Raw genomic sequence first — 110,910 nt, 5'->3', positions numbered from 1 at the left:
TCTTGAGGGCGAGATGCGGCGGCGCTTCGGCGCGACCCTGCCGCGACAGGTCGGCACGGTGATCCGTGCCGCACGTCAGCCGGTGACGCTGGAGAACCTGCGCGAGAGCCTGACCGCCGCCGCACCGATGTTGCTGGCGACGCCCAGCGACTGGTGGAGCGGGATCGGCAGCGAATTGCGCAACCTGGTGGTCATCCACCGCGCCGACACTCCCTCCCCGCTGCCCTCCGACCGGCTGGCGCGCGCACGGCGGCAGCTGGACAACGGCAATGTCGAGACCGCGCTGGCGGAGGTCGAGCGCCTGCCCGGGGCGGCGGATGCGGCGAACTGGACCGCGGCGGCGCGGCGCTGGATCGATGCGCGCGCGGCGCTGGACACGCTGGAAACCGCCGCGATCACCGGGGCGTTCGCGCCGCCCCCGACCCGTCCGAGCGAACCGCAGCCCGCACCCGCGCCCACGTCCGCCATGCCGGCGGACGACGGGTTGCTATAGGGGATCGGGCGACTTCCCGTTCGTCGACACCGGCGGCGGGACGGAGGCGGTTCAGCCGTGCCCCAGCGCCTCCGCGATCAGCCGGCGCGAATTCGCGATCCCGTACAGCCGGATGAAGCTGCCCATGCGCGGACCCTGGCTCGACCCCAGCAGCGTTTCGTACAGCGCCTTGAACCAGTCGCGCAGCTCCGCGAACCCGGCGGTCTTGCCGATCTCGTAGACGATGTTCTGGATATCCTCGGCGCTCGCCTCTTCGGGAAGGGCGGCCAGTTCGGCATCCAGCCGCTCAAGCGCCACGATCTCGACACCCTCGGGCGCGCGGCGCTTGAGCGTCGGCGCGATATGGTCGCGGTGGTATGCCAGCGCGTGGCCGATCAGCCGGTCGAGTTCGGGGTAGGCCGACGGCGTGGCATCGGCGACGTAATTGGCCAGGTACGCCCACACCTGCTCGCGCGTCGCACCCTCGCCCATCACGCCGACCAGATTGAGCAGCAGCCCGAACGTCACCGGCAACGTGCCGTGCGGCAGCTGGCCGTCATGGACGTGGTGGACGGGGTTGCCCAGCCGCTCCTTCACCGCCTGTGCCGCGTAATTGCCGCGGAACTGCCAGTAATCGTCCACCGCGCGCGGGATCACGCCCATGTGCAGCTGCTTGGCCTTCTTCGGCTCGCGATAGATATAGAAGGCCAGGCTCTCCTCCGGCCCGTACGTCAGCCATTGTTCGATCGACAGGCCGTTGCCCTTCGACTTGGAGATCTTCTCCCCCTTGTCGTCGAGGAACATCTCGTAATTGAAGCCCTCCGGCGGGCGCCCGCCCAGCACGCGTGCGATCTTCGACGATTGCACGACCGAATCGATCAGGTCCTTGCCCGCCATCTCGTAATCGACGCCCAGCGCGACCCAGCGCATCGCCCAGTCGACCTTCCATTGCAGCTTCGACAGCCCGCCCAGCGCCGACTGGACGATGCGCTCGCCATCCTCGTCGACGAACGCGATCGTGCCGGCCGCGGCATCGATGACCTCTACCGGCACCTGCAGCACGGTGCCGCTCTTCGGGCTGACCGGCAGCACCGGCGAATAGGTCGCGCGACGCTCGGCCCGCAGCGTCGGCAGCATCACGTCCATCACGCCCTGCCAATGACGCAGCACGCCCCGGATCGCGTCGTCGAAGCGGCCCGACGTGTAATATTCGGTCGAGGAGGCGAATTCGTAGTCGAAGCCGTAGCGATCGAGGAAGTCGCGCAGCATCGCATTGTTGTGCGCGGCGAAACTGTCGAACTTGCCGAACGGATCGGGAATGCGGGTCAGCGGCTTGCCGAGATATTCGCGCAGCATGTCGCCGTTCGGGACGTTGTCCGGCACCTTGCGCAGCCCGTCCATGTCGTCGCTGAACGCGATCAGCCGCGTCGGTATGTCGCTGAGCGTATGGAAGGCGTTGCGGACCATCGTGGTGCGCAGCACTTCGTTGAAGGTGCCGATATGCGGCAGCCCCGATGGACCATAACCGGTTTCGAACACTATCGCGCCGCCATCGGACTTCCCGTCCGGATAGCGCTTGAGGAGCTTGCGCGCCTCCTCATAGGGCCAGGCCTTTGATTCGAGAGCGGCGGAGCGAATGTCGTCGGTCATAATGCCCAGCGACGTAGCGATACGGGCACGCGATGGCTATATCGCAGCGATCATGTCGTTCTGGCCCGCCTTCCTGCTGTTCCTCGCCACCGTCGCGCTGATGGAAGGCTTCGCCTATGTCATGCACCGCTGGGTCATGCATGGATGGGGCTGGTTCCTGCACGAAAGCCACCATCGCCCGCGTACCGGCAACTGGGAATTGAACGACCTGTATGCGGTGATCTTCGCCGTGCCGTCGTTCGTGATGATCCTGGGCGGCGTGCAATTGGGCTGGTGGCCGGGATATACGTGGATCGGCGCGGGCATCGCCGCCTATGGCGCGATCTATTTCGGGTTCCACGACGTGATCGTCCACCGCCGACTGCCAACGCGCTATTTGCCGAAATCGACCTATATGAAGCGAATCGTACAGGCGCATCGCCTCCACCACGTCGTCGAGACAAAGGAGGGCAACGTCAGCTTCGGGTTCCTCGTCGCGCCGCGACCTGAGGATCTGAAGGCCGAACTGAAGCGCCGCGGCCGGGCCGGGGTGCGCAGCGCGGCGGGCGCGGAACGCGAAACCGCATCCGGCGGCTGACGCGACATCCTGGCATCATCGCGCACCCGGCGGCGGTCAGAAATCGACCGCGACGCCCTTCAATTCCCAATCGCCGAACCGCACCGGATCGCGACCCAGCGGGTCCTCGCGCGGGCGCTCCGGCGGGCCGGGCTCGGGCACCGGCGTATTGGGCGTCAGGTGCGCGGGCGGCTTCACATGGTCGGGGCGCTTGCCCATCGCTGGTCCTTCCGATTGATCCGGCGTGCTGACCGGCACATATGCAGCGCCATGACCACCTTCAAGCCGAGCCGCCTTGCGCAGAACCAGCGTGACTGATCCGACGCGCCCCCCCGCCCCGCCCCCCGCCGCCGCCCGCTCCACGCGGCCGCGCCCTGTGCCGGGCGGGCCGGAACCGCTCGGCACCGCCAGCCGCCGTGCCGCGCTGCGATTGCTCGATGCGGTGCTGCGCCGGGGCGAGCCGCTCGAATCGGCGCTGGCGCATGCCACGCGCGCGCTGTCCGGCGGGCCGGATCGCGGCCTGGCGCACGCCATCGCGGCGGAGACGTTGCGCCGCCTGCCCGATCTCGACGCGCTGATCGACTCGGCGACGCGGCTGCGGCTGGCCGACGATGCCAAGGCACGCTCGGCGCTGCGTATCGCGCTGGTGCAGGCGCTGGCGCTCGGCACGCCGCCGCATGCCGCGATCGCCACGGTGCTGCCGCTGGTCGATGGCGGGCCGCGCAAGCTGGTGCATGGCGTCTTCGGCACGCTGATGCGCGGCAACGCCGCCCTGCCGACCCTGCCGACGCTGCCCGCCACGGTCGCGGAACGCTGGCACGCGAACTGGGGCAAGGATGTGGTGGAGGCCGCCGCGCGGGCGATCGCCGCTCCGCCGCCGGTCGACCTGACCTATGCCGATCCCGCGAAGGTCGCGCCGCAGGCCGTGTCGCTCGCCCCCGGCCATGCCCGCGTGGCGGCGGGAAGCGATATCGCTGCACTGCCCGGCTATGACGCCGGTGACTGGTGGGTGCAGGATCTCGCCGCATCGATCCCGGCCCGGCTGATCGGGCGCGGCGACGGCACGTTGCTGGATCTGTGCGCCGCACCGGGGGGCAAGACGCTGCAACTCGCCGCCGCCGGCTGGCAGGTGACCGCGGTGGAGATGTCGGAAAGTCGCGCCGCGCGACTTCGCCAGAACCGCGACCGCACCGGCCTGTCGTTCGACATCGAGATCGCCGACGTGCTGACATGGTCGCCCGCCGCCCCGGTGCAGGCGGTGCTGGTCGATGCACCGTGCAGCGCGACCGGCATCTTCCGCCGCCATCCCGACGTGCTCCACCGCGCGCATGGCGGGATCGTCGCCGAAATGGCGGACCTGCAGGCACGCATCCTGAAGCGCGCCGCGGACTGGGTCGCACCGGGCGGGACGCTGGTCTACGCCACCTGCTCGCTGGAGCCCGAGGAGGGCGAGGCTCAGATCGAACGCTTCCTTGCCGAACATCCCGATTTCGCGATTCGCGCGGTCATTCCGGGGGAATTGCCGGGCGGGATCGTGGCGGAACCCGAGGGATGGGTACGCACGCTGCCCGGAATGCTCGAAGCGGCCGGTGGATGCGACGGGTTCTTCATCGCGCGGGTTCAACGCGCTTCCGCCTGACGCTGCCGTCCGCTAACGCGGGCGCCATCATGACCAAGCCCGTTCGCATTGCACCATCGATCCTGTCCGCCGACTTCGCCAGATTGGGGGAGGAGGTGCGCGCGATCGATGCCGCGGGTGCGGACTGGATCCATATCGACGTGATGGACGGGCATTTCGTTCCCAACATCACGATCGGCCCGGCGGTGGTGAAGGCGTTGCGCCCGCACACCGCCAAGCCGTTCGACGTCCATCTGATGATTTCGCCGGTCGATGCGTATCTGGATGCCTTTGCCGAGGCAGGCGCGGACACGATCACCGTCCATCCGGAGGCAGGGCCGCACATCCACCGCACCATCCAGCACATCAAGGGGCTGGGCAAGCGCGCGGGCGTGGTGCTGAATCCCGGCACCCCCGCCAAGATGCTCGATTACCTGATCGACATGGTCGATCTGGTGCTGGTGATGAGCGTCAATCCCGGCTTCGGCGGACAGCATTTCATCGACGGCCAGCTCAAGAAGATCGCCGCGATCCGCCGCATGATCGAGCAATCCGGGCGCGACATCGACCTGGAGGTCGACGGCGGCGTCGACGTCGAGACGGCGCGGCGTGCCATCGAGGCCGGCGCGGATGCGCTGGTGGCGGGCACCGCCACCTTCCGCGGCGGGCCGGAACGCTATGCGGAAAACATCCGGGATCTGCGCGGCGGATGAGCGACGACCGTAACGGCGCAGCACCGGGCGGCATCGATCAGGACCGGCGCATCATCTCCGCAGGCACGGGCGAGTCGCTGGGCGACCGCGCGGCGGCGTGGTTCGAACGGCTGACGTGGCGCACGCCGCTGCACGATCGACGGCTCGATGGGCAGCATCCGGCGCGGCTGGTCGCGGTGCCGGTCGATCCGATGCCCGGCGAGGTCGATCTGGGCGAGGCGCTGCTCGAAGGCTGGATGTTTGCAGGGGCCGAGCATCACGCACTCGACACGCTGGACGTCGCGGCACCCGCCGCCGGGCCGGCCTTCGTCGATTATCTCCACGGCTTCGCGTGGCTGCGCGATCTGGCGGTGATCGACGACCGCGCGCGCACCGTACCGCTGGCGGAGGCGCTTGCCGGGCGCTGGCTGGCCGCGCATGGCGAACGCGTGTCCGATCCCGCATGGCGGCCGGCGACGGTCGCGCGGCGGCTGGCGATGTGGGTGTTCCATTCGCCGCTGCTGCTGTCGTCGAGCGACCTCGTCTTCCGCTCCCGCATCCTGAACGGAATCGCGCGCGCCGCGCGTCACCTCGATCGCACCGCCGATCGCGCGCCGCCGGGGGCGGAGCGCGTCGCGGCCTGGGCGGGGGTGGTCATCGCGGGCTTGTTGATCCCGGGCGGGGAGACGCGGACGTCGATCGGTGAGGCCGGACTGGCGCGCGCGCTGGATACCGGGATGACGCCCGACGGCGGCGTCGTCAGCCGCTCGCCCGCCGCGCTGCTGGACCTGCTGGCCACGATCGGGCTGCTGCGGGCGGCCTATGACGCGCGCGGCCTGCCGCTGCCCCAGGCGGTGGGACAGGCGCTGACGATCGCCACGCCGGCGCTGCTCGGCACGACGATGGGCGATGGCGGGCTGTCGAGCTGGCAGGGCAGCCTGCCCGTCGATGCCGATGCGGTGAACGACGTGCTGATCGCCAGCGGCGCGCACGGGCGGCCGCTGCGCCAGTCGCGCGACTGGGGGTATCAACGGCTGGCGAACGGCAGCGCGGTGCTGATCGTCGATGCCGCGCCACCGCCGACCGCGCGCGTCGCGGCGGGCGGTTGCGCCTCGACGCTGGCGTTCGAGTTCAGCGACGGCACCGAACGGCTGGTCGTCAATTGCGGCGGCGCGGGGGTGACCGGCGCGCGGCTGTCGCCCGCGATGATGACCGGGCTGCGCAGCACCGCCGCGCATTCGACGCTGACCGTGGCCGACACCAATTCCACTGCGATCCTGGCTGACGGAACGCTCGGCAAGGGTGTGCGCCAGGTCGAGCTGACACGACAGGAATCGGATCTGGGCAGCCGGATCGAGGCGCGACACGACGGCTATGCGCGCCGCCACGGCTTCCTGCACCAACGCACCCTGTTGCTGCTGAGCGACGGACGCGAGCTGCGCGGCGAGGATGCGTTGCTGGCCGCACCGGGTGCGCGCACGCGGCGCCCCGATGCGATGACGCCGTTCCTGCTGCGCTTCCATCTGGGTGCGGGGGTCGAAGCCGTGGCGACCGCCGATGCACAGGCCGCGATGCTGCGCACCGCCAGCGGCCAGTTCTGGCATTTCCGCAGCCGGGGCGAACGGCTGACGATCGAGGACAGCGTGTGGGTGGACGGCTGGGGACGGCTGTTCACCACGCACCAGATCGTCATCCACGGGCTGGCCCCGCCGGGCGGCGTCAACATCAACTGGGTGCTGAAACGCGCGCGATAGGGTTGAGCCACCGCCCGCGCCCGCGTAAGCGCGCGCCCATGACCAGCATCCCCATCCGCCGCGCGCTCCTTTCCGTCTCCGACAAGACGGGGATCGTCGATCTCGCCACCGCGCTGTCGGGCAAGGGTGTCGAACTGGTGTCGACCGGCGGCACCGCGAAGGCGTTGCGCGACGCCGGGCTGGCCGTGCGCGACATCAGCGAGCTGACCGGCTTTCCCGAGATGATGGACGGCCGGGTCAAGACGCTGCACCCCGTGGTGCATGGCGGATTGCTGGCGGTGCGCGACGACGCCGCCCACGCCGCGTCGATGCGCGAGCACGGGATCGGCGCGATCGATCTGGTGGTGGTCAACCTCTATCCGTTCGAGGCGACCGTCGCCAAGGGTGCGGAGCGCGACGAGGTGGTCGAGAATATCGATATCGGCGGCCCGTCGATGGTGCGATCGGCCGCGAAGAATCACGCCTATGTCGCGATCGTCACCGATCCCGCCGATTATGCGCTGGTCGCGGGCGGCGCGACGACGCTGGACCATCGCAAGCGCCTGGCGGCGAAGGCGTTCGCGACCACCGCGTCCTATGACGGCGCGATCGCGCGCTGGTTCGCCGCCGTGGATCAGGGCGAGACGTTCCCGGCCACGCTGCCGTTGACGCTGCGCCGGGCGGGCGAGGAATTGCGCTACGGCGAAAACCCGCACCAGCAGGCCGCTTTCTACGCCGCGACCGGCGATGCGACGCCCGGGATCGGGCAGGCGCGGCAGGTGCAGGGCAAGGCGCTGAGCTACAACAATTACAACGACGCCGATGCCGCGCTGGAATTGATCGCCGAGTTCCGGGACGCGGCACCCACCTGCGTGATCGTCAAGCACGCCAACCCGTGCGGGGTCGCCACTGCGGCGACGCTGGCCGAGGCGTATGAAGCGGCGTTCGCGTGCGACACGGTCAGCGCGTTCGGCGGGATCATCGCGGTCAACCGTCCGCTCGACGGGATGACCGCACAGGCGATCACCGGCATCTTCACCGAAGTGGTGGTCGCGCCCGATGCCGACGAAGAGGCGCTGGCGCTGTTCGCTGCGAAGAAGAACCTGCGGCTGCTGCTCACCGGCGCGCTCCCCGATCCGACCCGCGACGGCATGTTCGCCAAGTCGATTGCGGGCGGCTGGCTGGTGCAGTCGCGCGATGCCGGCCGTGTGGTCCCCGCCGATCTGAAGGTGGTGACGAAGCGCCCGCCGACCGAACAGGAGCTTGCCGACTGCCTGTTCGCATGGACCGTGGCCAAGCACGTCAAGTCGAACGCGATCGTCTACGCCAGCGGCGGCAGCACCGCCGGCGTCGGCGCGGGGCAGATGAACCGGCTGGAATCCGCGCGCATCGCGGCATGGAAGGCGAAGGACGCCGCCGACAAGGCCGGCTGGGCCGCGCCGCGCACGATCGGCTCCGCAGTGGCATCGGACGCGTTTTTCCCGTTCGCCGACGGCTTGCTCGCCGCGGTGGAGGCCGGCGCGACGGCGGTGATCCAGCCCGGCGGCTCGATCCGCGACGACGAGGTGATCGCCGCCGCCGACGAAGCCGGGCTGGCGATGATCTTCACCGGGATGCGCCACTTCCGGCATTGATGGCGCGGGTCAGAGCGGTTTCCGATCATGTTGCGCCATCGGCACGGAGGGAATTTCGATCCGCCGCAAGGCGCGAGGAGGGCGCGATGCTGTGGCATCGTAACCACGGAGCAACGCCGCGGCCGGTCGAAGGCGCCCCGCCGCATAGCGGGCGCCCAAGGGGCGATGACGGTAGTGCAACGTGGTCGGAAACCGCTCTAGCGGATGAAGCTGCCCTCGTTCGGCAAAGTCGCCTCTTCCGCGCTGGGCATCTTGCTGAACAGCGCGCGGTCGTCCGGGCCGAAGGCGTAGCGCCAGATCACGTAGAGATAGGCCGCCAGCGTCGCGGCGACCCCGATCGACACCTGTGCCCAGCGATAGGCCGGCGGCAGCAACGCGAACGCCCCGCCCACCGCCGCACCCGCGCACGCCGCCCAGACGAGCGGCCAGCGCATCGGCGACACGCTCGTCCCCAGCATCCGCCCCAGCACCCCGGCCTTGATGAACGAGGTGAGCAGCACGACGAGCATCAGCGCGACCGGCGCCCCCGCCGCCTGCGTCGTCACGCCGTATCCGGCGGCGCGCAGGGACAGGATCAGCACGAACGACAAGGCGATCTGCAACCCCAGCATCGTCGCCGAGATCAACAGGTTGCGGTGGCGCGCCATATACACCAGCGCGGATTCGGACACCGCGCCGGTCGAGGCGAAGACCTCCGCGAACAACAGGAACACCATCGCCGCCGCACCGCCGACGAATTGCGGCCCGATCGTCGCCATCACGCCTTCGCGCGGGATCGATGCGGTGATCGCCAGCGCCAGTTGCGCGGCGATGATCCAGAACGCGACCTGACGCACCTGTCGCGCGATCGCGGCAAGGTCGCCGCGCGCCAGGCTCTGCGTCACGACCGGGCCGAGGATGGGGTCGAAGCTGGTCTTCAATCGCTGCGGCAGGCTCGCGACCTGTTGCGCCATGTAGTAGATGCCGACCACGCTGGGCGCGAACAACGTACCCAGGATCAGCCGGTCGACGTTGCGGCTGCCCCATTCCAGCGCGTCCGCACCGGCCAGCGGCGTGTTGGCGCGCGTCATCTGCCACAACATTCCGACATGCGGCGACCAGCCGGCGGGCACGCCGTAGCTGCGCAGCAACGGCACGATGCTGGCGGTCAGCGCCGCGACCATGCTGGCGACATAGGCCAGCACCAGCCCGTCCTTCAGCGTGAAGAACGAAAACAGGAACGCGAAGATCGACAGCGTCCACGGCTCGATCACCGCGCGCGCGGTGACGCTGGCCTTCACGTTATGTCGATAGGCGAGCGCGGCCAGGCTGACGTCCGACAGCGCGGGGGCAAGGATGATCAGCGGAAACAAGCGATCCAGCCCGCCGATCGCCGAATTCGGGTACATCGCCTGAGGGAAGGCGAACAACACCCCGCTGGCGATCAGGCTGGCGATCAGCGCGAGCGCCAGCGCATCGAACACGACATGGTTGTGCGGGCGATCGGTGGACGACAATGCCTGTGCCAACCCGCGTTTCAGCCCCAGCGTCGCGAGCAACGCCGCAAACTCCACCACGACTACCGCGATCGCGAAACGCCCGACCAACGCCGCGCCATACATGTGTCCGGCGATGAACAGGAACGGGATGCGCGCGCCCAGCCGCAGGACGAACCCCGCGACGTTGGTCCGCCCGCCCTTGGCGAGCGCGGCGATATCCTCGGGCTGCCGGGTCATGCGACTTGCTTCGCCATGACGAGCGTGGCCTGGCGAGCCCGGGCGTCACGCGCCGGACTCCGGATGGCTTGGCCGCACGCACCGAGACGGCCGGGGTGCCGCCGCGCCGCGGCGAGGCCGCGTCGTCGGTCAGGCTGCGCCCGCCCGCGCTGGTGCGACGCGGCGGGCTGAGGCCCGCTGCCACCCGGCGCGATCAATGCGCCGCTCCCCAGCTTGCGCCCACGCCGATCTCCACCGCCAACGGCACGTCCAGCACCACGACGGGCGTCGCCGCGTTCGCCATCACGCGTTCGATCACCGGGCGCGCGCGATCGACGTCGCCCACGGGCAGTTCGAAGACCAGTTCGTCGTGGACCTGCAACAACATCCGCACGTCGGGCAGCCCGGCATCCAGCAACGCCGGCTCCATCCGCACCATCGCGCGCTTGATGATGTCGGCGCTGGTGCCCTGGATCGGCGCGTTGATCGCGGCGCGCTCCGCGCCCTGTCGCTCGTGCTGCACCTTGCTGCGGATCCGCGGGAAGTGCGTCTTGCGCCCGAACAGCGTTTCCGTAAAACCGCGCTCGCGCACCTGCGTCAGGGTCTCCGCGATGTAGCGGTTGATGCCGGGGAAGCGCTCGAAATAGCGGTCGATCATCGCCTGCGCCTCGTCCGCCGAGATATCCAGCCGCCCGGCCAGCCCCCAGCGCGAGATGCCGTAGAGGATCGCGAAGTTGATCGTCTTGGCCGATGCGCGCGTATCGCGCGTCACCTCGCCGAACAGTTCCTGCGCGGTCAGCGAGTGGATGTCGTCGCCACGCGCAAAGGCTTCCTTCAGTTGCGGCACGTCCGCCATGTGCGCGGCCAGCCGCAACTCGATCTGCGAATAATCGGCGGCGAGGATGACGTTGCCCGGTTCCGCGACGAACGCGTCGCGGATCTGGCGACCAGTCTCGGTGCGGATCGGAATGTTCTGCAGGTTCGGATCGGTGGAGGACAGCCGCCCGGTCTGCGCGCCGCTCAGCGAATAGCTGGTGTGGACGCGGCCGGTCTGCGGATGGATCTGTTCCTGCAACGAATCGGTGTAGGTGTTCTTCAGCTTGGTCAATTGGCGCCATTCCAGCACCTTGCCCGCGATCTGCGCACCCGGCGAGTCACGGTCGGCGGCCAGCCGCTCCAGCTCGGTCACGTCGGTGGAGTAAACGCCGCTCTTGCCCTTGCGCCCGCCCTTCAGGCCCATCCGCTCGAACAGGACGTCGCCCAGCTGCTTGGGGCTGCCGATCGTGAACGGACCGCCGGCCAGTTCGTGGACGACACCCTCCAGCTGCGCGATCTGCGTGGAAAACTCACCCGACAGCTGCGCCAGCTTCTCGCGGTCGACCTTGATCCCGCGCTGCTCCATTCGCGCGATCACCGCGACCAGCGGGCGATCGACCATCTCGTAGATGCGCGTCGCGCCTTCCGCCGGCACGCGCGCCTTGAAACGCCGCCACAGCCGCAGCGTCACGTCGGCGTCCTCCGCGGCGTACCGCGTGGCTGCCTTCAGATCGACCTCGTGGAAGCCCAGCGCCTTCTTGCCGGTGCCGACCACCTCCTTGTACGCGATGCACGTGTGCGACAGATGCGTGGCGGCCAGTTCGTCCATGCCATGGCCGTGCAGCCCGGCATCCAGATCGAAGCTCAGCACGATCGTGTCGTCATAGGGCGCGACGCCGACGCCCAGCCGGCCGAGCACGATCATGTCGTATTTCAGATTGTGGCCGATCTTCAGGACGCCCTCGTCCTCCAGCAACGGCTTCAGCCTGGCCAGCGCGGCGTCACGATCCAGCTGTGGCGGGCGTTCGGCGAACATGTCGGTGCCGCCGTGGCCCAGCGGAATGTAGCAGGCGAGATTCGGGTGCAGCGCCAGCGACACGCCGACCAGCTCGGCGAGCATCGGGTCCTTAGCGGTGGTTTCCGTGTCGATCGCCACCCAGCCTTGGTGCCGCGCGACCTGGATCCAGCGGTCCAGCGCGTCGTCGTCGACCACCGTCTCATAGCCGTCGTGGTTGCAGGACGGTTCGTCCTCGTCGAACGCCGCATCGCTGGCGGCCTCCGCGACCGGCGCGTCGGCGACATCGCCCAGCCGCGACAGCAACGTACGAAAGCCGTGGTGGTCGAGGAACGCGCGCAGCGGCGCGTCCGGGATGCCATCGGCCAGCGACAGTTCGTCCAGCGGCTGCGGCAACGGCACGTCGCATGCCAGTTCCACCAGCCGGCGGCTCATCCGCGCCGCATCCGCATGCTCGATCAGATTGTCGCGCAGCTTGCCCTTCTTCATCCCCTCGGCGGCGGCGAGCACGCCTTCGACGTCGCCATGTTCGAGGATCAGCTTGGCCGCGGTCTTCGGTCCGACGCCCGGCACGCCCGGCACATTGTCGACGCTGTCGCCCATCAACGCCAGAACGTCGCCCAGCTTCGCCGGGCCGACCCCGAACTTCGCCTCGACATCGGCGGGGCCGAGCGTGCGGTTGTTCATCGTATCCAGCATGTCGACCGACGGGTCGGTCATCAGCTGCATCAGATCCTTGTCGGAACTGACGATCGTCACTTGCCAGCCCTGCGCCAGCGCCGCCTTCGTATAACTGGCGATCAGGTCGTCCGCCTCCCACCCCTGTTCCTCGATGCACGGCAGCGAGAAGGCGCGCGTGGCATCGCGGATCATCGGGAATTGGGGGACGAGGTCCTCGGGCGGCGGCGGGCGATGCGCCTTGTACTGGTCGTACAATTCGTTGCGGAACGTGGTGCTGGACTTGTCGAGGATCACCGCCATGTGCGTCGGGCCGTCGGCCCTGTGCAGCTGGTCGGCCAGTTTCCACAACATGGTGGTATAGCCATAGACCGCGCCGACCGGCTCGCCGTGCCGGTTGGTCAGCGGCGGAAGGCGGTGATAGGCCCGGAAGATATAGCCCGATCCGTCGACGAGATAGAGGTGCGGCATGCCGGTTGCCCTATAACGGATCGGGGTGAGTGGGAACCGCGCTTCGTGGCGCGCCCGTCATTGCGCGCGCGGCCGAACGACGGCGCGGCGCTGGGTCAATTTTCCGCTTCGTCCACGCCCCCGGCGCGCGGTTGCGCACCGGTCAGCGCGGCGGCGACCTGCTGGATCAGCACCTGGCGCATGCGCATCGGCGCAGTCGTGTCGCCGATCTGCACCGCGATCGCGTAGCGGCGACCGTCCGGCGCGGTCAGCAGGCCGATGTCGTTGAACCCGGCGTTGCGGCGGCCCAGATCCTGTCCCGTCCCGGTCTTGTGCGCCAGCGTCCACCCCGCCGGGGTCGCCGCCTTCAACCGCGCACGCCCGGTGTGCGAGGCGGCCATCGTTTCCAGCAGCACGCGGGTCGACGTCTCGCTCAGCAACTCGCCGCGCGCCAGCCGCGCCAGCGCCTCGACGATCCCGGACGGCTGCGCGCCATCGGGGGGATTGTCGATATAGCGTTGCAGCGCGGCGCTGCGCGTCTCCGGGTCGAGCCGCGCGCGCGCCGCCTCGAACCCGCGCCCCGTCGCCATCGACTGGGTCCAGGTCACGCCGGCCGTACCGCTTTGCAACAGGCGTTCGCCGGGGCCGAAACGGATGCCGTTCAACCGCTTATCCGCCAGGAAGCGCCGCACCGCCGCCGGGCCGCCGACCACGGTCAGCAACCGGTCGTTGGCGGTATTGTCGCTCTGCGTCAGCGCGCGGGTCAGCAGCGCGCCGACCGTGGTGCGATAGCCGGTGGCGGTCACCAGCGAGGCGATCGGCTGGTGGAACAGCGTCAGGTCGTCACGCGTCACCAGCACCGGATCGTCCAGCTTCAGCCGGCCAGCGTCGCGCTGCGCCAGCACGGTCATCGCCACCCACAATTTGCTGACGCTCTGTTGCGGCAAGTACAGGGTGCCGCCCTGCGAGACGATCCAGTCCTCGTCCACCGCCTGGATCGCGGCGCCGGCCTTGCCGGGGAAGCTGCGGACCAGCTGCGCGACGCGTTCCTGCAGCGCGCGCGGCGCGGATTTCGGACGCGGCGGCGCGGGCGGCGGCACCGCAACGGAAACCAGCGGCGGCGGCGGCGCGGCCGGGATCAGCGTCGAGCCCGCCCCTGCCCCGCATCCCGCGATCAGCAGCGACCAGCCGATCACCGTCGTCCGGCGCGCGAATGTCGTCTTTCCCATGTCCGCCGTCATTGCCCCCGCTTCGCCACGGGGTGTGCCGGTCGCGCCATCGGCCGCATAGCCCCCGGCCCCGGCGTTGCGACGACCGCCCGCCGTCACGCGACGAATCGAGTCGGCCGGTTGCAACCCGCTGATTCGCGGACGCTCACGGAACCAGCACGGTGTCGACCGGCGGGTCGTGCAGTTCCGGCCAGTCCAGCGTGTAATGCAGCCCGCGGCTTTCGTGCCGGTGCAGCGCCGACCGCACGATCAACTCGGCGGTCTGCAACAGGTTGCGCAGCTCGATCAGATCCGGGGTGACGCGGAAGTGGCCGTAATAATCCTCGATCTCGGAACGGAGCAGGTCGATGCGATGCTGCGCGCGCTCCAGCCGCTTGGTCGTCCGCACGATGCCGACGTAATTCCACATGAAGCGGCGGATCTCGGTCCAGTTCTGCTTGATGACCACTTCCTCGTCGGAATCGGTCACGCGGCTTTCGTCCCATGGGCGGATCACCGGCACCGGCGGCATCCTGTCCCAGCATTCGGCGATGTGCCGCGCCGCCGCCTCGCCGAAGACGAAGCATTCCAACAGCGAGTTCGATGCCAGCCGGTTCGCGCCGTGCAGCCCGGATTGCGTGCACTCGCCCGCGGCATACAGGCCGGGCAGATCGGTGCGCCCGTCGCGATCGACGACGATCCCGCCGCAGGTGTAATGCTGCGCCGGCACCACCGGGATCGGCGAGGTCGTCATGTCGATCCCCAGCCCCAGCAGCTTTTCGTGGATGTTGGGGAAGTGTGCGCGGACGAATTCGGGCGGCATGTGGCTGATGTCGAGATGGACACAATCCAGCCCGTAGCGCTTGATCTCGGCATCGATCGCGCGCGCCACCACGTCGCGCGGCGCCAGTTCCAGCCGCGCGTCGTAATACGGCATGAACCGCTTGCCGGTGGTCGGGTTGATCAACCGCCCGCCCTCGCCACGCACCGCCTCGGTAATCAGGAAATTCTTGACCTCCAGATGGTAGAGGCACGTCGGGTGGAATTGCATGAATTCCATGTTGGACACCCGCGCGCCCGCGCGCCACGCCATCGCGATGCCGTCACCGGTGGCACCGCGCGGCGCGGTGGAGAACAGATACGTCCGCCCCGCCCCGCCGGTCGCCAGGATCGTCGCGCGCGCGGTGTGCAGCCCGACCGCGCCGGTCCGCCGGTCGATCGCATATACCCCCCACACGTTGCCCGCGCCGGAGTAACGTTGCTCGTGCCGGCCGGTGGCCAGGTCGATCGCGACCTGATCCGGCACCAACGTGATGTTGGGGTGGGCCTCCGCCGCGCGTTGCAACGCCTCCTGCACCGCCCAGCCGGTGGCGTCGGCGACATGGACGATGCGGCGGTGCGAATGCCCGCCCTCGCGCGTCAGGTGCAGCGCCCCGCCCTCTTCCGCGAACGGCACGCCCAGCGCGCGCAACCGCGCGATCGCGGCGGGCGCGCGCTCGACGACGAACTCGACGATCCCGCGGTCGTTAAGCCCCGCCCCTGCGACCATCGTGTCCTCGACGTGGTGGTCGAACGTGTCGCCGGGTTCCAGCACCGCGGCGATCCCGCCCTGGGCCCAGGCGGTCGACCCGTCGTTCAGCGCGCCCTTGGCAAGCACCGTCACCTTGAAGCGATCGGCGAGGTTCAGCGCCGCGGTCAGCCCGGCGGCACCCGAGCCGACGATCAGGACGTCGCTCTCGCTCATCGGGCGGCCCGGCGAATGTTGCGAATGTTGAGGCGCTGGCGTGGCAGGGGATGGGCAAGGTACATGCCGATCCATGTGGCATAGTTGGGTGGCAGTAGGACAGCCTATGTTACGTCGGCCGCCGCATCCGCCACGATCGTCATCCACCCGTGCGTTGACTGCGTGGAGCAGGAACGCGTCAGCGCTTCTCCACTACCCGTGGCAGCCGGTCGATCGGTTCGACGGAGAGGTTGCGGAACCACGTCTCCGCACCTTCCGACTGCAACTGGATGCGGCCGTGGGTCAGCGGGGTGCGCGCGCCATCCTTGCCGACGGTCGCCAGCCCCTCGACCACCATCACCGGCACGCCGTTGACGACATGCACCGCACGGTCGCCCAGTACGTACAGGTCGAGGATGTTCCACGCCCCCGCCGGCCGTTCGGCGTCGCGCGCATTCTCGACATTCCAGATCAGCGATCCGTTCACGATCTCGACCGGCCTGCCGCCCAGCCGGTAACGGACCGGCGGGGAGATCAGCGCCGGGTCCAGCGCGGCGGTGGTGCGGATGCGCAGGTCGCGCCCGACCGCCACCGCCATGCCGGTCGACCCCGCCATGATCTCGAACTCCACCGACGGCTGCCAGGTGCCGAACACCGCGCCGGGCGCGCCGTGCGTGTGATAGAGCAGACCGTTGTTCGGCGGCTGCCCGATCCGCGGTGCCCAGCGCTTGTCGCCCCAGCGGAATTCCAGCCGCAGGTGATAGTCGCGCAGGTCGGCGTCATGGACCAGCGCGCCCCATGTCTCGCCCTTCACCCACAAGGCGGGCTTGCCGTCGATCGCCTTCACCGCGAAATCGCCGGTGGTCGCGCGCGAACGCCCGATCGGCGTCGCACCCGGCTTGTCGCGATAGGTGACCGCCGGATCGGGGTAGCCGAGCCATGGCTGCCATCCCGTCAGGTCACGGCCGTTGAACAGCGCGCGCGCCGGCCCCGTCGCCCTGGGCACGTCGGCCAGCACCAGCACCTGCGGCGTGGCCGGCGCATCGCCGACGATCGCCCGCGCCTGCTCCACAGGGGAAGGCGTTGCCGCCTGCGCCATCAAACCGGCAGCCGCCAGCAGGATCACCTTCATCGCCCGTTCCCCTCGTCTTGCCGCGCTATCGCAGCATAACGAAGCCTCGCCAATGGCTTACGACCAAGGTCTAGGTCGCGGCGCGGGGTTTGGCTACGCTTGTCCGGCGTTTGCCGCGCGGGTCAGGTTCAGGAACACGTCTTCCAGATCGGCCTCCTTGGTGGAGACGTCGACGATGCCATAGCCGTCCGCCTGGATGGCACCCAGCACTTCGCCCGCGTTCACGCGGTCCTTGGCGTAGGTGATCTCCAGCGTGCGCGTGCCCTTCAGCGCGACCTTCCCGAAACACGCATTGTCGGGCAGCGTGGCGACATCGCGGTCGACCGTCACCGCGACGATCTTCTCCTGCGCCTTGCCCAGCAGTTCGGCGGTCGGTTCGTTGGCGATGACGCGGCCGTGGTTGATGATCGCGATGCGGTCGCACAGCTCCTCGGCCTCTTCCAGATAATGGGTGGTCAGCACCACCGTGACGCCCGCGTCGTTCAGGCTGCGCACATAGGTCCAGAGTTGCTGGCGCAATTCGATGTCGACGCCGGCGGTCGGCTCGTCCAGCACCAGCACCGGCGGCTGGTGGACCATCGCCTTGGCGACCATCAACCGCCGCTTCATGCCGCCCGACAGCGTCCGGGCATAGGCGCGCGCCTTGTCCTCCAGATGCACCGCGCGCAGCAGCTCCATCGAACGACGCTCCTTCTTCGGCACGCCGTACAGCCCGGCCTGGATTTCCAGCGTTTCCACCGGCGTGAAGAACGGGTCGAACAGGATCTCCTGATTGACGATCCCGATCGACGCCTTGGCGTTGCGCGGATGGTCGTCGATGTCGAATCCCCAGATCGACGCCGTCCCGCTGGTCTTGTTGACCAGCCCGGCCAGGATGTTGATCAACGTCGACTTGCCCGCGCCGTTCGGCCCCAGCAACCCGAAGATGCTGCCGCGCGGCACGTCGAAGCTGACGCCGTCCAGCGCACGCTTGGGCGCGCCGCCCTTCACCCCGGCGTAGGTCTTGCACAGGTCGCGGATCGCAATGGCGGCGTCTGTCGTGGCGGTCATGACCGGTGCGATAGGCGCGCGTGTCGCGGATGCCAACAACGGAGGATTGTTTCGGGCGGACCGGCTTGCTAATCGCGGGCATTATGCAGCCGCCGTCCGAACTCGTCCGCACCTCCTCCGCCCGCGTCGCCTGCGACGGGGCGACCGACATCCCCGGTGGCGCGGCGCTGGGCCACCCGCGCGTGTGGCTGCAGATCGACGAGCATGGCTATGTCGACTGCGGCTATTGCGACCGGCGCTTCGTGCTGATCGGCGGCCCGGCGGACGGCGTCGACCCGGCGACGCTGCGCGACGTCCACGAAGGTTCCAATCCGCGCTGATCCTGGCGTTGATCGGGGGCTAATCACGGGGCGTAGTATCGCGGGCCCGGCGCGCCTATCTTGGTCGGCATGACCGATCCCCGCTCCTTCCTGTACCGCGACACGCTCGATCTCGCCACGGCGCAGCGCGTCACCGCCGACGTGCTGGCGCGCGCCGACGACGGCGAACTGTTCCTGCAATATCGCAAGGCCGAGGCGTTCGGCTTCGACGACGGGCGACTGAAGACCGCCAGCTACGATACCAACGCCGGTTTCGGGCTGCGCGCGGTATCGGGTGAAATGACCGCCTTCGCGCACGCCAACGAACTCAGCGAGGCGGCGATTCGCCGCGCGGGCGAGACGATGGCGCTGATCGATCCGTCGACGCAGGCGAAGGCCGCGCCACCGGCACGCACCAATCACCGCCTCTATACCGACGCCGATCCGCTCGATCTGGTGCCGTTCGCCGACAAGGTGAACCTGTGCCAGACGATCGACGCCGCCGCCCGGGCGCGCGATCCGCGCGTGGCGCAGGTGTCGGTCGGGCTGTCGGGCACGTGGAGCGTGGTGGAGGTGGTGCGTCCCGACGGCTTCGTCGCCACCGACGTGCGACCGCTGGTGCGGCTGAACGTGTCGATCGTCGCGGAGGCGAACGGACGGCGGGAGACCGGTTCGTTCGGGGTCGGCGGACGCTATCTGTACGATCGGTTGCTGGAACCGACGATGTGGAACCGTGCCATCGACGAGGCGCTGGCGCAGGCGCTGGTCAATCTGGACGCGATCGACGCCCCCGCCGGCGAGATGACGGTGTTGCTGGGCAATGGCTGGCCGGGCGTGCTGCTGCACGAGGCGATCGGCCACGGGCTGGAGGGCGATTTCAATCGCAAGGGCACCTCGGCCTTTTCGGGCCGCATCGGGGAGCGGGTCGCCGCGCCGGGCGTGACGATCGTCGACGACGGCAGCATCGCGGACCGCCGCGGATCGCTGACCATCGACGATGAGGGAACGCCGACGTCGGAGACGATCCTGATCGAGGACGGCATCCTGAAGGGCTATATGCAGGATCGGCTCAACGCCCGGCTGATGGGCGTCGCGCCCACCGGCAACGGGCGTCGCGAAAGCTTCGCGCACGCGCCGATGCCGCGCATGACCAACACCTTCATGAAGGCCGGGCGCGACGATCCTGCCGAATTGCTGTCGCGGGTGAAGCGCGGCATCTTCGCCAAGTCGTTCGGCGGCGGGCAAGTCGACATCGTTTCGGGCAAGTTCACCTTTTCGTGCACCGAGGCGTACCGGATCGAGGACGGCCGGATCGGTGCCCCGATCAAGGGCGCGACGCTGATCGGCGACGGGCCGAGCGTGCTGACCAGGGTGCTGGGCATCGGCAACGATTTCGCGCTGGACGAGGGGGTGGGCGTGTGCGGCAAGGGCGGGCAGAGCGTGCCGGCGGGCGTCGGGCAACCGTCGCTGCTGATCGACGGGCTGACGGTGGGCGGGACCGCCTAGAAGCCCGAGATCAGCATATCGAGCGCGGCCTTGATCTCCCGTTCGATCTCATCCGCCGACCCGACTTGCTCGTTCAGAAAGCGGCGATCGACCGATCGAAGGAATTGCGTCGCCACGCGGTAGGCGACGCCGTCGATCTTTATGCACGGGTTCAATCGCGAAAGCGCCACGCTGTCCTCCCCTGCCTCGCGCAGCGGAGCGACGACGCGGGAGCGCAGATCCGACAGCAGGTCGGACTGGCAATCGACGACGAGCCCGTGTCCGTCGATCCGATAGATCGCAAACTGGGCCATCAAAGAACGGGAAGATCGCCGAGCGGAATGCCGTTTTCGTCGATCCAGCGATTATGTCGCTCGATCGACGCGGCATTTTCCTGTCGCCATCGCCGCTCGCGCTCCGACGTTATAGCGACCTTCAAAGCCGTCTCCGCGACCTGCGACAGGTTCAATCCCTGATCGCGTGCCAGCGCGACGACGCCCGTGTCGAGCGACAGATTGACCGGCTTTCGCTTGCCCGAAAGGACAGGATCGTGCTTCATGGCGCGCATGTTGTGCGCACGGATGATGCGCGTCAACACGGAGCATCGTCGATGGAGTTCTTCCCCGCCCTGACCGCCGACCATCGCAACTTCATCGCGAAACAACCGGTGTTCTTCGTCGCCACCGCGGCGGCAGATGCGCGCATCAATCTCAGCCCCAAGGGCATGGACAGCTTCCGCGTGCTCGACGACACGACCGTCGCCTATCTGGACGTCGCGGGATCGGGGAACGAGACGAACGCGCATCTGCTCGCCGACGGGCGGATCACGATCATGTTCTGCGCCTTCGACAATCCGGCGCTGATCTTTCGCATCTACGGCCACGGCCGCCCGGTGCTGCCGCAGGACGACGATTGGGCGGAGCTTGCCGGCCATTTCACCCTGCTGCCCGGCACGCGGCAGATTTTCGTGATCGCGGTCGACCGGGTGCAGACCTCGTGCGGCTGGGGCGTGCCGCACATGGCGTTCGAGCGCGAGCGGCAGACGCTGAACAAATATCACGCGGCCACCAGCGATGCGACGCGCTTCGGCAAATATGCGGTGCGCACCACCAGCATCGACGGACTGCCCGTCCGCAATCCCGAGCGCGTGCCCGGCTGATGGCGCTCGTCGAACTGGGACGCTACGACCGGAACCTCGCCAACATCCTCGTCGCGCGGCTGGAAGCGGACGACATCCCTGCCCTGGCGTTCGATGGCGGCTCCAGCATCGCCGACGGCAGCTGGCTGCTGATCCCGGTGCGCGTGATGGTCGACGAGGATGATCTGGCCGCTGCGCAGGCGATCGTCGGCGCTGCCTGAAAAATGGGCAGCGGCAGCCCGCTGCACGATTATTAACGCCCGTTAGGACCTGCTTCGGGCTGATCTTCCCTGTGCGCCGTGTTGGCACGGCGCTTGCGTTGCTCGTCGACAGGCAATGCAAAAGGGGGCGCGATGAAGCTGGTCATAGCGATCATCAAACCGTTCAAGCTCGACGAGGTGCGCGAGGCGCTGACCACCGTCGGCGTGGCCGGGATGACGGTATCGGAGGTGAAAGGGTTCGGTCGCCAGAAGGGGCAGACCGAAATCTATCGCGGCGCCGAATACAGCACCAACATGGTGCCCAAGATCAAGATCGAAGTGGTTTGCGCCACCGACATCGCCGACCGCGTGGTCGAGGCGATCCAGGCGGCCGCGAATACCGGCGCGATCGGCGACGGCAAGATCTTCGTGCTCGACGTCGGACAGGCGGTGCGCATCCGCACCGGCGAAACCGACGACACGGCATTGTGATGGGGGGACCGATGACGCTTACACGCAATCTTGCGGCCATCGCCGGGGGGCTGGCCGCCACCATATCGTCCGCCGGCCCCGCGCTGGCGCAGGCCGCCGCGCCGGTGCGCGCGCCCGCCGCGGAGGTCGCCGCGACGATGGTCAACAAGGGCGATACCGCCTGGATGATGATCTCCGCCGCGCTGGTCTTGCTGATGTCCGTGCCCGGGCTGGCGCTGTTCTACGGCGGGCTGGTCCGCACCAAGAACATGCTCAGCATCCTGATGCAGGTGCTGATGATCGTTTGCGTCGCCAGCCTGGTGTGGGTGTGCTGGGGCTACAGCATGGCCTTTACCAGCGGTAACGCCTTCGTCGGCGGCTTTTCGAAGATGTTCCTGAACGGCGTGACCGCCACGTCGGTCGCCGCGACCTTCTCGAACAACGTCTACATCCCCGAATATGCGTTCATCGCGTTCCAGATGACCTTCGCGTGCATCACGCCCGCGCTGATCGTCGGCGCCTTCGCGGAGCGGGTAAAGTTCACGCCGCTGCTGGTCTTTGTCGTGCTGTGGCTGACGATCGTCTATTTCCCGATGGCGCACATGGTCTGGTACTGGGCTGGCCCGGATTACCTGGCCGACTCACCGGCCGACGCCGGGCTGCTCTACGGCTGGGGCGCGCTGGACTTCGCGGGCGGCACCGTGGTGCACATCAACGCCGGGATTGCCGGGCTGGTCGGTTGCCTGATCATCGGCAAGCGTCACGGCTACAAGTCGGAACCGATGCCGCCGCATTCGCTGACCATGACGATGATCGGCGCGTCGCTGCTGTGGATCGGCTGGTTCGGGTTCAACGCCGGCTCCAATCTGGAAGCCAATGGCGTTGCCGCGCTGGCGTTCGTCAACACCTTCGTCGCCACCGCCGCCGCGGCAGTCGCATGGGCGGTGATCGAACAGATCGTCCACAAGAAGCCCTCGTTGCTGGGCGGCGTGTCGGGGGCGGTCGCCGGCCTCGTCGCGATCACGCCCGCGGCGGGCTTCGCCGCGCCGATGACGTCGATCCTGATCGGTCTGGCGGCCAGCGCCCTCTGCTTCTTCTTCGTCACCACGGTGAAGAACAAGCTCGGCTATGACGACACGCTTGATGTGTTCGGCATCCACTGCGTCGGCGGCATTCTGGGCGCGATCGCCACCGGCATCGTCGCCGACCCAGCGCTCGGCGGGCAAGGCTTCTTCGATTACACGAAGTTCCCGGTCGTCGCCGGCCAGTACGACATGGCGGCGCAGGTGTTCACCCAGGTCAAGGCCGTGGTGCTGACGCTGGTGCTGTCGGGCGGCGTCTCGGCGGTGCTGTTCTACGGCATCAAGGCGACGATGGGCCTGCGCCCCTCGCTGGAGGTCGAGGTCGAGGGTCTCGACATCAACGAGCATGGCGAGCGCGCCTATAATTACTGACGAGTTTCGCGGGGGCGACGACGGTCGCCGCCCCCGTCACCGATGTTCCTCCTGCGGACAACACTACGGCCCGGCGCGGCAACGCGACCGGGCCGCTTTTTATGCTGCACCCATGCTGCGCCGCAAGATGACAGGCGACGCCCCGGACGCTATATAAGGATTGGCGTCGGGCGATCCCGTACGAACGAGACCCCGGCTCCGAAAGAGAGAGGATGGGTCATGACGACGATCAGGAACGCCGGACATCATGGAGCGGTCGCCGCAGGGTTGGCCGCGATGTTCACCGCCGCGGTGCTGGGTGCGCAACTTGCCGCCAACGGGCTGATCTATATCGGCGGGATGCTGATGCGATAAGCCGGTGCCGCCTGCGTCAACGTGGTAGGCGGATCTCGAACAGCGAGGGCCATCGCTTGCCGGTGACGAACAGTCGCCGGCCCTTGGCGTCCCACGCGATGCCGTTGGCGACCGCCTCCGGATCGCGCGCGCCGATTTCCGCGACGATCGCACGCAGGTCGATCACTCGCGTCACCACGCCGCTCGCCGGATCGATGCGAACGATGAACGGCTGGTGCCACACGTTCGCCAGGATCGCGCCGTCGACCATCTCCAGCTCGTTGATCTGGTCCAGCGGCCGCCCGGCGAAGGTGACGGTCACCGTGCGGCGGACCTTCATCGTCGCGGGATCGTGAAAGAACAACGTCGCGCTGCCATCCGACCGGATCAACGAGGTCGCGTCGGCGGTCAGCCCCCAGCCCTCGCCCGCATAACGCATCGTGCCGAGCGGCTTCAGCGTCGCCGCCGACCAGCGGTGCGCCACGCCGTCGTGCCACGTGAGGCTGATCGCCTCCCGCTTCCACAGCGCCAGCCCCTCGCCGAATTGGGCGGCGGGGATCGTGCGGCGCAGGCGGACGCGCCCGCTGGCCAGATCGACGCGGCGGACGTCCGACCGCCCCTCCAGCCCGACGCTCTCGACCAGCGCGTCATTGTCCCACACCAACCCCTCGGTAAAGGCCTCGCGGTCGTGGGGGTGGCGGCGCACCACGACCGGCACGACCAGTGCGGGCTGGCGCACCGCGGCCGCGCGGGCGGCGGCTTGTGGAGGGCGCGCACTCGCCGAACCGGTCAGCGCGAGGAGCGGCAGGAATAGCCAACGGGACATGGTGAAGCGGTACGACGCCACGTCGCGCGGGGCAATCGGCCTGCCGCGCCGGCGGGCGGACATGTCGCTCACCCCGACTTGGTCGTGGCCGCGACCGGGATCACCGTGGCCGTGCCCGTATTGTTGATCGAGACCACCCATGGCGTCCCGTCCTCGCACGTCGCGACCCACGCCGGATTGCCCTGCACCGCCGGTGCCGAAGCCGACCGCGCCACGCCCTGGCACGCCCGTCCCGCATCGCTGATCGCGCGAAAGAGGACCGCGTTACGCTCCTTCTCGTTCAACTGTTCGATCCGCGCCAGATAATCGCCGCCGGCCGCATTGTTGGCGACGGCCCGCGTCTCGTCGCCGGTCGATCCGCACGCGGCCAGCGACAATGGCAGCAGGGCGACGATCGCGGTACGGTGAATCATGAACGGCCTTTCGACGATGATTGCGCTTCCTTAACGAGTTTGACGGCATCGGGTTGCGGTCGTCGCGGCTATGATCGGGCCGATAGCGATTCGCGAGGGGTATGGTGATGCGGGGACAGCGGACGATCGGCATGGTGGCGGCGGTGGCGATGCTCGCCGGGTGCGGCGGCGGCGACGGCGGCACCATGCGCTCCAGCGTCACGGCCGCGGGCGGCGGCGATGCCGGTACGGCCGGCGTGGTGACGCCACCGGCCAGCGGCTGCTCGCTGCTCGCGCGCCAGAACTGGCTGTTCGCGCAGATGAACGAATCGTATCTCTTCCCGGAAACGCTGCCCGCCAGCCTCAGCCCGGCTCCGTTTGCAACCGCACAAGGCTATCTCGACGCGCTGACCGAAACCGCCCGGCGGCAACGCAAGGACCGGTTCTTCACCTATCTCACGTCGGTCAGGGAGGAGAACGCCTATTACGCCTCCGGCGCCACCGCCGGGCTGGGCTTCAGGCTGGCATTCGACGCCAGCAACCGCCTGTTCGTCACAGAGGCGTATGAGAACGCACCCGCGCTGACCGCCGGTATCGACCGCGGCACGCAGATCGTGGGTATCGGCACCACCGCCGCAACGGTCCGGACGGTCGCCGACCTCCTGACCGCCGGCGAGGCCGCGCTCGACACCGCGCTCGACGTATCGACCCGCGGTACGGTGCGCGTCCTGCGCATCGCCGATGGCACCGGCACGCGCGACGTGACGGTGACCAGCGCGGACTTCGCGATCGCACCGCTATCGTCCCGTTATGGCAGCCGGGTGATCGACGACGCAGGACGCAAGGTCGGCTACCTCAATCTGCGCACCTTCATCGACACCGCCGACGATCAGCTGCGCGCCGCCTTCGCCACGTTCCGCGCGCAGGGCATCACGGAGGTGATCGTCGATCTGCGCTACAATGGCGGCGGCCTGCTCTCCACGGCCGAAACGTTCACCGACCTGCTCGGCGCGAACCGCTCCACGTCCGACGTGCAGGCCTACACCACGTTCCGCCCCTCGCTATCGAGCCGAAACCAGACGCGCCGTTTCCAGTCCGAGGCGCAGGCGATCGCCCCGACGCGCATCGCGTTCATCGGTACCGGGCAGACCGCCTCCGCCAGCGAATATGTCATCAACGCGCTGATCCCCTATTTGCGCGGCGACCTCGCGCTGGTCGGCAGCAACACCTATGGCAAGCCGGTCGGCCAGATCGCGATCGACAATCCGTCGTGCAGCGACGATCGCCTGCGCCCGGTCGCCGTGGCGCTGCAGAACGCCGCGCGGCAGGGCGACTATTTCGATGGCCTCGCCACCAAGGTGGAGGCGAGCTGTCAGGCGACCGACGATATCACCCGGCCGTTGGGCGATGCGGGGGAGGCATCGGTGCGCACCGCGCTCAGCTGGCTGGCCGGGCGCGGTTGCACGCCGATCGGCGCCAGCGCCTCGACGTCGCGCACCACGCTGCTATCCGCATCCGCCCGACGGCCGTTGCTCGCGGCCAGCCCCAATGCCGCACAGCGCGAAATGCCCGGTCTATACTGACGGGCGGATCGACGCGCAGGTCGAGCGGCGACGCCTAGTCCTTCCAGCCCCAGTAAAGCTGCGCCGGCGGTACGTTCCACCATTCCATGTCATGGTCGATGCGCTCGAAATGCGGCGCGATGAAGTCGCGGACCTTCGGGCTGAACTGATAGACCAGGAACGCGCCGCCGACGCGCAACGCCCGCTGCGTGGCCGCGGCGATCGCCGGGCCGACGCCATCGGGCAGGGTCGAGAACGGCAGGCCCGACAGCACGTAATCGGCCGCTTCATGCCCGTGTTCGGCAACGATCCGCTCCACGTCCGCCGCCGATCCGTGCACCGCGACGAAGCGCGAATCGGTGATCGTGTGGTCGAGGTAGCGGATGAAATCCTCGTTCGTGTCGATCGCGATCAGCATCGCGTCCGGGGCCATGCGCTCCAGAATCGGGCGGCAGAACGTGCCGACTCCCGGGCCGTATTCGACGAAAAGCTTGCAATTGGCCCAGTCGACCGGCCCCAGCATCCGCGCGATCAACCGGTCCGAGGACGGGATGATCGACCCGACCATCACGGGGTGCTTAAGGAAACCGGTGAAGAACATCTGCCACGGTCCGGGCACGCCGGCGGCTTTGCTGCGGTCGCGCCGCACGGCGTCGGTGGAACTGGTCATGTGGAAAAAACGGCTCCCGAACCCTGATGCGACGACGCTCTGGTGTCATCCTCATGACGAACGCCTTGCGGACGAAGCGGTTGCCATAGCCGGGTTGCGCCCCGCTCCCAAGAGCCTAATCGCCACGACGGCGGGACACACCGGGAGCAAGCAGCGATGCGCAAGCCGCAGGATACGACGTTCGCGCTGCTGTTCGCGGTGATGCTGACCATCGCGGCGGGCAACACCGCGCTGCAATCGGTGTTGCCCGCGCTCGGCCGATCGCTGGGCGTGCGCGATGCCGAAGTGGCGCTGGCCTTCTCCATTTCCGCCTTGTTCTGGGTGCTCGCCGCACCGTTCTGGGCCGATCGATCGCATCGCCACGGGCGGCGGGCGATGATCGTGCTGGGACTGTGCGGTTACATCGTCAGCCTGACGCTATGCGGCCTGTTCCTGCTGGCCGGGATCAACGGCTGGATCGGCGGCCCGCTGGCGTTCCTCCTCTTCATCGTCGGGCGCGTGATCTATGGCGCGACCGGTGCGGCCGCCCCGCCCGCGGTGCAGGCGCTGGTCGCGGGCAGCACCACCCGCGCGGAGCGGACGCGCGCGCTGACGCTGCTCGCCTCCGCCTTCGGGCTGGGAACGATCCTCGGCCCGGCGCTCGCCCCCTATCTGATCCTCGGGCGTGTCGGCCCGGTCGCGATCGGGCTGGCGGGACCGGCTTTCGTCTTCGCGCTGTTCGGGGTCGCGATGCTGGTCGCGGTGTGGCGGCGGCTGCCCGACGACCGCCGGCTGGAGGGCGATGCGCATGGCGCGGCCAATGCCTATCCGTCGATCGGCGGCCAATCGTCGGGCGCCAGCGTCACCGCCGCCGCGGCAGAGGCGACGGGGGCGGTGCGGATCGGCATGTTCGACGCGCGGATCAGGGCGTGGCTGCTCGTCGGGCTGGTGATGGGCCATGCGCAGGCGATGGCGGGGCAGGTGGTCGGCTTCCTCGTGATCGACCGGCTCGGCGTGCCGCCGGTCGAGGCGCTGGGCGCGACCGGGCTGGTCCTGATGACCGGCGCGGGTGCGGCGTTGCTGGCGCAATGGGGGCTGATCCCGCTGCTGGACCTCGCGCCGCGCGCGCTGGTGCTGGTCGGGCTGGTGCTGGCGGCGCTGGGCTGCTGGGCGACCGGCCATGCGACCACCCTGCCCGCGATCGCCAGCGGCTATGCGCTTGCCAGCCTGGGTTTCGGCTTCGTGCGCCCGGGCTTCACCGCCGGGTCGAGCCTGGCGGTCGGTGCACCGCTACAGGCATCGGTGGCGGGCAAGGTGACCAGCATCAGCGGCGCCAGCTTCGTCCTCGGCCCGTCGCTGGGCGTCGCCCTTTACGGCTGGGGGCATCCCGTGCCCTATGATGTTGCCGCCATCGCCTGCGCGCTGTTGCTGCCGTTCGCATGGCGCGCGGTCTGAGACGATATCGTCGGGGCGGGCGGGCGAGGCCCACCCCGACCGTCGTGCTTTACCCGATCTTGCCGCCGGGCCGCGCGGTCAGCTGCCCCGGCGCGATGAAGCCGATCGGCTGGATCGAATTGGCCTCCTGCTTCAGCCGCGCCGCCATCTGCTGGTAATCGCGCTCCACTTCCGGAGTCACGCTGGCGCGGCTTTCGTCCAGCGCGCGCTCGAAATGCGCGTGTCGTACCTCGCGGGTGTCGAGCGATTCGCGCAGCGCGATCAACCCGGCGCGCCGCACCACGTCCTCCAGATCGGCACCGGTGAACCGGTCCGCGCGCGCCGCCACCGCATCGAGATCGACGTCCGGTGCCAGCGGCATCTTCTGCGTCTGGATATCGAGGATGCGCCGACGCCCCGCGGCGCTGGGCACGCCGACGTAGATCAGCTCATCGAACCGCCCCGGCCGCAACAGCGCCGGATCGACCAGATTGGGCCGGTTGGTCGCCCCGATCACCACGACCGATTGCAATTCCTCCAGCCCGTCCATCTCCGCCAGGATCGTGTTCACCACCCGCTCGGTCACTTGCGGCTCACCCAGGCCGCCGCCGCGCGCCGGCACCAGCGAATCGAGTTCGTCGATGAAGATCACCGTCGGCGCCACCTGTCGCGCCCGCTGGAACAGCCGCGCGATCTGCTGCTCGCTCTCGCCATACCATTTGCTCAGCAAGTCGCTGGATTTGGTCGCGATGAAGTTCGCCTGCGCCTCGCGCGCCACCGCCTTGGCGAGCAACGTCTTGCCGGTGCCGGGCGGCCCGTACAACAGGAAGCCCTTCGCCGGGCGGATACCCAGCCGCCGGAACGCATCGGGCGTCTTCAGCGGCAGCTCGACGCCTTCCTTCAGCCGCATCTGCGCGTCGTCCAGCCCGCCGACGTCGGACCAGCGCGTGGTCGGCGCCTGCACCATCACCTCGCGCATCGCGCTCGGCTGCACGCGCTTGAGCGCCTCGGTGAAATCCTCGCGCGTCACCGCCAGCGTGTCCAGCACCTCGGACGGAACGGTTCGGTCCTCGAGGTTCAGCTTCGGCATGATCCGCCGCACCGCCTCGATCGCCGCCTCGCGGGTCAGCGCCGCCATGTCCGCCCCGACGAAGCCGAACGTCATCCGCGCCAGTTCGTCCAGGTCCACCCGGTCGCCCAGCGGCATGCCGCGGGTGTGGATGCCCAGGATCTCGCGCCGTCCGCGCTCGTCGGGGACGCCGACGATGATCTCGCGGTCGAACCGTCCCGGACGGCGCAGCGCCTCGTCCAGCGCCTCCGGTCGGTTGGTCGCCGCGATCACCACCAGATTGGCGCGCGCCTCCAGCCCGTCCATCAACGTCAGCAATTGCGCGACCAGCCGCTTCTCCGCCTCTCCGGACACTTGCCCGCGCTTGGGCGCGATCGAATCGATCTCGTCGATGAAGACGATCGACGGCGCGGCCTTGGTCGCTTCCTCGAACACCTGACGCAGCCGCTGCTCCGACTCGCCATATGCGGAGCCCATGATCTCCGGCCCGTTGATCAGGAAGAATTGCGCATCCGATTCGTTCGCCACCGCGCGCGCCAGCCGCGTCTTGCCGGTGCCGGGCGGCCCGTGCAGCAACACGCCCTTGGGCGGATCGACGCCCAGCCGCTGGAACAACTCGGGGTAGCGCAGCGGCAGTTCGACCATCTCGCGCAGTTGGTCGATGGTCGCCGCCATGCCGCCGATATCGTCATAGGTGACGTCGGCACGCCGCGTGGCCTGCGGCTCCTCATATTCGGGGCGCAGCTCGATCTCGGTGGTCTCGTCGATATGCACCACACCCTTGGGGCTGGCCGACACCACCAGCAGGCGGATCTCCTGCAAGGCATAGGCCGGCGCGTTGACGAACCGCTCCATTCCAGGCGGCATGTTCTGGACGCGCTGGTGCCCGGCGGTGGCGACGATATCGCCCGCGCACAGCGGTCGGCCGAAGAAGGTGCGCTTCAGCGCGCTGGTCGATCCCTGCAGGCGTAGATTCTGTTGCGCGGGGGCGAACACCACCCGCGTCGCCGGCTTCGATTCGGCGCGACGCACCTCGACGAAATCGCCCGATCCGACGCCGGCGTTGGCGCGCTGCAACCCGTCGATGCGGACGAGTTCCAGCCCCTCGTCCTCGGCGTAAGGGCCGATCGCGCGGGCCGGCGTCGTCTTCTTCCCGATGATCTCGACCACGTCGCCGTCGGTGATGCCCAGCGCGGCGAACACCGCACGCGGCAGATGCGCGACGCCGCGCCCGCTATCCTCGGGCCGCGCATTGGCAACCTGCAACTTCACCATCTTGTCGTCGGCATCCGCCATGTCTGTCCTTTCGCGGCTTGCAGCCGAGCGCAGGAGATAGGTGGCGGGTTCCGTCTTGCGAACCACCACCCGACGGACGAGGGACGAAAAAAAGGCCAGCCCCAAGGGGCCGGCCGTTTGAAGTTTTTAGGAGAGGATGCCTGAAAGGCCTGCTCTAGGTGAGGGAAGACGCCGGTCTTCGCAAGTGCAATATAGTAACGGCACAGTTGCGCTTTCCGCAATTGTCCATCCGATTGTGGTTTCGGATCGTGCCCGGATGCTGCATGATGCAGTGCAACAGCCACATTGGATCTGCCATGCGCCGCCTGCCGCCCCTTACTGCGATCGAGGCCTTCGTCGCCGTCGCGCGGCTCGGCTCGATCAAGGCCGCGGCGCAGGAACTGGCGTTGTCGCCGCCGGCGCTCAGCCGTCGTATCCAGACGCTCGAACGCTTCATCTCGCGCCCGTTGTTCGATCGTCGCCATCAGGCGATGGTCCCCAATGCCGATGGCGAGCGGTTGCTGGCGGCCATCGCTCCCGCGCTGGACGGCATGTCCGACGCGATCGAGGGGATGACCAGCGGCAACGACGTGCTGCGGCTGCGGCTGGGCGTCCTGCCGCTCTATGCATCGCAACGGCTGTTCCCGCGGCTGGGCGAGTTGCGGGCCGCGCATCCCGAACTCCACCTCGACATCGACACCGGCGGCAACGCGCTGGCGCGCCTCGGCGAGGGGCTGGACGCGGTGATCGTCGTCGCGCGGGAGATCGATCCGATGCTGTACGCCGAACGGCTCGACCGCAACATGGTCTATCCGATCGGCGCGCGTGCGCTGCTCGACGGCGACAAGCCGTTGCGCTCGCCCGAACAGATGCGCGGGCACAGCGTGCTGCTCCACCGCGACATGCCCGATACGTTCGCGGCGTGGAGCCAGGCGGCGGGCCATCCGGGGATGGAGCCGGTGGCGATCGATTATTTCGATACCGGCGTGCTGATCCTCGAGGCTGCGGCGCAGGGGCTGGGCGTCGCGTTCATGCACGAGAACCATTTCCAGGATGCCAACGACCCCCGGCTGGTGCGGTTGTTCGATATCGATGTGACCAGCCCGTACAGCTATTGGTTCGCGTGCCGTCCGCGCGCGTTACAGACCAAACCGGTCAAGATCTTCCGCGACTGGCTGATCCGCACCCTGCGTCAGGGGTAAGCCACGCCGCGCCCGTTCGTGGTGCCTGCGGCCCCTTCGGGGGTGGCTGTCCTGCACCGGTATCCGTGGCGACGGAAGCCTGTCCTACACCGCGCCGTTCGGGCATCCTGCGGTCATGCCACCGCTCCACGCCCGCCGTCCGCGCTTGTCACCCCGCGCGGATCGATGGCCGCGATTTCAGCGCCGACGTGGTGTGAGCTTTGTCAACTTCCAGCGTGCGACCCGCCCCGACGCCCTTGCGATCGGGGCGGGTCGAACCGCGTCAGGCCGCCTTCATCGAGACGATCTTGCCCGGGTTGGCCGGCGGTTCGCCCTTCGGCAGCGCGTCGATCAGCTCCATCCCTTCCGATACCTCGCCCCAGACGGTGTACTGGCCGTCGAGGAAGCGCGCATCGTCGAAGCAGATGAAGAACTGCGAATTCGCCGAATTCGGGTCCATCGTGCGCGCCATCGAACAGGTGCCGCGCACATGCGGCTCCTTGCTGAACTCCTGCTTCAGGTTCGGCTTGTCCGATCCGTGCATGCCCGTGCCGGTCGGATCGCCGCCCTGCGCCATGAAGCCGGGGATCACGCGGTGGAACACCACGCCGTCGTAGAAGCCGTCGTTCGCCAGTTCGGCGATGCGCGCGACATGTTCGGGCGCCAGATCGGGGCGCAGGCGGATGGTCACGTCGCCGCCGTCCAGCGTCATGGTCAGCGTGGAATAGGTATCGGTCACAGGCAGGTCCTTTCTTGCCGTATGCGCGCGCCCCTATCGGTCCCGCGCCCGACTGGCAAATGCCCGAAGCCCACGCTAGGTGCCGGAGCGTCGCGATGAAATTGGGAGCCGGCACATGAGCGAGACCGAGCTGACCGACGCGTACGAGGATCAGGACGACCAGCTGGACGAGGACGATCGGCTGAAACCCGAGTTCGTCCGGGCGGTGATCGACGCGGTGCAGGCCGGCGACGTCGCCGGCGCGCATTCGCTGGTCGAACCGCTCCACCCCGCCGACATCGCCGACCTGTTCGAGCTGACGCCGGAGGATTGCCGCCGCGATCTTGCCGCCGCGATCAGCGACCTGCTCGACGCCGACGTCTTCGCGGAGATGAACGACTATGTCCGCGAGGCGCTGATCGATGCGCTCGACGCGCGACAGGTCGCCGACATCGCCAGCGAACTCGACACCGACGATGCCGTCGCGATCATCGAGGACATGGAGCCGGAGGACCAGCGCGAAGTCCTGCGCGCGATGGAGCCGGACGATCGCGCCGCGATCGAGGAGGCGCTGTCCTATCCGGAGGAATCCGCCGGACGCCTGATGCAACGCGATCTGGTCGCGGTGCCCGAACATTGGACGGTCGGCGACGTGCTCGACTATCTGCGCGCCGACGAGACGCTGACCACCGATTTCTGGGAAATCTTCGTCGTCGATCCCACGCATGAACCGGTCGGCACCTGTTCGCTCAGCTGGATCCTGCGCACCCCGCGCAGCATCGCGATCGCCGACGTCATGCAGCGCGAACAGACGCTGATCCCGGTCGACATGGATCAGGAGGAGGTCGCGCTCCGCTTCCAGAAATACGCGCTGATCTCCGCCGCGGTGGTCGACGGATCGGGGCGGCTGGTCGGCATGATCACCGTCGATGACGTGGTGCACATCATCCAGCAGGAAGCGGGTGAGGATGCGCTGCGCCTGTCGGGCGCGGGCGAAGGCGACATCAACGAGCCGATCCGCTTCACGGTGCGCACCCGGTTGACGTGGCTGCTCATCAACCTGCCCACCGCGATGCTTGCCGCAACGGTCGTCGGGCTGTTCGACGAACGGATCGCGCGATTCGCGGTGCTGGCGCAATTGATGGGGATCGTCAGCGGGATGGGTGGCAACGCCGGTACGCAGACGCTGGCGGTGGTCGTCCGCGCGTTGGCCACCAACCAGCTGACCGGTTCGAACACGGTGCGGATGATCGTACGCGAACTGCGCATCGCCGCCAGCAACGGCGCCGGACTGGGGCTGCTGGTCGGGGCCGGATCCTATTTGTGGTTCGGCAACCCGGCGCTCTCGATCGTCTTTGCAATGGCGTTGTTTATCAATAACATAGTCGGCGGATTGGTGGGCGTTCTGGTGCCGGTCACGCTCGATCGCTTCAACGTCGACCCGGCGGTCGCCTCGTCGGTGTTCGTCACGACCTGCACCGATTCGCTCGGCTTCTTCTCGTTCCTCGGCCTCGCCGCCTTGTGGGGGCTTGGCGGTTAGCTTGGTCATGGCGAGGCAGCGCTCGCCATGACGCCAGCCGCGCTATCGCTCGCGCGTCGCCGCGAACTTCACCTTGGGATAGCGGTCCTGCACGTATCCGACTTCCCACGCGCTTTTGGCGAGGAACACCGGATTGCCGTCGCGATCCTTGGCCATGGCGGCGCGGTTCAGGTCGGTAAAGTTCTTCAGTTCGGCCGGATCCTCCGCCGATACCCAGCGCGCGGTATCGAACGGTGCCGGCTCCAGCGCGGCGGCGACCTTGTATTCCGCATCGAGCCGCGACAGCAGCACTTCCAGCTGAAGCTGCCCGACCACCCCGATGATCCAGTTGCTGCCGATCTCGGGATAGAACACCTGCGTCACACCTTCCTCGGCCATGTCGTCCAGCGCCTTGCGCAGCTGCTTGGTCTTGGTGAAATCCTTCAGCACCACCCGGCGCAGGATCTCGGGCGCGAAGTTCGGCAATCCCGTGAAGCGCACGTCGGCGCGCTCGGACAGCGTGTCGCCGACGCGCAGCGTGCCATGGTTGGGGATGCCGATGATATCGCCGGGAAACGCCTCGTCCGCGACCTCGCGGTTCTGCGCGAAGAACAGGATCGGCGAATGCACCGCGATCGGCTTGCCGTGTCCGCTCGGCGTCAGCTTCATGCCGCGACGGAACGTACCCGAACATAGCCGCATGAACGCGATCCGGTCGCGGTGCTGCGGGTCCATGTTCGCCTGTACCTTGAAGACGAAGCCGGTGACTTCCTTCTCGTCCGGAGACACCGGGGCCGGCTCGGCGGGCTGCGGCCGCGGCGGCGGCGCGTAACCCGACAGTGCGGCGATCAGATCGGCCGGGCCGAAATCCTTCAGCGCCGATCCGAAATATACCGGCGTCAGGTCGCCGTTGCGATATGCCTCGCCATCGAAGGCGGCGTAGCCGGCCTGCGCCAGCTCGATCTCCTCGGCGATCGCGGGCGGAAGGGTCGGCGCGTCTTCCAGTTTGCCCTGATACAGGCGGCTGTCACCTTCGGGACGCGCGATGCGATTGGTGGTCAGGTCGAGGATGCCCTCGAACGTGCCCCCCATCCCGACCGGCCATGTCATCGGGCAGACGTCGAGCGCAAGCATGTCGGCGATCTCGTCGAGCAGCTCGAACGGCGGGCGGCCCTCGCGATCGACCTTGTTGACGAAGGTGATGATCGGCACCGAGCGGAGCCGGCACACCTCGAACAGCTTGCGCGTCTGCGCCTCGATCCCCTTGGCGGCGTCGATCACCATCACCGCGGAATCCACCGCGGTCAGCGTGCGATACGTGTCCTCGCTGAAATCCTCGTGCCCCGGGGTGTCGAGCAGGTTGAAGGTGATGCCGCCGCTCTCGAAGGTCATGACGCTGGACGTTACCGAAATGCCGCGCTGCTGCTCGATCTTCATCCAGTCCGACCGCGCACGCCGATTCTGCCCGCGCGCCTTTACCTCGCCCGCCAGGTGGATCGCACCGCCGAAATAAAGAAGCTTTTCGGTCAGCGTCGTCTTGCCGGCGTCCGGGTGGGAAATGATCGCAAAGGTACGGCGGGGGGAAGTCATCGGGGATCCAGCAGAACAGGAGCGCACCGGCGCACCGCCGGCATGGAGCGCGCGCATAGCAGGACGCCGGGGCAAGGGACAGATGCGGGCGCCTGACGGATGAAGCCGGTGGCGCTGGCGCGGCATGGATGCGCGGTGGACGCGGATTGATGACGTCCAGTGGAGCGCTCAAGGCGGCCGCTCTCCGTCTTCACGCTTCGGCGTAGCGTCATGTCGGGATCGCACAGCCGTTGCGGAGGCAAGCAGGACGCCTGATCCAGGGAGGGTAGAGCGCGCTTCTTTGCTTGTCGGATCGCGGGTAATCGCATCGTCCCCGCCGGTGACCGCGACGTGCCGACACCTTTCCCGCTCCGCCCTCCGACCGGCGGTGTGGAAGGGTGATGGTCCCGACGAATTAGCGAAGAGCGCGCCGACGCAGAGGAACTCCGTTGACTTCGACTCCCGCCCTCGCCCCCCCCCCCGCGCGCGACGATCCGACACGGATTACCTACGTGACCGACCGAACGTATCCGGGTTGTCGACTGCTCGCCGACCGGCGACGGGCGGGCGGTTCGGCTGAAGGCTATAAGGCGGGTCACAGCGCTTCGGGTTCGATGGGAGGCACCCCGGCAACGCAAGCCTGTACGCGTCCGGGCGAGTGGCGATGCGACCGCCACCGCCCCGACGACCGACGACCGCTCCATCCAGCGTCATCACGGCCATTCCACATCCCGGACGCCGGCTAGCAGCGCCGAAACGAGAACGGCCCGCCCGGCAGGTGCCGGGCGGGCCGTCGATCGTTCACGAGAAAGGCGCTGGATTAGCTACCCGACTCGAGATTGACCGCCGCATACTTGCCGCGACGATCGACTTCGATCTCGAAGCTCAGGCGATCGCCCTCGTTCAGCGTCGGCATGCCGGCACGCTCGACCGCCGAGATATGCACGAATGCATCCGGCTGGCCATCGTCGCGCTGGATGAAGCCGAAGCCCTTCATGGCGTTGAAGAACTTGACGGTGCCCGTCGCCTTCTCACCGGTCAGCTCGCGCTGCGGTGCGCCGCCGGCGTTGCCGCGCGGTGCGCCACGCTCTGCGCCGCCGAAGCCGCCGTCACGCGGCGGTGCGCGGTCGGTCACGGCCATCGGCTCGCCGTCGATCTTCAGATCGGTCGCCGAGACGCGACCACCACGGTCGACCAGGGTGAAGCCGAGCGGCTGACCCTCGGCCAAGCCCGACAGGCCCGCTTGCTCGACCGCCGAGATGTGCACGAACACGTCTTCGCCGCCATCATCACGGACGATGAAGCCGAAGCCCTTCTGCCCGTTGAAGAACTTGACCACGCCGGTGCCTTCGCCAACGACCTGCGGGGGCATGCCGCCACCGCCGCCGCCGAAGCCGCGACCACCGCCGCCGCCGCTACCACCAAAGCCGCCGCCGCCGCCGCTGCGGAAACCACCGCCACCGCCGCCGCCGCCGAAGCCGCCGCCACCACCGCCGAAGCTACGACCGCCGCCGAAGCCGCCGCCGCGATCTTCAAAGCCGCCGCCGAAGCCGCCGCCACTGAAACCGCCGCCGCCGCCGCCGAAGTCGTCACTGCCGCCGCCGAAGCCATCGCGCTTGTCGCGCCCACGCCCGCCGCGCTGCCCGCGGCCGCCCTTGTCGTAACCCATAACCCTGTTCGTCTTCCCGGTCCGCCCGTACACTCTCATCAGGGCCACGCGCAGGACGGCGAACGCGGCTCCCTGGGTGCAGGACATGCTGCACCTCAAACACCCACATAGACCATCTTGCGCCGTCCTGCGAATCGTTTTGCGCATCTTTTCAGGCGCGGACCACCGATCGCCGCAAGTCGGTCGCATTGTTGCCACGTTCCGTCGCGCGGCACCAAGGACGCAGGAAGCGATTGAGGAGCGCGGGCCGTGTCGCTACAGGCCGGACATGGCTGTACATCTGCATGAGGAAGACCTGCCGGGCGACGTGTTCGCTCCCGGCGCCGCGATCGCGGTGGATACCGAGACGATGGGGCTGATCACCCCACGCGACCGGTTGTGCCTGATTCAATTGTCGGACGGCGGCGGTGACGAGCATCTCGTCCGCTTCTCCCCCGGCAGCGACTATGCCGCACCGGTGCTGCGCGCGGTGTTGGCGGACCCGGCACGGCTGAAGCTCTATCATTTCGGCCGCTTCGATATCGCGGCGATCCGCCACTATCTCCACGTCGTGGCCGCCCCGGTCTATTGCACCAAGATCGCGTCGCGACTGGTACGAACCTACACCGATCGCCATGGGCTGAAGGAGCTGGTGCGCGAATTGCTGGGGCAGGACATTTCCAAGCAGCAGCAATCGTCGGACTGGGGCGGTCCGGTGCTGAGCGACGCGCAGCGCGATTATGCGGCGTCCGACGTCCGTTATCTCCACCGCCTCCGCGAGGAACTCGACCGGCGGCTGGCGCGCGAAGGGCGTACCGCGCTGGCGCAGGCCTGTTTCGACTTCCTGCCGGCGCGTGCCGAACTGGATCTGGCGGGCTGGCCCGAGGTGGACATCTTCGCGCATGTCTGATGTGGCGCTCCGGGTCCGGTCGGAGCGGCAACGCTGGGCGCAGCCCGGCGGGCGGCACGACCGGATCATCACGGCCGCCAATCGTGCGCTGCCGGTTTCGATCGGGGTGCTGTTCGCCTTTCTGGTCATGGCGCCGCTGACGATGGGCGGCGATGCGTCGTTCGTGCTCGACAAGAATCGCGTCGATGTCGCCAGGGAGCGGATGAAGCTTCAGCAGGCGCGGTACCGCGGCACCGATGCCAAGGGGCAGCCGTTCGAACTGGATGCCGGGTCCGCCGTGCAGAAAAGCTCCGCCGAACCGGTCGTGCGCATCGCCGATCTTGCCGCCGCGGTGCGGCTGTCGGACGGTCCGGCTACCATGACCGCGCCGACCGGGCGCTACGATATGGACAGCGAGCAGGTGAACGTCGACGGGCCGATCAAGGTACGTGGACCCAATGATTACACGCTCGACACCAGCAATGCGGTGATCGATCTGAAGTCGCGACAGTTGCGTTCCACCGCCGCGGCCGCCGGCACCGTGCGGCAGGGGACGTTCCGCGGCGACCGGATGCGCGCCGACCTGGAGGCGCGCACCGTCACGCTGGACGGCAATGCCCGCTTGCGGTTCAACCCGAGACGATAGAGAAGCCCCCGCATGTCGCGCCTCGCCGCTTTCGCCCTGCTGTCGCTCGTCGCCGTTCCCGCGGCGGCGCAGACACGCCACGATACCAACGCCCCGATCGATTTCGGCGCGGATCACATCGAGTTGCAGGATCGCGCCAACCGCGCGGTCCTGGCGGGCAACGTCAAGGTCCGTCAGGGGGAGATGACGCTGACCGCGCAGCGGATGACGGTGGCGTATACGGGGCAAGTGGTCGGCGGCAATCCGCAGGTATCGCGGCTCGACGCCAGCGGCGGGGTGACGGTGGTGCGCCCCAGCCAGACCGCGCGCAGCCAGTTTGGCGTCTACGATCTCAACCGCCGCGTCATCACCATGCTGGGTTCGGTGCGGCTGACGCAGGCCGGCAACACCGTGAACGGCGGGCGCCTGACCATCAACCTCGATACCGGGCGCGCGGTGATCGACGGGTCGTCGGTCGCCGGCGGCGGGTCGAACGCCGGCGGCAACGTGACGCAGGCGCCGGGCGGCCGCGTGACCGGCACCTTCTCGGTTCCCAAGCGCAACTGATCGCCCCGCGCACCGCCGGGGCTTCACGCGCGCACCCGCTTCATGCATGAAGCCTGCCATTCACGCGGGCGTTGACGGAGCGGTAACCCCCGTCCTGAATAGGCGAAGCACGATGGACAGCACGATCACATCGCCCGATCGCAACGGCCCGGACCATGGCGGTCCGGATCGCAGCGGGCTGGACCAGGTGGAACCGATCCACGAGGCGGAGGTCGGCAGCGGGCTGCAGGTGGTCTCGATCGCCAAAAGCTATGACAAGCGCGTCGTGCTGACCGACGTATCGGTGTCGGTCGGGCGCGGCGAGGTAATCGGGCTGCTCGGCCCCAACGGCGCGGGCAAGACGACCTGCTTCTATTCGGTGATGGGATTGGTGAAGCCCGATTCGGGCCGCATCATGCTCGATGGCGACGACATCACGGGGTTGCCGATGTACCGCCGTGCGATCCTCGGACTCGGCTATCTGCCGCAGGAAACGTCGATCTTTCGCGGGCTGACGATCGAGAAGAACATCTCCACCGTGCTGGAACTGGCCGAGCCGGATGCGGCGGCGCGCGCGGACAAGCTGGAGCGGCTGCTCGGCGATTTCGGGCTGACCCGCCTGCGCGACGCGCCGGCGATGGCGCTGTCGGGTGGTGAGCGGCGGCGGGCGGAGATCGCACGCGCGCTGGCCGCCGATCCGTCGATCATGCTGCTGGACGAGCCGTTCGCGGGCATCGACCCGATTTCGATCGCGGACATCCGCAACCTGGTGTGCCAGTTGAAGGACCGGGGTATCGGCGTGCTGATCACGGATCACAATGTCCGCGAAACGCTGGACATCGTCGATCGCGCCTACATCATCTACGACGGCAAGGTGCTGTTCACCGGCAGTCCCGAGGAACTGGTGCGCGACGAAAACGTCCGCCGCCTGTACCTGGGCGAGGATTTCGCGCTGTAGGCCATGGCAGCGCCCGCCTCCATGACCGTCATGCCGGCAGGGGCCTGTAACGTTCGCCGGCGGGACGGTTGCTAGCGTGAGCCTCGCCCCCCGTCTCGACCTGCGCCAGTCGCAATCGCTGGTGATGACGCCGCAGCTGCAGCAGGCGATCAAGCTGCTGGCGCTGAGCAACCTGGAGATCGAGGGCGTCATCGCCGAGGAGCTGGAGCGTAATCCGCTGCTCGAATCCACTGCCCCGGCCGAGGACGGGCCGGACCATGTCGCCACCGACACGCCGGCGCGGGAAGAGCCCGCCGGTGCCGACGAACTGGTGATGGCGGGCGAGGCCGCGGGCGAGTCGCTGGACGTCGACATCGCCGCGGAACGCTTCGACGATTCGCCCTCGGACCACAGTGGCCTGTCATCCACCGCCGCGCCTGCCGGCGGCACCGGGGAGGCGGTGGACCTCGATTCGTTTGCCGATACCAGCGAAAGCCTGGCCGACGTGCTGATGACGCAGGCCGGGGCGGCGTTCGACGCGCGCGATCTGTTCATCGCCCGCGCGCTGATCGACCAGATCGACGAGGCCGGGTACCTGCGCGCCGCGGTGGAGGATGTCGCAGCGCGGCTGGGGGTGCCGGCCGAGCGGGTGGCGGAGGTGCTGGCGACGATCCAGACCTTCGACCCGAGCGGGGTCGGCGCGCGTGATCTGGCCGAATGCCTCGCGATCCAGGCACGTGAGGTGAATCGCTACGACCCGTGCATCGCCAGGCTGCTCGAACACCTCGATCTGCTGGCGCGTGGCGACCTGACCCGGCTGAAGCGGCTGTGTCAGGTGGATGACGAGGACATGGCGGACATGATCCGCGAGGTGCGCGGCTACGATCCCAAGCCGGGCTGTCGTTACGGCGGCGAACCGCCCGCGCCGGTGATCCCCGACCTGTCGGTCACGCGCCTCAAGCGCGGCTGGGCGATCGAACTGAACGCCGCCACCCTGCCCCGCGTCCTGGTCAACACCGGTTACTATCACGAACTGGCCGACGGGCCGCAGGACAAGGCCGGCAAGGCGTGGCTCGCGGAGAAGCTGGCCAGCGCCAACTGGCTGGTCAAGGCGCTCGACCAGCGCCAGCGCACGATCATCCGCGTCGCGACCGAGATCGTCCGCCAGCAGGAAGCGTTTTTCCTGAAAGGCGTCGCACATCTGCGCCCGCTGACGCTGCGCCAGGTGGCCGAGGCGATCGATCTGCACGAATCGACCGTCAGCCGCGTCACGAGCAACAAATATCTCACCTGCGCGCGCGGGGTATTCGAGCTGAAATACTTCTTCACCTCGGCGATCGCCGCTGCGGATGGCGGCGATGCGGTATCGGCGGAGGCGGTGAAGAGCGCGATCCGCGCGCTGATCGCGGGCGAAGGCGATACGATCCTGTCCGACGACACGCTGGTCGAGCAATTGAACGCGAAGGGGTTCGACATCGCGCGGCGGACGGTGGCCAAATATCGTGAGGCGATCGGCATCGGCAGTTCGGTGCAACGCCGACGCGCCCGTGCGCTGCAAGGTGCCTGATTCTGCCAGCAGGCCGGACGCACCGGCGGGTCACGCACGATGCCACGTGCCCCTTTCCTACCCCACCGGCATCGACTTGGCGGTTGGTTCGCACCCCGCCATCACCTTCTCCTCTCCCTCCCGCGGTGTCGCCGGAGTGCGGGCGCGACGCCATCCGCCATGCAGATAATAGCCGATCATCAGCAGCATCGAGCCGAGCGATCCGGCCGGGAAGCTCCACCATATCGCGTCGGAACCCCAGGTCGGCTCCAGCCCCGTGGCCATGCCCAGCCGCAACGGGAACATCGCCACCGCCAGGATGACCAGCGGGCCGATCACCGCACCATTGGCGCGCACCGTCGCCGACAGCACCATCGACACGCCGAACAGGACGAAGCTCCACGCCGCGATCAGGTTGATGCGCACCGCGATATCGATTGCCGCGCCGTCACCGCCCAGAAACAGCCACAGCACATGCCGGTCGAGCAGGGTAAGCAACGCCACCAGCCCGCCGGTCAGCGCCAGATTGGTCAGGATGCCGACGCGGGTAATCCGGTCCACCCGCTCCCACGCGCCCGCGCCGATGTTCTGCGCCGCCATCGCGCTGACCGCGGCACCCACCGCCATCGCCGGCATCTGCACATAGGTCCATAGCTGGTTCGCAGCGCCGTAAGCCGCAGTGGTCGCGGTGCCGTGGCGATTGACCAGCCCGATCATCGCGAAGGCCGAGGTGGAGACGACCAGCATCTGCAATCCCATCGGCACGCCCTTCACCACGATCGTCCGCAACAATGCGGGGTCCGGGCGAAAATACCGCCACTCCGCCCCGCGCAGCCGGATCGGCAGGTCACAGGCGTAGATATAGCCGATCAGCGCCACCAGCGAGACGGCGTTGGCGATCAGCGTCGCATACGCCGATCCCTCGATCCCCAGCGCCGGGATCGGCCCGATCCCGCGGATCAGCAAGGGATTGAGCGCGACGTCGACCACCGAACCCAGCGCCATGAACTTCAGCGGCGTGATCGAATCACCGGTTCCGCGCAGCGCCATCGTCAGCAACACGGTCAGGAACCCCGGCACCATCGCCACGAAGATGACCCGGAGATAGGCGAGCGCCAGCGGATAGACCTCCGCCGGCGTGGCCAGCACGCGCAGGATGGCGGGGGCCGCCAGCAACCCCACCACCACCGTCGCCACCGACAGGATCGTGAACAGGCTGAGCGAGGTGCCCAGCACACGGCGCACCGCGGCGAGGTCGTGTCGCCCCATATGCTGGCCGATCAGGATCGTCGCCGCCATGCCGAAACCGAACACCGCGGCGATCAACAGGAACATGATGATGTTGGCGTTGGTGGTCGCCGCCAACGCCCGTTCGCCCAGAAACTGCCCGATCCAGATCGCATTGATCGACCCGTTCAGCGATTGCAGGATGCTCGATCCCAATGTCGGCAACGCGAACAACAGCAGCGTTCGGCCGATCGGCCCGGTGGTCAGATCCCGTTGCGGTGCGCGCGCCATATTTTTCCCCCGGCCGTGGCGACCAGCCTACCCGTCTTCACGTCGCCGCGACAGGAAGGCGATCAACGTTCGTCGCGTGCCGGCGCTCGATCGGGCGTCTCGGTGCCGCGACGCAGGTCGTTGCCCGCATTCTCCAGCGCCGTCCCGGTGCGATCGCGCGCCGTGTCCGCGCGGCGGCGCACCTCGTCTTCCAGCCGTTCGGAGGCGGCATCGATCCGGTCGGCGGCGCGGTCCAGTTGATCGGCGGCCAGCCCGTCGACGCGGTTCGCCACCCGGTCGCCGATCGCATCGGTGAGCGAGTCGACGCTGCGTGCGACGTTGTCGGACGCGCGTTCGACGTCGGCGGCGATCGCGTTGCCGGTGCGGTCGGCGTGATCCTCGGCACGCTCCGAACAGGCGGCCAGCGCCAGCGCGACCAGCGGGACGATCAGGGCCGGCTTCTTCATCGTATCTCTCCGTTCGCTCTCGGACGGCACAATCCGCCAGCGCCCGGCTTTGTTGCGTCAGCCGTCGCGCAGCGCGCGTCCGATCAGCGCGAAGAACGCGCGGCTGCCGTCGCTGGTGTCGACGTCCCATTCGGGATGCCATTGCACCGCCAGCACATCCGCCCCGCATGGCCGCGCCGCCACCGCCTCGATCACGCCGTCGTCGCTGGACAGCGCCTCCACGGTCAGGCCGCCGCCCAGACGCTCGATCGCCTGCTCGTGGACCGAGTGGACCGACAATCGCCGCTCGCCCGTGGCCTGCGCCAGCATGCCGCCTTCGATCAGCCGTACGTCGTGACGATGATCGAACAGCGTCGCATAGTCGGTATCGTCCCAGCCACCGCGCAAATGCCGGCCGCAGCAATTATCGCCGGACAGCGTGCCGCCGAACAGCACGTTGATCTCCTGCATGCCGCGGCAGATCCCGAAAACCGGCTTGCCCGCCTCGATCATCGCACCGGCCAGCGTCAGCGCCACCTCGTCGCGGTCGGGGTCGAGCGTACCGTCCCCGGCATCGCCGACCCCGCCGTAACGATCCGGTGCGACGTTCGAGCGCGATCCGGTGAGCAACAGTCCGTCGAGATAGCCGGTCAGCGCCTGCGTGTCGCACGCCGCCGCGATCGCGGGGACCAGCAACACGCAGGCGTCGGAAACACGCGCAAGCGGCGCGACGAAGCGGCTGGCGGCCACCTGTGCGGGGCGCTGCACCATTTCGTTGCAGCACAACACGCCGATCAACGGCTTGCGCGCCTCAGCCATCGCGAAGGTCCTCGCGCACGCGCCAGCCTACCGCATCGTCCAGCACCCGTGCCTCGGGCTGCACGACCGTCCGTCCCGCCGGCACGTCGTCCAGCAACCACACGTTGCCGCCGATCATCGCGCCCGTCCCGATCGTCACCCGTCCCAGGATCGTCGCCCCGGCATAGATGACCACATCGTCCTCCACGATCGGGTGACGCGCGTGGCGCGTGCGCGGGCGATCCGGATCGTCGCCGCGCGGGGTGCGCGCGCCCAGCGTCACATGCTGGTACAGGCGCACGCGCTCCCCGATGATCGCGGTTTCGCCGATCACCACCCCGGTGCCGTGGTCGATGAAGAACGATGCCCCGATCGTCGCACCGGGGTGAATGTCGATACCGGTCCGTTCGTTGGCCAGTTCCGACACCAGCCGTGCGACGATCGGCGCACCAAGTTCGTACAGCGTATGCGCGACGCGGTGATGCAGGCTGGCGATCGCGCCGGGATAGCAGACCAGGATCTCGTCGGCGCTGCGTGCGGCGGGGTCGCCCAGAAACGCCGCCTCGACGTCGCTGTCGATCAGTCGCCGCACCTCGCCCAGCCCGGCGACGAACAGCCGTACGATCGTCGTGGGCTGGTCCGCATCGAAACGGCCGCTGCTCGCCTCCGCCTGCCAATAGCCGAGTTCAGCGGCGATTTCCCGCTCCAGTTCGGTCGCCGCGGCAAGCAGTTTGGCGGCGACGAACCCGTCCTCGTCGGCGGGTGGACCGCGAAACTGGCCGAGCCGGCGCGGATAGAGCGCCCCCGCGAGCAACTCCATGACCCGTTCCAGCGCGCCGCGCGACGGAAAGCTGGCGGGGTCGCGCCCCGCATCGTGGCGCGTGCGCCACAGGCTGCGCGCCGCCCGCAGATCCGCGATCGCCGCCGCTATCGGCATAGCGCTGCCATTTGGGGTCATGGGCCGTCCTTTCGACGCCCATCATATCCCATCGATTGCGTGGGTCATGAAAGAAGCGCGCTACCCGCCCCCAAGCTGGGCTGCCCCGAACCGACGGGTCGCGCGGATCAGCGTTCGTCGAACGGCCCGATCACGGTGCCCACGAACCCGCCGGCAGCCTTCGTACTCAGGAACCGCACGTCGACGCCGGCGCGAAGCGTTCGTTTCGCGCCGCCATTGGCATAATCGAACGCCATCGTCCCGCCATTCGCGCGGATCGTCAGCGTCACCACGCGCGCCTGGTCGATCGGCGCTGTCGCCACCAACGTGTCCTCATCGGCACCGGTACGGGTCCACAAGGCTACCACCGGCTTGCCGCGCTGCTGCGTCACCCCGAACAGCAACAGCGAGCGATCGTTCTGCACCGCCGCCAACCCCGCACGTGCCCCGTCACGCCCGGGCACGTAGCGCATCGTCACCGCGACGGTCGCGACATGATGCTGCTGCCGTCGCCCCACGAACGACGGCACGCCGTTCAGGTCGCCGAACCGTGCGCCCGGCTGCAACGTCAGCGCGCCATTCGCGACGTGGTGGAACGGCTGCTTGGGCGTACGCAGCCCGATCCACTGCATCGCCAGTGTGTCGCCGGCGAATGCATCGAGATAGCCGAAGTCACCGCTGGTCGGCAGCGTCGGTGTCGCCCCACGTGGCAAGCGCGGCCGCGCGGCGGCGAACGGGATGCGCGCACCACGCGGCAGGATATGGGGCCAGCCGTCCCGCCACGTCACCGGCAGCAGGAACGTCTCGCGCCCGATGCTGTAGCGCCCGTCCTCATACGGCCGCGTCGCCAGGAAGGTCGCCCACCAATCGCCGGCCTGCGTCTGCACCAGCTTGGCATGCCCGGCCGACGACACCGGCTGCGCGCGGCCGGCGGGCAGATCGCGTTGCGTCAGGATCGGGTTTCCGGCGAACGGCACGAACGGCCCGCGCAGGCTTCGCGCGCGGAATACGACCTGGGAATGCTGGTCCTCGGTCCCGCCTTCCGCAGCGGTCAGATAATACCAGCCGTCCTTCTTCAGCAGGTGCGGCCCCTCGATCCACACCGGTTTGGTCGCGGGATCGACGCCGCCGTCGATCAGCTGCGTGCTCTCGCCCACCATCCTCCCGGCGCGCCAGTCATATTCCTGCACCCAGATCGCGCGATGCCCGTCGTAGCGCGGCGGTTCTGCGGGGGCGCGGTTGTTGACGATCCACGCGCGCCCGCCCTCCCAATAGATCGACGGATCGATCCCCTCGAACGGCAGCCATATCGGCCTGGACCACGGCCCGGCCGGATCGCGCGCGGTGACGATGAAATTGCCGCCGCATTCGACGCAGGTGTTGGCGATGTAGAAGGTACCGGCGTGGTAGGAGATGTCGGGGGCGAACACGCCCTGCGACGCGCGCCGCCCGGTAAAATCGAGTTGGTCGGGGCGGTCGATCGCGTTGCCGATCTGCGCCCAGTTCACCAGATCCTTCGACCGGAATACCGGGATCCCCGGAAAGTGCGCGAACGACGAATTGACCAGATAATAATCGTCACCGACCCGCGTGACCGAGGGATCGGGATAATAGCCGGCCACGACCGGGTTGCGATAGTGCCCGCGGGTGAGCGTCACCCGTTCCTGCGTGCGCCCATCGTAGCGAAACTGCGTGAATTTCGCGACCTGCGCCGCTGCGCTGCCCGCCATCAACGCGCCGCACAGGACCGCGATGCGCGCGATCATCCGGGTTCGACGACTGACCACCACTTCGCTCTCCCACCACCTTCGCCAGCGCGAAGCGTCGGCGAAGACTATAGGTTAGCGCTATCATGACAAGGGTTTGCGCGGTCGAAGCCGTCGCCGGATCAGGCGGGCCGCACGACGATGCTGATTGAGGAAGCTGGATGCCCGACAAGGACTCGAACCTTGATTGACGGAGTCAGAGTCCGCTCTCTTACCATTAGAGGATCGGGCAACAGCGGGGCGTCATTTATGGGCTGGGGCGCACCATGTCAACGCCTGCCTTGCCCCACGGAACGCGACTGTGTAGCTTGCAGATCAAGCACCGGGGGGTCGCAGGGGCGGCCCGGTCCGGAAGATACTAGAAAGTTGACGGCAATGGTGGATTTTACCGCCCAATTGCCGCGCCGGCAGGACGATACGCCTGCCCGTTCGGCCCGACCACAGCCGCGTCATGCGCGCGGCGCGCCGCGGCATTATGCCGCGCTCGACCTTGGCACCAACAATTGCCGGCTGCTGATCGCGCGCCCGCAAGGCGACGGCTTCGCGGTCGTCGATGCCTTCTCGCGAATCGTGCGGCTGGGCGAGGGACTGGCGCATAGCGGCGCGCTGTCCGATGCCGCGATCGAACGGACGATCGCCGCGCTGCGGGTGTGCGCCGACAAGCTGAAGCGCCGCAACGTCACGCTCGCGCGCTCGGTCGCGACCGAGGCGTGCCGCCGCGCCAACAACGGCGCCGCGTTCATCGCGCGGGTGCTGGAGGAAACCGGCATCCATCTCGACATCATCTCCGCCGAGGAGGAGGCGCGGCTGGCCGTCCTTGGTTGCCATGCGTTGCTGGAGCCGGGCAACGGCCCCGCGCTGGTGTTCGATATCGGCGGCGGCTCGACCGAGCTGGTGCTGATCGACGCCGACACCACGGTGCCGTGCGTCCGCGACTGGCACAGTGCGCCGTGGGGCGTCGTCTCGCTCACCGAAAGCGCCGGCGGCGGCGCGACCGCGGCGGAGCGCGAGCGGGCGTATCAGCGCATGCGCGCGCTGGTGACCGAAAGTTTCGCGCCGTTCGCCGCGCGTCTGCCGCGTCCCGACGGGATGCTGCGGCTGCTCGGCACGTCGGGCACGGTCACGACGCTGGCGAGCGTGCATCTCGGGCTGGAGCGGTACGATCGCGCGCAGGTCGACGGGTTGATCGCCCCCGCCGCGGCGATGCGGACCATCAGCCAGGAACTCGCCGGCATGTCATTGGCGGAGCGCGCGAAATTGCCATGCATCGGTCGCGAGCGCGCCGATCTGGTCGTCGCGGGCTGCGCGATCCTCGAAGGGATCCTGGACCTGTGGCCGGCCGAACGGCTGGGCGTCGCCGATCGTGGCATCCGTGAGGGCATCCTGCGCCGATTGATGGAGACGGGGGCATGAGGGGCACGGGTGCCGGGCGGCAGCGCGTCAAGACCGCGAAGCGGCGGACCGCGCAATCGACGCGCTGGCTCGAACGCCAGCTCAACGACCCCTATGTCCACCGCGCGCGCGCGGAAGGATACCGCAGCCGCGCGGCGTTCAAGCTGACCGAGCTGGACGAACGCTTCGGGCTGCTGAAGGGCGTGAAGCGCGTCGTCGACCTCGGCATCGCGCCGGGCGGGTGGAGCCAGGTGGTGCGCCGCACGACACCCGGCGCGGCGATCGTCGGCATCGACTTGCTGCCCGTCGATCCGATCGACGGCGTGACGATCTTCGAAATGGATTTCATGGACGATGCCGCGCCGGGCAAGCTGATGGAGGCGCTGGGCGGCGCGCCGGATCTGGTGCTGTCGGACATGGCCGCCAACACCGTCGGCCATCCGCAGACCGACGCGCTGCGGACGATGGCGCTGGTCGAGACCGCGCTGGCCTTCGCCGTCGACGTGCTGCGCCCCGGCGGCACCTTCGTGTCGAAGGTATTCGCCGGGGGCGCCGATTCGGCGCTGGTCGCGGAGATGAAGCGCAATTTCACGACCGTGAAACATGCCAAACCGCCGGCGAGCCGCAAGGGGTCGGTGGAATGGTTCGTCGTCGCGCAGGGGTTCAAGGGCCGCGCCGCTCGCCCCACGCAAGACGCACCGGCGCTTTCCTGACGCCGGATCGGCGATTGCGATCCAGGCAGTGAACCGTCACCCCGCCGCACGGACGGGGATGACGGAAGCGGGTCCGGGCAGGGGGTGGCGGTGACGCACCCTTGCGGCCGCTGCTACGCCTTCTTCGCCGCGATATATGCGTTCACCTGCTCCTCCAGCACGTCGAGCGGCAGCGCGCCCTGCCCCAGCACGGTTTCGTGGAAATCGCGCAGGTCGAACTTCGACCCCAGTTCGCGCTCCGCCTTCGTGCGAAGCTCGGCGATCTTCAGCTGCCCGACCATGTAGCTGGTCGCCTGCCCCGGCCAGTTGAAATAGCGGTCGACCTCACGCGCGATGTCGGTGTCGCTGACCGAACTGTTGGCGCGGAAATACGCCACCGCCTGCTCGCGCGTCCACAGTTTGGCATGGATGCCGGTGTCGAGCACCAGCCGGATCGCGCGCCACACCTGGTTGGAGAGCATCCCGAATTCGGCATAAGGGTCCTTGTACGCGCCCATCTCCTTGGCCAGCCGTTCGCTGTACAGGCCCCAACCCTCGACATATGCACCATAGCCGCCGAACGCGCGGAACCGCGGCAATCCCTCCAGCTCCATGGCGCGCGCGATCTGGAAATGATGCCCGGGGGCCGCCTCGTGCGCGGCGATCGCGTCGAGCTGGATCTTCTGCGTCTGCCGCATGTCGACCAGGTTGACGTAGAAGATGCCGGGCCGCGAACCATCCGGTGCGGGACGGTTGTAGAAGGCGGTGGACGCAGTCCCCTCCCGCCATTTCTCGACCGCGCGCACCTCCAGCTTCGCCTTGGGAAGGCGCACGAAGAATCGCGGCGCAGCGTCCATCATCTGCGCCACGAACGCGCGCGCGTCCTTCAGATACGCTTCACGCCCCGCGTCGGTGTTGGGGTATTTGAAACGTGGATCGGTGCGCACCGCTTCGAAGAATTGCTCCAGCGGGCCGGCGAAACCGACGCGCGTCTTCACCGCCTCCATTTCCTTGCGGATCGCGGCGACCTGCGCGAGGCCCAGCATATGGATTTGATCGGCGGTCAGATCGGTGGTCGTCGAGTCGCGCAACCGCACCGCATAATAATCGGCGCCCTGCGGCAGCTTCCACGCGCCGAAATTGCCGGTCGACTGCGGCTCGATCGCGTCCAGCGTCGCGAACATCAGCTGATAGCCGCGCTGCATCGGCCCGGTCATCGCCGCCGCGCCCGCCGCCAGCAACCGCCGCTTTTCCGCGTCGGATGCCTTCAGCGCGGTCACCTTCTTGCGGAAATCGGCCATCAGCGCCGAATCGGCACCGGCGGTGAACGGCGCGCCGCTCAGCACCTTGCGGGCGTCGGTGCGCACCGGCGCGAACACCATCTTCGGCGGGACGATGCCCATCTTCGCCTGTTCGCGCATCAGCGCCGCAGTCTCCCGCATCACGCGCTCCGAATCGCGGACACGCGCGACATAGGCCTCCGCGTCGGCCACGCTGTCGACACGGTGTTCGTTGATCAGGAACACCGGCACATCGCCCATCGGGCTGCCATTGGTCGACACCGGATAGCGCCATTTGCGGAACCGGAAGCCGTCGCGTGCGCGCTCCACCTGCTGCTCGAACAACCGGTAGCTCAGCTTCCCGCTCGCCCCCAGCCGCGCGGGCGAGAAGCCGGCACGCATCCCGCGCAACTGACGCTCGCCCAGATCGCGCTCGCGGATCGCAGCGGCGTCGGTGTTGTCGTCGAGCCGGTCGTAGTTCGTCTTCTTGCCGAGGCTGGTCTGCGTCTCCGGGCTCAGCGCGACGCGGGCATCGAACGCGCGGTCGAGGAACGCCGTCAGCCGCGCATCCTCCGCCGTCGTGGCGGCGACGGTCGGTGTCGTCGGAGCCTGCGCGACGAGCGGGGCCGCGGCGGCGAGCGCGGTGGAGGCGGCGAGCGCGAGGAACGGCGCGCGCATCAGTTCGGCCCCTGCCCGGCGGTGGTCGCCGCCGCGGTGGAGGGCGGCACGGGCGGCGCATCGGATCGCGCCACCGCCAATGCACGGTCGTACCATGCCGAAAGGTCGCGCTTCATCGTCACCAATGCTTCGGGATTGAGATAGGTCATGTGGCCCGCCGGATAATAAGTGAATGCCAGGTTCCGCTGCTGCGCGGGTTCGAGCATCATGTGCCCAAGATCGTTTTCCGTGCCGAAGAACGGCGTCGCCATGTCGTACCAGCCGTTCATCGAAAGCACCTGGAGATATGGGTTGGCGCGCATCGCGGCCGCCAGATCGACGGCGGTGTTGGGATTGTTCTGCTGCCCACCCCCGCGCAGCGGCGAATCGTGCTTCCAGTTCCACGTCCACCCCTTCGCATCGCGCGCCGACAACCGATACGGCATGTCGGTCTTGTAGCCGAGCGTGTGGGTCGCATAATCGTTGAAGGTCGCGATGAACGCCCCGGAAATCGCATCCGACGACACGTCGCTTTCGGGGCGCTCGCCCGCGGCATCGCTGTCGACCCCGACGTAGCGCGAATCGAACCGGCCGACCGTCTGCCGCGTGCCCCGCAGCAACTCCTTCTGGAACCGCGCCAGATCGACGCGCAGGTTGCTGCGGATCAGGAAGTCGGACGAAAGCCCGGTCAGCTCGCTCATCCGCCGCGCCACCGTATCGCGCTCCGCTGCGCCGATGTTCTGCCCCTTGGCCAGCGCCGACATATACGGCCCGACCGCGAAATCCCGTGCCTGCTGCACCGCCGTCGCCACGTCGGCGGGCCGGTTGGGCAGGCGATTGTGATACCATGCGGTCGCGGCATAGCTGGGCAAATAGTTCAGATAGACCTGGTCCAGCCCCGGCTGACGATAACCGTAATTCATGATCGAGCTGAGCAGGACGACGCCGTTCAGCGCCATGCCGCGATCCTGCAACTGGTACGCCAGCGCCCCCGACCGCAACGTGCCATAGCTTTCGCCGAAGATGAATTTGGGCGAGTTCCACCGTCCGAACTTGGTGGCGTACCGCAGGATCGCCCGGGCAAAGGCATCGGCATCCTCGTCGGTGCCGTAGAAGTCGGACGGCTTGGCATCGCCCAACGGTCGCGAATAACCCGCGCCGATCGCATCCAGGAACACCATGTCGGTTTTGTCGAGCAAGGTATGCGGGTTCGGCCCGAAGTCGTAGGGTGCCGGGCGAATGAACTCGGGGCTGCCGGTCTGCAACCGCATCGGTGCGAACGATCCCATGTGCAGCCAGAAGGTCGGGCTGCCCGGTCCGCCGTTGTAGAAGAAGGTAATCGGGCGCTTCGTTCCCGGTTTCGTACCGTCCAGCGTATAGGCGGTGTAGAACATCGACGCGTTCGGCTTGCCCTCCGGATCGCGCAGCGTCAGCGTGCCGGCGGTCGCGGTATAGCCCAGCCGCTTGCCCGCCACCGTCACCGCGCCCTTCGACGTCTCCTCGCGCTCCTGTACCGGGGCATTGGCATAGCCGGCCTCCGCCTCATCCTTCTGCACCTCGGCATTCGTCTTCCCGGATGTCTTCCCGGGCGGATTTCCCTGCGCGAGCACCGGCATCGCCGCAGCGGCAAGCAGGAAGGCGGCGTAACCGAAGCGCATCAGGCGATCCCCTTATCATAACAAGGGGATGGTGTAATCGTCACCGGTGAAACCATGCAAGCGTCGCGGTCAGTCGTCCTCGTCCTCGAACCCGACCAGCGCCAGCGCGCGCGCCCTGATCTGTCGCGTCATGCACCAATGAACCAGAGCTTCCTCGCGCCCGTGCGTCACCCACACCTCCTTCGGTGAGATTTCCGCGAGCGTCTGCGTCAATTCGTCCCAGTCGGCATGGTCGGACAGGATCAGCGGCAGTTCGACGTTCTTCTGCCGCGCACGTTGCCGGACCCGCATCCACCCGCTCGCCATCGCGGTGATCGGGTCGGGCAGCCGCCGCGACCAGCGATCGTTCAATGCGGAGGGCGGGCACATCACGACATGCCCGGCCATCTCGGCCTTCGCCACGCCGGCGACCGTACGCAACTCGCCCAGCCGCACGCCATGTTCGACGTACAGATCGCATAGCCGCTGCAACGCGCCATGCAGGAAGATCGGCGCTTCATGCCCCCGCTCGCGCAACTCGGCGATTACACGCTGCGCCTTGCCCAGCGCATAGGCGCCGACGACGATGCAGCGATCGGGATTGGCGTGCAGCCGCGCGATCAGCTTGTCGATCTCGTCGCCGGTGTCGGGGTGGCGGAACACCGGCAGCCCGAACGTCGCCTCGGTCACGAACACGTCGCATTTCACCGGCTCGAACGGCGTGCAGGTCGGGTCGGTCCTGCGCTTGTAATCGCCCGACACCACCACCCGCTCGCCACGGTGATCCAGCACGATCTGCGCCGAACCCAGCACATGCCCCGCCGGCACGAACCCGATCTCCACGTCGCCCAGCCGCACGCTGCCGCCATATCCGACCGGACGCGCCTCCTGCTCGCCATAACGCGCGTCCATGATCGCGAGCGTTTCGGGGGTGGCCCACACCGCACCATGCCCGCCCCGCGCGTGATCGGCATGGCCGTGCGTCACCAGTGCGCGGGGCACCGGGATCGACGGATCGATCCACGCGTCGGCGGGGCGCACGTAGATGCCGTGCGGATGCGGTTCCAGCCAATCGCCCAACGTTGCCATCCCGCAACAACCACGCGCGCGGATCGAAGTTCACCGGCGACACGTTGATGCGGCTAACAAACGGAGAAGCAACGATGTTCGGTGACGGCTTGTGGAGCTTCGTGGTGATCGCCGGGCCGATCATCCTGGTGGCCGCCCTGCTATTCGCGATGTTACGCAACCGCCGCACGCCGCGTCAGGAGGCGCGCACCGAGCAGGCGACGCGCGAATTGTACAAGCAGCAATCCGCCGAGGATCGTCCACGGACACCGTGAACGAAACGGCTTGGGGCCAGGACCAGGGCGAAGCGCGGCGGTTGTAGCGCGCCCGCCCGACGCTACATCGTTACCATGCCCGTCCGGACCCCCGCTTGACCTCCTTGCCCGCCGTCCTTGAGGACTGGTTCGCCACCCGTGGATGGCAACCCCGGCGACACCAGCTGGCGATGCTGGACGAAGCGCGGGCCGGGCGCCACGCGCTGCTGATCGCCGCCACCGGCGCAGGCAAGACGCTCGCCGGCTTTCTTCCCACGCTGGCGGAGCTGATCGAAACGCCGACCACCGGCCTGCACACCCTCTACGTCTCTCCGCTCAAGGCGCTGGCGGTGGATATCCAGCGCAACCTGCTCGGCCCGCTGGCCGAAATGGACGTCGACCTTCGCGTGGAGACCCGTACCGGGGACACGCCATCGGACCGCAAGGCACGGCAACGGGTCAAGCCGCCGCACATCCTGCTCACCACCCCCGAATCGCTGTCGCTGCTGCTCAGCTATCCCGACAGCTTCACGATGTTCGCGGGGCTGAAGACGATCGTCGTGGACGAGGTCCATGCCTTCGCCACCGGCAAGCGCGGCGATCTGCTCAACCTGTGCATGGCGCGGTTGCAGCGGATCGCCCCCGCATGCCGCCGCGTCGCGCTGTCCGCCACCGTCGCCGATCCGGACGGCTATCGCGCATGGCTCGCCCCCGATGGCGATATCGACCGGGTCGCGCTGGTCCATGGCGACGCCGGCGTCGATCCCGATATCGCCATCCTGCTGCCCGAGGGCCGTGTGCCCTGGGCCGGCCATTCGGGCCGCTATGCCGCCGAACAGGTGATGGCGGAGATCGAGACGCACCGTACCTCGATCGTCTTCTGCAACACCCGCAGCCTGGCCGAACTGATCTTCCAGGATCTGTGGAAGGCCAATGCGATGCAGCTGCCGATCGGCATTCACCACGGCAGCCTGGAAAAGGAGGCGCGACGCAAGGTGGAAAGCGCGATGGCCGACGGCCGCCTGCGCGCGCTGGTCGCCACCGCCAGCCTCGATCTGGGCGTCGACTGGGGCGATGTCGATTGCGTGATCCAGATGGGCGCACCCAAGGGATCGTCGCGGCTGCTGCAACGCATCGGCCGCTCCAACCATCGCCTCGATCAGGCGAGCGAGGCGATCGTCGTGCCCGGCAATCGCTTCGAATATCTGGAAGCCCGGGCCGCGCTGGATGCGGTGGAGGCCGGCGAACTCGATACCGACGTGTTCCGCATGGGCGCGCTCGACGTGCTGGCGCAGCATGTCATGGCCTGCGCCTGCGCCGCGCCGTTCGATCAGGCCGCGATGCTGGACGAATTGCGCAGCGCCCTGCCCTATTCCGCGCTGACCGACGAATTGTTCGACCGCGTGCTCGGCTTCATCCGCGACGGCGGCTATTCGCTGCGCGCCTACGACCGTTTCAAGCGGCTGACGCAGGGGCCGGACGGCCAATGGCGCGTCAGCCATCCGAAGTTCGTCGCACAACACCGTCTCAACGCCGGGATCATCGTCGAGGCGACGATGCTCAAGGTCCGCTTCCGCAACGGCCGCGCGCTGGGCAAGGTCGAGGAAGGCTTCGCCGCCACGCTCAGCCATGGCGACACGTTCTTCTTCGCCGGCCTGTCGCTGGAGGTCGAGAAGATCGACACCGAGGATCTGATCGTCCGCGCCACCAGTCGCCCGGCGCGCATCCCCACCTACGGCGGCAGCCGGATGCCGCTGTCGACCAATCTCGCCACGCGCGTGCGGCGCTTCCTGAACGAGCCGGGGGAATGGCACCGCTTTCCCGACGACGTGCGCGAATGGCTGGAAATCCAGCAGCGTCGCTCCACGCTGCCGCGCCCCGAACAATTGCTGATCGAAACCTTCCCGCGCGAGGGACGGCACTATATGATCGCCTATAGTTTCGAGGGGTGGAACGCGCACCAGTCGCTCGGCATGTTGGTGACGAAGCGGATGGAGACGCTCGGGCTGAAACCGCTCGGGTTCGTCGCCAACGATTATGCGATCGCCTGTTACGGGCTGGAGAAGATCACCGATCCGGCCGCGCTGTTTTCCGCCGATATTCTCGAACACGAATTCGTCGAATGGGTCGAACGGTCGCACCTGCTGAAGCGCGCCTTCCGCGAGGTGGCGGTGATCGGCGGCCTGGTCGAGCGTCAGCATCCCGGCAAGCGCAAGACCGGGCGACAGGTTACCTTCTCGACCGACCTGATCTACGACGTGCTGCGCCAGTACGAACCCGGCCATGTCCTGCTGGAGGCCGCCTGGGCGGACGCGCGCGCGCGGATGACCGACGTCGGTCGCCTTGCCGACCTGCTGGGCCGCGCCGCCGATACGATGGTCCACGTCGATCTGCCGCGCGTTACTCCGCTGGCAGTGCCGGTGCTGACGCTGATCGGGCGCGAGAAGGTGGCGACCGGCAGCGCCGACGACGCGCTGCTGATCGAGGCGGAGGCACTGGCCGCGGAGGCGATGCGCGTCGATTGATCGCGCATCCCATGCGGCGTAGGCTCCCGTGATGGAGAGGCTGTCCGCGCTGCTGCTGGCGTGCCTGCCGCTGCCCGTCATGGCGCAGCAGGCGGACCCCGCACCCGCGCCGCCCGCCACCGAGCCGCCCGCCACCGAGCCCCAGACCCCGCCCACCACACCGGGACCGGGCGACGACCTCGCCTTTCTCGATCACGAAGACCGCATGACCGTGCCCGTGCAGATCGCGGGCGCCGGCCCGTTCGCCTTCATCATCGACACCGGCGCGCAGCGCAGCGTCATCTCGCGCCAGCTTGCCGGGCGGCTCGGCCTGCCGGCGGGACGCCGCGTGCGCCTGACCGCGATCACCGGCACCAGCGCGGTCGACACGGTCGTCATCCCGTCGCTATCGGTCAGCACGCTGGGCGCGCGCCGTGTGGAGGCACCCGCGCTGGAGGCGCAGGACCTCGGCGCGCTCGGCATCCTCGGCATCGACACGTTGCAGGATCACGCGCTCACCATCGATTTCGACCGTCGGCGGATGACCGTCACCCCGGCGATCGGCCACAAGCCGCCACCGCGCGAAAGCGGGGAGATCGTGGTGCGGGCGCGCAGCCTGTTCGGGCAATTGGTCGTCACCGATGCCAGCGTCGCCGGGCGGCGGGTGCGCGTCGTGCTCGACACCGGCACCAGCGTCAGCCTCGGCAATCTCGCGCTGCGCCGCCTGCTCAGCCGCCGGACCGCAGGCGAACCGGCGATCTTCACCAGCGTGCTGGGCGATCAGATCACCACCGAATACGCCGCCTTGCCCGTGATGACGCTGGGCAGCGCGACCGTCCGGGCATTGCCGGTCGCGTTTGCCGATGCGCCGCCGTTCGCCGCGTTCGGGCTGGCGACGAAACCCGCGTTGCTGCTCGGCATGGACGCGCTGCGGCTGTTCCGCCGCGTGCATATCGATTTCGCCCGCCGCGAACTGCGGCTGCTGCTGCCCCGCAACCTGCGCCGCGCGAACTAGGCTGGATCGCCATACGGCACGTCACCGGTGCCGGACTGCTCGCCGATATGGCGCTCTCACGATCGGGTGGATCCGCTTCATCCAGCCGCCATTGCGAGCATAGCGAAGCAATCCGGCGTTCCGCCCAAGGCCCGCGCGTGCTTTGCTACGCCCGCGATGATGGCGTTCGCAGGACTTCGGCTGAAGGTCGGTCGGTCCAAACGGGTCGCGACCATTGATCGGGCGCGCCGACTCGGGCATGGCAAGGCATGGTTCCCGTTCCGTTCGCCGAACTGCGCTTTGCCGGGCACCTCTGGCATGCCTTGCCGGAGGGCGCGCTGTTCTGGCCGGCGCGGCGTGCGTTGCTGGTCGCGGACCTTCACCTCGAAAAGGCGAGCTGGTTCGCCCGCGGCGGGCAGATGCTGCCCCCGTACGATTCGATCGCGACGCTGACCGCGCTCGACGCGCTGGTCACGGCGACGCAGGCCGAGGAGATCTGGTGCCTGGGCGACAGCTTTCATGACGTGCAGGGCTGCGATCGCCTGCCGGACGCGGCGCGTGCGCTGCTGACGCGGCTGACCGCGCGCGCGCGCTGGACGTGGATCACCGGCAACCATGATCGCCATTTTGTCGATCGCTGCGGCGGCGCGGTGCGCGATGAGGCAGAGGTGGACGGCGTCGTCCTGCGGCACGAGGCCGAACCGTGCGAGGCGCGGCACGAAATGTCAGGCCATTTCCACCCCAAGCTGCGCGTACGGGTGCGGGGCAAGCTGGTCGCGCGCCGCTGCTTCGTGGCGACCGCGACCAAGCTGATCTTTCCTGCATTCGGCGCGCTGACCGGTGGGCTCGACGTCACCCATCCGGAGATCACCCGCGCGACCGGTGGCGGTGCGGAGGCGCTGGTCGCCCTCCCCGATCGCCTGCTGCGCTTCCCGCTGGCGGCGTAACGGCCGGCGGAACTCTTCGCGAGAGCCGCCACCCTCTCCTCCATCGCCCGCCGACCTGATTCGGGGTCCGCTTCTACGGTGCCCGGACGATCGTGGGAGCCTTGGACGGCGGTACCGTCCTACCCACGATGAAATTCACCGCCGCCGCGGCATGCAGCGCGGTCGTATCGAACAACGGCACCGCGGAGTCCTCCGTCGCGATCAGAAGCATGATCTCGGTACACCCAAGCACGATCGCCTCCACGCCCTGCGTGACCAGCCCGGCGATCACCGTCCGGTATCGTTCACGCGACTCATCGCGCACGAATCCCCGCACCAGTTCATCATAAATGATGGCATGCACCGTCGCCCGCCCCATGGCATCGGGGACCAGCACCTCCAGCCCGAAACCCGCGTTCAGCCGTTCGCGGTAGAAGGGCTCCTCCATCGTGAACGCGGTCCCGAGCAAGCCGACCCGCCGGTGCCCCGCGGCCACGATCGCCGCACCGGCCGCGTCGGCGATGTGCAGCAACGGCCGTGGTTGCGCCTGCTCGATCGTGTCGGCCAGCTTGTGCATCGTATTGGTGCACAACACGATCGCCTCTGCCCCGCCGTCCGCCAGCGTACGCGACGCCGCCACCATGCGCGCGCCCAGTGCCACCCAATCACCGCTATGCTGAAGCGCGGCGATCTCCGCAAAATCGACCGACAGCATCAATAGCGGTGCGGAATGCACGCCGCCCATCCGTTCGCGTACGCCCTGGTTGATGAGCCGATAATAATGCGCCGAACTTTCCCAGCTCATCCCGCCGATCAGCCCGATCGTCCGCATCAGGCCATCGTGCCGCGCAGCAACCGTGGCAGATCGCCGCTTTCGCCGCGCGCTTCGGCCATGAAGCGGTCCTTCAGCGGGGGCAGCCGATCGACCGCCGATATCCCGAACCGACGCACTGCGCTCGCCGTCTTGCCGGGTATCCCGAACAGCCGCGTCAGCGTATCCGTCGCCGCCGCGACCATGAACGTGTCCAGGCTGCGCCACGCCTCGTACCGCTTGAGCAACTGCGCGTCGCCCGCCTCCAGCCCCAGCCGTCGTCCCTCGACCAGCACCTCGACCAACGCCGCCACGTCGCGATAGCCCAGGTTCACTCCCTGCCCGGCGATCGGATGGATGCCGTGCGCGGCGTCGCCGACCAATACCATTCGCGTGTCGGTGACGCGCGCGGCGTGGTGGAAGCCGAGCGGGTAGCTGGCGCGCGGCGCAGGATGCGACAACGCGCCCAGAAACCCGCCCATCCTTTTCTCCGCCTCGGCCAGGAAGCCACGGTCGCCCAGCTTCAGCATTCCCGCCGCCTGATCCGCCGCCACCGTCCACACGATCGCCGAGCGGTGACCGGTGTCGTCGTCCGGCAACGGCAGCAATGCGAACGGCCCGCCGGGATAGAATATCTCGAACGCGACATTCTCGTGGCTGCGTTCGTGGTGAAACGCGCCGATGATCGCGGCGTGATCATATTGCCAGCGCGCTACCCGGATTCCCGCAGCATCGCGCGTCGGCGAGTTGCGCCCCTCCGCCGCGACCAGCAGGTCCGCACGCACCGTCACCCCGGACGACAGTGTCGCGCGCACCCCGTCGGCATCGCGCACGATCGCGGTCGCGCGGGTCTGCATCCGCAGATCGACCCGCTCCGCCGCGACCGCCGCATCGTACAGCGCACGGCGCAGCAACCGGTTCTCGTACATCGTGCCCAGCGCGGCATCGTCGGCGGCCGGGATGAAATCCAGCTTGCCCGGCGCCAGCCCGTCGCTGACGCGGATCTGCCGGATTTCGCAGCCGCGCCCGTGCAGCGCCGCCCCTACCCCGATCGCGTCGAGCATCTTGTGGCTGGCGCTCGCCACCGCGGAGGCGCGACCGTCGAATCCGGCCGCCAGCATCACCGCCGGATCGGCGGGATCGACGACGATCGCGGACAGGCCGTGTCGGTCGAGCGCGACCGCAAGCGCGCTCCCGACCAGTCCGCCGCCGAGGATGAGCACGTCTGCCCGCGCATCTGCATGGTCCATATCCTGCCCTACCCCGTGCTGCGCGACCTGCCAACGCCTGCCGCCATCTTGACGTACAACGCGCGCAGGCGGACAATGCGAGCGTATTTTTCTGACATCGTTGGGGGTTGGTGATGGCGAGCCGGGCTGACGCGCCGTTGTGGCGTGAGACGGTCAAGGCGGGGGCGTTGCGCAGCGCGGCGTTGATCGCCGCGATCGCATTGTTCGTGGCGACGGTGGCGATGGCGGTGGCGCTGGCCACCTATCGTCCCGGCGACGCGGCGCTCAATACCGCGGCGGCGGGCGTGTCGGGCAATCTGCTCGGACCGCCCGGCGCGTGGTTCGCCGATTTCGCCCTGACGCTATTCGGACCTGCGGCGGCGCTGCTGCTGCCCGTCGCGCCGATCGTCGCGCTGCGGCTGTGGCGGTCGCAGCCGACCGGCGATGGCTGGCGGATGCTGCGCAATACCGCCGCCGGCGTGGCGTTGATGGCGATCACGCTGGCCTGCGTCGCGCCCGGCGCGGTACCGGCGCTGCCGTTCGGCTGGGGCGGCGCAGTCGGCTCGGGCGTTGTCGCGGCGTTCCGCTCGGCGGTCGCGTTGATCGGCGAGGTACAGGTGACGTGGTGGAGCGTGGTCGCACTGGGCATCGTCACCGGCATCGCCGGGGCGATCGTCTGGGGCCGCAGCCTAGAGATCGATCTGGCGCGCTTCACGCCCTCCCCGCGCCTGCTGCGCCGACGCGCGCGCGACGATGATGGCGAGGATCTGGACGAAGGCGATCTCGCCGATGACGGTGAAGACGGCGACGCCCCGTTCGCTCTATCCCGCGCTCCCGCGCCGCGTGCCGTCGCGCAGCCCGATAATCGTCCCGCGCCGGTTATCAGCGATCGCACCATTGCGCCATCGCTCGCGCCGCCCAAGCCGCAGCAGCGGCTCGACCTGCGCGACAGCTTCGTGCTTCCCGGCCTCGACCTGCTGACCCCCTCCCCCGTCAACCAGAGCGGCCCGATCGACAAGGCCGGGCTGGAGCGCAATGCGCGCCTGCTCGAAACCGTGCTCGACGACTTCAAGGTGCAGGGCGCGATCACCGAGGTGCGTCCCGGGCCGGTCGTCACGATGTACGAACTCGAACCGGCGCCGGGCACCAAGGCCAACCGCGTCATCGCGCTGGCCGACGATATCGCACGCAACATGTCGGCGATCTCGGCGCGCGTCGCGACGATTCCGGGTCGGTCGGTGATCGGCATCGAACTGCCCAATGCCAAGCGGGAAATGGTGTCGCTCCACGAACTCGTCGCCAGCCAGGCGTTCGAGGATCAGACCGCGCAACTGCCGGTGATCCTCGGCAAGAACATCGCCGGCGATCCCGTCATCGCCGATCTCGCGCCGATGCCGCACTTGCTGGTCGCGGGTACCACCGGTTCGGGCAAGTCGGTCGGCCTCAACGGCATGATCCTGTCGCTGCTCTACCGGCTGACCCCGGACCAGTGCCGTATGATCATGATCGATCCGAAGATGCTGGAACTCAGCATGTACGACGACATCCCCCACCTGTTGTCGCCGGTCGTGACCGATCCGTCCAAGGCGGTGCGCGCGCTGAAATGGGCGGTGGAGACGATGGAGGATCGCTACCGGCAGATGTCGTCCGTCGGCGTGCGCAGCCTCGCAAGCTTCAACGACAAGGTTCGTGCCGCCCGCGCCAAGGGTACGCCGCTCGGCCGCCGCGTCCAGACCGGCTATGGCGAGAACGGCCAGCCGATCTACGAGGAGGAGCAGCTTGATTACGACGTCCTGCCGCAGATCGTGGTCATCGTCGACGAGCTGGCCGACCTGATGATGACCGCCGGCAAGGAAGTCGAATTCCTGATCCAGCGCCTCGCGCAAAAGGCGCGCGCGGCGGGGATCCATCTGATCATGGCGACACAGCGCCCGTCGGTCGACGTCATCACCGGCGTCATCAAGGCGAACCTGCCGACGCGCATCAGCTTCCATGTCACCAGCAAGATCGATTCGCGCACCATCCTCGGCGAACAGGGTGCCGAACAGCTGCTGGGGCGCGGCGACATGCTGTACATGCCCGGCGGCAAGGGCATCGTCCGCGTCCACGGCCCGTTCGTCAGCGACGATGAAGTCCGCGCGGTTACCGACCATTGGCGCGCGCAGGGACAGCCCGATTATATCGAGTCGGTCACCGAGGAGCCGGCGGAGAGTTTCGCGCTCGAAGGCGCACCGACCGGCGAGGATTCGGCCGAGGACCAGCAATATCGCGCCGCCGTCTCGATCGTCTGCGGCAGCCAGAAGGCGTCGACCTCCTGGCTCCAGCGGCAGTTGCGCATCGGCTACAACAGCGCCGCACGCCTGATCGAACGCATGGAGAAGGAAGGCGTCGTCAGTCGCCCCGACCATGTCGGCCGCCGCGAAGTGCTCCGCGACACCGACGGCAACCCTGCCTGAAGCGACCGGCGCGCGCGGCGATCGCGCGCGCCGCCGCGATCAGCCGAGATGCTCGGCGAAGAACGCCGCGGTACGCTCGTCCGCCAGCCGCGCCGCCGCGTCGGACCGGCGTTTGCCGAACTCGGTTGCGAAGCCGTGATCCTCGTCGGGGTAGTCGTGGAGCGTCACCTTGGGGTGGTCGTCCAGACCGGCGTGCATCGCCGCCTGCGCATCCCCGTCTACGAAGCCGTCATCGCCGGCGATGTGCAGCATCAGCGGGCGGGCGATCGCGCGCTTCTCGCCAAGCAATCCATCCACCCCGACCGCATAATAGCCGACGGTGGCATCCACATCGGTGCGCGCCGCCGCCATGAACGCCAGCCTGCCGCCCAGACAATAACCGACTGCGCCGACCTTCGCCGACCCGCCGTCGCGTGCGTGGCGGATCGTCGCCTCGATGTCGGCGATCGCCTGATCCTGATCGAAGCGTCCCATCAACGCCAGCGCCCGCTCCATCTCCGGCGCGACATCCGCGTCAAGCTCGATGCCGGTCTCGATGCGCCAGAACAGGTCGGGCGCGATCGCAAGATAGCCAGCCTCCGCCAGCGTATCGCACTTGCGCCGAATGCCGGCGTTCACCCCGAAGATCTCCTGGATGACCACGATAGCGGCGCGCGGCGTTCCCGCGGGCGCGGCGCGATATGCCGGCATCGCCGCGCTATCGAGGGTGGGGATCGAGATCATCGCGGTCATATCGGTGCGCCTCCTGAAAGCAGTTGCTCCACACAGCGCACCATCGCCCGCAAAGTGCCACGCCCTCCGGCCGCGACATTGCGGTCGACGCCGCTTCCCGCGCATAACGGCTGGGCGGTACGCGCAGCGGAAGGAACGCACATGAAGGTCACGATCGAAGTCGACTGTACGCCCGAGGAGGCGCGGCGGATGATGGGCCTGCCCGATCTCACGCCGCTGCACGATCAATTCCTGTCACGCATGCGCGAGGCGATCGATGGTCAGGGGCCGTCGCCCGAGATGGTCGCCGCGATGTTCCGCAGCTGGGCACCGGCTGGCGATGCCGGCATGGACTTCTGGCGCCAGCTGTTCGTGCCAGGTGCCAAGACTGGCGCATGATCCGTACCATCTACGCCTTGTCCAGTGGTCGCCCGCCGGCCGCAATCGCGGTGGTACGCGTCAGCGGCCCGCAGGCATCCGCAGCCGGGGCGGCCCTCGCCGGCACCCTGCCCCCGCCACGCCGCGCTGCCTTGCGTCGGCTGCGCAGCCGCGATGGCACCACGCTCGATCAGGCGCTGACGCTGTTCTTCCCCGGCCCCGACACCGCGACCGGGGAGGACCTGGTCGAGCTGCATCTTCACGGGGGACGCGCCGTCGTCGCAGCGGTAGAAGCGGAACTCGCGCTTTACCCCGGATTGTTCGCTGCGCAGCCCGGTGAATTTACGCGCCAGTCGTTGGCCAATGGCCGGCTCGACCTTGCCCAGACCGAGGGGCTCGCGGATCTTCTCGAAGCCGAAACCGAGGCGCAACGACGCGCGGCACTGGCCATGGCCGAAGGTGACCTTAGCCGCATGATCGCGGGATGGCTTGGACGCCTCGGCATGATCGCAGCCGGTGTCGAGGCGGCGCTGGATTTTAGCGATGAGGATGACGTCGCTACCGCGGCTTCGCCTGACGTCGCGGCGCAGGTGCGGCCACTTGTGGACGAAATGAATGCGGTGCTGGTGCGCCCGCCGGTGGAGCGGCTACGCGACGGCGTGGTTGTCGTCATTGCCGGTCCCCGCAACGCCGGCAAGTCGTCGCTGTTCAACGCGCTGCTCGGACGCGATGCCGCGATCGTGACCGACATAGCTGGCACCACGCGCGACCTGCTGGAGGCGTCGGTGTCGCGGCAAGGCATACCGTTCCGGCTGGTCGATACGGCGGGCCTTACCGATCGAACCGACGATCCGGTCGAAGCGCTTGGCATCCTTCGTGCCCAAAACATCCTGTGCACCGCCGACATCGTTCTCTGGCTTGGCGATCCTGCAGCGGCGCCAAGCAGTGCAATATGCGTCAAGGCCAAATCCGACACCGATGCTGACGCGGCGTGCGGCGTCGGTCTTCGAGTGTCCATTCATGATCCCTCGACGATCGACAAATTGTGGGACGCGCTGTCAGCGCATGGCGCGACGATGCTGGACGTCGACAACGCGCCGCTCCTGCGGACCCGCCATATCGCACTTCTCGTCTCGGCATTGGACGAGTTGGTGGCGATCGATGGCACGGACTTGCTAATGGACGCTGAACGACTTCGCATTGCTAACGTGGCCCTTGCTGCGGTAGTCGGCCATGACGCGACGGAGGCCATGCTCGACGCGCTGTTCTCCCGGTTCTGTATCGGCAAATGAGTGTTCCACGTGAAACAATATGATGTGATCGTGGTCGGTGGTGGACATGCCGGCGCCGAGGCTGCGGCAGCCGCCGCGCGCCGCGGGGCCTGGGTCGCCCTCGTGACGCAATCACTGGACCATGTCGGCGTGATGTCGTGCAATCCGTCGATCGGCGGTTTGGGTAAGGGTCACCTCGTCCGCGAAGTCGACGCGCTCGACGGATTGATGGGACGAGCCTCCGACGATGCCGCCATCCATTATCGTATGTTGAATCGCTCGAAGGGTCTGGCGGTTCGTGGTCCACGCATCCAGGCCGACCGATCGTTGTATCGCCGTTCGATCCATCGCCAGTTAGCCCAGCTTCCGGCTCTTCGTCAGGTCGCTGGGGAGGCCGAAGCGCTGGACATCAAGGGCGGCAAGGCGGTGGGAGTGCGACTGGCGAACGGGGGCCACTTAAGTGGTTCGGCCATCGTCCTTGCGACAGGCACCTTCCTTGGTGGACGCATTTTCCGCGGGCATGAGCGAGAAGCCGGCGGTCGCGTCGGAGAGCGACCCTCTACACGGCTCGGCGAGCAACTCCGTGAACTTCGCCTGCCGATGGGGCGATTGAAGACCGGCACTCCTCCTCGGCTCGACGGCCGGACGGTTGATTGGGCGCGGTTGGTCTCTCAGCCCTCGGACGCCGATCAGTGGCGCATGTCGCCAATTTCCACAGGATCGCGACTTCCTCAGCTCGCTTGCGGGATCACGCGTACGAACGACCATACGCACGACCTCATACGAAGCGGCATTGCCGAGTCACCGCTTTTCTCCGGAGCGATCGAGGGCGGCGGACCACGCTATTGCCCGTCGATCGAGGATAAGGTGCATCGCTTCGGCGACCGCGATGGCCACCAGATCTTTCTGGAACCGGAAGGTCTTGATGATCCCACCGTCTACCCGAATGGTATCTCGACGTCGTTGGCGGCTGATGTACAGGTCGCGATGATCCAGTCGATCACCGGCCTTGAGCGCGCGGTCATCTCGCAATTCGGCTACGCCGTCGAATATGACTACGTCGATCCGCGTGCGCTGGACCATCGGCTCGCGCTCGCCGCAATACCCGGAGTTTTTTGCGCGGGTCAGTTGAACGGTACCACCGGCTATGAGGAAGCCGCGGCCCAGGGGGTGATCGCCGGGCTAAATGCCGCTGCATGCGCCTTGGGATTGTCACCTGCCATCGTCGATCGCGCCACCGGTTACATCGGTGTATTGATCGACGACTTGGTGCTTCAGGGGATCAGCGAACCCTATCGCATGCTCACCGCCCGCGCGGAGTACAGGTTGGCTTTGCGCGCGGATAATGCCGAGACGAGGCTATCTAGCTTTGCGGCAGAGCATGGCTGTTTGACTTCAACACGTCGCGATCACATCGATAGCCGGGATCTGATGCGAGTTCGGGCGAGATCCGGTGATACCATCGGCGTGGATCCGGATATCATCCAGGAGGTTGAGGAAGACGAGCGCTATGCACCTTATCTTCAACGACAGGCGGCCGAGATCGAGCGGATGCGTCGCGACGATAACGTCGTCGTCGATGCGTCGGCGGAATCACTGAAGTCGATCGCTGGCCTGTCCAATGAAATGACGGAACGACTGCTCGCGGCAGCGCCGCAGACGTTGGGTGAGGCATCCCGCGTTCGAGGGATAACGCCCGCAGCGCTCGCGGCGTTGTGGCTGCACGCAAGGCGACGGGCATGAACGAAGAAGAAGCACGATTGTGGTGCGAGGTTCGCTACGATCGCCAGACGGTTGAATCGCTCGGGCAGTTCGTAGATATCGTTATCGCTGAAAACGGACGGCAGAACCTCATCTCCCCCGCTAGCTGCTCCGAAATATGGTCGCGTCACATCGTCGACTCAGCGCAGCTAAGCGACTTATCTGACCCGAAAGCACGGACCTGGTTCGACGTCGGCTCCGGCGCAGGCTTTCCCGGCATGGTTATCGCGATGGTTTCGGGTGTGCACATGACGCTGATAGAGCCGCGGGCACGGCGGGCGGCATTTCTGTCCGAAGCGGCCGCGCGACTATCCCTGAAGAATGTGACGGTATGTCAGGCCAAAGCGGAAGGCGTCGAAGGACGTGCCGACGTCATCAGCGCACGTGCGGTGGCGAGCCTTACGACTCTGATCGCCATGACGGGGCATCTGTGTCATGAGCGCACACGATTGATCCTACCGCGCGGCCAAAACGGTGCTAGTGAAGTCGAGCAACTGCCCACCAAAATGCGCGCGATGTTCCACGTGGAACAAAGTCTCACTGACGCGGCATCGGTGATCGTCGTGGCGGATGGAGTGAGAAGCTGATGTTCTGCATCGCGATTGCCAATCAAAAGGGCGGTGTCGGCAAAACGACCAGCGCCATCAATCTTGCGACAGCACTCGCCGCATCCGGCCATAAAGTGCTGCTCGTGGACCTTGACCCACAGGGTAACGCCTCTACTGGCTTGGGGATCACCCAGGCACAACGTCAGCGCTCCAGTTACGACGTATTGATCGACAGCGACGGCGTGGCCGAAGCTGCGGTTGCGACCAACATCCCGTTGCTCGATGTCCTGCCGGCGACAGTGGATTTGTCCGGTGCGGAGATAGAGCTGGTCGAACTCGATCAGCGTACCCATCGCCTGCGCGGCGCTCTTCAACGCGCCAAACGGTCGTGGGACATCGTCCTCATCGACTGCCCCCCTTCCCTAGGCCTGCTTACCATCAACGCGATGGTTGCGGCGGACGCTCTGCTCGTGCCGTTGCAATGTGAGTTCTTCGCGCTTGAGGGTTTGAGCCAGCTGCTGAACACCGTCGAGCGGATACGATCGCGGTTCAATCCCTCGCTATCGATCCTCGGTGTCGCGCTGACGATGTACGATCGGCGCAATCGCCTGACGGAACAGGTGTCGACTGACGTACGTGCCGTGCTTGGCCAGGTCGTGTTCGACACTGTCATCCCACGCAATGTGCGTTTGTCGGAGGCGCCCAGCCATGGGCTTCCTGCCCTGATCTACGATCACAAATGCAGCGGCTCCGAAGCGTATATCGCGCTGGCACGTGAACTGATTCGGCGTTTGCCGAAAATCGAGGATGAAGCAGCGTGAACGATTTCGCCTCCCGCCGGGCCAAGGGTGGCCTCGGTCGCGGCCTGAATGCCCTGCTTGGCGACGTTGCCCAGGACGAACGCGAAACCGGTGAGCGCGGGGCGGCGCGTGGTGCGGTTCGTATGATCCCGGTGTCGGCGATCGCACCCCACCCCGATCAGCCGCGTCGCCACTTCGACGAAGCGGCTCTGGATGAACTCGCCGCATCGATCGCCCAGCGCGGCGTCATCCAGCCGATCATCGTCCGTCCGCATGGTCAGGATTTCCAGATCGTCGCGGGCGAACGACGTTGGCGCGCAGCGCAGCGTGCGCGACTGCATGAAGTGCCGGTCGTCGTCCGCGACTATACCGACAGCGAGACGCTGCAGATCGCATTACTGGAGAATATCCAGCGTCAGGACCTCAATGCGATCGAGGAGGCGCGCGCTTACCAGCGGCTGCTCGACGAATTCGGGCATACGCAAGAGGAACTGGCTCGCGCGGTCCACAAGTCGCGCAGCCACGTTGCGAACCTGCTGCGTCTGCTGGATTTGCCCCCGGAGATTCAGGCGCAGGTCGTGGAGGGCAAGCTGGCGATGGGTCATGCCCGCGCGCTGATCGGCGCAGCTGACCCGATCGCACTTGCGGATCAGGTACTGAGCCAGGGTCTTTCGGTGCGCCAGACCGAAAAGCTCGCCAGCAACGACAAGCATGGTTCCGCTCCGACGCGCACGTCCTCGTCGCGCCCGGCACCATTGTCCCCGCAAGGGGGCAGCGCCGATATCGAAGCACTGGAACGGCAACTTGCCGACCTCCTCGGCCTGCGTGTCCACATCACCTTCAACGACGATGGTCGCGGTGCGATCACGCTGGACTATAGCTCGCTGGAACAACTCGACATGGTATGTCAGCGGCTCAGCGGTGAACGTATCTAGGCGGACGGACGACGGCATCGCGTTCGTGCGAGCTGCCGACACCGCAGCACCAGTGCGATGCGGGCGATCAGCGAACGGAGCGGGCCAAGCGCATCAGGAACATGTCCGCCACCACCCGTCCTGCCGGGCCGGCGGCGATCACCTCGCGCTCGACGCGCCGCACCGCTTGCTGCGCCGCCACCAGCGCCGGCAGCGTCCAGCGTCGTAGCGCCGCCGCCGTTGCGGCTTCCTCGCGCCAGAACACGCGATGCCGCTTCATGACCTGCTCCACGCCCTCCCCGGCATCGATGGCACCGCGCATCTCCGCCAGCGTCACCATCCGCCGCCCGAGCGCACGCAGGATCGGGATCGGCGAGGCATCCGGCCCCTGCATTCGGCGCAGGCTCTCGACCAGGCCTGCCACATCCCCCGCGGTAGCGGTGAGCACGATCTCGCCGATCTCGCCCTCCGCAATCTCGGCTCCGATCGCCTCCAGCGCGCCTTCGTCGGCATCCACCGGGCGATCGGCTGCGGCGTCGAGATAAAGCGCCAGCTTTTCGACTTCGCGCATCATCACGGATCGGTCGCCGTCGCTGCCACGGATGATGCGCTGCACCGCCGGCGGGGTCAGCCGCAGACCAGCGTCACGTGCCAGTTGGGCGACGATCGCCGCCGCGTCGCGGGCACCCGGCGGGTAGCAGGCGAATGCCAGCGCCCGATCGGAATCCAGCGCCATCTTGACCAACTTTCCGGTCGCCTTGGCAGTCGGTGCAAGCATGATGACGGGATTTCCGGTCCGATCCGCTTCCAGCAACGACTCGACCGCCCCCAGCGATTCCTCGCCAGCGGCGGATACACGAACGAAGCGGGTTCCACCGAACAACGAAAGCGACGCGGCCTCGTCCGCCAGCCGCGCGGCATCGTTGCGCAGCGTCGCTCCATCGAGATCGATCCGCTCCGCCCCGTCGCCCATTCCGCGCGACAATCGCGCCACGAACGCCTGCGCCACCGCCTCGTCCGGGCCATAAAGCAGATACAGCCGGATATCCGCCGGCGGGCGGTCCAGCGCCGCGTTCAGCCGCGCTTCGGTCGCCTTCATGGCGTCGGCGGCTGCGTCCGCCGTGCGTATAGCGCCAGCCGCGCCACGATCTGATCGGCGATCGTCTCGGACAGTCGTTCGAGAGCCGTGCTCTCTGCGGCGATCGTCGCATATTCCGATCCGACCACGTCGATTCCCGCATCGGACCCCGCCGTAGCGTCCAGCACCACCGATCCGCTCGCCGCATCGATCAACTGATAGCGCGCGCGCAACGTCCGCCGCTCGCGCGCCACCGAATCGTCGCTCCGCGCGCCAAGACCGACGATCTGGTCGTCCAGCCGCACGTTCAGCCGGTAGCGCGCCGAACCCCCGCCGATAGCCGTCAACCGCTCCTGCAACGCACCGCTCACTAACCAGCCTGCCTTGCCCTCGATCGGCGCGACCTCGACCTCGCCCAGCGTGCCCGCGATCGGCCCGCTGCCGCCGCCGGTGTACAGCGGCGTCAGTCCGCACCCGCCCAGCGGTGCCGCCACCAGCAGCAGCGCGATCAGCGATGCCGCCTTGCTCACGCGACCAGATTCACGAGCCGGTCGGGCACCACGATCACCTTGCGCGGAGTCTTGCCTTCCAGTGCGCGGATGACCTTGTCGGATGCCAGCGCCGCGGCCTCGGCCTCTTCCCTGGCCATCCCCTTGGGCAGCATCAACGTATCGCGCAGCTTGCCGTTGACCTGCACCGCGATCGTCACCTCGTCATCAACCAGCAACGCAGCGTCGACGGTCGGCCATGCGGCATCGGCGATCAAGCCCTCGCCGCCCCGCGCGGCCCACGCCTCTTCGGCGATATGCGGGGCCATCGGCGCGACCAGTCGCATCAACGCCGCCACGGCTGCGTCGCGCGAAGCGGACGGGGTCGCCTTCTCGATCGCACTCACCAGCTCGTATAGCTTGGCCACCGCCTTGTTGAACGACAGCGCCTCGATGTCCTCGCCGATGCCCGCGATCGCCCGGTGCACGCGCCGGTCGAGCGCGACATCGGTCGCGGCGGCATCGCCCGCCGGCGTCGCCTCGAACAACCGCCACAGCCGCTGCACGAAGCGCCACGCGCCCTCGATGCCATTCTCGCTCCACTCCAGATCGCGCTCCGGCGGCGAGTCCGACAGCATGAACCACCGCACCGCGTCCGCGCCATATTGATCGACGATCGGCTCCGGATCGATGGTGTTCTTCTTGGACTTGGACATCTTCTCGATGCGGCCGCGAATGATCGGGATCGAGGCCCCGTCCGCCGTCTGGAAAAACAGCTTGCCACCCTCGCCGACGCTCAGATCCGATGGCGCCACCCACAAGGCACCCGGCGGGCCGTCATGATCCGGAATGTCGAGCTGGTAGGTTTCGTGCGTCACCATGCCCTGCGTGAACAGGCCGGTGAACGGCTCGGCCAGGTCGATCAGCCCGACATGACGCAGCGCTCGCGTCCAGAATCGCGCATAGAGCAAGTGGAGGATCGCATGTTCGACCCCGCCGATATACTGTCCCACCGGCAGCCAGCTTTCCGCCACCGCACGGTCGAACGGCCGATCCTCCGGCTGACTGGCGAAGCGAATGAAATACCACGAAGAATCCGCAAACGTGTCCAGCGTGTCGGTATCGCGCAGCGCATCGGCCCCGCACGACGGGCACGCGACGTGCTTCCACGTGGGATGCCGGTCCAGCGGGTTGCCCGGAACGTCGAACGTCACATCCTCGGGCAAACGCACCGGCAATTGCTCGCGTGGCACCGGCACTTCACCACATGTCGCGCAATGTACGACCGGGATCGGCGTGCCCCAGTAACGCTGGCGGCTGACGCCCCAGTCGCGCAGCCGGTAGACGGTCGATCCCTGTCCCCAGCCGCCGGCCTCCGCACGCGCGATCACCGCGCGCTTGGCGTCGTCGATCTCCAACCCGTCGAGGAACTGCGAGTTCACCAGTCGTCCGGGGCCGCTATAGGCGGCATCTCCGTCGAACATCGTCTCGATCTTCTCGCCATCGGCCACCACGCGGCGGATCGGCAGCGCATATTTGGTCGCGAAGTCGAAATCGCGCTGGTCGTGCGCCGGCACCCCGAAAACCGCGCCCGTGCCATAGTCCATCAGCACGAAATTGGCGACGTACACCGGCAACTCGCCCGCGCCGAACGGATGCGTCGCGGTCAGGCCGGTATCGAACCCGAGCTTCTCCTGCGTTTCCAGCTCGGCCGCGGTCGTCCCGCCCTGCTTGCACCGCTCCACGAACGCCGCCGCGGCCTCGTCCCGCGCCGCCAGCGCCCGCGCGATCGGGTGATCCGCCGCCACCGCGACGAAGCTCGCGCCGAACATCGTGTCGGGGCGCGTCGTATACACCTCCACCGATCCACCGTCGGACAACGTGAAGCGGAACTGCAGGCCCTGGCTCTTGCCGATCCAGTTTTCCTGCATCAACCGCACCTTGTCCGGCCAATGCTCCAGGCTGCCCAGCCCGTCGACCAGTTCGTCGGCGAATTGCGTGATCTTCAGGAACCACTGGCTCAGCTTGCGCTTCTCGACCAGCGCGCCGGACCGCCATCCGCGTCCGTCGATCACCTGTTCGTTGGCCAGCACGGTCATGTCGACCGGGTCCCAATTAACCGCCGATTCCTTGCGGTACACCAGCCCGGCCTTGTAGAAATCGAGGAACAGCGCCTGTTCGTGACCGTAATATTCCGGCTCGCACGTCGCCAGTTCACGCGTCCAGTCGAGCGCGAAGCCCAGCCGCTTCAGTTGCGCCTTCATCGCCGCGATGTTCGCGCGGGTCCAGTTGCCGGGATGGACGCCTTTTTCCATCGCCGCGTTTTCAGCGGGCATACCGAAGGCGTCCCACCCCATCGGGTGCAGCACTTCGTGCCCGGTCATCCGGCGGTACCGCGCCAGCACGTCGCCCATCGTGTAGTTGCGGACGTGTCCCATGTGGATCTTCCCCGATGGATAGGGGAACATTTCCAGCACATAGCTCTTGGGCTTCGGGCTGTCGTCACGCGCGGCGAACGTCGCCTGCGTATCCCACACCTGTTGCCAGTGCGCGTCGGCCTTCAGCGCGTTGAAGCGGGTCGCCATGATGTCCGTCGCCGCCTCAGCCGGTCACCGCGCCGCGGCGCAGGTCGCGCGCACGCGTCAGGATGATGTCTTCCAGCTTCTGCGTCGTTGCGGCCTCCACCGGGGAGGAGACCCACTGCCCGCCGCGATTCACCTCGCGCAGCGCCGCCACGCGCACCGCATCGGCGCGCAGGTCCTGATCCAGGATCGACACCGTCACCTTCATGCGCTCGCCCGGCACCTGCGGGTTCACATACCAGTCGGTCACCACGACCCCCCCGTTGGAATCGGTCTGAAGCAGCGGCATGAAGCTGAGCGTATCGAGCGTGGCGCGCCACAGATAGGCGTTGACGCCGATCGTCGTCACGCGCGACGCGGCCAGATCGCCTTCGGGCCGCCCGCCACGACCACCGCAGGCCGACAGGGTCAGCGACAGGGCAACGGCGGCGGACAGGCCAGCCGCAAGGCGCGTGGGGCGGAACATCGGCAACGTCCTTACAGGGAATTCGGGTGATCGCGCCCGCTCTACCCGTACCGCCAGCGCCCGGCAAGCGCGCCACATTGTGGACATGATGCAACAGGTACGGGACAAAGCGTGGTGGTGGTAATGGACTCGGAACGGATTCCTGTTACGCCCGCTCCATTGGTCGGACAGATTCGTCCGCCAAAAGGGGAAGAACACGATCGTGGCCGCAGAACGCCGCATCGCTGCATGTATCGGGGGGGCCTTGCTGGTCGCCGCCGTTGCGGCCGTGCCCGCGCTGGGCGCCGCGGATTCGTCCCCGCATGTCATCCGCAAGATGTCCCCTGCACCACGCATGGCGGGTTCTTTCACACCATCGGCCGCCGATCCGAAGCTTGCGGCGCTGTTCGCACGTGGCGGGCTGGACGCCAGCGGCTTCCGCTTCACCCCGTCCGAAACCCGCACGGGCAATCGCGCGGTGACGGTGGCCGTACGTGCGCGCTCCAGCACCGCGGCACGCGACGCGACGCGCTACGCATCCTCGACGGCGCAAACCGTCGGCCTTGCGCCGATCGCCTACAATCTCGGCGTCGCGGTCGGGTGGAAGCGGTTCGCCATCTCCGGCGACGTGGCCAAGGTCGATCTCGCCGGGCTGCCGGGCAGCCGTGAGGCGGCCGATGTCGCATTCAGCTATTCGGGCTCGAAGTGGAGCGGCCGTGTCGGGGCCAGCGCCGATCGTCCGCTACCGGGCACGCCGCGCGCGCTGACCGAGCCGAACAGCTATTCGATCGATGTCGGTGGCAGCTATTCGCTCACCCGCAACCTCGATCTGACCGCGGGCATGCGACTGAAGACCGACCGTGAGCGTCTGGCGCGGGTCGATGACGATCGTCGTGACAGCCAGGCCGTCTACGTCGGCACCGCCTTCCGCTTCTAGCCGCGCGGTGGCCCGGTCGCGGCTATCGGAACTTCGACCGGCAGCATTCACATCAGACTCGCGGTAAACCTGCGGCTGAAGATGCTCGCTACCGCATAGCCGTCCGCACCACATCCTCCGTTCAAGCGAACGGGGGACCCCCTTCACCCACGTCGTCATTGCGAACGAGGCGAAGCGATCAGCGGGCGGACAAGCATCCCCTGCCCAACCCGCCACGCCCGCGATCTTCAATCCACGCGACGATCAGCACCGGCTTCGCGACCTCCGCCATCCCACGCATCGATCGCGGCGAAGCCGTCGAACCCCATCGCTCTAAGCCGCAGCCGCCAGCGGCGCTCATCCATGCCGCCAAGCGCGATGCTGGTCACCGGCAACCCGCGCGCCACCGCCGCTGCCCGCACCGGACCCAGCGTCGGCGCACCCGGATGCGACCGCGTCGCGAACACCGGCGACACGAACACCACCCGCGCTCCCGCCCGCACACCCGCGATCGCCTCGCGTCGATCATGCCCCGGCCACGTCACCGCCGCTCTTCCGCGCCGCCCATGCACGCCCGCTTCGCCGCGCATCGGCAGATCGCCCGCACGCACCAGCACCAGCCCGCGACGCCGGGCGATCTTTCGGATTCGCTCGAACAGGATCCGTCGTTCGAAAAAAGGTGTTTCATGATGGCGGAAAACGACGCCAGCACCCCGGGGCAATCGTGCCAATGCGCGCCACAACCCCTCCCCCTGGCGTTCATCGGTCATCAGCCAGCGGATGGGGTGGCGGGCGGGCATGACGCTGCCTATAGCGCGCCCGATGACCCCAGACGACCGTCTCGCCGCGATTCACGCGCGCATCGCGTCCGCCGCCCGCCCCGCGCGCCGCGATCCCGCCGACGTCACGCTGGTGGCGATCTCGAAAACGCATCCCGTCGAGGCTATCCGACCGCTCTTGGCGGCGGGCCACCGGGATTTCGGCGAGAACCGCGTTCAGGAAGCGCAGGCAAAATGGCCCGCGTTGCGGGAGGAATTCGGTGCTGTGCGACTGCACCTTGTCGGACAATTGCAGTCGAACAAGGCGGCCGAGGCCGTGGCGCTGGTCGATGCGATTCACAGCGTGGACCGCTCGTCGCTCATCGCTGCCCTGGCCCGCGCCATGGACGCCGCCGGCCGTCGACCGGCGTGCTTTATTCAGGTAAATATAGGGGAAGAGCCGCAGAAGGGCGGCTGTGCCATCGCCGACCTGCCCGCGCTGCTTGCCAAAGCCCGCGCCGCCACCTTGCCGGTGGCCGGGCTGATGTGTGTGCCCCCCGCCAACGTAGAGCCCGCGCCCTATTTTGCGCTGCTGGCGAAGATCGCCCGTGATTCCGGTGTGTTGGGGCTGAGCATGGGCATGTCTGACGACGTCGAGCAGGCCGTTTCGCTCGGCGCCACCCACATCCGCGTCGGCTCGGCGCTGTTCGGAGACCGTGCATGACCCCTCGCTTCGACGCCTTGCTCTTCGATTTCGATGGCGTCCTGATCGAAAGCGAGGCGATGGGTAATCGCCACATCGCCGATTACCTCACCGCCGCCGGCCATCCCACCACCGCAGAGGAGTCGATGGCAAACTTCATGGGTTTGGCAGGAAAGGACTTTCTTGCCGCAGTCGAGGCCCATATCGGCCGTCCGATCCCGGAGGATTTTCACGCCGCCCGCATGATCGAGAACGAGCGTTGCCTTGCGGAAGGCATTGCCGAGGTCGCGGGAGCGACCGCCTTCATCCTCACGCTGCCCCCGACATTACGTCGGGCGGTGGTATCGTCCAGTCGCGTACGCTGGATTGCCACCCACCTCGACCACCTCGGACTGCGCGACGCGTTCGGCCCGCATCTCTACTCCGGCGCGGAACATGTCGCCAACGGCAAACCAGCACCAGATCTGTATCTCCTTGCCGCTGAAAAGCTGGGGGTTTCGATCGAACGATGCGCGATCATCGAGGATTCGCCGGTGGGTGCGACGGGTGCTGTCGCCAGCGGCGGCTATGTCATCGGCCTTACCGCCGGCGGCCATTGCGGCGCGACCCACGGTGACCGCCTGCGCGCGATCGGCGTCGACGCAATCGCGCACGACTTCACCCAAGTGGCTGCACTGCTTTCATAAACCCACCACCTACAGCTGATGGCCGGTACGATCGCGCTTGGTCGCCAGATAGCGTTCGTTGTGCGGGTTGGGCGGCAGGGCGTGCGCCACCCGCTCGACGACCGTCACCCCCGCCGCCTCCAGCCCGGCCACCTTTCCGGGATTGTTGGTCAGCAAGCGCACACGGTCCTGCCCCAACAATTGCAGCATCCGCGCCGCCACGCCGAAATCCCGGGCATCCACGGCAAAGCCAAGCCGGGTATTGGCATCCACGGTGTCAAAGCCTTGATCCTGCAAAGCATAGGCACGCAGCTTGTTGACCAGCCCAATCCCGCGCCCCTCCTGTCTGAGGTAGAGCAAGACGCCCCACCCCGCGCCGGAAATCGCCCGGATCGCGGCATGCAGTTGCGGACCGCAATCGCACTTCAGGCTGCCAAGTACATCACCGGTCAGGCATTCGCTGTGCAGGCGCACCAGCGGCGGCGTCCCGTCCGACCTGCCGACTATCAGGGCGACGTGCTCATCAGCGCTCTCCGGTGAACGAAAGGCAACGATCTCGGAGTGTTCGGCACCCTCCACGGGCAAGCGCGCCCGCACCGCAACGGTCAGCCGCCCCGCATCCTCATGCGCCGCGATATCCTCCACCGACACCACCTGTTCGGCACCGTCGAACCCGACGACAAAGGCCGGCAACAGGCCCGCGATTCGCGCCAGCCGTAATGCCGCCGCGGCCGCACGCGGCGCGGCGACGGGGATCGTGCGAAACGGCCCCTTCAACGGTGTTGCCAGATCGAATTGCGGATCGGCCAGCGCGGTTGCCAGTGCCATGTCGAACCATGGCGCATGTTCGATCATCACCGGGCGGTCGGGACTCGTCGCATCGCGTTGATTCGACAACTTCAATGTCTCGGCTCGTCCGCTCGACAGCAGGATGTCGAACCCTCGCTCACCGGCGAAGCGCTCCAGCCGCTCGCGGTCGGCGGTCTCGATGGCCAGCAACACCAACGGCGGCTCCCCCACCGCATGTATCGTGATCGGCCAGCCGCGACGCATCGCGTCGATCGCGCGCGCCGCATCGTTGGCGCTCACCAGTCGAACTCGGTCATGATCGGCACATGGTCGGAGGGTTTCAGCCAATTACGACATGATTCGAAGACGGTATGCGCAGTCGCCTTCTTTGCGACGTCTTGCGTCGCCCACATATGGTCCAGCCGACGACCGCGATCGTTCTTCGTCCAGTCAGGCGATCGGTAGCTCCACCACGTATGGAGCCGGGCCGGCGCCGGATGGAAATGGCGCCCAAGATCGACCCAGTCGTTCGACGCCTTCAATCGATCGAGTGCGTCGACCTCGACGGGGGTGTGACTGACCACCTTCAGCAATGCCTTGTGACTCCACACGTCACTGGGCAACGGCGCGATGTTGAAATCGCCAGTTAGGATCGTCGGAATGGTGAGCGTCTCCGACCACCGGGTCATCCGCTCCACGAAATCCAGCTTTTGCCCGAACTTGGCGTTGATCTCGCGGTCGGGCACGTCACCGCCCGCCGGTACATAGACATTCTCGATCCGCACGCCGTTCGGCAACCGGACCCCCAGATGCCGCGCCTCGCGATTGGCTTGCCAATCCAGCCGGTCATCCTCGACCATCGGCACCCGCGCGACGATCGCGACACCGTGATGCATCCGCTGGCCGTGGAGCAGAATGTGGTCGTAACCCAGGGCCTGGAATGCACCCGCCGGAAAGTCGGCATCGATAACCTTGGTCTCCTGGAGACAAAGCACATCCGGCTCCACCTCGCGCAGGAATTGCTCGACGATGTCGATCCGGAAGCGGACCGAATTGATGTTCCAGGATACGATCTTCACGGCCGGTTGGTTAGACCTCAGCCGTAAGGGGAGCAAGACCACCGCCGTTGGCACCGGCTCCGCCTACACGCCACGAGAAACGCTATTCCGCCAAATGGAAAGGCCCCCGCTCCGGGGGCGTGGAGCGAGGGCCGACTCAGCGTTCGTCACGCAAGCGATAGGTGAAAAGCCGGGCAACAGGGGGAAAATCCCGGCGGCCCACCGACCGTGCAAACATCATTAACGATGCGAGTCTTTCGCGAAGATGAACGAATTGGAAAAATTTACCGTGTTTAGCCCGTTCGCCCCTGCCGCCGTGGGTCGGTCCAGCGAAAGGTCGCATCCGAGACGGGCACGTTGAAACGCTGTTCGCTCAGCCGCAGCGTCGTGCGATTGCCCTGGCTGTCCAGCGCCGCCCAACCCTGTAGCATCAATCCCGCAGGTGCATCGGGCCTGCGCGCGAACACCAGCGTGATCCGGCCATATTCCGGATGCTTGGCGTCGTACGCCTCGACCGACAGGACCGCCGGGTTGGTCGAAGGCACGATCTTGGCGTAGCGGGAAATATCCCGCGTTGGATCCAGCAACACGCCGAGCGGCGAATTGCCGATCGGCCAACGTTGTACCTGCCTGACCGAATAGTCGATGAACGTCAGCGCCTTGCCATCGCCGACGATCAGCAGCGGCACGCCCTTCTGATATTGGAAGCGGATCTTGCCCGGCTTCTTCAGCGTCAGCGTGCCGGTCAGCACTTGCCCGTTGCGGTCGGTCTGGCTGAACGCGGCAGTCATCGAGTTCGTGCCGGCGATCGAACGCTGTACCGCCGCAAGATCCGGATCACCCTGCGCTGCGACCGGTACCGCCATCGTCGCCAGTGCAACGAACGGCAGGTGATATTTGGGCATGACAGCTCCTGTCAGAGACGATCGTGGCGTCCTGTCACGGGGGCGTTGAACCCCCCGTGAACCCCGGCGCGTCCGCTTACGTGAACAGCGTGACCAGCCCGGGAGTGTTTTCAGCGCCGATCCAGCCTTCGTGGATCATCCGGATCGCCACGACGAGGATCACCGCAAGCCCGACATAGGCGATCCAGCGATATCGATCGATGATCCGCGCAATGAAGTTCGCGGCGAGGCCCATCAGCGCGACCGACAGCAGCAATCCGACGACAAGGATACCCGGGTGCTCCCGGGCCGCCCCTGCCACTGCCAGCACGTTGTCGAGGCTCATCGACACGTCGGCGATCGCAACCGCCCATGCCGCCGCCGCGAAGCTCTTGACCGGCTTGACCGTGTCCGGATCGCCGTGCGCATCGAGCTCCGAATGTCCGCCGCTGCGGATTTCGCGCCAAAACTTCCAGCTGACCCACAGCAGCAGCAGCCCGCCCGCGAAGACCAAGCCGACGATGCCCATCAGCCACGTGACGATCAAGGCGAAGAAGATGCGCAGCACCAACGCGGCACCGATCCCAATTAGGATCACCTTCTTGCGCTGCTCGGCAGGCAGCCCGGCGGCAAGTGCGCCAACGACGATCGCATTGTCGCCCGCAAGCACCAGGTCGATCATCAGCACAGAACCGAACGCCGCCAGCACGGCCGGATCCGACAGATTCGAGAAATCGGCGACGATATGGTGCCAGATGTCCCCCAGCGACCCCGGCCCCTGGATCGGCACCGACGCGGCGGCCGCAGCAAGCGTGGCGATTATGCTCAACGGATCACCCCTCGTATTGAACCAGCATCAATGATGCATCCGGACATAACGTTCCGCACGAACGCGATCCAGGTGGCCGCCACGACGCCGTTGGGACAGTGCGTGGCGGTCCGTCGTCGATTACTGATTCATCGAATCGAAGAAATCGTCGTTGGTCTTGGAATCCTTCATCTTGCCGAGCAGGAACTCCATCGCATCGACGGTTCCCATCTGCATGAGGATCCGGCGCAACACCCACATCTTCGACAGATGCCCCTTCTCGACCAGCAGCTCCTCCTTGCGGGTGCCGCTCTTGCCGACGTCGATCGCCGGGAAGATGCGCTTGTCGGCGACCTTGCGGTCGAGCACGATTTCCGCGTTGCCGGTGCCCTTGAACTCCTCGAAGATCACTTCGTCCATGCGGCTGCCTGTATCGATCAGCGAGGTCGAGATGATGGTGAGGCTGCCACCCTCCTCGATGTTGCGCGCAGCGCCGAAGAAGCGCTTCGGGCGTTGCAATGCATTGGCGTCGACACCGCCGGTCAGCACCTTGCCCGACGATGGCACGACGGTGTTGTAGGCGCGACCCAAACGGGTGATGTTGTCGAGCAGGATGACGACATCCTTCTTGTGCTCGACCAGACGCTTGGCCTTTTCGATCACCATCTCGGCGACCTGGACGTGGCGGGTCGCCGGTTCGTCGAAGGTAGAGGAGACCACCTCGCCGTTGACCGTGCGCTGCATGTCGGTAACTTCCTCGGGCCGCTCGTCGATCAGCAGCACCAGCAGAAACACTTCCGGGTGATTGTGGCTGATCGCACGGGCGATGTTCTGCATCATGATCGTCTTGCCGACCCGCGGCGGTGCGACGATCAGGCAGCGTTGCCCCTTGCCGATCGGAACGACCACATCGAGCACACGGCCCGACTTATCCTTGATCGTCGGATCCTCGATTTCCATCTTCAGCCGCTCGTCCGGATAGAGCGGCGTGAGGTTGTCGAAGTTGACCCGCTGGCGGACGCGATCGGGGTCTTCGAAATTGACCTGCATGATCTTCACGAGCGCGAAGTAGCGTTCGCCGTCCTTCGGGCCGCGGATCTCGCCCTCCACCGTGTCGCCGGTACGCAGGCCGTGCTTTCGCACCTGGTTGGGACTGACGTAGATGTCGTCGGGGCCGGCGAGGTAATTCGCCTGCGCCGACCGCAGGAAACCGAAGCCATCGGTCAGCACCTCGATCGTGCCTTCGCCCATGATCTGTTCGCCGTTTTCGGCCTGAACCTTCAGGATCGCAAACATCAGATCCTGCTTGCGCAGCGTCGAGGCGCTCTCGACGCCCAGTTCCTCGGCCAGCTGCACGAGCTCGGCCGGCGCCTTCTTTTTCAAATCCTTGAGATGCATGTGTCTGTCCGATGTGATCGGGTGTCGGGGAAAGCTCGGCCGGCGATGGAGAACGCTCGAGAAACGAAGCTGTAGAGGAGGCGCCCACCGAGGACCGGCGACGTCGTGGGCGCGGGGGTATGATTCATGCCGCGCTTAGTCAACCCGTCACGGCATCGATCCGCCGCTCCCGAACCGCCTCAGTGGTGGCGTAGACGGATCAGAACGGCTTCACGATCACCAGGATGACGACCAACGTTGCGGCAAGCGCCGGGATCTCGTTCATCATGCGCAACGCCTTGTTCGACACCGTCGCGCGACCCTTGCCCAGCTTCCTGGCATAGCCGATCGCCCAGCCATGGTACCCGCTGAGCAGCAACACGATCGCCAGCTTGGCATGCAGCCAGCCCAATCCCGGCCCGCCATCCGCGATCCCGGCGTTCAGCGCCAGTGCGATGCCCAGCACCCAGACGACGATCATCGCCGGGGTCAGGATGATGCGGCGCAGCTTGCCCTCACGCTCCACCCATCGCGCCGCTTCCGCCGGATCGGACAAGCCTTCCTGGTGATAGACCAGGTAGCGCGGCAGCATGAACAGCCCCGCCATCCAGAAGATCACGAAGATGACGTGCGCCGCCTTCACCCAGTCATAGGTCGCGCCGAGGAATCCCGCCATCATTCGCCCCTGATCCTTTCAAGCAACTGCTCGACATGCGCGATCGGCGTATGCTGCCCAATCCCGTGGCCGAGATTGAAGACGTGCGGCCGTTCCGGAAACGCGGCGAGCACACGGTCGATCCCGCGGTCAAGCGCGTCGCCGCCGGTCAGCAGCGCCAGCGGATCGAGGTTGCCTTGTACCGGCAACTCGGGCGGCAGTACCGCATCGGCCCAGCCCGGGTCTACCGTCTCGTCCAGCCCGATCGCGTCGACGCGCGTTCCGGCGGCATAGGCGGGGAGCTTGCCGCCCGCACCCTTGGGAAACCCGATGATCGGCACCCCCGGGCAGCGCGCCCGGACGCCGTCGACGATCGCGCGATTGGGAGCGATCACCCAGCGTTCGAATTGATCGGGTGACAGGCTGCCCGCCCAGCTATCGAACAATTGCACCGCTTCGACGCCGGATTCGATCTGGCCGACCAGATAGTCGATGGTCATCACGACCACCGTATCGACGATCGCGGCAAAGGCTGCGGGGTCAGCATAGGCGAAGCGCCGCGTAAGCTCCTGATCGCGGCTGCCCTGCCCGGCCACCATGTAGGTGGCGATCGTCCACGGCGATCCCGCGAAACCCAGGAACGTCGTCTCGGGGGGCAGCGCGGCCGCAACGGTACGCACCGTCGCATAGACGGGATCGAGACGGGCCGGCACCGCGTCGAGTGTCTGCAGCGTCGCGTCCAGCAGCGGCGGGGCAAGCCGTGGCCCCTCCCCGACGCCGAATGACAGGTCCTGTCCCAGCGCCCACGGCACCATCAGGATGTCGGAGAACAGGATCGCGCCGTCGAAGCCGAACCGGCGGATCGGTTGCAGCGTCACTTCCGTCGCGGCGAGCGGATCGGTGGCGAGCGCGAGGAACCCGCCCTTCTCGGCCCGTAGCGCGCGATATTCGGGAAGGTACCGCCCGGCCTGACGCATGAGCCACGTCGGTGGTCGCTCGGCGCGGGTGCCGTTCAGGACCCGCAACAGGGGTTTGTTCGCCATCATAAGCGGCACATCTTCCCTTCAAGAAGATTCAAGTGAGATGGTTGTTGATGTGGTTGGCGCGTGGGTTGCGGGGCTTATGCGTCATCACCGGAATTGCCAACAGCTTGACTCGCGGTGTCCCCTCGAACGCGACCGGAGTCGCGCAGGTCGATCCCCATGATTCACAGGCTGTGGATAGAATTGGACGCTGGGGACGACGCTGTGGATGGAATCCGGCTTATCCACCGATCCGGGTCTCCCTTGGCGGGTCCGAAGAGTTACGCTACCGCCTGTCCACGAGTTATCCACAGATCGGTCCAGCGCGTTCATGCCTCGCCTCCACCTCCACTTGCTGTCGGACTCGACCGGCGAGACGCTGGAGAACATCGCGAAGGCCGCGCTGGCGCAATATGACGATGTAGAGACGGTGCGGCACTTCTGGCCGATGGTGCGGACCGAGACCCATCTCGATCGCATCCTTCAGGAAATCGCGCACAATCCCGGACTGGTGATCTTCACGCTCGTCAATCCGGCGACGCGGGCCGCGCTGGAAACGCGTTGCCTGGCGCTTGGCCTGCCGACGGTCGCGCCTCTCGATCCGGTCAACGATGCGTTGTCGGTGCTGCTGGGACAGCAAGCCAAGGCGCGCCCGGGTCGCCAGCATGTCCTCGACGCGGCCTATTTCGCGCGCGTCGATGCCATCCAGTTCACGATCGCGCATGACGACGGGATTGCGCATGAGGAATGGGAAGAAGCCGACATCCTGCTGGCCGGCGTCAGTCGCTCGTCCAAGACACCGACGTCGATCTATCTCGCCAATCGCGGCTTCAAGACCGCGAACATCCCGGTCGTGGTCGAAAGTCCGCCGCCGCGCTCGTTGTTCTCGTTGCGCAATCCGCTGGTCGTCGGGCTGACCACCAGCACCGACCGGCTGATCCAGATCCGGCGTAATCGGTTGTTGTCGCTCAATCAGGCGACCGAAACCAATTACGTCGACCAGGATGCGGTTGCGCGCGAGATCGCCTACGCACGACGGATGTTCGCGGACAACGGCTGGCCGGTGATCGACGTCACCCGTCGCTCGATCGAGGAAACTGCCGCCGCGATCATCGCGCTCGTCAATGAACGCCGCGGTCTGGCGGCACGGAACACCGATTGATGCTGATCCTCGCTTCGCAGAGCGCCTCGCGCACCGCCATGCTGTCCGCCGCCGGGGTGCCGTTCACCGCCGAGCCGGCCTATGCCGATGAAGCGGCGTTGAAGGCGGCGATGGCCGGTCGCCCTCCGCGCGATGTCGCCGACGCCCTCGCCGAACTGAAAGCGCTGAAGGTCGCGGCCCGTCATCCCGGACATCTGGTGCTCGGCTCCGATAGTCTCGCGGTGCTCGACGACGGGACGATCCTCGACAAGCCCGCGAACCGCGACGAGGCGCGAGAGCATCTGACACGCATGTCGGGCAAGCGCCACGATCTGGTCAGCGCGGCGGTGATCGCGGAGAACGGGCAGCCGGTGTGGCGAGTCGTGGACAAGGCAAAGATGTTCGTCCGACCACTCTCGGCCGCGTTCATCGAAACGTATCTGGACGCCGAATGGCCGGCGATCGCGGGCTGCGTCGGCTGCTATCGGATCGAGGGGCCGGGTGCGCAGCTGTTCACGCGAATCGAGGGAAGCCAGTTCACGGTGCTGGGCATGCCGTTGCTCCCGGTGCTCGACTATCTGCGTATTCGACAGGTGCTGCCCGCATGACCTATGCCGAAGTGATCGGCGATCCGATCAGTCATTCCAAATCGCCGCTGATTCATGGCTTCTGGCTTCGCAAGTTGGGAATGGACGGGGAGTATCGGGCCACGCGTGTGGACGCCGCCGATCTCGGCGCGTTTTTCGCGAACCGTGCTGCGGATCCGGAATGGCGCGGCTGCAATGTCACGGTCCCGCACAAGCTTGCCGTGCTGGACCATGTCCCCGACCCGGGCGACGTCAAGGGCGCGATCGGCGCGGTGAATACCGTGTTCCGCGGGCCAGAGGGCGACCTGATCGCGACGAACACCGATGCGGCGGGCTTTCTTTCGCCGATCGCCGACGTGGATCTGGCGGCACGACCGGTGGTGGTCGTCGGTGCCGGCGGCGCGGCACGTGCCGTGCTGTTCGCGCTGTCACGCGCCGGTGTCGGCCAGGTGACGCTGCTCAATCGTACGCCGCTTAAGGGAGCGGCCCTGCTTGCCCGGTTCGGGTTGAAGGGGGAAGCGCTGCCGCTCACCGCGCGGCTGCCTGCGGCGTCGTTGCTGGTCAATGCCAGCGTGCTGGGGATGACCGGTCAGCCGCCGCTCGATCTCGACCTTTCGCCGCTCGCCGAGGACGCCTTGGTGTACGACATCGTCTACGCGCCGCTGGTCACGCCTTTGCTCGCCGCGGCGCAGGCGCGGGGACTGGACACGGTCGACGGGCTGGAGATGCTGGTCGGGCAGGCAGCCCTGGCATTCGAACTGTTTTTCGGCGCCGCACCGCCACGCGGGCATGACGAGGAATTGCGCGCGCTGTTGCTCGCATGATGCCGATGATTCTAGGGCTGACCGGATCGATCGGCATGGGCAAATCCACGGTCGCCGCGATGTTCGCAGCCGCGGGCGTCCCGGTGTTTGATGCCGATGCGGTGGTTCATCGGCTACAGGGTGCAGGCGGCGCGCTGCTACCCGCCATCGAGGCGCGGTTCCCGGGAACCACAAGCGAGAGCGGCGTCGATCGTGCGGCACTGGCCGCCGCGGTGCTGGACGACGATGCGGCGCTGCGCGCGCTTGAGGCGATCGTCCATCCGGCTGTCCGCGCGGAACGCGCCACTTTCCTCAATCGGCATGACGATGCGCCGCTCGTCGTGTTCGATATCCCGCTGCTTTTCGAAACCGGCGCGGACGACGAGGTCGACAGGGTGGTTGTCGTATCGGCCGCCCCGCATGTGCAGCGCGCCCGGACGCTGGCTCGCGTCGGCATGAGCGTCGCCAAGTTCGATGCGATTCTCGCGCGGCAGTTGCCCGACGCCGAAAAGCGTGCGCGTGCCGACTGGGTGATCGCGACCGATACACCATTGGGCGAGACCCGCGCGGCGGTTGCCCGCGTGATCGCTTGCACCGGCGTCGTACAGCGCCGATAACGACCCGACCATGCGTGAGATCGTCTTCGACACCGAAACAACCGGACTGAGCTTTGCAGGCGGCGACCGCATGGTCGAGATCGGATGTGTCGAACTGATCAATCGGGTCGAGACCGGGCGAACGTATCACGCCTATTTCCATCCCGAACGCGATATGCCGGCCGAGGCGGAGCGGGTCCACGGACTGTCGGCGGCCTTCCTGGCGAAACATCCCCTGTTCGCCGCCGGGGTTGCCGCATTGCTCGATTTCATTGGCGACGCACCACTCGTCGCGCACAACGCCGGTTTCGATTTCTCCTTTCTGAACGGCGAACTGGAACGCTGCGGTCAGCGGATGGTGTGCCGTTCGCGGATGGTCGATACGCTGGCGATCGCGCGTACCCGTCATCCCGGAGCCAAGCATACGCTGGACGCTTTGTGCAGCCGCTTCGGCATCGACCGTTCGCACCGCGTGCTGCACGGTGCGCTGCTCGACGCGCAGTTGCTGGCGCAGGTGTATGTCGAATTGATGGGCGGCCGGCAGATCGGCCTGGGCCTGGTCAGCGAGGTTGCGCCGGCTCCCGTCGTGGAGGTGATCGCCGTCCCGTCACAGGTCCGGCCGCTGCGCGTCTTTTCTCCGAGCGCAGCGGAACTGGTGGCGCATGCTGCGTTTCTGAAAGGGGTCAAAGAACCCTTGTGGGGAGTCGTCGCGTCCGACTGACGCGAAAGTCCGCCGGGCTGCAGGGGGCAGGCCGGTTAGCGATGGAGAGAATATATGGATATCCGGATTTCAGGTCATCAGGTGGCGATCGGCGACGCGCTGAAGGCCCATGTTCAGGACCGGCTCCAGGGTATCGCCGACAAATACTTCGCCCGCGCGATCTCTGCGGAGGTGACGTTCGGTAAGGGTCCGCATGACAATGGCTTCACCTGCGACATCGTGGCGCATGTCACGCGGGGACTGATCCTGAAGGGTCGTCATGAGGCGCACGACGCGCATCTGGTGTTCGACGGTGCGGCGGAGAAGATCGAGAAGCAGCTTCGCCGGTACGTCCGTCGCCTGAAGGACCGGCATGCAGCGCATGTGGCGACCGAAGAGGTGCAGGATCGCACCGGCTATGACAATGCGGGCTATACCTTGTTCGCGGAGCAGGTCGGCGAGGATGACGCAACCGACGCGCCGCTGGTGGTAGCCGAGACGCGCGTCGACGTTCCCGACGCCAGTGTCTCCGACGCGGTGATGATGCTCGATCTGCGCAACACCCAGGCATTGTTGTTCAAGAACGCCGGAACCGGATCATACAACATGGTGTATCGCCGTGGTGACGGCACGATCGGCTGGGTGGAGCCGCAGCGTGGCGGCTGATCGCTGCTGATGGCGAGCGATCTTAGCGACCTGCTCGTCCCCGAACTCGTTGTCGTCGGCGTCGCCGCACCTTCGAAAAAGGCGCTCTTCGTCCAGCTCGGCGCGCTCGTCGCGCCGACGCTGGGCGTCGATGCGCGCGTCGTGGCGGATGCGCTGTCGATTCGAGAGAAGGAAAGCTCGACCGGGTTCGGCGGCGGCGTTGCGATTCCACATGCCAGGATCGCCGGTCTTCGCCGCGTGGCGGTGGCGGTGGCCAGACTGGCACAGCCGCTGGATTTCAACGCGGTCGACGACGCACCCGTCGATGTGGTGGTGGCGATGTTCTCGCCGCCCCACGCTGGCGGGGAACATCTGAAGGCACTGGCCCGCGTGGCGCGACGACTCCGTGATCGCGCCTTATTGGCCAAACTGCGCGGGGCTGCATCTCCCGACGCGATTTATGCCCTGCTGACCGATCACGAGGTGCGCGATGCCGCCTGAGGGCGCTGCCGCGCATTATCGCGCACTCGAGTCGCTTTACGCCGCGGCACCGATCAACCGCTTCTTCGTGTCGCGGCTCGAAGTTTCCGCAGCGGGCGAGTCGCGCATCCACTTCGACGTCGATAGCCGCTACTTTCATGCGGCGGGGGCGGCGCACGGCACCAGCTACTTCAAGATGCTGGACGATGCGGCTTTCTACGCCTGCAACAGCCTGGTCACCGATCGCTTCCTGCTGACCACGCAATTCAGCCTGCTGCTCACCCGTCCGCTGGGCGAGGGGCCCGTCGTTGCTGAGGGCCGGTGGATCAGCGGCCAACGACGGGTTTTCGTTGCGGAGGCGCGCCTGATTACCGCCGATGGCGAGGAAGTGGCGCGGGGCACCGGTACGTTCATGCGTTCGCGGATCTCGTTGGCCTCTCTGCCGGGCTATGCTGCGGCATGAGCACTCGGCTCCCGACTCATCTGGCGGTTGGCGCGTTGCTGCGCCGGGTCAACGATTCCGGCGGACTGGCGGTGGTGCGCGCCCGCGGCGAAGCCCAGGGCGGTGCGTTGCTGGTGCTGATCGCCGAGGGGCGCGGGCTGCGCGCGATCGAACGGATGCGGGGACTCGATGATCGTGACATGCTGATCCCGGCCGGACCGTCGACCGGTGCGGTGGAGGAACTGGAGGATTATTGGCAGAATCGGCGCGGTCGCGATCCGGATCTCTGGGTGATCGAACTGGACGTCCCGGACGCCGAACGGTTCGTCGCTGAAACGATCCTGACGGATTGACGCTGTTAACACTTGGGACGTAGCCGGATTTCATCGACAACATGCGTTGTGCCGATGCGGGGTGCGATCCCGAACGGTGACGCAGTCGGGGGGGACCCGGGCGATACGAGACAGCTAACGCTGATCCAGCGATTGTTCCCGCGCAACCACCGCACAAAAATGATGTAGAATGCCGTTCAGCTCCCGCGTCGCCACCTTCGTGACGCTTACTTTCTCGGTCCTCGCTCTGGTGGCTCAGAGCTCGCCAGGACTAGCTGCTGATCTTCCGGCCGTTCCAGCCGTCTCTACCGCGATTCAACTCTCCCTGCCGTCGCAGGTTCCCGCGATGACGCCCGCCGCTCCGAGCGCGGAAGATGCCGTGGTTACCGCCGAACAGGTCGAAGAGCAGGTTGCCTATCCCACGCTCGCCGCTGCGGTTGCGGACCAGTCGATCCGCTCGGATGCGGATCAGGACCTGCGTTGCCTCGCCGGCGCCATTTACTTCGAATCGCGCGGCGAGCCGCTGACCGGACAGTTGGCAGTCGCCGAAGTGATCCTGAATCGCACCCGCTCGCGCCGGTTCGGTGGCAGCGTCTGCGACGTCGTCACGCAAAAGGGCCAATTCTCGTTCGTGCGCGGGGGAAAGCTTCCCGATGCGCCGAGCAACGACGATTTCCGTACCGCGATGGCGGTGGCCAAGGTCGCGATGAAAGAGGCGTGGGAAAGCAATGCCGCCGATGCGTTGTACTTCAACCATCGCCGCGTCGGCCATGCCAATGGCACGCGCATCGCTTCGATCGGCAATCATATCTTCTATCGCTGAGGCGATTACGCGAACGAGGGCGTGGCTTTCGTTCGCGTGATGTTCTATTTGGTTGCGTGATGCTGACGCCGCCGGACACCTGCCATAGCGAAGCGACCGCCGCCCTGTGCGCCGCCGATGTGGCGCGCGGCGTGACGCGGATGCTGCTCCGTCACGACTTGCCCGCGATTTCCGAAGTGCCGCTGGATGGCGGGCGCCGTGCCGATCTGATGGCGATCGATCCGCGCGGCCAGCTGGTCATCGTGGAGATCAAGGTCTCGCGCGCCGATCTTCTAGGCGATGGGAAGTGGCAGGATTACCTTGCCCATTGCGATCGCTTTTATTGGGCGGTTCCCGTAGGGTTCGATGTCTCGCCGATCGCGGGTGCCGCGTTTCTGCCGGAGCGTACGGGCTTGATCGTTGCGGATCGCTATGATGCCGCGATCGTCCGTGAAGCGCGCACCGATCCCCTTCCCGCCCCGACCCGAAAGCGCTGCACGCTGGCCTTCGCCCGCCGCGCCGCACGCCGGCTGATCACGACACATGATCCCGATGCGGTTCAGGCCTCATGAGCGGCCGATCTCGTCGGTCAGGTCAGAATTTCGGTCCTGACACGGCGCGTTGGGTCTTGGCTGGTGCCTCTTCCAGCGTCTTCAGGATCGGCAGCGCGCGCGTGTCACGCTTGGCATAGTCGCGGGCCGACATGCCGGCGACGTTATCGGTTTGATCGGGGTTCCCGCCCGCCGCCAGCACCGCGCGAACCAGCGCGAGGTCGCGGCGTTGCACCGCACGGATCAGCGGCGTCTCGCCGCCGTTGTTGCCCAGATTGGCATTCGCCTTCGAAGCGGCGAGGATCTGCACCAGATCTGGCTGGCCGGCCTGCACCGCCAGCATCATCGGTGTCTCGCCTTGTCCGTCGCGCAAATTGGCGTCGGCACCCTTGGACAGAAGATAACGCAGATACGTCGCGTCTCCACGCTTGACCACGATGTGCATCGCGCCTTCGCCGGTCGTCACATCGCGCGAGTTGACGATCGTCTGTCCGGGCTGGTCGAGCATCGCGATGACGGCATTCCCGTCGCCCTTACGCACCGCCTCCAGGAATTTGTAACGCTGGGATTGCTGCTGCGCGCGGGCAGGGGCCGCAACCGGCAGGGCGGCGGATACGGAAAGCGCGGCGATAAGCGCGGCGTTCAGGGTCGTGCGGCGGAGCATCTGATCGGTTCTCACGAGCGGCCTAGGGTTGCGCCGGGCGCTATAACCGATCACATCTGCCTTCACCATGAACATGCGCTGTTTTGTCGCCACGGTCGCGTTGCTGGTCGCCGGGCCACTTTCGGGATGCGCGCAGGAACCCGCTGGTGAGCCCCCGCTTACCGGCGCACGGATCGGTGGAGCTTTCTCGCTGATCGACCAGAACGGCCGAACGGTGTCCGACCGCGATTTCGCGGGACGATATCGTATCGTCTATTTCGGCTACACCTTCTGCCCGGACGTTTGCCCGACGGACGTCCAGAACATCGCCGCTGCCGTGAAACTGCTGGAGCGTGACGAGCCGGCGCTGGCCCGGCGGATCGCTCCGATCTTCATTACCATCGATCCTGCGCGGGATACGCCGCCGGTCCTCAAGCGCTTCGTCTCCGCCTTCCACCCGCGACTGGTCGGACTGACCGGCACCGCGGCCCAGATCGCGAAGGTCGCACGGGAATATGGCATATATTTCGCGCGAGGCGCCGGTACGTCGGAGGGCTATCTGATGGATCATAGCCGACAGATTTACCTGTTCGATCCCGAAGGGCATCCGCTGGCATTGTTGCCGGAAGGGCCGCCGGCGGCCATCGCGAAGGAAGTGACCACATGGGCGCGTTGACCGGACGTTTCTGGGAGTCGACCCCGCTCGACAAGCTCGATCGTGCGCAATGGGAGGCGTTATGCGACGGTTGCGGCAAGTGCTGCCTCCACAAGCTGGAGGATGAGGACACCGGCGAGCTGATCGCGACAAACGTCGCGTGTCGCTTGCTCGACCGCCGTAGCGGGCAATGCTCCAATTACCGGCACCGCCGCGCCTATGTCAGCGAATGCGTGCGGTTGACGATGGGCAACGTCCACGAGATCGACTGGCTGCCGACTACCTGCGCCTATCGCTTGCGGGCCAATGACGAGCCACTGCCAGACTGGCATTATCTCGTCTCGGGCGATCGGGAGGCCGTTCACCGCGCGCGCGAGTCGGTTCGTGGGTGGACGATCAGCGAGGACGATGCCGGCGACCTCGAACTTCACATGGTCGACCGTCAATTGTGAACGACGAGATCCTGATCGTTCGCAATGTACGTGCGCGCCGCACGCGGTTGTCTTTCGATCCGATAACCGGCCGCGCGCGTCTGACCGTGCCGCCTCGCGCCTCGCTGACGAAGGCGCTCACGTGGGCACGTGGGCAGTCGGAATGGATCGAGCGCCAGCGCGAGCGTCTGCCGGTGGCGCGTCCTTTCATGCCGGGGGCGGTGTTGCCCGTTGATGGTGTGCCGTTGACGATCGACTGGCGGGCCGATGCCCCGCGTTTGCCGAAGATCGTGGAGGATCGGCTTACGATCGGTGGACCCGTCGAGATGGTTCCGCGTCGCGTGGAGCTTTGGCTGCGCCGTCGGGCCCTCGCCTTGCTAGAGGCGGACACCGCCGTTTACGCCGCCCGTGCGGGCGTGAACGTCACCGGCGTGGCGGTCGGCGATCCGCGCGGTCGCTGGGGCAGTTGCGCGCATCATGGGGCGATACGCTACAGCTGGCGACTGGTGCTGGCCCCACCGGAGGTGCGGCGGGCGACAGCCGCGCACGAGGTTGCGCACCGCATCCATATGGATCATTCGCCGGCGTTCCACGCGCTGGTCGCAACGCTCTACGGGCGCGATCCTGTAGCGGAGCGTGCGTGGCTACGCGCCCATGGCGCATCGCTTCACTGGTTCGGGCGCTCGCCTGCCGATTGAGCCGGTGGCACGTTGGCGCGTGGCGATGGGGTGCGCACGGCGTCCCGCCGCTGCTGGCCGGTGACACGATCGAGCCAATCCTGATCCAGTCGCTCGTCGTCGCGTCGCGGTTGTTCGCCATCCTCGGACGGGGGCAACGGCTGAACCACCGGCCGCTCCGGGCCGAAGACCGGTGCCTGATCCTGCGGGTCGCCAGGGGTCGTCGGGCCGTACCCGTCCTCGTCGACGAACGTGGAATTGTCAGGCGCGCTGTAATAGCTTTCGGCATCCGGCTCCAGCTGCGCCTCCGGCAGCGTCACGGCGGTTTCGAACTGCTCGATCGGGCGAGTGGCGACCGCCTTGCTCATGAACTGCTGGAAGGCGCGCGCCGGTGCGGTGCCACCGTGCAGGCCGGCGATCGGCCGCGCATCGTCGCGCCCCATCCACACGCCGGTCGTCAGGCCCGAGGAGAAGCCGAGGAACCATCCGTCCTTGCTGCTCGTCGTGGTGCCGGTCTTTCCGGCGACCGGGCGACCAATCTGCGCAGCACGCCCCGTGCCGGTGTTGACGGTGGTCTGGAGCAGATCGGTCATCTGCGCTGCAACGTTCGGCGCGACCAGCACCTGGCTACGATCGACCTCGTGCCGGTAGATTTCCTCACCTTCGGCGGTGACGCGGGTGATGCCGAACGGGATCACCGCGACGCCCTTGTTGCCGACGCTGGCGAAGGCGCGGGTCATATCGATCAGCCGGACATCGGAGGTGCCGAGCACCATCGACGGATGCGTGTTGACCGTCGTCGTGATCCCGAACCGACGGGCCATGTCGGCAACCGTCTGAAAACCGACCGCCTGCCCGAGCTTCGCCGCGATCGTATTCAGCGAATAGGCGAAAGCGGTGCGCAATGTGACTTCACCGGAGAAGCGGCGCGAATCGTTGCGCGGGCTCCACCCGTCGATGGTCACCGGTGCGTCCAGCTCACGATCCTCAGGTGTGCGTCCGGCTTCCAGCGCGGCGAGGTACACGAAGAGCTTGAACGCCGACCCCGGCTGCCGCTGCGCCTGCGTCGCGCGGTTGTAGATCGAGCTGACATAGTCGGTGCCGCCGACCATTGCGCGTACCGATCCGTCGCGATCGATCGCGACCAGCGCTCCTTGCGCACCCTTTGGCACATTGGCGCGAACCGCGGTGTCGGCGACGCGCTGCATCGCAGGGTCGAGCGTGGTCCACACCTCCAGCGGTTTTTCGGTTTCATCGATCAGCAGGTCGAGCTGCGGGAGCGCCCAGTCGGTGAAATAACGAACACTGTTCTGGCGCGGTGCGGGGGCGAGCTTCACGCCGACATCATTCGCCTCGCGCGCCTCCGACACCGAGATGAAGCCGTTGCGCACCATCTGCTGGATCACGACGCCCGCACGGCCGACGGCAGCCTCTGCGTCGGCGGTGGGCGAGTAATTCGACGGTGCTTTCACCAGTCCCGCGATCACCGCCGCCTCGGCGAGGCTCAATTCGCCGGCGCCATGCCCGAAGAACTTCCGGCTTGCTGCGTCGATCCCGTATGCGCCGCCGCCATAATATACCTTGTTAAGGTATAGCTCGAGCACCTGTGCCTTGGTGAACTTGCGCTCCAGCGCCAACGCGAGGATGCCCTCGCGGAACTTGCGACCGAACTTCTTCTGATTGTTCAGGAAGATATTGCGCGCCAGCTGCTGGGTGATCGTCGACGCGCCTTGTACCCTGCGACCGCGCTCATAATTGACCCAAAGCGAACGGCCGATGCCGATCGGATCGACGCCGATGTGGCTGCGGAACCGGCGATCCTCGACCGCGATCGTCGCTTCGCGCATCACAGCGGGGATGCGATCGTAAGACAGCCATTCGCCGTAACTCGGCCCGAGCGACACCAGCACCGAGCCATCCGCGGCATGCACGCGGATCATCTGTCCGTTCGGCGACGACTTGAGCGACTCGAAGCTCGGTAGCTGCGACCTTGCAATGTACACCGCCGTCAACAGCGCGGCGAATGCCAGCAATCCGGCGACTAGCGCCAGTTTGAGGGCAAGGACCAGCCGGCGCCGCCACGGCAAGCGGGCTCTGGACGGAGCGGAGCGGGAGGTGCGGGCACGTGCCATAGATCAGCCTGGTGGCGGATATAGGCTTGAGCAGCGCTTAACAAGGTCTTTGCCGGAACCCGACGGCGGCACCGGCGGAGTGATATTCCTGGCTTATGGCTCACCGCGTCGGGGCGGGAAACTGGTGCGGCCGAGAAGACTCGAACTTCCACGTCCTTTCGGACACAACGACCTCAACGTTGCGCGTCTACCAATTCCGCCACGACCGCACGTGTTGTCCACCGGGCAGGCCCGGCGTCTGGTAGGGACGCGCCCCTAGCAAAGCACGCGCCCAGTGGCAACGCCAATTCGGCCACGATCAGCTCGATTCGCCGACGAAACTAAGATCAAGGCGTTTCGAGCTTGCGGGTACGTCGACCTGTGCCGAGTTGAAATCGATCGCTCCGCCCGGCAACAAGGTCCGTTGTTGTGGTGTGATCGTCCAACTGAACACGATGCGGTTCTGCGAATCGCGCAGGTCGGCACGGATGTCGGGAATGCGCTGTCGCGTCGAGGACGGATTGGTGATCCGACCGCTGACCGCGAACAATTCCGATCCGTTCGCCATCTTGCGGCGCTCGATCGGATTGTCGGCGATGCGCAGCGGCAGTTCCTCCGGCCCGATCGAAAGGCCGATCTGTTGCGCGAGGCCGGGTGCGGTCGTCCACAAGATCACCGCAACAGCGGCGAGCATCAGCAACCCGGCGGCAAGGCTGGCGATCGTGCGGAACCGCCCGTTGTTGCGGGTAGGTGCGCGAAACGGAGGGCGATGCGCGAATGCGTCATAATCGGCCGGTTGCACGGGCGTCGCGGGCGTGGGCGTCGGTGTCGGCACCGCCGCCGGCGACGGTGCCTGTAGCGGCAGGCTCGGTGGCGGAGCCGCTTCCACGGGGGATGTCACCGGCCCGGGATCGGTCGCGACGACCGCATGCGCCGGCTCTTCGGCCGCCACCTCTGCCTCGGGTTCGTCGGCGTAGCTGACGTCCTGATACCAGCTATGCCCGCAATTGGCGCAGCGGACGGTACGCCCCGGCGGGGCGATGGCATGGTCCGGCACCAGGTAGCGTGCGCGACATTCGGGGCAGTCGAGGATCATGGGCGCGGCACCGGCAGGACGAACGAACCGAATCTAAACACGCGCGCCAGCACGATGGCAAGGTGGGAACGCAAGCGGGAAGGATGGTCGCGACCGTGCTTGAAGCCGCCATGTCGCACGTGCAATGGCTGCGGACGATGGCGGCGATCGTGCAGTTCGAGAACGTGGGCCTGCGCTATGGCCATGGCGAAGAGGTGCTGCGCGACATCAGCTTCTCGCTTGCGCCCGGCTCGTTCCACTTCCTGACCGGCGACAGCGGTGCGGGCAAGACCTCTCTCCTGCGGCTTCTCTACCTTGCGCAAGGCCCCAGCCGGGGGGTGATCCGCCTGTTCGGGCGCGATGTGGTGACGATGCCGCGCGTGCAGATGCCTGCGCTGCGGCGTCGGATCGGGGTGGTCTATCAGGATTTTCGGTTGATCCCGCATTTGTCGATCACCGACAATGTCGCGCTGCCGTTGCGCATCGCGGATGTCGCGGCGGACGAAGTGCGCGAGGCGGTGGGAGAGATGCTCGCCTGGGTCGGGCTGGCGCATCGCGCCGACGCACGACCCGCCACCTTGTCCGGCGGCGAGCAACAGCGCGTGGCGATCGCGCGGGCCGTGATCGCGCGCCCGGACGTGCTGCTCGCCGACGAGCCGACCGGCAACGTCGACGATGCGATGGCCGATCGCCTGATCCAACTGTTCGCCTCGCTCAACGCGCTGGGAACGACCGTGGTCGTTGCCACGCACGACAGCCAATTGCTCGCGCGCGTTCCGGGGGCACGGACGATGCGCATCGTCGGCGGGCGACTGGACGATACGGTTGGCGCACCAGGTGGGCCGTTGCGACGTGAGCGCGCATGAGCGCCGCGACGGCCCGCGTTCTCGATACGTCACGGGACGGTCGCATGATGGCCGGTGTGCTGGCGATCATGCTATTCCTGACGGTGCTGGCGGCCGCTGGCGGAATCGCCGCCGCGCGCGGGTCGCTGGCCTTTCGCACCGCGCTCATGCACCACGCGACGGTGCAGATCGTCGCTGCGGACGGGCATGCCCGTCGCGCCCTCGCCGCGCGCGCGCTGACGGCGCTGCGGACGTCGCCAGCCGTCACGAAGGTGGAACCGGTATCGACGGCCGAAGTGGCACGCCTGCTCGGTTCATGGGTGGGGGATGCCGCGACCGGGGCGGAGCTGCCGATCCCGATGCTGATCGATATCGAGGTGGCGCCACGGGCCGGCGCCTTGGCGCAGGTGCGCGCGTCACTCACCGCGATCGGGCCGGCGGTGCGCGTAGATGCTCATGACGAGGCCTTGGCAAAGACCGGCATGCTGCTGACCATGCTGACGGCGCTGGCGCTGGCGATCGTGGTGCTGATGGTCGCGGGAAGCGCGGCGATGGTGTTGCTGACGGTCCGCGCCGGACTGGCCGCGCATCGCGACACGATAGATGTCATGCATGGACTGGGCGCGACCGACGTGCAGGTCGCCGCACTGTTCCGGCGACGGATGGTCCGCGACTCGGCCGTCGGGGCAGGGGCAGGGGCACTCGCGGCCTGGGCGGTGATCCTTGTGCTGGGGCACCTCGCGGCAGGTGCGGGATCGCAGTTGATCGGCGGAATGACGCTGGGGCAGGGCGGCTGGATCGTGGTGGTTGCGTTGCCGCTCGCCTTTGTCGCGCTTGCGGCGCTGATCGCCTATCTGGCGGTCGTGCGGGCGCTGGGACGAACGATATGACCAAGCGGCTGATCGCATCGGCGTTGCTGGCCTGGATGCTGGGCTTCGCGCTGTTCATGCTGGCGCTTCCCGAACCTGCCGACCCGCAGCGACGCACCGACGGCATCGTCGTGCCGACCGGCGCGGCCGGGCGTACCGCGCGCGGGCTGGACCTGCTGGAACAGGGGCGTGCACGGCGGATGCTGGTGACCGGCACCGCACCCGGCGTGACCCGCGCCGACCTTGCACGGGTCGCCGGCCACGCCGCGACGATCGCCTGCTGCGTCGATCTGGGTGCGGAGGCGGTCGACACGCGCAGCAATGCGGAGGAAACGGCGGCCTGGGTGCGTGCGCGCGGCTATCGATCGATCCGGCTGGTCACGTCCAACTGGCACGCGCGCCGCGCGGCGCTGGAACTCGGGCCTGCGCTGGGGGAGGGCGTGACCGTCATCGTGGATGGCGTGCCCGCGCAGCCGACGCTGACGCAGGCCTTCAACGAATACAACAAGCTGCTGCTGCGGCGGGTAGTGCTGTGGGGAGAGAAGTGGCGGTGAAGTGGCTGCGGACGATCGCGTTCAGGACGCTGTTCTACATATTCTCGGTGCCGATCGTCGCGACCACGCCGATCGCGGCGTTGTTCGGACAGCGCATCCTGATCGCGCATTCCGACCGCTGGTCAAGGCTGCATCGCTTGTTGATGCGGTGGGTTCTGGGCATCACGCCGCGGGTCGAGGGAGAGGTGCCGGCCGGCCAGTATCTCTACGTGTCCAAGCATGAGGCGATGTACGAGACGCTCGAATTGCAATTGTTGCTCGGTTCCCCGGCGGTGGTGCTGAAGCGTGAGCTGATGCGCATCCCGTTATGGGGCTGGGCAGCGAAGGAATACGGCGCGTTGGTGGTCGACCGCGAGGCGTCGTCCAGAGCGTTGCGCGCCCTGATGCGCGAAGGTGCCGCTGTGCGAGGCACCGGCCGGTCGGTCATCGTCTATGCGGAGGGAACGCGCGTTCCGCATGGCGAAAGCCCGCCGCTACGCTCGGGCTTCGCCGGGCTTTACAAAGCGCTCGATCTGCCGGTGGTGCCGATCGCACTCGACAGTGGGCGACTGCTGCCAAAGAAGGGCGCCAAGCGGAGCGGCACGATCACGATCCGCATCGGCGAGCCGATCCCGGCGGGCCTGCCGCGCCGCGTGATCGAGGCGCAGGTGCATGCCGCGATCAACGTCCTGAACAAGCCCGCCGATTAGGCTTTACCCTCCATCTGCGCCTTGAGGCCGGCAAGCGCGCCGAACGCGCCGGCTTCCTCCTCGCTCAACACGCCGGATCGCTTGAGCACCGTCTCAGCCTCCGGGCTGCGCGGGAAGGGATCGAGGCAGAGCGCCATCGTCTCCGCCGCCGCCTCGCCAAGATCGATGCCGCCGCCTTCGATCTCGATCGTGTCGAGCGCGTCGCCGGCCAGTTCGATCTCCTCCTCACCGCCGCCGACCGCGGGTTCGACGAAGCGCAGCGCGACATCCTCGCCCACCGTCTGTCGCAACGGAGTGCCGGTGACCGAGCAAGCCTGCACCACCACGGCATCTACGCGGCCACGCGCGGTGACCCCTCCGGCTTCACGGCGGATCGTAAATTCCGCACCGAGTCGTTCGACCGCGAGCAATTCGAATCGCCGTGCGAGCGCATCCCGTTCCGTGTCGTTCGCTTCGATCGCGACACGACGTTCTTCTTCGCCGATCGTATCCAGCCGTTCGACGCGCGCGAATTCGGTCGTCATGACAATCGTCCTTCCATCAGCATCGCCAGCGGCACGCCATTCAGCCCGTTGCGCACCCCGATCAGCGCGTCTCGCGTGTGGGCCAGTGCAGGCGGCGCCGGCGCATCGCCGCGATACAGGTTGCGCACCAGCGCCGCGTCGAGATCGCCGCCGGCCAATCCGTCGCGATAGACCCCCAGCCGCCCGCCGAGCATCCCCATCATCCGCCCGACATGCTTGCCGACCACCATGTCGCCAAATCCGATCTGGCGAATCTGCGCATCCATGTCGTCGACGAACCGCTCGGTCAGCCGCGCGGTCGGTTCAGGTCCATCGGGGTCTTCCTCCAGCCGCAGCAGCACCATGGCCAGCACCGCTGCCACCATGTCGAAGCGTCCGTCCAGCGTGTCGGGCACCGCGCCTTCCACATACCAGTGCGGCGCGCGCGCGCGAGCGACCACCGCATCGTACAGCGGCAGTGCGGCGCTGCGGTCGCGCCTGCCTGACACCCTCTTCAACCAGCCCAGTAGCATTTGTTCGTCATTGCCCTTCGTTGGTCCACCAGCCGGTGCGACGGCGCATGCTTGTCTCGCCCCGCCTGTGCGCATATTGAGGCGGCTGGCCGCAAAGTCCACGCGCGCCTGTGACCGGAGTATCGATGCGCCCGCTGATCTTCCTTGCCCTGGCCGGCGTTCTCGCCGCAGGCTGCACGCCGCTCCGCTCGCATCAGGGCTATATCGTCGATGCCGATCTGGTGAATGCCATCCAGCCGGGGGTCGACAATCGCCAGTCGGTGCTCGCGACGCTCGGATCGCCCAGCTTCGCCGCGCAATTCAACCAGGGCGACTGGTATTACATCGCGCGCGACAGCCGCAACTACGCCTTCAACGCGCCCAAGCCGCGCGAGCAGTTGACGCTGCAGATCAGTTTCGATGAGGCCGGCAACGTCAGAACGATCCGCAAGTCGGGGGTCGAGCAGGTCGTCAATCTGGCTCCTTATGGCAAGACCACGCCGACGCTCGGGCGCGAGCGTGGCTTCTTCCAGGATCTGTTCGGCAACATCGGCGCGGTCGGTGCCGCGGGTGGGCCGAGCGGGGCAGGACCGACCGGGCGCAACGGACAATAGCGCCACTCCGGTGAGGCCCCGCTGGTCAAGAGCGACCACGAGGTCGGTTTCGATGACGATAGCGGCGACCATCTCGCCCGGCTTCGGCCGCGCCGCCCTGTACGCAGCGGCGCGGCCGGTACCGGCTTGGGTCGGCACCGGTCCCGAAAGGGGGAAAGGGACCGTGCCGCTAACGTCCCGACGCCGATTCGGTTCGTATCGGGACAACGGTTATCGGGTCGTAGTTGCCAATCTGTCACAGTTTCGCCATGAAGGCGCCTGTCGGGGGGCAGCTTCATGGATATCGCTGAGACATGACGGTCACGCTCGGCGGTTTCGATCGGGCGGTGGCGGAGCCGGCGCTGTTTGCGGCGGCGTTCATCCTTGCCGGCGGCATCGACGATCTGCTGGTCGACCTGCTGTGGTGGCGCGTCCGACCAGGCGAGCCTGCGCGAACCGATCTGTCGCCCGCGCCACCGCTGCCGCTGGCAGTCTTCGTTCCGGCGTGGGACGAACAGCATGTGATCGGTGCGATGCTGACCGCAACGCTCGCACGATACGACCACCCCGATTATCGTCTCTACGTCGGATGTTACCCTAACGACCCCGGAACGCTGAACGCCGCACGTGCCGTCGCGGACAGGGAAGGACGGGTTCGCGTCGTGGTGGCGATGCACGACGGACCCACCACCAAGGCGGATTGTCTCAACCATCTCTGGCGGGCGTTGTGCGAAGACGACGCGGCGACTGGCCGTCGCACCGCAGCCGTGGTCCTGCATGACGCAGAGGATGTCGTGCACCCCGCCGAACTGCGCACCTTCGACGATCACCTTCGTGACGCTGCTTTGGTGCAACTTCCGGTCGTTCCGCTCATCGAGCCGCGGCGGCGTCTGGTGTCGGGCCATTATGCCGATGAATTCGCCGAGTCGCACCGTCGTGACCTCGTGGTGCGATCGGCACTGGGCGTGGCATTGCCGCTTGCGGGGGTCGGATGTGCGATCCGCCTCGATGCACTGCGGCGGCTGGACGGCGGGAGCGGCACGCCGTTCGAGCCGCAAAGCCTGACCGAGGATTACGAACTCGGCCTGCGCGTCGCCGCGCTCGGCTTGCCGGCACGGTTCGTACGGTGGCGCGAGCAGGCGGGCGGGCCGTTGATCGCTACCCGCGCCTATTTCCCGGATACGGTCGACACGGCGGTCCGCCAGAAAGCGCGCTGGGTGACCGGCATCGCCCTTTCGGGCTGGGATCGCACCGGCTGGGGGAAGGGTGGAGGTCCGGCGGAATACTGGATGCGCATGCGCGACCGGCGCGGGCTGCTCGCCGTCCTGGCGTTGCTCGCAGCCTATGCGGCGCTGCTCGGCTGGGGCGTGTCGTCGCTGGCGCATGCATGGCGCGGAAGTATGCCAGCGCCGGTCGGCATCGGCTTGCGCGCGTTGCTGATGCTCAATGCCGGATTGTTGATCTGGCGACTGGCAGCGCGGGCGAGCCATACTGCTGCCGAACATGGCTGGCGCGAGGGCGTCTGGTCGATCCCGCGCGCGCTGGTCGCCAATTACATCGCAATGCTGGCGGCGCGCCGGGCATTGACCCGCTACATCGCGACATTGTTCGGGGCGGCACCTCGGTGGGACAAGACCGCTCATCGATTTCCCGAAGCGCTTTCCGCTACGCCATGATCGGGGTCGGCCGCCCCCTGCGCTTCCTGGTGCTGGTGCTGGGCCTGTGGATCGGTGTGCGGACGTGGCAGCTTTCGCCCGACACGCCCTTACCATCGCCGGTGCGCGAGGCGGCACGGCGTGTGATCGAGCGGACCTTACCGGTCGTCGCGCCGAAACCCTCCACCGTGGTAGAGGGGCCGCGGCGGTCACCGGGGGGCGTGCGTGCCACGAATCGTTCGCAGGCGAGGGTCTCCGCGCCAGTCACGCCTGCACCAATGCGAACAGGACCGGGTTCGGCGCTCGTCCAGCTCCAGCCCAGGGGGAGGCTCCCGATCGAAGGAACTCAGGAACACGCCGCTGGGCTGTCGTCCATGACTGAATATGGCGCGCCCGAACCGTCCCGACCGACCGGGCGGCGCTGGTCGGCAAGTGGATGGGCGATTGTGCGGGGGGCCGGGCAGGGTGGCGGCGTGGCGACCCCACAGCTTGGCGGCGCGCAGGCGGGCGTGCGGATCGCGCGCGCGCTCGATACACGCGGACGGCTGGCGATCGCCGGACGGTTCGCCGCGGCGCTTGGCACGCGGCAGCAGGAAGCCGCATTGGGGCTGGAATGGAGGCCGACCGAGTTGCCGATCCGCGCCGTGGCGGAACGTCGCATCGGCCTCGCCAACCAGCGTGGCGGAACCGCACTGGGGCTGGTCGGCGGCATCGGCGATCGACCGCTTCCCGCCGGCTTTCGCCTTGATGGATATGCACAGGCGGGCGCGGTGCTGCGGGACCGTATCGATGGTTATGTCGATGGCGCGATCCGGATCGTGCGCCCGGCGTTCCGCACCACCGGCGGTACGGTCCTGTCGCTGGGACTGGGGGCGTGGGGGGCGGCGCAGCGTGACGCAGAGCGGCTGGATGCCGGGCCGACCGCTACGCTGGAACTTCCGATCGGCGATGCGCCACGCCTGCGCATCTCCCTGGAATGGCGACAGCGTGTTGCGGGCGAGGCTTCCCCCGGCTCGGGTCCGGCGCTGTCGATCGGCACCGACTATTGATGGCGTCGCGCGCACGAACCGGGTAGCGGTCCGAGCCGTCATGGACATCTATCTGCCGATCGCGAACCTTTCGGTGAACGCGCTGGTGATGATCGCGCTGGGCGCGGGCGTCGGGCTGTTGTCGGGGATGTTCGGAGTCGGGGGCGGTTTTCTGACCACGCCGCTGCTGATCGTCTACGGCATACCGCCGACAGTCGCCGCCGCCTCCGCGGCCAGCCAGGTGACCGGTGCAAGCGTGTCGGGGGTGTTCGCGCATTTCCGACGTGGCGGTGTCGATACGCACATGGGGACGGTGCTGGTGATCGGTGGCGTGCTCGGGTCGTTGTTCGGGGCGTGGTTGTTCCGCCTGCTCCAGCAATGGGGGCAGATCGATACCACGATCGCGATCACCTATGTGCTGCTGCTCGGCTCGATCGGGCTGATGATGCTGAAGGAGGCGGTGGAGGCCATCCTGGTGGCCAAGGGGCGCCGCGCCGCGTCGCCCCGCCGCCGACGCCATCACCCGCTGGTCGCCAGCTTGCCGTTCCGAACGCGCTTCTACGCCTCGGGGCTCTATATCTCGCCGCTCGCGCCGTTGTTGCTGGGCTTCTTCACGGGCATCCTGACGATCCTGCTGGGCGTTGGCGGCGGGTTCGTGCTGGTGCCGGCGATGATCTTCCTGCTCGGAATGTCGACCGCAGTCGTGGTGGGGACCAGCCTGTTCCAGATCCTGTTCGTCACGGCCGCCGCGACGCTGGTCCACGCCACCACCACCAAGGCGGTGGACATTGTGCTGGCCGGCCTGCTGCTGGTCGGGTCAGTCGCAGGGGCGCAGGTCGGCGCACGCTTCGCCGCGAAGGCGAGGCCGGAATATCTGCGGCTCGCCCTCGCGTTGATGGTGCTGCTGGTCGCCGCCCGGATCGCACTGGGGCTTGGCTGGCGTCCGGACGAGATCTACGCGGTCGAACTGTCGTGAGGCGCACGCTGCTGATAGCACTGGGCGCGCCGCTGTTGATGGCGCAGGCCAAGCCGCTGCTGGTGCCCGACGTGTCGCAGCGACAGATCGACATCGCCTACAGCTTCACCGGTGCCGAACTGCTCCTGTTCGGCGCGATCATCTACCCCGGTGGGCGTTTGCCGGTGGGCGACCGTTCCACCGACGTCGTCGTGGTCGTCAAAGGTCCGACCCAATCGATCGTCATTCGCGAGAAGGAGAAGGTCGCCGGCATCTGGGTCAATGCCGGACGGCTGCGCTATCGCTCGGCCCCGTCCTTCTACGCCGCGGCATCGTCGCGACCACTGGCGCAGCTGGTCGATGCGCGCACCCGGGCGATCTACGAGCTCGGTCTCGACAGCCTGCAATTGTCACCCGCCTCCGCCGCGCCGTCCGCGGTGCAGGATCGTTTCGCCCGCGGGCTGGTCGAGCAACGGACGCGCGCCGGGCTGTTCTACGAAGCGCCGCGTGCCGTGGAGATCACCGACGGCGTGCTGTATCGCGCCCGCGTCTCCATTCCCGCCCGCGTGCCCGTCGGCCGCTTTACCGCAGAGACGTTCCTGATCCGCGACGGTCGCGTGCTGGCGGTGGCGGTGCGCGACATCGATATCCGCAAGTCGGGCTTCGAACGTTTCGTGGCGCAGGCTGCCGATCGCCACGAATGGCTGTATGGGGCCACCGCGGTGTTGCTGTCGGTGACGCTCGGCTGGGCGGCGGGGCGGCTGGCGCGACGCTGAGGCGCGCTGCATCCACCTGTCGTTTACGAAGCCGGTGCTAGCAAGGGGCGTCCGATGCCCAGGAAGCGCCCAGCATATGAACGACATCCCCGGCTCGCACGCCTTTGACGCGGCCATCGCCGCCGCCTTCGCCGGCCAGTCGCCGCGCCACGATCCGACGACGTCGATCGGCTATGTCCGGCAGATCGCCGGTGGGCAGGGCGAATTATTGCTCGATGCCGGGGCGCTGGCTGCCTTGCAGAAAGAGCGTGATGCGACGCTGGCGATGGCGGGACAGGTCGGCGGACAGGTGAAGGTTCGCGTCGGCGCGACCTGGTTGATCGCCACGATTCGCGCGCTGCGGTTGACCGGTGGACCGGACGACCCGATCGTCGCCGACGTCGACTTCCTGGGGGAGGGCGAGGAGGAACGCTTGACCGGGCGCCTGCATGGGTTTCGCCGCGGCGTCACCAGCTATCCCACCCCCGGCGCCCGCGTTTTCCCGGTGGGGGGCGGTGACCTGAACGAAATCTATGCCGCCACCGGACGCGCCGCGATCGAGATCGGCACCGTTCATCCGACCCGCGACGTGCGCGCCTCGCTCTATGTCGATGCGATGCTCGGCAAGCATTTCGCGCTGCTCGGCTCGACCGGCACCGGCAAGTCGACGGCGGCCGCGCTGATCCTCCATCGCATCTGCACGCTTGCGCCGCAGGGGCATGTGGTGATGATCGATCCGCACGGCGAATATGGCGCGGCGTTCGGAAAGGCCGGGGCGCTGTTCGACGTTTCCAACCTGCAAATGCCGTATTGGCTGATGAATTTCGACGAACATTGCGAGGTGTTCGTGACCTCGTCCGGCACGACACGACAGGTGGACGCCGACATCCTCGCCAAATGTCTGCTCGCCGCCAAGGGCAAGAGCCGCGCCGGGCAGGAGATCGCCAAGCTGACCGTCGACGCGCCGATCCCCTACCTGCTGAGCGACCTGACCCAGATCATCCAGCTGGAAATGGGCAAGATGGACCGCGCCGGCGACACGTCGCCCTATCTGCGGCTGAAAAACAAGATCGACGAGGTGCGCGCCGATCCGCGTTACGGCTTCATGTTCTCCGGCATGCTGGTCGGCGATTCGATGACGACGTTCGTGCAGCGCATCTTCCGCCTGCCCGGCGACGGCAAGCCGATCTCGATCATCGACGTGTCGGGCGTGCCCAGCGACATCACGTCGGTGGTGGTCGCGGTGCTGGCGCGGATGGTGTTCGACTTCGCGATCTGGTCCCGCGGCGAGCAGCAGCGGCCGATCCTGCTGGTCTGCGAAGAGGCGCATCGCTACGTCCCCGCCGATCCCGCGGCGCGGGGTTCGGTGGCGCAGATCCTCGGGCGGATCGCCAAGGAGGGCCGCAAATACGGCGTCGCGCTGGGGCTGGTGACGCAGCGTCCCTCGGATCTGGCGGAGGGAGTGCTGTCGCAATGCGGCACGATCATCGCGATGCGGCTCAACAACGATCGCGACCAGGCGTTTGTCCGCGCCGCGATGCCCGAAGGCGCGCGAGGGTTCCTCGACGCGTTGCCGGCGCTGCGCAACCGCGAGGCGATCGTCTGTGGCGAGGGCGTGCCGATCCCGATCCGGGTCGCGTTCGACACGCTGGAGGAAGGGCGTCGCCCCGCTTCCGACGATCCGGTCTTCTCCGAATTGTGGCGGCACACGGGCGGTGAGGAACAGATGATCGCCCGCACCGTGCAGCGTTGGCGCGCCCAGGGACGCTAGGCGCCGAGCAGCCGCAGGGTCGCGTCGTCGGGCCCGTCGAAGAACGCCATCAGCGTGTCGCGCACTTCGGCCGGTGCGCCGGCACGGTCGAACAGGGTCAGCGACGATCGCAGCTTGATCGCGTCGATCCCGCCCATGATCGCTTCAGGCGTTTGGCTACGGTGTGCCGCGAGCGCCGCGACGCAGGCCAGATAGCGTGGCCCGAGCAGCGGATGCGCGAGATAGGCCTGCGCCTCGGCCAGGTCGCGGATCGCATAATGCCGGGCGGTCGCGCTTTGCCCCAATCCGGCGATCTGCGGAAAGACGAACCACATCCAGTGGCTCTGCTTGCGACCCTGCGTCAGTTCGCGAAGGGCATCGTCATAATGGTGCGCCTGTGCGGCGACGAAGCGATCGAGATCCATCCCGTCCGAACGCCCGACGGCGGCGAGCGGATGCGGCGATCAGGAGAAGATTGCGCTCGCCGTGTCGACATACAGCAGCAGGGCGGTGGTGGCGAAGCTCGCCGCGCCGAGCAGCAACGAGCAGGCGAGCGTGGAGCGACGGGGCATGGGTTCCGCTCATGCGATCGGGGTGACCGGGACGGCGGCGCTCACCATGACGGCGGCGACGGTCAGGGCGGCGGCGATCGAGAGGAGCGACTGGCGAAGGGCGGTGAAACGGACGGTCATGATCGGATACTCCGGGACGCCGGCCGGGTGATCCGGCCGATACCAACGTGTCTGCATGGTCCGTGCCAAATGCTTTCAACGAGCTAGGCAAAGAGTATCGCAGCGGGAGTCCGGCGGAATTTACCAGGGCTCCACCGTCCCGCCGCCAAGTTGCGGCGGAAAATACTAACCGGTGATCGTGCGGGCGCGTCCTTGATCCTTCGCCCGGTACAATGCCGCGTCGGCGCGTGCCATCAACGCCGCCCGACCTTCGCCGACGCGACCTTCGGCAACCCCGGCGGAGAAGGACACCGTGCCGATCGCTTCCCCGGTCTCGCGAACACGCGGCCGGCGATCGGCGATCGTCTGACGTGCGCGCTCGATCACCAGCGCGGCGGCGTCGAGCGGGGTGTCCTCGAACAACAAGGCGAATTCCTCACCGCCATAGCGTGCGACCATCATCCCCTTCTCGCTGGCGAGCGTTTGCGCCACCATGCGGATCACGCGATCGCCGACCGCATGGCCGAAGTTGTCGTTGACGCTCTTGAAGTGATCGATGTCGCAGATCGCCACCGTCACCGGCGTGTCGCGGTGCAGCGCGGCGAACGCCTCGTCGAAGGCGCGACGATTCGGCAGATCGGTCAGTGGATCGGTGCGTGCCGATCCGCGCGCCTCGTCGAGCGCGGTACGCAATTCGTCGGATTCGCGCAGTGCCTGATCGAGCTTCGCCTCCGCGTGGTGGACGCGATCGATCATGTCGACGGTCAGTTTGGTGATCGCCTCGACGCCGGCCTCGGCTCCCATGTCGCGCATCGTGTCGGCGGACCGTTGCAAGTCGCGGCCGAAGTCATTCGCCTCGGCATGGACGATCCGCATCGTATCGTCGAAGCCATCGAGCTGGCACATCATCCGTTCGATCAGCGCCTGATGTGCATCCACGTCGCCGGTCAGCGACATATCGTCGCCGACACCGCCGGAGCCACCGCCGGACACAGGCGCACCCGCGATCGCGACGCCGCCCAGCGACCGGATATCCTGCGTGGTCAGCCGCACCCCGCCGTCGGTGATCGCGGCGACGCGTCGCGCTACCAGCCCGTCGGGGCTGGCGAGCACCTGGTAGGCGAAGGCATAATGCGCCGGATCGGGGCTGAGGTGGTGCGCGGCGAGGAACGCGCCGATGCGCGCGAACAGGCGATCGCCTCCATTCGCCTGTTCGACATCGACCGCCCTGCTCGCCATCGCCCGCCCCATATCACCCCCGAAGATGGGACAGGCGTGTAGCGGTGCAACTGCTAAGATATGATAACCGGGCGCGCTGCCTCAGCGGGTGCCCAGCCGCTGCACCGCCGCCAGCGAGCGCGTGACGTGCTCGGTCGGGTTCATGTCCGAATAGACCGATACGATTCGCCCGTCGCGACCGATGACGTAGCTGGTGCGGCTGGTCACCTGCCGTCCCTTGACCTCCTTGCCCAGCGCGACGTCGTAGCCCGCCACAACCTTCGGCCCCGCGCTGGCGACCGCGAACTTGCCCGCACACTCGCTGGACGAGAAGCGTTGCAGGTCGGCGACATTGTCCGCCGACATGCCGATCACCGTCGCCCCCGCTGCCCGGAAGGCATCGACCTTCTCGGCGAAGGCGCGCGCCTCGGCATTGCAGCCGCCCGTGAACGCCGCCGGGAAGAAGTACAGGACGACCGGGCCACGCTTCAGCTGTTCGGCGAGATGCACCCCGACCACTTTTCCCGCGATCGCGCCGCGAGTCGTGAAGTCGGGCGCCCGCGCACCGGGCGCGAGCGCGGCGACGGCGGGGGTGGAGACGGCGAAGGCGAGGACGGTGGCGAGCAAGCGGCGCATCGGGCAGTCTCCGGGTGGAACGATCACGAACGTGCCATCATAGCCGTCGCCGGCGCCCGCAGCCATCCCGGATCGTCGGGCTTCCGCAACGTGCGGCGATGGGCTAGCGCATCGGTCATGCCGTCCACTCATAAATGCGACCTCGCGATCGTCGGCGGCGGCCTGTCCGGCGCGCTGATCGCGCTGGCGGTGCGGGCGCGCCGGCCGGAGCTGGACATCCGGCTGGTCGACGCCGGCGACACGATCGGCGGCAATCATTTCTGGTCGTTCTTCGGGGCGGATCTGGACGGCGCCGAACTGGCGTTGATCGCGCCGGTGATCGCGCACGGCTGGCCCGATTACGACGTGCGTTTCCCGGGACATAAGCGGACCGTCGATCAGGCGTATTATACCGTCCGCTCGGCGATGCTCGATGCGCATGTCCGCGCCGTGTTGCCGCCGCGCGCGCTGATGACCGGCCGCCCGGTGCTGGCGTGCAGCGCGACCGCGGTGGTGCTGGCCGATGGCGACCGGCTGAGCGCGGGCGGAGTGATCGACGCACGCGGTGCGGGCGACCTGTCCGTGCTGCGCGGCGGGTGGCAGAAGTTCGTCGGGCACGAACTGCACGTGGCAGGCGGGCACGGCGTGACACGGCCGATGGTGATGGACGCGACGGTGCCGCAACTGGATGGCTATCGCTTCGTCTACCTGCTGCCCTTCACTCCCGATACGCTGCTGGTCGAGGACACGTATTACAGCGACACGCCGGCACTGGACGAGCCGGTGCTGGCGCAGCGGATCGCCGATTATGCGGCGGCGCGCGGCTGGCGCGCCACGATCGTCCACCGCGAGCGCGGCGTGTTGCCGGTGGTGAGCGGCGGCGACTTCGAGGCCTATTGGCGCTCCACCGGGCCACGCGTGGCCAAGGCCGGGGTGCGCGCCGGATTGTTCCACCCGACTACCGGCTATTCGCTGCCCGACGCGGTGCGGCTGGCCGTGCTGATCGCGCAGCAGCAGGATATGTCGGGCCTGGCGCTTCACGACCTGACTTTTCGCCACGCCGTGCGTTCGTGGCGACAACGAGGTTTTTACCGGATGCTCGATCTCATGCTGTTCAAGGCCGCCGACCCCGATCAGCGTTATCGGGTGCTGGAACGATTCTATCGCCTGTCGCCCGATCTGATCG

Annotated in this window: 111 protein-coding genes and 2 tRNA genes (2 of these 113 cut by a window edge); 63 read left to right on the top strand and 50 right to left on the bottom strand. The window is 67.4% G+C overall.

Going from position 1 to position 110,910, the window contains the following annotated elements; genetic code table 11:
• Window positions 1-493: the 3' portion of a hypothetical protein gene (locus ASE95_RS07295; RefSeq protein WP_056633890.1), read on the top strand. 386 nt of this gene lie to the left of the window's left edge; 493 of the gene's 879 nt are visible here — the last part of the coding sequence; its start codon lies off the left edge, out of view; the stop codon is at window positions 491-493.
• Between the two features lie 51 nt (window positions 494-544).
• Here the strand turns inward: ASE95_RS07295 and ASE95_RS07290 are convergent, their stop codons facing one another.
• Window positions 545-2,122, bottom strand: coding sequence for a lysine--tRNA ligase (locus tag ASE95_RS07290; protein WP_056633886.1), 1,578 nt, complete (start codon window positions 2,120-2,122; stop codon window positions 545-547).
• 52 nt (window positions 2,123-2,174) lie between these two features.
• Here ASE95_RS07290 and ASE95_RS07285 point away from each other — a divergent pair, with 52 nt between their 5' ends.
• Window positions 2,175-2,699: a sterol desaturase family protein gene (locus tag ASE95_RS07285; protein WP_056635883.1), complete on the top strand. Its 525-nt coding sequence runs from the start codon at window positions 2,175-2,177 to the stop codon at window positions 2,697-2,699.
• A 36-nt stretch (window positions 2,700-2,735) separates the two neighbouring features.
• Here the strand turns inward: ASE95_RS07285 and ASE95_RS17245 are convergent, their stop codons facing one another.
• Window positions 2,736-2,897 (bottom strand): DUF1674 domain-containing protein, encoded by a 162-nt coding sequence (locus tag ASE95_RS17245; protein WP_082450001.1) that lies wholly within the window; start codon window positions 2,895-2,897, stop codon window positions 2,736-2,738.
• Between the two features lie 91 nt (window positions 2,898-2,988).
• Between ASE95_RS17245 and ASE95_RS07280 the strand changes: the two genes are divergently transcribed.
• From ASE95_RS07280 to purH, 4 genes are read left to right on the top strand one after another with little or no spacing between them, the layout of a single operon-like run.
• A complete protein-coding gene (locus ASE95_RS07280; RefSeq protein WP_443025446.1) occupies window positions 2,989-4,317 on the top strand; it encodes an RsmB/NOP family class I SAM-dependent RNA methyltransferase in 1,329 nt (442 codons plus the stop codon).
• A gap of 29 nt (window positions 4,318-4,346) precedes the next feature.
• Window positions 4,347-5,009 (top strand): ribulose-phosphate 3-epimerase, encoded by a 663-nt coding sequence (gene rpe / locus ASE95_RS07275; RefSeq protein ID WP_056633880.1) that lies wholly within the window; start codon window positions 4,347-4,349, stop codon window positions 5,007-5,009.
• Window positions 5,006-6,742 (top strand): heparinase II/III family protein, encoded by a 1,737-nt coding sequence (locus ASE95_RS07270; protein WP_056633876.1) that lies wholly within the window; start codon window positions 5,006-5,008, stop codon window positions 6,740-6,742. The genes rpe and ASE95_RS07270 overlap by 4 nt, the downstream gene beginning before the upstream one ends.
• Before the next feature lie 38 nt (window positions 6,743-6,780).
• Window positions 6,781-8,355, top strand: a complete 1,575-nt coding sequence (purH, locus tag ASE95_RS07265) for a bifunctional phosphoribosylaminoimidazolecarboxamide formyltransferase/IMP cyclohydrolase (RefSeq protein ID WP_056633873.1) — start codon at window positions 6,781-6,783, stop codon at window positions 8,353-8,355.
• 197 nt (window positions 8,356-8,552) lie between these two features.
• Here the strand turns inward: purH and ASE95_RS07260 are convergent, their stop codons facing one another.
• From ASE95_RS07260 to ASE95_RS07235, 6 genes are all read right to left on the bottom strand, one after another.
• The gene (locus ASE95_RS07260) at window positions 8,553-10,070 is read right to left on the bottom strand and encodes a lipopolysaccharide biosynthesis protein (protein ID WP_056633870.1); all 1,518 of its coding nucleotides are present in this window, start codon (window positions 10,068-10,070) and stop codon (window positions 8,553-8,555) included.
• 193 nt (window positions 10,071-10,263) lie between these two features.
• Window positions 10,264-13,029, bottom strand: coding sequence for a DNA polymerase I (polA, locus tag ASE95_RS07255; protein WP_056633867.1), 2,766 nt, complete (start codon window positions 13,027-13,029; stop codon window positions 10,264-10,266).
• A 95-nt stretch (window positions 13,030-13,124) separates the two neighbouring features.
• A complete protein-coding gene (locus ASE95_RS07250; protein WP_056635880.1) occupies window positions 13,125-14,237 on the bottom strand; it encodes a serine hydrolase in 1,113 nt (370 codons plus the stop codon).
• A gap of 145 nt (window positions 14,238-14,382) precedes the next feature.
• Window positions 14,383-15,960 (bottom strand): L-aspartate oxidase, encoded by a 1,578-nt coding sequence (gene nadB / locus ASE95_RS07245; protein ID WP_056633863.1) that lies wholly within the window; start codon window positions 15,958-15,960, stop codon window positions 14,383-14,385.
• Between the two features lie 178 nt (window positions 15,961-16,138).
• Entirely contained in the window at window positions 16,139-17,071 is a 933-nt protein-coding gene (locus tag ASE95_RS07240) for a 3-keto-disaccharide hydrolase (protein WP_082450000.1), read from the bottom strand.
• A 93-nt stretch (window positions 17,072-17,164) separates the two neighbouring features.
• The gene (locus ASE95_RS07235; protein ID WP_056633861.1) at window positions 17,165-18,121 is read right to left on the bottom strand and encodes an ABC transporter ATP-binding protein; all 957 of its coding nucleotides are present in this window, start codon (window positions 18,119-18,121) and stop codon (window positions 17,165-17,167) included.
• Window positions 18,122-18,204: 83 nt separating this feature from the next.
• On the opposite strand from ASE95_RS07235, the gene ASE95_RS07230 reads away from it, so the two are divergent.
• Together ASE95_RS07230 and tldD are read left to right on the top strand one after the other, a co-directional pair.
• Window positions 18,205-18,441 (top strand): zinc-finger domain-containing protein, encoded by a 237-nt coding sequence (locus ASE95_RS07230; RefSeq protein WP_056633859.1) that lies wholly within the window; start codon window positions 18,205-18,207, stop codon window positions 18,439-18,441.
• Window positions 18,442-18,510: 69 nt separating this feature from the next.
• Window positions 18,511-19,926: a metalloprotease TldD gene (gene tldD / locus ASE95_RS07225; protein WP_056633855.1), complete on the top strand. Its 1,416-nt coding sequence runs from the start codon at window positions 18,511-18,513 to the stop codon at window positions 19,924-19,926.
• On the opposite strand, the gene ASE95_RS07220 is transcribed toward tldD, so the two are convergent.
• Together ASE95_RS07220 and ASE95_RS07215 are read right to left on the bottom strand one after the other, a co-directional pair.
• Window positions 19,923-20,219 (bottom strand): CcdB family protein, encoded by a 297-nt coding sequence (locus ASE95_RS07220; RefSeq protein ID WP_056633852.1) that lies wholly within the window; start codon window positions 20,217-20,219, stop codon window positions 19,923-19,925. The two genes, tldD and ASE95_RS07220, sit on opposite strands and share 4 nt — an antisense overlap.
• Complete coding sequence (locus tag ASE95_RS07215; protein ID WP_235528229.1) at window positions 20,219-20,500, bottom strand: type II toxin-antitoxin system CcdA family antitoxin; 282 nt, start codon at window positions 20,498-20,500, stop codon at window positions 20,219-20,221. The genes ASE95_RS07220 and ASE95_RS07215 overlap by 1 nt, the downstream gene beginning before the upstream one ends.
• A 15-nt stretch (window positions 20,501-20,515) precedes the next feature.
• On the opposite strand from ASE95_RS07215, the gene ASE95_RS07210 reads away from it, so the two are divergent.
• From ASE95_RS07210 to ASE95_RS18430, 5 genes are all read left to right on the top strand, one after another.
• The gene (locus ASE95_RS07210; protein WP_056633849.1) at window positions 20,516-21,064 is read left to right on the top strand and encodes a pyridoxamine 5'-phosphate oxidase family protein; all 549 of its coding nucleotides are present in this window, start codon (window positions 20,516-20,518) and stop codon (window positions 21,062-21,064) included.
• Entirely contained in the window at window positions 21,064-21,264 is a 201-nt protein-coding gene (locus ASE95_RS07205) for a putative signal transducing protein (RefSeq protein ID WP_056633846.1), read from the top strand. Before ASE95_RS07210 ends, ASE95_RS07205 begins: the two co-directional genes overlap by 1 nt.
• A gap of 132 nt (window positions 21,265-21,396) precedes the next feature.
• Window positions 21,397-21,735, top strand: a complete 339-nt coding sequence (locus ASE95_RS07200) for a P-II family nitrogen regulator (RefSeq protein WP_022688100.1) — start codon at window positions 21,397-21,399, stop codon at window positions 21,733-21,735.
• An 11-nt stretch (window positions 21,736-21,746) separates the two neighbouring features.
• Window positions 21,747-23,168: an ammonium transporter gene (locus ASE95_RS07195; protein WP_056633845.1), complete on the top strand. Its 1,422-nt coding sequence runs from the start codon at window positions 21,747-21,749 to the stop codon at window positions 23,166-23,168.
• 219 nt (window positions 23,169-23,387) lie between these two features.
• Window positions 23,388-23,522: a hypothetical protein gene (locus ASE95_RS18430; RefSeq protein WP_268795813.1), complete on the top strand. Its 135-nt coding sequence runs from the start codon at window positions 23,388-23,390 to the stop codon at window positions 23,520-23,522.
• 16 nt (window positions 23,523-23,538) lie between these two features.
• Here the strand turns inward: ASE95_RS18430 and ASE95_RS07190 are convergent, their stop codons facing one another.
• Window positions 23,539-24,327, bottom strand: a complete 789-nt coding sequence (locus ASE95_RS07190) for a glutaminyl-peptide cyclotransferase (RefSeq protein ID WP_056635871.1) — start codon at window positions 24,325-24,327, stop codon at window positions 23,539-23,541.
• Window positions 24,328-24,395: 68 nt separating this feature from the next.
• The gene (locus ASE95_RS07185) at window positions 24,396-24,740 is read right to left on the bottom strand and encodes a hypothetical protein (RefSeq protein ID WP_056633842.1); all 345 of its coding nucleotides are present in this window, start codon (window positions 24,738-24,740) and stop codon (window positions 24,396-24,398) included.
• A gap of 107 nt (window positions 24,741-24,847) precedes the next feature.
• Here ASE95_RS07185 and ASE95_RS07180 point away from each other — a divergent pair, with 107 nt between their 5' ends.
• Window positions 24,848-26,302 (top strand): S41 family peptidase, encoded by a 1,455-nt coding sequence (locus ASE95_RS07180; protein ID WP_327196704.1) that lies wholly within the window; start codon window positions 24,848-24,850, stop codon window positions 26,300-26,302.
• A gap of 34 nt (window positions 26,303-26,336) precedes the next feature.
• Here the strand turns inward: ASE95_RS07180 and ASE95_RS07175 are convergent, their stop codons facing one another.
• Complete coding sequence (locus ASE95_RS07175) at window positions 26,337-26,951, bottom strand: class I SAM-dependent methyltransferase (protein ID WP_056633839.1); 615 nt, start codon at window positions 26,949-26,951, stop codon at window positions 26,337-26,339.
• A gap of 156 nt (window positions 26,952-27,107) precedes the next feature.
• On the opposite strand from ASE95_RS07175, the gene ASE95_RS07170 reads away from it, so the two are divergent.
• A complete protein-coding gene (locus ASE95_RS07170) occupies window positions 27,108-28,385 on the top strand; it encodes an MFS transporter (protein ID WP_056633835.1) in 1,278 nt (425 codons plus the stop codon).
• Between the two features lie 49 nt (window positions 28,386-28,434).
• On the opposite strand, the gene ASE95_RS07165 is transcribed toward ASE95_RS07170, so the two are convergent.
• The gene (locus ASE95_RS07165; protein ID WP_056635866.1) at window positions 28,435-30,729 is read right to left on the bottom strand and encodes a CDC48 family AAA ATPase; all 2,295 of its coding nucleotides are present in this window, start codon (window positions 30,727-30,729) and stop codon (window positions 28,435-28,437) included.
• Between the two features lie 296 nt (window positions 30,730-31,025).
• Between ASE95_RS07165 and ASE95_RS07160 the strand changes: the two genes are divergently transcribed.
• Window positions 31,026-31,910, top strand: a complete 885-nt coding sequence (locus ASE95_RS07160; RefSeq protein WP_056635863.1) for a LysR substrate-binding domain-containing protein — start codon at window positions 31,026-31,028, stop codon at window positions 31,908-31,910.
• A gap of 262 nt (window positions 31,911-32,172) precedes the next feature.
• Here ASE95_RS07160 and ASE95_RS07155 read toward each other — a convergent pair whose 3' ends face one another.
• Window positions 32,173-32,601, bottom strand: a complete 429-nt coding sequence (locus ASE95_RS07155) for a peptidylprolyl isomerase (RefSeq protein ID WP_056635861.1) — start codon at window positions 32,599-32,601, stop codon at window positions 32,173-32,175.
• Between the two features lie 142 nt (window positions 32,602-32,743).
• Here ASE95_RS07155 and mgtE point away from each other — a divergent pair, with 142 nt between their 5' ends.
• On the top strand, window positions 32,744-34,147 hold the full coding sequence (gene mgtE, locus ASE95_RS07150; RefSeq protein ID WP_056633832.1) for a magnesium transporter: 1,404 nt from the start codon (window positions 32,744-32,746) through the stop codon (window positions 34,145-34,147).
• 42 nt (window positions 34,148-34,189) lie between these two features.
• On the opposite strand, the gene ASE95_RS07145 is transcribed toward mgtE, so the two are convergent.
• Together ASE95_RS07145 and ASE95_RS18495 are read right to left on the bottom strand one after the other, a co-directional pair.
• Window positions 34,190-35,716 (bottom strand): peptide chain release factor 3, encoded by a 1,527-nt coding sequence (locus ASE95_RS07145; RefSeq protein ID WP_056633829.1) that lies wholly within the window; start codon window positions 35,714-35,716, stop codon window positions 34,190-34,192.
• Between the two features lie 799 nt (window positions 35,717-36,515).
• Entirely contained in the window at window positions 36,516-37,364 is an 849-nt protein-coding gene (locus ASE95_RS18495) for a cold-shock protein (protein ID WP_056633826.1), read from the bottom strand.
• 268 nt (window positions 37,365-37,632) lie between these two features.
• Here ASE95_RS18495 and ASE95_RS07135 point away from each other — a divergent pair, with 268 nt between their 5' ends.
• From ASE95_RS07135 to rpoN, 5 genes are all read left to right on the top strand, one after another.
• A complete protein-coding gene (locus ASE95_RS07135; protein ID WP_056633823.1) occupies window positions 37,633-38,253 on the top strand; it encodes a ribonuclease D in 621 nt (206 codons plus the stop codon).
• On the top strand, window positions 38,246-38,878 hold the full coding sequence (gene lptC, locus ASE95_RS07130) for an LPS export ABC transporter periplasmic protein LptC (RefSeq protein WP_056633821.1): 633 nt from the start codon (window positions 38,246-38,248) through the stop codon (window positions 38,876-38,878). The genes ASE95_RS07135 and lptC overlap by 8 nt, the downstream gene beginning before the upstream one ends.
• A gap of 12 nt (window positions 38,879-38,890) precedes the next feature.
• The gene (locus tag ASE95_RS07125) at window positions 38,891-39,424 is read left to right on the top strand and encodes an LptA/OstA family protein (protein ID WP_056633817.1); all 534 of its coding nucleotides are present in this window, start codon (window positions 38,891-38,893) and stop codon (window positions 39,422-39,424) included.
• A gap of 112 nt (window positions 39,425-39,536) precedes the next feature.
• Window positions 39,537-40,361: an LPS export ABC transporter ATP-binding protein gene (lptB, locus tag ASE95_RS07120; RefSeq protein ID WP_082449999.1), complete on the top strand. Its 825-nt coding sequence runs from the start codon at window positions 39,537-39,539 to the stop codon at window positions 40,359-40,361.
• A gap of 76 nt (window positions 40,362-40,437) precedes the next feature.
• The gene (gene rpoN / locus ASE95_RS07115) at window positions 40,438-41,907 is read left to right on the top strand and encodes an RNA polymerase factor sigma-54 (RefSeq protein ID WP_056633814.1); all 1,470 of its coding nucleotides are present in this window, start codon (window positions 40,438-40,440) and stop codon (window positions 41,905-41,907) included.
• A 57-nt stretch (window positions 41,908-41,964) separates the two neighbouring features.
• On the opposite strand, the gene ASE95_RS07110 is transcribed toward rpoN, so the two are convergent.
• From ASE95_RS07110 to ASE95_RS07085, 6 genes are all read right to left on the bottom strand, one after another.
• Window positions 41,965-43,404 carry an MATE family efflux transporter gene (locus ASE95_RS07110; protein WP_056633811.1) on the bottom strand — a complete coding sequence of 480 codons (1,440 nt, stop codon included), beginning with the start codon at window positions 43,402-43,404 and terminating at the stop codon, window positions 41,965-41,967.
• 62 nt (window positions 43,405-43,466) lie between these two features.
• Window positions 43,467-43,850, bottom strand: a complete 384-nt coding sequence (locus ASE95_RS07105) for a hypothetical protein (RefSeq protein WP_056633808.1) — start codon at window positions 43,848-43,850, stop codon at window positions 43,467-43,469.
• A 57-nt stretch (window positions 43,851-43,907) separates the two neighbouring features.
• Entirely contained in the window at window positions 43,908-44,648 is a 741-nt protein-coding gene (locus tag ASE95_RS07100) for a gamma-glutamyl-gamma-aminobutyrate hydrolase family protein (protein WP_200918772.1), read from the bottom strand.
• Window positions 44,641-45,564, bottom strand: a complete 924-nt coding sequence (epsC, locus tag ASE95_RS07095; protein WP_235528228.1) for a serine O-acetyltransferase EpsC — start codon at window positions 45,562-45,564, stop codon at window positions 44,641-44,643. Before epsC ends, ASE95_RS07100 begins: the two co-directional genes overlap by 8 nt.
• A 128-nt stretch (window positions 45,565-45,692) precedes the next feature.
• Window positions 45,693-47,330, bottom strand: a complete 1,638-nt coding sequence (locus tag ASE95_RS07090; RefSeq protein ID WP_056633802.1) for a glycoside hydrolase family 43 protein — start codon at window positions 47,328-47,330, stop codon at window positions 45,693-45,695.
• A gap of 158 nt (window positions 47,331-47,488) precedes the next feature.
• Window positions 47,489-47,562 (bottom strand) — tRNA-Gln (locus tag ASE95_RS07085).
• A gap of 143 nt (window positions 47,563-47,705) precedes the next feature.
• Between ASE95_RS07085 and ASE95_RS07080 the strand changes: the two genes are divergently transcribed.
• Both ASE95_RS07080 and ASE95_RS07075 read left to right on the top strand, forming a co-directional pair.
• Window positions 47,706-48,743, top strand: a complete 1,038-nt coding sequence (locus ASE95_RS07080; protein WP_082449998.1) for a Ppx/GppA phosphatase family protein — start codon at window positions 47,706-47,708, stop codon at window positions 48,741-48,743.
• A complete protein-coding gene (locus ASE95_RS07075) occupies window positions 48,740-49,435 on the top strand; it encodes an RlmE family RNA methyltransferase (protein WP_056633799.1) in 696 nt (231 codons plus the stop codon). Before ASE95_RS07080 ends, ASE95_RS07075 begins: the two co-directional genes overlap by 4 nt.
• A gap of 113 nt (window positions 49,436-49,548) precedes the next feature.
• Here the strand turns inward: ASE95_RS07075 and ASE95_RS07070 are convergent, their stop codons facing one another.
• The 3 genes from ASE95_RS07070 to ASE95_RS07060 form a co-directional block, all read right to left on the bottom strand.
• The gene (locus tag ASE95_RS07070; RefSeq protein ID WP_056635847.1) at window positions 49,549-51,372 is read right to left on the bottom strand and encodes a DUF885 domain-containing protein; all 1,824 of its coding nucleotides are present in this window, start codon (window positions 51,370-51,372) and stop codon (window positions 49,549-49,551) included.
• Window positions 51,372-53,009, bottom strand: a complete 1,638-nt coding sequence (locus tag ASE95_RS07065) for a S10 family peptidase (protein WP_056633796.1) — start codon at window positions 53,007-53,009, stop codon at window positions 51,372-51,374. The genes ASE95_RS07070 and ASE95_RS07065 overlap by 1 nt, the downstream gene beginning before the upstream one ends.
• Window positions 53,010-53,078: 69 nt before the next feature.
• Complete coding sequence (locus tag ASE95_RS07060; RefSeq protein WP_056633793.1) at window positions 53,079-54,077, bottom strand: ligase-associated DNA damage response exonuclease; 999 nt, start codon at window positions 54,075-54,077, stop codon at window positions 53,079-53,081.
• 74 nt (window positions 54,078-54,151) lie between these two features.
• Here ASE95_RS07060 and ASE95_RS07055 point away from each other — a divergent pair, with 74 nt between their 5' ends.
• From ASE95_RS07055 to pdeM, 4 genes are all read left to right on the top strand, one after another.
• Window positions 54,152-54,331: a hypothetical protein gene (locus tag ASE95_RS07055; protein WP_056633791.1), complete on the top strand. Its 180-nt coding sequence runs from the start codon at window positions 54,152-54,154 to the stop codon at window positions 54,329-54,331.
• A gap of 95 nt (window positions 54,332-54,426) precedes the next feature.
• Window positions 54,427-56,835 (top strand): ligase-associated DNA damage response DEXH box helicase, encoded by a 2,409-nt coding sequence (locus ASE95_RS07050; protein WP_082449997.1) that lies wholly within the window; start codon window positions 54,427-54,429, stop codon window positions 56,833-56,835.
• Between the two features lie 31 nt (window positions 56,836-56,866).
• Window positions 56,867-57,829, top strand: coding sequence for an aspartyl protease family protein (locus ASE95_RS07045; protein ID WP_056633787.1), 963 nt, complete (start codon window positions 56,867-56,869; stop codon window positions 57,827-57,829).
• A 248-nt stretch (window positions 57,830-58,077) separates the two neighbouring features.
• Window positions 58,078-58,755: a ligase-associated DNA damage response endonuclease PdeM gene (gene pdeM / locus ASE95_RS07040; RefSeq protein ID WP_056633784.1), complete on the top strand. Its 678-nt coding sequence runs from the start codon at window positions 58,078-58,080 to the stop codon at window positions 58,753-58,755.
• 73 nt (window positions 58,756-58,828) lie between these two features.
• Here the strand turns inward: pdeM and ASE95_RS07035 are convergent, their stop codons facing one another.
• Both ASE95_RS07035 and ASE95_RS07030 read right to left on the bottom strand, forming a co-directional pair.
• Window positions 58,829-59,566, bottom strand: a complete 738-nt coding sequence (locus ASE95_RS07035) for an aspartate/glutamate racemase family protein (RefSeq protein WP_056633781.1) — start codon at window positions 59,564-59,566, stop codon at window positions 58,829-58,831.
• Window positions 59,566-60,795: a UbiH/UbiF/VisC/COQ6 family ubiquinone biosynthesis hydroxylase gene (locus ASE95_RS07030; protein ID WP_056633777.1), complete on the bottom strand. Its 1,230-nt coding sequence runs from the start codon at window positions 60,793-60,795 to the stop codon at window positions 59,566-59,568. The genes ASE95_RS07035 and ASE95_RS07030 overlap by 1 nt, the downstream gene beginning before the upstream one ends.
• A 113-nt stretch (window positions 60,796-60,908) precedes the next feature.
• On the opposite strand from ASE95_RS07030, the gene ASE95_RS07025 reads away from it, so the two are divergent.
• Complete coding sequence (locus ASE95_RS07025) at window positions 60,909-63,230, top strand: FtsK/SpoIIIE family DNA translocase (RefSeq protein WP_056633775.1); 2,322 nt, start codon at window positions 60,909-60,911, stop codon at window positions 63,228-63,230.
• Window positions 63,231-63,269: 39 nt separating this feature from the next.
• On the opposite strand, the gene ASE95_RS07020 is transcribed toward ASE95_RS07025, so the two are convergent.
• Window positions 63,270-63,962, bottom strand: coding sequence for a dienelactone hydrolase family protein (locus tag ASE95_RS07020; RefSeq protein WP_056633772.1), 693 nt, complete (start codon window positions 63,960-63,962; stop codon window positions 63,270-63,272).
• A gap of 141 nt (window positions 63,963-64,103) precedes the next feature.
• Here ASE95_RS07020 and ASE95_RS07015 point away from each other — a divergent pair, with 141 nt between their 5' ends.
• The 6 genes from ASE95_RS07015 to ASE95_RS06990 are packed head-to-tail and all read left to right on the top strand — an operon-like array spanning window position 64,104 to window position 69,634.
• Entirely contained in the window at window positions 64,104-64,340 is a 237-nt protein-coding gene (locus ASE95_RS07015; RefSeq protein WP_056635840.1) for a DUF6489 family protein, read from the top strand.
• Window positions 64,337-65,611 carry a tRNA uridine-5-carboxymethylaminomethyl(34) synthesis GTPase MnmE gene (mnmE, locus tag ASE95_RS07010; RefSeq protein ID WP_056633768.1) on the top strand — a complete coding sequence of 425 codons (1,275 nt, stop codon included), beginning with the start codon at window positions 64,337-64,339 and terminating at the stop codon, window positions 65,609-65,611. Before ASE95_RS07015 ends, mnmE begins: the two co-directional genes overlap by 4 nt.
• Window positions 65,612-67,333, top strand: coding sequence for a tRNA uridine-5-carboxymethylaminomethyl(34) synthesis enzyme MnmG (gene mnmG / locus ASE95_RS07005; protein ID WP_082449996.1), 1,722 nt, complete (start codon window positions 65,612-65,614; stop codon window positions 67,331-67,333).
• A complete protein-coding gene (gene rsmG / locus ASE95_RS07000; RefSeq protein ID WP_056635833.1) occupies window positions 67,330-67,938 on the top strand; it encodes a 16S rRNA (guanine(527)-N(7))-methyltransferase RsmG in 609 nt (202 codons plus the stop codon). Before mnmG ends, rsmG begins: the two co-directional genes overlap by 4 nt.
• Window positions 67,938-68,720, top strand: coding sequence for a ParA family protein (locus tag ASE95_RS06995; RefSeq protein WP_056633765.1), 783 nt, complete (start codon window positions 67,938-67,940; stop codon window positions 68,718-68,720). The genes rsmG and ASE95_RS06995 overlap by 1 nt, the downstream gene beginning before the upstream one ends.
• Entirely contained in the window at window positions 68,717-69,634 is a 918-nt protein-coding gene (locus tag ASE95_RS06990; protein ID WP_056633762.1) for a ParB/RepB/Spo0J family partition protein, read from the top strand. The genes ASE95_RS06995 and ASE95_RS06990 overlap by 4 nt, the downstream gene beginning before the upstream one ends.
• A 67-nt stretch (window positions 69,635-69,701) precedes the next feature.
• On the opposite strand, the gene holA is transcribed toward ASE95_RS06990, so the two are convergent.
• From holA to ASE95_RS06970, 4 genes are read right to left on the bottom strand one after another with little or no spacing between them, the layout of a single operon-like run.
• Window positions 69,702-70,712, bottom strand: a complete 1,011-nt coding sequence (gene holA / locus ASE95_RS06985; protein ID WP_056633759.1) for a DNA polymerase III subunit delta — start codon at window positions 70,710-70,712, stop codon at window positions 69,702-69,704.
• The gene (gene lptE / locus ASE95_RS06980) at window positions 70,709-71,221 is read right to left on the bottom strand and encodes an LPS assembly lipoprotein LptE (RefSeq protein WP_056633756.1); all 513 of its coding nucleotides are present in this window, start codon (window positions 71,219-71,221) and stop codon (window positions 70,709-70,711) included. Before lptE ends, holA begins: the two co-directional genes overlap by 4 nt.
• Window positions 71,218-73,764 carry a leucine--tRNA ligase gene (gene leuS / locus ASE95_RS06975; RefSeq protein ID WP_056633753.1) on the bottom strand — a complete coding sequence of 849 codons (2,547 nt, stop codon included), beginning with the start codon at window positions 73,762-73,764 and terminating at the stop codon, window positions 71,218-71,220. The genes lptE and leuS overlap by 4 nt, the downstream gene beginning before the upstream one ends.
• 16 nt (window positions 73,765-73,780) lie before the next feature.
• On the bottom strand, window positions 73,781-74,227 hold the full coding sequence (locus ASE95_RS06970) for a DUF3576 domain-containing protein (RefSeq protein WP_056633750.1): 447 nt from the start codon (window positions 74,225-74,227) through the stop codon (window positions 73,781-73,783).
• Between the two features lie 334 nt (window positions 74,228-74,561).
• Between ASE95_RS06970 and ASE95_RS06965 the strand changes: the two genes are divergently transcribed.
• Window positions 74,562-75,143: a hypothetical protein gene (locus ASE95_RS06965; protein ID WP_235528227.1), complete on the top strand. Its 582-nt coding sequence runs from the start codon at window positions 74,562-74,564 to the stop codon at window positions 75,141-75,143.
• 227 nt (window positions 75,144-75,370) lie between these two features.
• Here ASE95_RS06965 and ASE95_RS06960 read toward each other — a convergent pair whose 3' ends face one another.
• Window positions 75,371-75,892 (bottom strand): thiamine phosphate synthase, encoded by a 522-nt coding sequence (locus ASE95_RS06960; RefSeq protein WP_235528226.1) that lies wholly within the window; start codon window positions 75,890-75,892, stop codon window positions 75,371-75,373.
• A 52-nt stretch (window positions 75,893-75,944) separates the two neighbouring features.
• Between ASE95_RS06960 and ASE95_RS06955 the strand changes: the two genes are divergently transcribed.
• Together ASE95_RS06955 and ASE95_RS06950 are read left to right on the top strand one after the other, a co-directional pair.
• Window positions 75,945-76,604 (top strand): YggS family pyridoxal phosphate-dependent enzyme, encoded by a 660-nt coding sequence (locus ASE95_RS06955; protein WP_056635827.1) that lies wholly within the window; start codon window positions 75,945-75,947, stop codon window positions 76,602-76,604.
• Complete coding sequence (locus ASE95_RS06950; protein ID WP_056633745.1) at window positions 76,601-77,269, top strand: HAD family hydrolase; 669 nt, start codon at window positions 76,601-76,603, stop codon at window positions 77,267-77,269. Before ASE95_RS06955 ends, ASE95_RS06950 begins: the two co-directional genes overlap by 4 nt.
• Window positions 77,270-77,278: 9 nt before the next feature.
• Here ASE95_RS06950 and ribA read toward each other — a convergent pair whose 3' ends face one another.
• The 7 genes from ribA to hemE all read right to left on the bottom strand — a co-directional run bounded on the left by ribA (window position 77,279) and on the right by hemE (window position 83,862).
• Window positions 77,279-78,301, bottom strand: a complete 1,023-nt coding sequence (ribA, locus tag ASE95_RS06945; RefSeq protein ID WP_056635824.1) for a GTP cyclohydrolase II — start codon at window positions 78,299-78,301, stop codon at window positions 77,279-77,281.
• A gap of 32 nt (window positions 78,302-78,333) precedes the next feature.
• Entirely contained in the window at window positions 78,334-79,116 is a 783-nt protein-coding gene (locus tag ASE95_RS06940) for an exodeoxyribonuclease III (protein ID WP_056633742.1), read from the bottom strand.
• A 272-nt stretch (window positions 79,117-79,388) separates the two neighbouring features.
• Window positions 79,389-80,000, bottom strand: a complete 612-nt coding sequence (locus ASE95_RS06935; RefSeq protein ID WP_056633738.1) for a LolA family protein — start codon at window positions 79,998-80,000, stop codon at window positions 79,389-79,391.
• A gap of 76 nt (window positions 80,001-80,076) precedes the next feature.
• Window positions 80,077-80,808: a TerC family protein gene (locus ASE95_RS06930; RefSeq protein WP_200918771.1), complete on the bottom strand. Its 732-nt coding sequence runs from the start codon at window positions 80,806-80,808 to the stop codon at window positions 80,077-80,079.
• Between the two features lie 120 nt (window positions 80,809-80,928).
• Window positions 80,929-82,185: a transcription termination factor Rho gene (rho, locus tag ASE95_RS06925; RefSeq protein WP_056633735.1), complete on the bottom strand. Its 1,257-nt coding sequence runs from the start codon at window positions 82,183-82,185 to the stop codon at window positions 80,929-80,931.
• Between the two features lie 199 nt (window positions 82,186-82,384).
• Window positions 82,385-82,840 carry a CopD family protein gene (locus tag ASE95_RS06920; protein ID WP_056633733.1) on the bottom strand — a complete coding sequence of 152 codons (456 nt, stop codon included), beginning with the start codon at window positions 82,838-82,840 and terminating at the stop codon, window positions 82,385-82,387.
• A complete protein-coding gene (hemE, locus tag ASE95_RS06915; RefSeq protein ID WP_056635818.1) occupies window positions 82,840-83,862 on the bottom strand; it encodes a uroporphyrinogen decarboxylase in 1,023 nt (340 codons plus the stop codon). Before hemE ends, ASE95_RS06920 begins: the two co-directional genes overlap by 1 nt.
• Window positions 83,863-84,172: 310 nt before the next feature.
• Here hemE and ASE95_RS06910 point away from each other — a divergent pair, with 310 nt between their 5' ends.
• The 11 genes from ASE95_RS06910 (at window position 84,173) to ASE95_RS06860 (ending at window position 90,941) form a co-directional block, all read left to right on the top strand.
• Window positions 84,173-85,003 (top strand): pyruvate, water dikinase regulatory protein, encoded by an 831-nt coding sequence (locus ASE95_RS06910; RefSeq protein WP_056633730.1) that lies wholly within the window; start codon window positions 84,173-84,175, stop codon window positions 85,001-85,003.
• On the top strand, window positions 85,003-85,590 hold the full coding sequence (locus tag ASE95_RS06905) for a Maf family protein (protein WP_082449995.1): 588 nt from the start codon (window positions 85,003-85,005) through the stop codon (window positions 85,588-85,590). The genes ASE95_RS06910 and ASE95_RS06905 overlap by 1 nt, the downstream gene beginning before the upstream one ends.
• Complete coding sequence (locus ASE95_RS06900; protein ID WP_056633727.1) at window positions 85,587-86,393, top strand: shikimate dehydrogenase family protein; 807 nt, start codon at window positions 85,587-85,589, stop codon at window positions 86,391-86,393. Before ASE95_RS06905 ends, ASE95_RS06900 begins: the two co-directional genes overlap by 4 nt.
• Entirely contained in the window at window positions 86,393-86,989 is a 597-nt protein-coding gene (gene coaE, locus ASE95_RS06895; RefSeq protein WP_056635813.1) for a dephospho-CoA kinase, read from the top strand. The genes ASE95_RS06900 and coaE overlap by 1 nt, the downstream gene beginning before the upstream one ends.
• A gap of 10 nt (window positions 86,990-86,999) precedes the next feature.
• Window positions 87,000-87,689 carry a DNA polymerase III subunit epsilon gene (dnaQ, locus tag ASE95_RS06890; protein ID WP_056633724.1) on the top strand — a complete coding sequence of 230 codons (690 nt, stop codon included), beginning with the start codon at window positions 87,000-87,002 and terminating at the stop codon, window positions 87,687-87,689.
• 54 nt (window positions 87,690-87,743) lie between these two features.
• Window positions 87,744-88,334: a ribosome hibernation-promoting factor, HPF/YfiA family gene (hpf, locus tag ASE95_RS06885; RefSeq protein ID WP_056633721.1), complete on the top strand. Its 591-nt coding sequence runs from the start codon at window positions 87,744-87,746 to the stop codon at window positions 88,332-88,334.
• Between the two features lie 9 nt (window positions 88,335-88,343).
• Window positions 88,344-88,814 (top strand): PTS sugar transporter subunit IIA, encoded by a 471-nt coding sequence (locus ASE95_RS06880; protein WP_056633718.1) that lies wholly within the window; start codon window positions 88,344-88,346, stop codon window positions 88,812-88,814.
• Window positions 88,804-89,256 (top strand): PaaI family thioesterase, encoded by a 453-nt coding sequence (locus ASE95_RS06875; protein ID WP_056633715.1) that lies wholly within the window; start codon window positions 88,804-88,806, stop codon window positions 89,254-89,256. The genes ASE95_RS06880 and ASE95_RS06875 overlap by 11 nt, the downstream gene beginning before the upstream one ends.
• The gene (locus ASE95_RS06870) at window positions 89,253-89,588 is read left to right on the top strand and encodes a DUF1491 family protein (protein ID WP_056633712.1); all 336 of its coding nucleotides are present in this window, start codon (window positions 89,253-89,255) and stop codon (window positions 89,586-89,588) included. Before ASE95_RS06875 ends, ASE95_RS06870 begins: the two co-directional genes overlap by 4 nt.
• Before the next feature lie 169 nt (window positions 89,589-89,757).
• On the top strand, window positions 89,758-90,390 hold the full coding sequence (locus ASE95_RS06865) for a cell wall hydrolase (RefSeq protein ID WP_056633708.1): 633 nt from the start codon (window positions 89,758-89,760) through the stop codon (window positions 90,388-90,390).
• Between the two features lie 59 nt (window positions 90,391-90,449).
• A complete protein-coding gene (locus tag ASE95_RS06860) occupies window positions 90,450-90,941 on the top strand; it encodes an MmcB family DNA repair protein (protein ID WP_056633703.1) in 492 nt (163 codons plus the stop codon).
• A 22-nt stretch (window positions 90,942-90,963) separates the two neighbouring features.
• On the opposite strand, the gene ASE95_RS06855 is transcribed toward ASE95_RS06860, so the two are convergent.
• Complete coding sequence (locus ASE95_RS06855) at window positions 90,964-91,584, bottom strand: ankyrin repeat domain-containing protein (protein ID WP_056635810.1); 621 nt, start codon at window positions 91,582-91,584, stop codon at window positions 90,964-90,966.
• Between the two features lie 67 nt (window positions 91,585-91,651).
• Here ASE95_RS06855 and ASE95_RS06850 point away from each other — a divergent pair, with 67 nt between their 5' ends.
• The 3 genes from ASE95_RS06850 to ASE95_RS06840 are packed head-to-tail and all read left to right on the top strand — an operon-like array spanning window position 91,652 to window position 93,347.
• Entirely contained in the window at window positions 91,652-92,239 is a 588-nt protein-coding gene (locus tag ASE95_RS06850) for an SCO family protein (RefSeq protein ID WP_056633700.1), read from the top strand.
• Window positions 92,227-92,670 (top strand): YcgN family cysteine cluster protein, encoded by a 444-nt coding sequence (locus ASE95_RS06845; protein WP_056633696.1) that lies wholly within the window; start codon window positions 92,227-92,229, stop codon window positions 92,668-92,670. The genes ASE95_RS06850 and ASE95_RS06845 overlap by 13 nt, the downstream gene beginning before the upstream one ends.
• The gene (locus tag ASE95_RS06840; RefSeq protein ID WP_056633694.1) at window positions 92,667-93,347 is read left to right on the top strand and encodes a M48 family metallopeptidase; all 681 of its coding nucleotides are present in this window, start codon (window positions 92,667-92,669) and stop codon (window positions 93,345-93,347) included. Before ASE95_RS06845 ends, ASE95_RS06840 begins: the two co-directional genes overlap by 4 nt.
• Here the strand turns inward: ASE95_RS06840 and ASE95_RS06835 are convergent.
• The 3 genes from ASE95_RS06835 to ASE95_RS06825 all read right to left on the bottom strand — a co-directional run bounded on the left by ASE95_RS06835 (window position 93,317) and on the right by ASE95_RS06825 (window position 96,533).
• On the bottom strand, window positions 93,317-95,458 hold the full coding sequence (locus ASE95_RS06835; protein ID WP_082449994.1) for a transglycosylase domain-containing protein: 2,142 nt from the start codon (window positions 95,456-95,458) through the stop codon (window positions 93,317-93,319). The two genes, ASE95_RS06840 and ASE95_RS06835, sit on opposite strands and share 31 nt — an antisense overlap.
• A gap of 122 nt (window positions 95,459-95,580) precedes the next feature.
• Window positions 95,581-95,667: transfer RNA gene (locus ASE95_RS06830), tRNA-Leu, on the bottom strand.
• 89 nt (window positions 95,668-95,756) lie between these two features.
• Window positions 95,757-96,533 carry an MJ0042-type zinc finger domain-containing protein gene (locus ASE95_RS06825; RefSeq protein ID WP_056633688.1) on the bottom strand — a complete coding sequence of 259 codons (777 nt, stop codon included), beginning with the start codon at window positions 96,531-96,533 and terminating at the stop codon, window positions 95,757-95,759.
• 137 nt (window positions 96,534-96,670) lie between these two features.
• On the opposite strand from ASE95_RS06825, the gene ftsE reads away from it, so the two are divergent.
• Genes ftsE through ASE95_RS06805 form a run of 4 tightly spaced genes read left to right on the top strand, consistent with a single transcriptional unit; the run spans window position 96,671 to window position 99,469 of the window.
• Entirely contained in the window at window positions 96,671-97,378 is a 708-nt protein-coding gene (gene ftsE / locus ASE95_RS06820) for a cell division ATP-binding protein FtsE (protein WP_056635807.1), read from the top strand.
• The gene (locus tag ASE95_RS06815; protein ID WP_156347922.1) at window positions 97,375-98,247 is read left to right on the top strand and encodes a permease; all 873 of its coding nucleotides are present in this window, start codon (window positions 97,375-97,377) and stop codon (window positions 98,245-98,247) included. The genes ftsE and ASE95_RS06815 overlap by 4 nt, the downstream gene beginning before the upstream one ends.
• Window positions 98,244-98,780 carry a YdcF family protein gene (locus tag ASE95_RS06810; RefSeq protein WP_056633682.1) on the top strand — a complete coding sequence of 179 codons (537 nt, stop codon included), beginning with the start codon at window positions 98,244-98,246 and terminating at the stop codon, window positions 98,778-98,780. The genes ASE95_RS06815 and ASE95_RS06810 overlap by 4 nt, the downstream gene beginning before the upstream one ends.
• Window positions 98,777-99,469, top strand: a complete 693-nt coding sequence (locus tag ASE95_RS06805; RefSeq protein WP_056635804.1) for a lysophospholipid acyltransferase family protein — start codon at window positions 98,777-98,779, stop codon at window positions 99,467-99,469. The genes ASE95_RS06810 and ASE95_RS06805 overlap by 4 nt, the downstream gene beginning before the upstream one ends.
• On the opposite strand, the gene ASE95_RS06800 is transcribed toward ASE95_RS06805, so the two are convergent.
• Complete coding sequence (locus ASE95_RS06800; RefSeq protein ID WP_056633679.1) at window positions 99,466-99,993, bottom strand: YceD family protein; 528 nt, start codon at window positions 99,991-99,993, stop codon at window positions 99,466-99,468. The genes ASE95_RS06805 and ASE95_RS06800 overlap by 4 nt on opposite strands.
• On the bottom strand, window positions 99,990-100,505 hold the full coding sequence (locus ASE95_RS06795) for a ubiquinol-cytochrome C chaperone family protein (protein ID WP_056633676.1): 516 nt from the start codon (window positions 100,503-100,505) through the stop codon (window positions 99,990-99,992). The genes ASE95_RS06800 and ASE95_RS06795 overlap by 4 nt, the downstream gene beginning before the upstream one ends.
• A gap of 125 nt (window positions 100,506-100,630) precedes the next feature.
• Between ASE95_RS06795 and ASE95_RS06790 the strand changes: the two genes are divergently transcribed.
• The 6 genes from ASE95_RS06790 to ASE95_RS06765 all read left to right on the top strand — a co-directional run bounded on the left by ASE95_RS06790 (window position 100,631) and on the right by ASE95_RS06765 (window position 107,241).
• A complete protein-coding gene (locus ASE95_RS06790) occupies window positions 100,631-101,098 on the top strand; it encodes an outer membrane protein assembly factor BamE (protein WP_056635801.1) in 468 nt (155 codons plus the stop codon).
• A gap of 293 nt (window positions 101,099-101,391) precedes the next feature.
• Window positions 101,392-102,753, top strand: coding sequence for a glycosyl transferase family protein (locus ASE95_RS06785; protein ID WP_082449993.1), 1,362 nt, complete (start codon window positions 101,392-101,394; stop codon window positions 102,751-102,753).
• Window positions 102,754-103,106: 353 nt separating this feature from the next.
• Entirely contained in the window at window positions 103,107-103,781 is a 675-nt protein-coding gene (locus ASE95_RS06780) for a hypothetical protein (protein WP_056633673.1), read from the top strand.
• Window positions 103,782-103,821: 40 nt separating this feature from the next.
• Window positions 103,822-104,736, top strand: coding sequence for a sulfite exporter TauE/SafE family protein (locus tag ASE95_RS06775; RefSeq protein ID WP_056633670.1), 915 nt, complete (start codon window positions 103,822-103,824; stop codon window positions 104,734-104,736).
• Between the two features lie 38 nt (window positions 104,737-104,774).
• The gene (locus ASE95_RS06770) at window positions 104,775-105,491 is read left to right on the top strand and encodes a TIGR02186 family protein (protein WP_082450066.1); all 717 of its coding nucleotides are present in this window, start codon (window positions 104,775-104,777) and stop codon (window positions 105,489-105,491) included.
• Window positions 105,492-105,567: 76 nt separating this feature from the next.
• The gene (locus ASE95_RS06765; protein ID WP_056633663.1) at window positions 105,568-107,241 is read left to right on the top strand and encodes an ATP-binding protein; all 1,674 of its coding nucleotides are present in this window, start codon (window positions 105,568-105,570) and stop codon (window positions 107,239-107,241) included.
• Here the strand turns inward: ASE95_RS06765 and ASE95_RS06760 are convergent.
• From ASE95_RS06760 to ASE95_RS06750, 3 genes are all read right to left on the bottom strand, one after another.
• Window positions 107,238-107,645, bottom strand: a complete 408-nt coding sequence (locus ASE95_RS06760) for a DUF1810 domain-containing protein (protein WP_056633661.1) — start codon at window positions 107,643-107,645, stop codon at window positions 107,238-107,240. The genes ASE95_RS06765 and ASE95_RS06760 overlap by 4 nt on opposite strands.
• Before the next feature lie 432 nt (window positions 107,646-108,077).
• The gene (locus ASE95_RS06755) at window positions 108,078-109,130 is read right to left on the bottom strand and encodes a sensor domain-containing diguanylate cyclase (RefSeq protein ID WP_082450065.1); all 1,053 of its coding nucleotides are present in this window, start codon (window positions 109,128-109,130) and stop codon (window positions 108,078-108,080) included.
• 81 nt (window positions 109,131-109,211) lie between these two features.
• Window positions 109,212-109,745: a peroxiredoxin gene (locus tag ASE95_RS06750; RefSeq protein ID WP_056635795.1), complete on the bottom strand. Its 534-nt coding sequence runs from the start codon at window positions 109,743-109,745 to the stop codon at window positions 109,212-109,214.
• 117 nt (window positions 109,746-109,862) lie between these two features.
• Between ASE95_RS06750 and crtY the strand changes: the two genes are divergently transcribed.
• Window positions 109,863-110,910: the 5' portion of a lycopene beta-cyclase CrtY gene (gene crtY / locus ASE95_RS06745; RefSeq protein WP_056633656.1), read on the top strand. It continues 110 nt past the right edge of the window; only the first 1,048 of its 1,158 coding nucleotides appear in the window; its start codon is at window positions 109,863-109,865; its stop codon lies off the right edge, out of view.

The sequence above is a fragment of the Sphingomonas sp. Leaf231 genome (assembly GCF_001421995.1).
Classification (GTDB): Bacteria; Pseudomonadota; Alphaproteobacteria; order Sphingomonadales; family Sphingomonadaceae; genus Sphingomonas.
The sequence above is the reverse complement of the archived record's forward strand: the minus strand, read 5'-3'. Positions and strand labels throughout refer to the sequence as shown.

What these genes read in the sequence shown, in the direction of transcription:
- ASE95_RS06865 (WP_056633708.1), top strand. Translation starts at nt 89,758, where the DNA reads ATGCCGTTCAGCTCCCGCGTCGCCACCTTCGTGACGCTTACTTTCTCG.
- ASE95_RS06755 (WP_082450065.1), bottom strand. Translation starts at nt 109,130, where the DNA reads ATGGCGAGCAGGGCGGTCGATGTCGAACAGGCGAATGGAGGCGATCGC.
- ASE95_RS07230 (WP_056633859.1), top strand. Translation starts at nt 18,205, where the DNA reads ATGCAGCCGCCGTCCGAACTCGTCCGCACCTCCTCCGCCCGCGTCGCC.
- ASE95_RS07060 (WP_056633793.1), bottom strand. Translation starts at nt 54,077, where the DNA reads ATGGCAACGTTGGGCGATTGGCTGGAACCGCATCCGCACGGCATCTAC.
- polA (WP_056633867.1), bottom strand. Translation starts at nt 13,029, where the DNA reads ATGCCGCACCTCTATCTCGTCGACGGATCGGGCTATATCTTCCGGGCC.
- ASE95_RS07175 (WP_056633839.1), bottom strand. Translation starts at nt 26,951, where the DNA reads ATGACCAGTTCCACCGACGCCGTGCGGCGCGACCGCAGCAAAGCCGCC.
- ASE95_RS06920 (WP_056633733.1), bottom strand. Translation starts at nt 82,840, where the DNA reads ATGGCGGGATTCCTCGGCGCGACCTATGACTGGGTGAAGGCGGCGCAC.
- ASE95_RS07260 (WP_056633870.1), bottom strand. Translation starts at nt 10,070, where the DNA reads ATGACCCGGCAGCCCGAGGATATCGCCGCGCTCGCCAAGGGCGGGCGG.
- rpe (WP_056633880.1), top strand. Translation starts at nt 4,347, where the DNA reads ATGACCAAGCCCGTTCGCATTGCACCATCGATCCTGTCCGCCGACTTC.
- ASE95_RS06780 (WP_056633673.1), top strand. Translation starts at nt 103,107, where the DNA reads ATGACTGAATATGGCGCGCCCGAACCGTCCCGACCGACCGGGCGGCGC.
- ASE95_RS07020 (WP_056633772.1), bottom strand. Translation starts at nt 63,962, where the DNA reads ATGACCGCGATGATCTCGATCCCCACCCTCGATAGCGCGGCGATGCCG.
- ASE95_RS07065 (WP_056633796.1), bottom strand. Translation starts at nt 53,009, where the DNA reads ATGCGCTTCGGTTACGCCGCCTTCCTGCTTGCCGCTGCGGCGATGCCG.
- ASE95_RS07190 (WP_056635871.1), bottom strand. Translation starts at nt 24,327, where the DNA reads ATGTCCCGTTGGCTATTCCTGCCGCTCCTCGCGCTGACCGGTTCGGCG.
- ASE95_RS07105 (WP_056633808.1), bottom strand. Translation starts at nt 43,850, where the DNA reads ATGAAGAAGCCGGCCCTGATCGTCCCGCTGGTCGCGCTGGCGCTGGCC.
- ASE95_RS07170 (WP_056633835.1), top strand. Translation starts at nt 27,108, where the DNA reads ATGCGCAAGCCGCAGGATACGACGTTCGCGCTGCTGTTCGCGGTGATG.
- ASE95_RS06955 (WP_056635827.1), top strand. Translation starts at nt 75,945, where the DNA reads ATGACCCCAGACGACCGTCTCGCCGCGATTCACGCGCGCATCGCGTCC.
- pdeM (WP_056633784.1), top strand. Translation starts at nt 58,078, where the DNA reads ATGGTTCCCGTTCCGTTCGCCGAACTGCGCTTTGCCGGGCACCTCTGG.
- ASE95_RS07025 (WP_056633775.1), top strand. Translation starts at nt 60,909, where the DNA reads ATGGCGAGCCGGGCTGACGCGCCGTTGTGGCGTGAGACGGTCAAGGCG.
- ASE95_RS06790 (WP_056635801.1), top strand. Translation starts at nt 100,631, where the DNA reads ATGCGCCCGCTGATCTTCCTTGCCCTGGCCGGCGTTCTCGCCGCAGGC.
- ASE95_RS06905 (WP_082449995.1), top strand. Translation starts at nt 85,003, where the DNA reads ATGCTGATCCTCGCTTCGCAGAGCGCCTCGCGCACCGCCATGCTGTCC.
- ASE95_RS07080 (WP_082449998.1), top strand. Translation starts at nt 47,706, where the DNA reads ATGGTGGATTTTACCGCCCAATTGCCGCGCCGGCAGGACGATACGCCT.
- ASE95_RS06950 (WP_056633745.1), top strand. Translation starts at nt 76,601, where the DNA reads ATGACCCCTCGCTTCGACGCCTTGCTCTTCGATTTCGATGGCGTCCTG.
- ASE95_RS07075 (WP_056633799.1), top strand. Translation starts at nt 48,740, where the DNA reads ATGAGGGGCACGGGTGCCGGGCGGCAGCGCGTCAAGACCGCGAAGCGG.
- ASE95_RS07210 (WP_056633849.1), top strand. Translation starts at nt 20,516, where the DNA reads ATGGAGTTCTTCCCCGCCCTGACCGCCGACCATCGCAACTTCATCGCG.
- ASE95_RS06935 (WP_056633738.1), bottom strand. Translation starts at nt 80,000, where the DNA reads ATGCCCAAATATCACCTGCCGTTCGTTGCACTGGCGACGATGGCGGTA.
- ASE95_RS06910 (WP_056633730.1), top strand. Translation starts at nt 84,173, where the DNA reads ATGCCTCGCCTCCACCTCCACTTGCTGTCGGACTCGACCGGCGAGACG.
- ASE95_RS07100 (WP_200918772.1), bottom strand. Translation starts at nt 44,648, where the DNA reads ATGGCTGAGGCGCGCAAGCCGTTGATCGGCGTGTTGTGCTGCAACGAA.
- ASE95_RS06870 (WP_056633712.1), top strand. Translation starts at nt 89,253, where the DNA reads ATGAGCACTCGGCTCCCGACTCATCTGGCGGTTGGCGCGTTGCTGCGC.
- ASE95_RS07235 (WP_056633861.1), bottom strand. Translation starts at nt 18,121, where the DNA reads ATGACCGCCACGACAGACGCCGCCATTGCGATCCGCGACCTGTGCAAG.
- ASE95_RS07145 (WP_056633829.1), bottom strand. Translation starts at nt 35,716, where the DNA reads ATGACTTCCCCCCGCCGTACCTTTGCGATCATTTCCCACCCGGACGCC.
- lptB (WP_082449999.1), top strand. Translation starts at nt 39,537, where the DNA reads ATGGACAGCACGATCACATCGCCCGATCGCAACGGCCCGGACCATGGC.
- ASE95_RS07270 (WP_056633876.1), top strand. Translation starts at nt 5,006, where the DNA reads ATGAGCGACGACCGTAACGGCGCAGCACCGGGCGGCATCGATCAGGAC.
- ASE95_RS06800 (WP_056633679.1), bottom strand. Translation starts at nt 99,993, where the DNA reads ATGACGACCGAATTCGCGCGCGTCGAACGGCTGGATACGATCGGCGAA.
- ASE95_RS07090 (WP_056633802.1), bottom strand. Translation starts at nt 47,330, where the DNA reads ATGATCGCGCGCATCGCGGTCCTGTGCGGCGCGTTGATGGCGGGCAGC.
- rsmG (WP_056635833.1), top strand. Translation starts at nt 67,330, where the DNA reads ATGAACGAAGAAGAAGCACGATTGTGGTGCGAGGTTCGCTACGATCGC.
- holA (WP_056633759.1), bottom strand. Translation starts at nt 70,712, where the DNA reads ATGAAGGCGACCGAAGCGCGGCTGAACGCGGCGCTGGACCGCCCGCCG.
- ASE95_RS07200 (WP_022688100.1), top strand. Translation starts at nt 21,397, where the DNA reads ATGAAGCTGGTCATAGCGATCATCAAACCGTTCAAGCTCGACGAGGTG.
- hpf (WP_056633721.1), top strand. Translation starts at nt 87,744, where the DNA reads ATGGATATCCGGATTTCAGGTCATCAGGTGGCGATCGGCGACGCGCTG.
- ASE95_RS06825 (WP_056633688.1), bottom strand. Translation starts at nt 96,533, where the DNA reads ATGATCCTCGACTGCCCCGAATGTCGCGCACGCTACCTGGTGCCGGAC.
- tldD (WP_056633855.1), top strand. Translation starts at nt 18,511, where the DNA reads ATGACCGATCCCCGCTCCTTCCTGTACCGCGACACGCTCGATCTCGCC.
- ASE95_RS06965 (WP_235528227.1), top strand. Translation starts at nt 74,562, where the DNA reads ATGGCGGGTTCTTTCACACCATCGGCCGCCGATCCGAAGCTTGCGGCG.
- ASE95_RS06785 (WP_082449993.1), top strand. Translation starts at nt 101,392, where the DNA reads ATGACGGTCACGCTCGGCGGTTTCGATCGGGCGGTGGCGGAGCCGGCG.
- ASE95_RS07055 (WP_056633791.1), top strand. Translation starts at nt 54,152, where the DNA reads ATGTTCGGTGACGGCTTGTGGAGCTTCGTGGTGATCGCCGGGCCGATC.
- ASE95_RS07250 (WP_056635880.1), bottom strand. Translation starts at nt 14,237, where the DNA reads ATGGGAAAGACGACATTCGCGCGCCGGACGACGGTGATCGGCTGGTCG.
- ASE95_RS07240 (WP_082450000.1), bottom strand. Translation starts at nt 17,071, where the DNA reads ATGAAGGTGATCCTGCTGGCGGCTGCCGGTTTGATGGCGCAGGCGGCA.
- ASE95_RS07160 (WP_056635863.1), top strand. Translation starts at nt 31,026, where the DNA reads ATGCGCCGCCTGCCGCCCCTTACTGCGATCGAGGCCTTCGTCGCCGTC.
- ASE95_RS07165 (WP_056635866.1), bottom strand. Translation starts at nt 30,729, where the DNA reads ATGGCGGATGCCGACGACAAGATGGTGAAGTTGCAGGTTGCCAATGCG.
- ASE95_RS07110 (WP_056633811.1), bottom strand. Translation starts at nt 43,404, where the DNA reads ATGGCGCGCGCACCGCAACGGGATCTGACCACCGGGCCGATCGGCCGA.
- ASE95_RS06760 (WP_056633661.1), bottom strand. Translation starts at nt 107,645, where the DNA reads ATGGATCTCGATCGCTTCGTCGCCGCACAGGCGCACCATTATGACGAT.
- ASE95_RS07045 (WP_056633787.1), top strand. Translation starts at nt 56,867, where the DNA reads ATGGAGAGGCTGTCCGCGCTGCTGCTGGCGTGCCTGCCGCTGCCCGTC.
- ASE95_RS18430 (WP_268795813.1), top strand. Translation starts at nt 23,388, where the DNA reads ATGACGACGATCAGGAACGCCGGACATCATGGAGCGGTCGCCGCAGGG.
- ASE95_RS07195 (WP_056633845.1), top strand. Translation starts at nt 21,747, where the DNA reads ATGACGCTTACACGCAATCTTGCGGCCATCGCCGGGGGGCTGGCCGCC.
- hemE (WP_056635818.1), bottom strand. Translation starts at nt 83,862, where the DNA reads ATGGCGAACAAACCCCTGTTGCGGGTCCTGAACGGCACCCGCGCCGAG.
- ftsE (WP_056635807.1), top strand. Translation starts at nt 96,671, where the DNA reads ATGGCGGCGATCGTGCAGTTCGAGAACGTGGGCCTGCGCTATGGCCAT.
- ASE95_RS07035 (WP_056633781.1), bottom strand. Translation starts at nt 59,566, where the DNA reads ATGCGGACGATCGGGCTGATCGGCGGGATGAGCTGGGAAAGTTCGGCG.
- ASE95_RS06765 (WP_056633663.1), top strand. Translation starts at nt 105,568, where the DNA reads ATGAACGACATCCCCGGCTCGCACGCCTTTGACGCGGCCATCGCCGCC.
- ASE95_RS07285 (WP_056635883.1), top strand. Translation starts at nt 2,175, where the DNA reads ATGTCGTTCTGGCCCGCCTTCCTGCTGTTCCTCGCCACCGTCGCGCTG.
- mnmE (WP_056633768.1), top strand. Translation starts at nt 64,337, where the DNA reads ATGATCCGTACCATCTACGCCTTGTCCAGTGGTCGCCCGCCGGCCGCA.
- ASE95_RS07015 (WP_056635840.1), top strand. Translation starts at nt 64,104, where the DNA reads ATGAAGGTCACGATCGAAGTCGACTGTACGCCCGAGGAGGCGCGGCGG.
- epsC (WP_235528228.1), bottom strand. Translation starts at nt 45,564, where the DNA reads ATGCCGATAGCGGCGGCGATCGCGGATCTGCGGGCGGCGCGCAGCCTG.
- mgtE (WP_056633832.1), top strand. Translation starts at nt 32,744, where the DNA reads ATGAGCGAGACCGAGCTGACCGACGCGTACGAGGATCAGGACGACCAG.
- ASE95_RS07030 (WP_056633777.1), bottom strand. Translation starts at nt 60,795, where the DNA reads ATGGACCATGCAGATGCGCGGGCAGACGTGCTCATCCTCGGCGGCGGA.
- ASE95_RS06880 (WP_056633718.1), top strand. Translation starts at nt 88,344, where the DNA reads ATGGCGAGCGATCTTAGCGACCTGCTCGTCCCCGAACTCGTTGTCGTC.
- ASE95_RS06810 (WP_056633682.1), top strand. Translation starts at nt 98,244, where the DNA reads ATGACCAAGCGGCTGATCGCATCGGCGTTGCTGGCCTGGATGCTGGGC.
- ASE95_RS06995 (WP_056633765.1), top strand. Translation starts at nt 67,938, where the DNA reads ATGTTCTGCATCGCGATTGCCAATCAAAAGGGCGGTGTCGGCAAAACG.
- ASE95_RS06815 (WP_156347922.1), top strand. Translation starts at nt 97,375, where the DNA reads ATGAGCGCCGCGACGGCCCGCGTTCTCGATACGTCACGGGACGGTCGC.
- dnaQ (WP_056633724.1), top strand. Translation starts at nt 87,000, where the DNA reads ATGCGTGAGATCGTCTTCGACACCGAAACAACCGGACTGAGCTTTGCA.
- ASE95_RS07220 (WP_056633852.1), bottom strand. Translation starts at nt 20,219, where the DNA reads ATGGCCCAGTTTGCGATCTATCGGATCGACGGACACGGGCTCGTCGTC.
- ASE95_RS07070 (WP_056635847.1), bottom strand. Translation starts at nt 51,372, where the DNA reads ATGCGCGCGCCGTTCCTCGCGCTCGCCGCCTCCACCGCGCTCGCCGCC.
- leuS (WP_056633753.1), bottom strand. Translation starts at nt 73,764, where the DNA reads ATGGCGACCCGCTTCAACGCGCTGAAGGCCGACGCGCACTGGCAACAG.
- ASE95_RS06850 (WP_056633700.1), top strand. Translation starts at nt 91,652, where the DNA reads ATGAACATGCGCTGTTTTGTCGCCACGGTCGCGTTGCTGGTCGCCGGG.
- ASE95_RS07185 (WP_056633842.1), bottom strand. Translation starts at nt 24,740, where the DNA reads ATGATTCACCGTACCGCGATCGTCGCCCTGCTGCCATTGTCGCTGGCC.
- ASE95_RS07155 (WP_056635861.1), bottom strand. Translation starts at nt 32,601, where the DNA reads ATGACGCTGGACGGCGGCGACGTGACCATCCGCCTGCGCCCCGATCTG.
- ASE95_RS06875 (WP_056633715.1), top strand. Translation starts at nt 88,804, where the DNA reads ATGCCGCCTGAGGGCGCTGCCGCGCATTATCGCGCACTCGAGTCGCTT.
- ASE95_RS06750 (WP_056635795.1), bottom strand. Translation starts at nt 109,745, where the DNA reads ATGCGCCGCTTGCTCGCCACCGTCCTCGCCTTCGCCGTCTCCACCCCC.
- ASE95_RS06795 (WP_056633676.1), bottom strand. Translation starts at nt 100,505, where the DNA reads ATGCTACTGGGCTGGTTGAAGAGGGTGTCAGGCAGGCGCGACCGCAGC.
- ASE95_RS07125 (WP_056633817.1), top strand. Translation starts at nt 38,891, where the DNA reads ATGTCGCGCCTCGCCGCTTTCGCCCTGCTGTCGCTCGTCGCCGTTCCC.
- ASE95_RS06970 (WP_056633750.1), bottom strand. Translation starts at nt 74,227, where the DNA reads ATGTTCCGCCCCACGCGCCTTGCGGCTGGCCTGTCCGCCGCCGTTGCC.
- ASE95_RS06845 (WP_056633696.1), top strand. Translation starts at nt 92,227, where the DNA reads ATGGGCGCGTTGACCGGACGTTTCTGGGAGTCGACCCCGCTCGACAAG.
- ASE95_RS06775 (WP_056633670.1), top strand. Translation starts at nt 103,822, where the DNA reads ATGGACATCTATCTGCCGATCGCGAACCTTTCGGTGAACGCGCTGGTG.
- ribA (WP_056635824.1), bottom strand. Translation starts at nt 78,301, where the DNA reads ATGCGTCGCGGCTGGCCGATCACGATACATGCGGTGGGGGAGCCGCCG.
- nadB (WP_056633863.1), bottom strand. Translation starts at nt 15,960, where the DNA reads ATGAGCGAGAGCGACGTCCTGATCGTCGGCTCGGGTGCCGCCGGGCTG.
- ASE95_RS18495 (WP_056633826.1), bottom strand. Translation starts at nt 37,364, where the DNA reads ATGGGTTACGACAAGGGCGGCCGCGGGCAGCGCGGCGGGCGTGGGCGC.
- purH (WP_056633873.1), top strand. Translation starts at nt 6,781, where the DNA reads ATGACCAGCATCCCCATCCGCCGCGCGCTCCTTTCCGTCTCCGACAAG.
- lptC (WP_056633821.1), top strand. Translation starts at nt 38,246, where the DNA reads ATGTCTGATGTGGCGCTCCGGGTCCGGTCGGAGCGGCAACGCTGGGCG.
- ASE95_RS06900 (WP_056633727.1), top strand. Translation starts at nt 85,587, where the DNA reads ATGACCTATGCCGAAGTGATCGGCGATCCGATCAGTCATTCCAAATCG.
- ASE95_RS06860 (WP_056633703.1), top strand. Translation starts at nt 90,450, where the DNA reads ATGCTGACGCCGCCGGACACCTGCCATAGCGAAGCGACCGCCGCCCTG.
- rho (WP_056633735.1), bottom strand. Translation starts at nt 82,185, where the DNA reads ATGCATCTCAAGGATTTGAAAAAGAAGGCGCCGGCCGAGCTCGTGCAG.
- ASE95_RS06835 (WP_082449994.1), bottom strand. Translation starts at nt 95,458, where the DNA reads ATGGCACGTGCCCGCACCTCCCGCTCCGCTCCGTCCAGAGCCCGCTTG.
- coaE (WP_056635813.1), top strand. Translation starts at nt 86,393, where the DNA reads ATGCCGATGATTCTAGGGCTGACCGGATCGATCGGCATGGGCAAATCC.
- ASE95_RS07135 (WP_056633823.1), top strand. Translation starts at nt 37,633, where the DNA reads ATGGCTGTACATCTGCATGAGGAAGACCTGCCGGGCGACGTGTTCGCT.
- ASE95_RS06855 (WP_056635810.1), bottom strand. Translation starts at nt 91,584, where the DNA reads ATGCTCCGCCGCACGACCCTGAACGCCGCGCTTATCGCCGCGCTTTCC.
- ASE95_RS07180 (WP_327196704.1), top strand. Translation starts at nt 24,848, where the DNA reads ATGCGGGGACAGCGGACGATCGGCATGGTGGCGGCGGTGGCGATGCTC.
- ASE95_RS07290 (WP_056633886.1), bottom strand. Translation starts at nt 2,122, where the DNA reads ATGACCGACGACATTCGCTCCGCCGCTCTCGAATCAAAGGCCTGGCCC.
- ASE95_RS06960 (WP_235528226.1), bottom strand. Translation starts at nt 75,892, where the DNA reads ATGACCGATGAACGCCAGGGGGAGGGGTTGTGGCGCGCATTGGCACGA.
- ASE95_RS17245 (WP_082450001.1), bottom strand. Translation starts at nt 2,897, where the DNA reads ATGGGCAAGCGCCCCGACCATGTGAAGCCGCCCGCGCACCTGACGCCC.
- ASE95_RS06770 (WP_082450066.1), top strand. Translation starts at nt 104,775, where the DNA reads ATGGCGCAGGCCAAGCCGCTGCTGGTGCCCGACGTGTCGCAGCGACAG.
- ASE95_RS07205 (WP_056633846.1), top strand. Translation starts at nt 21,064, where the DNA reads ATGGCGCTCGTCGAACTGGGACGCTACGACCGGAACCTCGCCAACATC.